The sequence below is a fragment of the Trichococcus sp. K1Tr genome, assembly GCF_028309625.1.
Lineage (GTDB): Bacteria > Bacillota > Bacilli > Lactobacillales > Aerococcaceae > Trichococcus.
Window position 1 is genome coordinate 1 of record NZ_JAQMHR010000002.1, and the last position, 115343, is coordinate 115343.

105 protein-coding genes, 16 tRNA genes, 1 pseudogene, 1 riboswitch and 2 other annotated features (1 of these 125 running past the window's edge) are annotated in these 115343 nt (G+C 46.1%); of the genes and pseudogenes, 86 read left to right on the top strand and 36 right to left on the bottom strand.

The window, feature by feature from the left end:
* The first annotated feature begins 50 nt into the window (after nucleotides 1-50).
* The 17 genes from PH235_RS03390 (at nucleotide 51) to PH235_RS03470 (ending at nucleotide 3832) form a co-directional block, all read left to right on the top strand.
* A tRNA-Ile gene (locus PH235_RS03390) sits at nucleotides 51-124 on the top strand.
* A 36-nt stretch (nucleotides 125-160) separates the two neighbouring features.
* Nucleotides 161-248: transfer RNA gene (locus tag PH235_RS03395), tRNA-Ser, on the top strand.
* 26 nt (nucleotides 249-274) lie between these two features.
* Nucleotides 275-346: transfer RNA gene (locus tag PH235_RS03400), tRNA-Glu, on the top strand.
* Between the two features lie 16 nt (nucleotides 347-362).
* Nucleotides 363-435 (top strand) — tRNA-Val (locus PH235_RS03405).
* Between the two features lie 25 nt (nucleotides 436-460).
* Nucleotides 461-532: transfer RNA gene (locus tag PH235_RS03410), tRNA-Glu, on the top strand.
* Between the two features lie 100 nt (nucleotides 533-632).
* Nucleotides 633-704 (top strand) — tRNA-Glu (locus PH235_RS03415).
* A 101-nt stretch (nucleotides 705-805) separates the two neighbouring features.
* Nucleotides 806-877, top strand: a tRNA-Glu gene (locus tag PH235_RS03420).
* Nucleotides 878-954: 77 nt separating this feature from the next.
* Nucleotides 955-1027: transfer RNA gene (locus tag PH235_RS03425), tRNA-Val, on the top strand.
* Nucleotides 1028-1029: 2 nt separating this feature from the next.
* A tRNA-Asp gene (locus PH235_RS03430) sits at nucleotides 1030-1102 on the top strand.
* 19 nt (nucleotides 1103-1121) lie between these two features.
* A tRNA-Phe gene (locus PH235_RS03435) sits at nucleotides 1122-1194 on the top strand.
* A gap of 13 nt (nucleotides 1195-1207) precedes the next feature.
* Nucleotides 1208-1288, top strand: a tRNA-Tyr gene (locus tag PH235_RS03440).
* Nucleotides 1289-1311: 23 nt separating this feature from the next.
* A tRNA-Trp gene (locus PH235_RS03445) sits at nucleotides 1312-1382 on the top strand.
* Nucleotides 1383-1400: 18 nt separating this feature from the next.
* Nucleotides 1401-1473, top strand: a tRNA-His gene (locus PH235_RS03450).
* Nucleotides 1474-1480: 7 nt separating this feature from the next.
* A tRNA-Gln gene (locus tag PH235_RS03455) sits at nucleotides 1481-1552 on the top strand.
* 23 nt (nucleotides 1553-1575) lie between these two features.
* Nucleotides 1576-1646, top strand: a tRNA-Cys gene (locus PH235_RS03460).
* 39 nt (nucleotides 1647-1685) lie between these two features.
* Nucleotides 1686-1769 (top strand) — tRNA-Leu (locus PH235_RS03465).
* 647 nt (nucleotides 1770-2416) lie between these two features.
* On the top strand, nucleotides 2417-3832 hold the full coding sequence (locus tag PH235_RS03470; protein ID WP_272161036.1) for a family 43 glycosylhydrolase: 1416 nt from the start codon (nucleotides 2417-2419) through the stop codon (nucleotides 3830-3832).
* Nucleotides 3833-4209: 377 nt separating this feature from the next.
* On the opposite strand, the gene PH235_RS03475 is transcribed toward PH235_RS03470, so the two are convergent.
* The gene (locus PH235_RS03475; protein ID WP_272161037.1) at nucleotides 4210-5187 is read right to left on the bottom strand and encodes an aldo/keto reductase; all 978 of its coding nucleotides are present in this window, start codon (nucleotides 5185-5187) and stop codon (nucleotides 4210-4212) included.
* Between the two features lie 185 nt (nucleotides 5188-5372).
* Between PH235_RS03475 and PH235_RS03480 the strand changes: the two genes are divergently transcribed.
* From PH235_RS03480 to PH235_RS03495, 4 genes are all read left to right on the top strand, one after another.
* Nucleotides 5373-6131: a carboxymuconolactone decarboxylase family protein gene (locus tag PH235_RS03480; RefSeq protein WP_272161038.1), complete on the top strand. Its 759-nt coding sequence runs from the start codon at nucleotides 5373-5375 to the stop codon at nucleotides 6129-6131.
* Nucleotides 6132-6148: 17 nt separating this feature from the next.
* Nucleotides 6149-6505: a MerR family transcriptional regulator gene (locus tag PH235_RS03485; protein ID WP_272161039.1), complete on the top strand. Its 357-nt coding sequence runs from the start codon at nucleotides 6149-6151 to the stop codon at nucleotides 6503-6505.
* 107 nt (nucleotides 6506-6612) lie between these two features.
* Nucleotides 6613-7065, top strand: coding sequence for a MarR family winged helix-turn-helix transcriptional regulator (locus PH235_RS03490; protein ID WP_272161040.1), 453 nt, complete (start codon nucleotides 6613-6615; stop codon nucleotides 7063-7065).
* A 22-nt stretch (nucleotides 7066-7087) separates the two neighbouring features.
* Nucleotides 7088-7606 (top strand): GNAT family N-acetyltransferase, encoded by a 519-nt coding sequence (locus PH235_RS03495; RefSeq protein WP_272161041.1) that lies wholly within the window; start codon nucleotides 7088-7090, stop codon nucleotides 7604-7606.
* A 199-nt stretch (nucleotides 7607-7805) separates the two neighbouring features.
* On the opposite strand, the gene PH235_RS03500 is transcribed toward PH235_RS03495, so the two are convergent.
* The gene (locus tag PH235_RS03500; protein ID WP_272161042.1) at nucleotides 7806-8699 is read right to left on the bottom strand and encodes a MurR/RpiR family transcriptional regulator; all 894 of its coding nucleotides are present in this window, start codon (nucleotides 8697-8699) and stop codon (nucleotides 7806-7808) included.
* 219 nt (nucleotides 8700-8918) lie between these two features.
* Between PH235_RS03500 and PH235_RS03505 the strand changes: the two genes are divergently transcribed.
* From PH235_RS03505 to mgsA, 3 genes are all read left to right on the top strand, one after another.
* On the top strand, nucleotides 8919-9158 hold the full coding sequence (locus PH235_RS03505; RefSeq protein WP_272161043.1) for a SemiSWEET transporter: 240 nt from the start codon (nucleotides 8919-8921) through the stop codon (nucleotides 9156-9158).
* A 14-nt stretch (nucleotides 9159-9172) separates the two neighbouring features.
* Nucleotides 9173-10609, top strand: a complete 1437-nt coding sequence (locus tag PH235_RS03510; protein WP_272161044.1) for a 6-phospho-beta-glucosidase — start codon at nucleotides 9173-9175, stop codon at nucleotides 10607-10609.
* A 437-nt stretch (nucleotides 10610-11046) separates the two neighbouring features.
* The gene (gene mgsA / locus PH235_RS03515) at nucleotides 11047-11466 is read left to right on the top strand and encodes a methylglyoxal synthase (RefSeq protein ID WP_272161045.1); all 420 of its coding nucleotides are present in this window, start codon (nucleotides 11047-11049) and stop codon (nucleotides 11464-11466) included.
* A gap of 95 nt (nucleotides 11467-11561) precedes the next feature.
* Here the strand turns inward: mgsA and PH235_RS03520 are convergent, their stop codons facing one another.
* The 6 genes from PH235_RS03520 to PH235_RS03545 all read right to left on the bottom strand — a co-directional run bounded on the left by PH235_RS03520 (nucleotide 11562) and on the right by PH235_RS03545 (nucleotide 17644).
* Nucleotides 11562-12749: an amidohydrolase gene (locus PH235_RS03520; RefSeq protein WP_272161046.1), complete on the bottom strand. Its 1188-nt coding sequence runs from the start codon at nucleotides 12747-12749 to the stop codon at nucleotides 11562-11564.
* A gap of 334 nt (nucleotides 12750-13083) precedes the next feature.
* The gene (locus PH235_RS03525; RefSeq protein WP_272161047.1) at nucleotides 13084-13941 is read right to left on the bottom strand and encodes a MetQ/NlpA family ABC transporter substrate-binding protein; all 858 of its coding nucleotides are present in this window, start codon (nucleotides 13939-13941) and stop codon (nucleotides 13084-13086) included.
* Nucleotides 13942-14060: 119 nt separating this feature from the next.
* Nucleotides 14061-14924, bottom strand: a complete 864-nt coding sequence (locus PH235_RS03530; protein ID WP_272161048.1) for a MetQ/NlpA family ABC transporter substrate-binding protein — start codon at nucleotides 14922-14924, stop codon at nucleotides 14061-14063.
* A 78-nt stretch (nucleotides 14925-15002) separates the two neighbouring features.
* Complete coding sequence (locus PH235_RS03535) at nucleotides 15003-15857, bottom strand: MetQ/NlpA family ABC transporter substrate-binding protein (RefSeq protein WP_272161049.1); 855 nt, start codon at nucleotides 15855-15857, stop codon at nucleotides 15003-15005.
* 33 nt (nucleotides 15858-15890) lie between these two features.
* Entirely contained in the window at nucleotides 15891-16571 is a 681-nt protein-coding gene (locus PH235_RS03540) for a methionine ABC transporter permease (protein WP_272161050.1), read from the bottom strand.
* The gene (locus PH235_RS03545; protein WP_272161051.1) at nucleotides 16568-17644 is read right to left on the bottom strand and encodes a methionine ABC transporter ATP-binding protein; all 1077 of its coding nucleotides are present in this window, start codon (nucleotides 17642-17644) and stop codon (nucleotides 16568-16570) included. The genes PH235_RS03540 and PH235_RS03545 overlap by 4 nt, the downstream gene beginning before the upstream one ends.
* Nucleotides 17645-17699: 55 nt before the next feature.
* Nucleotides 17700-17950, bottom strand: a binding site (T-box leader).
* A gap of 56 nt (nucleotides 17951-18006) precedes the next feature.
* Nucleotides 18007-18274 (bottom strand) — a binding site (T-box leader).
* 263 nt (nucleotides 18275-18537) lie between these two features.
* Here PH235_RS03545 and PH235_RS03550 point away from each other — a divergent pair.
* Nucleotides 18538-19695: an aminotransferase class I/II-fold pyridoxal phosphate-dependent enzyme gene (locus PH235_RS03550; RefSeq protein WP_272161052.1), complete on the top strand. Its 1158-nt coding sequence runs from the start codon at nucleotides 18538-18540 to the stop codon at nucleotides 19693-19695.
* Between the two features lie 72 nt (nucleotides 19696-19767).
* Nucleotides 19768-19956: a 2-hydroxymuconate tautomerase gene (locus PH235_RS03555; RefSeq protein WP_272161053.1), complete on the top strand. Its 189-nt coding sequence runs from the start codon at nucleotides 19768-19770 to the stop codon at nucleotides 19954-19956.
* Between the two features lie 179 nt (nucleotides 19957-20135).
* Here PH235_RS03555 and PH235_RS03560 read toward each other — a convergent pair whose 3' ends face one another.
* The 5 genes from PH235_RS03560 to PH235_RS03580 all read right to left on the bottom strand — a co-directional run bounded on the left by PH235_RS03560 (nucleotide 20136) and on the right by PH235_RS03580 (nucleotide 24665).
* On the bottom strand, nucleotides 20136-20450 hold the full coding sequence (locus PH235_RS03560; RefSeq protein WP_272161054.1) for a hypothetical protein: 315 nt from the start codon (nucleotides 20448-20450) through the stop codon (nucleotides 20136-20138).
* Between the two features lie 177 nt (nucleotides 20451-20627).
* A complete protein-coding gene (locus PH235_RS03565; protein ID WP_272161055.1) occupies nucleotides 20628-21506 on the bottom strand; it encodes a helix-turn-helix domain-containing protein in 879 nt (292 codons plus the stop codon).
* Nucleotides 21507-21599: 93 nt separating this feature from the next.
* Nucleotides 21600-22412 carry a sugar-phosphatase gene (gene yidA / locus PH235_RS03570; protein ID WP_272161056.1) on the bottom strand — a complete coding sequence of 271 codons (813 nt, stop codon included), beginning with the start codon at nucleotides 22410-22412 and terminating at the stop codon, nucleotides 21600-21602.
* Nucleotides 22409-23794 carry an HD domain-containing protein gene (locus PH235_RS03575; protein ID WP_272161057.1) on the bottom strand — a complete coding sequence of 462 codons (1386 nt, stop codon included), beginning with the start codon at nucleotides 23792-23794 and terminating at the stop codon, nucleotides 22409-22411. The genes yidA and PH235_RS03575 overlap by 4 nt, the downstream gene beginning before the upstream one ends.
* A 28-nt stretch (nucleotides 23795-23822) precedes the next feature.
* On the bottom strand, nucleotides 23823-24665 hold the full coding sequence (locus PH235_RS03580; protein WP_272161058.1) for a lipoate--protein ligase family protein: 843 nt from the start codon (nucleotides 24663-24665) through the stop codon (nucleotides 23823-23825).
* A gap of 204 nt (nucleotides 24666-24869) precedes the next feature.
* On the opposite strand from PH235_RS03580, the gene PH235_RS03585 reads away from it, so the two are divergent.
* The 9 genes from PH235_RS03585 to PH235_RS03625 all read left to right on the top strand — a co-directional run bounded on the left by PH235_RS03585 (nucleotide 24870) and on the right by PH235_RS03625 (nucleotide 34280).
* Nucleotides 24870-25295: a DUF1934 domain-containing protein gene (locus tag PH235_RS03585; protein WP_170100273.1), complete on the top strand. Its 426-nt coding sequence runs from the start codon at nucleotides 24870-24872 to the stop codon at nucleotides 25293-25295.
* A gap of 44 nt (nucleotides 25296-25339) precedes the next feature.
* Complete coding sequence (gene rpoE, locus PH235_RS03590) at nucleotides 25340-25948, top strand: DNA-directed RNA polymerase subunit delta (RefSeq protein ID WP_272161059.1); 609 nt, start codon at nucleotides 25340-25342, stop codon at nucleotides 25946-25948.
* Between the two features lie 214 nt (nucleotides 25949-26162).
* Nucleotides 26163-27773, top strand: coding sequence for a CTP synthase (locus PH235_RS03595; RefSeq protein WP_272161060.1), 1611 nt, complete (start codon nucleotides 26163-26165; stop codon nucleotides 27771-27773).
* A gap of 143 nt (nucleotides 27774-27916) precedes the next feature.
* The gene (gene fba / locus PH235_RS03600) at nucleotides 27917-28774 is read left to right on the top strand and encodes a class II fructose-1,6-bisphosphate aldolase (protein ID WP_106449947.1); all 858 of its coding nucleotides are present in this window, start codon (nucleotides 27917-27919) and stop codon (nucleotides 28772-28774) included.
* A 441-nt stretch (nucleotides 28775-29215) separates the two neighbouring features.
* Entirely contained in the window at nucleotides 29216-30487 is a 1272-nt protein-coding gene (locus PH235_RS03605) for a UDP-N-acetylglucosamine 1-carboxyvinyltransferase (RefSeq protein WP_272161061.1), read from the top strand.
* A 135-nt stretch (nucleotides 30488-30622) separates the two neighbouring features.
* On the top strand, nucleotides 30623-31882 hold the full coding sequence (gene rho / locus PH235_RS03610; protein WP_106449945.1) for a transcription termination factor Rho: 1260 nt from the start codon (nucleotides 30623-30625) through the stop codon (nucleotides 31880-31882).
* A 94-nt stretch (nucleotides 31883-31976) separates the two neighbouring features.
* Nucleotides 31977-32342: a conjugal transfer protein TraF gene (gene traF / locus PH235_RS03615; RefSeq protein WP_272161062.1), complete on the top strand. Its 366-nt coding sequence runs from the start codon at nucleotides 31977-31979 to the stop codon at nucleotides 32340-32342.
* Nucleotides 32343-32529: 187 nt separating this feature from the next.
* On the top strand, nucleotides 32530-32793 hold the full coding sequence (locus tag PH235_RS03620) for a type B 50S ribosomal protein L31 (RefSeq protein ID WP_086987004.1): 264 nt from the start codon (nucleotides 32530-32532) through the stop codon (nucleotides 32791-32793).
* Nucleotides 32794-33149: 356 nt separating this feature from the next.
* Nucleotides 33150-34280: a YdeI/OmpD-associated family protein gene (locus PH235_RS03625; protein WP_272161063.1), complete on the top strand. Its 1131-nt coding sequence runs from the start codon at nucleotides 33150-33152 to the stop codon at nucleotides 34278-34280.
* Nucleotides 34281-34554: 274 nt separating this feature from the next.
* Here PH235_RS03625 and PH235_RS03630 read toward each other — a convergent pair whose 3' ends face one another.
* Complete coding sequence (locus PH235_RS03630) at nucleotides 34555-35334, bottom strand: SMI1/KNR4 family protein (RefSeq protein ID WP_272161064.1); 780 nt, start codon at nucleotides 35332-35334, stop codon at nucleotides 34555-34557.
* A 182-nt stretch (nucleotides 35335-35516) separates the two neighbouring features.
* Here PH235_RS03630 and PH235_RS03635 point away from each other — a divergent pair, with 182 nt between their 5' ends.
* The 10 genes from PH235_RS03635 (at nucleotide 35517) to PH235_RS03680 (ending at nucleotide 46008) form a co-directional block, all read left to right on the top strand.
* On the top strand, nucleotides 35517-36074 hold the full coding sequence (locus PH235_RS03635; RefSeq protein ID WP_177208645.1) for a LemA family protein: 558 nt from the start codon (nucleotides 35517-35519) through the stop codon (nucleotides 36072-36074).
* Between the two features lie 36 nt (nucleotides 36075-36110).
* Nucleotides 36111-37019, top strand: a complete 909-nt coding sequence (gene htpX / locus PH235_RS03640; protein ID WP_272161065.1) for a zinc metalloprotease HtpX — start codon at nucleotides 36111-36113, stop codon at nucleotides 37017-37019.
* A gap of 228 nt (nucleotides 37020-37247) precedes the next feature.
* On the top strand, nucleotides 37248-37997 hold the full coding sequence (locus PH235_RS03645; protein WP_272161066.1) for a hypothetical protein: 750 nt from the start codon (nucleotides 37248-37250) through the stop codon (nucleotides 37995-37997).
* Between the two features lie 175 nt (nucleotides 37998-38172).
* Nucleotides 38173-39258: a D-alanine--D-alanine ligase gene (locus PH235_RS03650; RefSeq protein ID WP_272161067.1), complete on the top strand. Its 1086-nt coding sequence runs from the start codon at nucleotides 38173-38175 to the stop codon at nucleotides 39256-39258.
* A 140-nt stretch (nucleotides 39259-39398) separates the two neighbouring features.
* The gene (locus tag PH235_RS03655; protein WP_272161068.1) at nucleotides 39399-40775 is read left to right on the top strand and encodes a UDP-N-acetylmuramoyl-tripeptide--D-alanyl-D-alanine ligase; all 1377 of its coding nucleotides are present in this window, start codon (nucleotides 39399-39401) and stop codon (nucleotides 40773-40775) included.
* A gap of 405 nt (nucleotides 40776-41180) precedes the next feature.
* Nucleotides 41181-42755, top strand: a complete 1575-nt coding sequence (locus PH235_RS03660) for a DEAD/DEAH box helicase (protein WP_272161069.1) — start codon at nucleotides 41181-41183, stop codon at nucleotides 42753-42755.
* Nucleotides 42756-42878: 123 nt separating this feature from the next.
* Nucleotides 42879-43229 carry a holo-ACP synthase gene (acpS, locus tag PH235_RS03665; protein ID WP_106449935.1) on the top strand — a complete coding sequence of 117 codons (351 nt, stop codon included), beginning with the start codon at nucleotides 42879-42881 and terminating at the stop codon, nucleotides 43227-43229.
* 13 nt (nucleotides 43230-43242) lie between these two features.
* Nucleotides 43243-44364: an alanine racemase gene (gene alr, locus PH235_RS03670; protein ID WP_272161070.1), complete on the top strand. Its 1122-nt coding sequence runs from the start codon at nucleotides 43243-43245 to the stop codon at nucleotides 44362-44364.
* A gap of 314 nt (nucleotides 44365-44678) precedes the next feature.
* A riboswitch (PreQ1 riboswitch) is annotated at nucleotides 44679-44724 on the top strand.
* Between the two features lie 6 nt (nucleotides 44725-44730).
* On the top strand, nucleotides 44731-45219 hold the full coding sequence (locus tag PH235_RS03675) for a QueT transporter family protein (RefSeq protein WP_234402536.1): 489 nt from the start codon (nucleotides 44731-44733) through the stop codon (nucleotides 45217-45219).
* A 141-nt stretch (nucleotides 45220-45360) separates the two neighbouring features.
* The gene (locus PH235_RS03680; protein ID WP_272161071.1) at nucleotides 45361-46008 is read left to right on the top strand and encodes an MBL fold metallo-hydrolase; all 648 of its coding nucleotides are present in this window, start codon (nucleotides 45361-45363) and stop codon (nucleotides 46006-46008) included.
* 75 nt (nucleotides 46009-46083) lie between these two features.
* Here PH235_RS03680 and cbpA read toward each other — a convergent pair whose 3' ends face one another.
* On the bottom strand, nucleotides 46084-46725 hold the full coding sequence (gene cbpA, locus PH235_RS03685; RefSeq protein ID WP_086628963.1) for a cyclic di-AMP binding protein CbpA: 642 nt from the start codon (nucleotides 46723-46725) through the stop codon (nucleotides 46084-46086).
* 384 nt (nucleotides 46726-47109) lie between these two features.
* Between cbpA and PH235_RS03690 the strand changes: the two genes are divergently transcribed.
* From PH235_RS03690 to PH235_RS03740, 11 genes are all read left to right on the top strand, one after another.
* Nucleotides 47110-48444, top strand: a complete 1335-nt coding sequence (locus PH235_RS03690; RefSeq protein ID WP_272161072.1) for a hemolysin family protein — start codon at nucleotides 47110-47112, stop codon at nucleotides 48442-48444.
* 70 nt (nucleotides 48445-48514) lie between these two features.
* Entirely contained in the window at nucleotides 48515-49243 is a 729-nt protein-coding gene (locus PH235_RS03695) for an O-methyltransferase (RefSeq protein WP_272161073.1), read from the top strand.
* Between the two features lie 470 nt (nucleotides 49244-49713).
* Nucleotides 49714-51090 carry a L,D-transpeptidase family protein gene (locus tag PH235_RS03700; protein ID WP_272161074.1) on the top strand — a complete coding sequence of 459 codons (1377 nt, stop codon included), beginning with the start codon at nucleotides 49714-49716 and terminating at the stop codon, nucleotides 51088-51090.
* A gap of 210 nt (nucleotides 51091-51300) precedes the next feature.
* Nucleotides 51301-52008 (top strand): response regulator YycF, encoded by a 708-nt coding sequence (gene yycF / locus PH235_RS03705; RefSeq protein WP_272161075.1) that lies wholly within the window; start codon nucleotides 51301-51303, stop codon nucleotides 52006-52008.
* A 6-nt stretch (nucleotides 52009-52014) separates the two neighbouring features.
* A complete protein-coding gene (gene walK / locus PH235_RS03710; protein WP_272161076.1) occupies nucleotides 52015-53862 on the top strand; it encodes a cell wall metabolism sensor histidine kinase WalK in 1848 nt (615 codons plus the stop codon).
* On the top strand, nucleotides 53859-55175 hold the full coding sequence (locus PH235_RS03715; RefSeq protein WP_272161077.1) for a YycH family regulatory protein: 1317 nt from the start codon (nucleotides 53859-53861) through the stop codon (nucleotides 55173-55175). Before walK ends, PH235_RS03715 begins: the two co-directional genes overlap by 4 nt.
* Nucleotides 55165-56076 (top strand): two-component system regulatory protein YycI, encoded by a 912-nt coding sequence (locus PH235_RS03720; RefSeq protein WP_272161078.1) that lies wholly within the window; start codon nucleotides 55165-55167, stop codon nucleotides 56074-56076. Before PH235_RS03715 ends, PH235_RS03720 begins: the two co-directional genes overlap by 11 nt.
* Before the next feature lie 145 nt (nucleotides 56077-56221).
* Complete coding sequence (locus tag PH235_RS03725) at nucleotides 56222-58087, top strand: DUF2207 domain-containing protein (RefSeq protein WP_272161079.1); 1866 nt, start codon at nucleotides 56222-56224, stop codon at nucleotides 58085-58087.
* 130 nt (nucleotides 58088-58217) lie between these two features.
* The gene (locus PH235_RS03730) at nucleotides 58218-59738 is read left to right on the top strand and encodes a pyruvate kinase (protein ID WP_272161080.1); all 1521 of its coding nucleotides are present in this window, start codon (nucleotides 58218-58220) and stop codon (nucleotides 59736-59738) included.
* 148 nt (nucleotides 59739-59886) lie between these two features.
* A complete protein-coding gene (locus tag PH235_RS03735; protein ID WP_192875250.1) occupies nucleotides 59887-60675 on the top strand; it encodes an MBL fold metallo-hydrolase in 789 nt (262 codons plus the stop codon).
* Between the two features lie 400 nt (nucleotides 60676-61075).
* Entirely contained in the window at nucleotides 61076-62353 is a 1278-nt protein-coding gene (locus PH235_RS03740; protein WP_443080843.1) for a S1C family serine protease, read from the top strand.
* 697 nt (nucleotides 62354-63050) lie between these two features.
* On the opposite strand, the gene PH235_RS03745 is transcribed toward PH235_RS03740, so the two are convergent.
* On the bottom strand, nucleotides 63051-63719 hold the full coding sequence (locus tag PH235_RS03745) for a potassium channel family protein (RefSeq protein ID WP_272161082.1): 669 nt from the start codon (nucleotides 63717-63719) through the stop codon (nucleotides 63051-63053).
* A 24-nt stretch (nucleotides 63720-63743) separates the two neighbouring features.
* Entirely contained in the window at nucleotides 63744-65123 is a 1380-nt protein-coding gene (locus tag PH235_RS03750; protein WP_272161083.1) for a TrkH family potassium uptake protein, read from the bottom strand.
* A gap of 343 nt (nucleotides 65124-65466) precedes the next feature.
* Between PH235_RS03750 and rlmH the strand changes: the two genes are divergently transcribed.
* Both rlmH and PH235_RS03760 read left to right on the top strand, forming a co-directional pair.
* Entirely contained in the window at nucleotides 65467-65946 is a 480-nt protein-coding gene (rlmH, locus tag PH235_RS03755) for a 23S rRNA (pseudouridine(1915)-N(3))-methyltransferase RlmH (RefSeq protein WP_272161084.1), read from the top strand.
* Between the two features lie 153 nt (nucleotides 65947-66099).
* Nucleotides 66100-67269: a hypothetical protein gene (locus PH235_RS03760; protein WP_272161085.1), complete on the top strand. Its 1170-nt coding sequence runs from the start codon at nucleotides 66100-66102 to the stop codon at nucleotides 67267-67269.
* A gap of 348 nt (nucleotides 67270-67617) precedes the next feature.
* On the opposite strand, the gene PH235_RS03765 is transcribed toward PH235_RS03760, so the two are convergent.
* Nucleotides 67618-68685: a PQQ-dependent sugar dehydrogenase gene (locus PH235_RS03765; RefSeq protein ID WP_272161086.1), complete on the bottom strand. Its 1068-nt coding sequence runs from the start codon at nucleotides 68683-68685 to the stop codon at nucleotides 67618-67620.
* A 209-nt stretch (nucleotides 68686-68894) separates the two neighbouring features.
* Between PH235_RS03765 and PH235_RS03770 the strand changes: the two genes are divergently transcribed.
* The 5 genes from PH235_RS03770 (at nucleotide 68895) to PH235_RS03790 (ending at nucleotide 73538) form a co-directional block, all read left to right on the top strand.
* Nucleotides 68895-69410, top strand: coding sequence for an SRPBCC family protein (locus PH235_RS03770; RefSeq protein WP_272161087.1), 516 nt, complete (start codon nucleotides 68895-68897; stop codon nucleotides 69408-69410).
* A 283-nt stretch (nucleotides 69411-69693) separates the two neighbouring features.
* A complete protein-coding gene (locus PH235_RS03775) occupies nucleotides 69694-70413 on the top strand; it encodes a DNA alkylation repair protein (RefSeq protein WP_272161088.1) in 720 nt (239 codons plus the stop codon).
* Between the two features lie 405 nt (nucleotides 70414-70818).
* Nucleotides 70819-71295: an NAD(+)--rifampin ADP-ribosyltransferase gene (gene arr, locus PH235_RS03780; protein ID WP_272161539.1), complete on the top strand. Its 477-nt coding sequence runs from the start codon at nucleotides 70819-70821 to the stop codon at nucleotides 71293-71295.
* A gap of 169 nt (nucleotides 71296-71464) precedes the next feature.
* Nucleotides 71465-73177 carry a dihydroxy-acid dehydratase gene (gene ilvD / locus PH235_RS03785; protein WP_272161089.1) on the top strand — a complete coding sequence of 571 codons (1713 nt, stop codon included), beginning with the start codon at nucleotides 71465-71467 and terminating at the stop codon, nucleotides 73175-73177.
* 16 nt (nucleotides 73178-73193) lie between these two features.
* Nucleotides 73194-73538, top strand: a complete 345-nt coding sequence (locus tag PH235_RS03790) for a metal-sulfur cluster assembly factor (protein WP_272161090.1) — start codon at nucleotides 73194-73196, stop codon at nucleotides 73536-73538.
* 95 nt (nucleotides 73539-73633) lie between these two features.
* Here PH235_RS03790 and PH235_RS03795 read toward each other — a convergent pair whose 3' ends face one another.
* Nucleotides 73634-74395: an AIM24 family protein gene (locus tag PH235_RS03795; RefSeq protein WP_272161091.1), complete on the bottom strand. Its 762-nt coding sequence runs from the start codon at nucleotides 74393-74395 to the stop codon at nucleotides 73634-73636.
* 255 nt (nucleotides 74396-74650) lie between these two features.
* Nucleotides 74651-75847 carry an enoyl-ACP reductase FabV gene (gene fabV, locus PH235_RS03800; protein ID WP_272161092.1) on the bottom strand — a complete coding sequence of 399 codons (1197 nt, stop codon included), beginning with the start codon at nucleotides 75845-75847 and terminating at the stop codon, nucleotides 74651-74653.
* A gap of 237 nt (nucleotides 75848-76084) precedes the next feature.
* Between fabV and PH235_RS03805 the strand changes: the two genes are divergently transcribed.
* Nucleotides 76085-76447 carry a cupredoxin domain-containing protein gene (locus PH235_RS03805; protein ID WP_272161093.1) on the top strand — a complete coding sequence of 121 codons (363 nt, stop codon included), beginning with the start codon at nucleotides 76085-76087 and terminating at the stop codon, nucleotides 76445-76447.
* Between the two features lie 240 nt (nucleotides 76448-76687).
* Here PH235_RS03805 and rluF read toward each other — a convergent pair whose 3' ends face one another.
* The 5 genes from rluF to PH235_RS03830 form a co-directional block, all read right to left on the bottom strand.
* The gene (gene rluF, locus PH235_RS03810) at nucleotides 76688-77395 is read right to left on the bottom strand and encodes a 23S rRNA pseudouridine(2604) synthase RluF (RefSeq protein WP_272161094.1); all 708 of its coding nucleotides are present in this window, start codon (nucleotides 77393-77395) and stop codon (nucleotides 76688-76690) included.
* Between the two features lie 146 nt (nucleotides 77396-77541).
* Nucleotides 77542-78282 carry a tRNA pseudouridine(38-40) synthase TruA gene (truA, locus tag PH235_RS03815; RefSeq protein ID WP_272161095.1) on the bottom strand — a complete coding sequence of 247 codons (741 nt, stop codon included), beginning with the start codon at nucleotides 78280-78282 and terminating at the stop codon, nucleotides 77542-77544.
* A 230-nt stretch (nucleotides 78283-78512) separates the two neighbouring features.
* Complete coding sequence (locus tag PH235_RS03820; protein WP_272161096.1) at nucleotides 78513-79649, bottom strand: hypothetical protein; 1137 nt, start codon at nucleotides 79647-79649, stop codon at nucleotides 78513-78515.
* On the bottom strand, nucleotides 79646-80338 hold the full coding sequence (locus tag PH235_RS03825) for an ABC transporter ATP-binding protein (protein WP_272161097.1): 693 nt from the start codon (nucleotides 80336-80338) through the stop codon (nucleotides 79646-79648). The genes PH235_RS03820 and PH235_RS03825 overlap by 4 nt, the downstream gene beginning before the upstream one ends.
* Nucleotides 80339-80439: 101 nt before the next feature.
* Nucleotides 80440-80787: a hypothetical protein gene (locus tag PH235_RS03830; protein ID WP_272161098.1), complete on the bottom strand. Its 348-nt coding sequence runs from the start codon at nucleotides 80785-80787 to the stop codon at nucleotides 80440-80442.
* 283 nt (nucleotides 80788-81070) lie between these two features.
* Between PH235_RS03830 and PH235_RS03835 the strand changes: the two genes are divergently transcribed.
* Nucleotides 81071-81928: a helix-turn-helix domain-containing protein gene (locus tag PH235_RS03835; protein ID WP_272161099.1), complete on the top strand. Its 858-nt coding sequence runs from the start codon at nucleotides 81071-81073 to the stop codon at nucleotides 81926-81928.
* Between the two features lie 239 nt (nucleotides 81929-82167).
* A complete protein-coding gene (gene allD, locus PH235_RS03840; protein WP_272161100.1) occupies nucleotides 82168-83235 on the top strand; it encodes an ureidoglycolate dehydrogenase in 1068 nt (355 codons plus the stop codon).
* A 141-nt stretch (nucleotides 83236-83376) separates the two neighbouring features.
* Here the strand turns inward: allD and PH235_RS03845 are convergent, their stop codons facing one another.
* Complete coding sequence (locus PH235_RS03845) at nucleotides 83377-83985, bottom strand: DUF4230 domain-containing protein (protein ID WP_272161101.1); 609 nt, start codon at nucleotides 83983-83985, stop codon at nucleotides 83377-83379.
* A gap of 236 nt (nucleotides 83986-84221) precedes the next feature.
* Entirely contained in the window at nucleotides 84222-84524 is a 303-nt protein-coding gene (locus tag PH235_RS03850) for an iron-sulfur cluster repair di-iron protein, ric (protein WP_086628931.1), read from the bottom strand.
* A 378-nt stretch (nucleotides 84525-84902) separates the two neighbouring features.
* Between PH235_RS03850 and PH235_RS03855 the strand changes: the two genes are divergently transcribed.
* From PH235_RS03855 to PH235_RS03895, 9 genes are all read left to right on the top strand, one after another.
* Nucleotides 84903-85913, top strand: coding sequence for a Wadjet anti-phage system protein JetD domain-containing protein (locus PH235_RS03855; RefSeq protein WP_272161102.1), 1011 nt, complete (start codon nucleotides 84903-84905; stop codon nucleotides 85911-85913).
* Between the two features lie 4 nt (nucleotides 85914-85917).
* Entirely contained in the window at nucleotides 85918-87549 is a 1632-nt protein-coding gene (locus tag PH235_RS03860) for a hypothetical protein (RefSeq protein ID WP_272161103.1), read from the top strand.
* The gene (locus PH235_RS03865; protein ID WP_272161104.1) at nucleotides 87539-88252 is read left to right on the top strand and encodes a DUF6063 family protein; all 714 of its coding nucleotides are present in this window, start codon (nucleotides 87539-87541) and stop codon (nucleotides 88250-88252) included. The genes PH235_RS03860 and PH235_RS03865 overlap by 11 nt, the downstream gene beginning before the upstream one ends.
* Nucleotides 88245-92639: a hypothetical protein gene (locus PH235_RS03870; protein WP_272161105.1), complete on the top strand. Its 4395-nt coding sequence runs from the start codon at nucleotides 88245-88247 to the stop codon at nucleotides 92637-92639. The genes PH235_RS03865 and PH235_RS03870 overlap by 8 nt, the downstream gene beginning before the upstream one ends.
* A 313-nt stretch (nucleotides 92640-92952) precedes the next feature.
* The gene (locus PH235_RS03875) at nucleotides 92953-93354 is read left to right on the top strand and encodes a hypothetical protein (RefSeq protein WP_272161106.1); all 402 of its coding nucleotides are present in this window, start codon (nucleotides 92953-92955) and stop codon (nucleotides 93352-93354) included.
* Between the two features lie 89 nt (nucleotides 93355-93443).
* Nucleotides 93444-93587 carry a lmo0937 family membrane protein gene (locus tag PH235_RS03880; RefSeq protein WP_140185548.1) on the top strand — a complete coding sequence of 48 codons (144 nt, stop codon included), beginning with the start codon at nucleotides 93444-93446 and terminating at the stop codon, nucleotides 93585-93587.
* Nucleotides 93588-94308: 721 nt separating this feature from the next.
* Nucleotides 94309-96075, top strand: a complete 1767-nt coding sequence (locus PH235_RS03885) for an ammonium transporter (RefSeq protein ID WP_272161107.1) — start codon at nucleotides 94309-94311, stop codon at nucleotides 96073-96075.
* A gap of 283 nt (nucleotides 96076-96358) precedes the next feature.
* Nucleotides 96359-96982 (top strand): hypothetical protein, encoded by a 624-nt coding sequence (locus PH235_RS03890; protein ID WP_272161108.1) that lies wholly within the window; start codon nucleotides 96359-96361, stop codon nucleotides 96980-96982.
* A 100-nt stretch (nucleotides 96983-97082) separates the two neighbouring features.
* Nucleotides 97083-98330, top strand: a complete 1248-nt coding sequence (locus PH235_RS03895) for an RtcB family protein (protein ID WP_272161109.1) — start codon at nucleotides 97083-97085, stop codon at nucleotides 98328-98330.
* A 108-nt stretch (nucleotides 98331-98438) separates the two neighbouring features.
* Here the strand turns inward: PH235_RS03895 and PH235_RS03900 are convergent, their stop codons facing one another.
* Entirely contained in the window at nucleotides 98439-99185 is a 747-nt protein-coding gene (locus tag PH235_RS03900) for a DUF2087 domain-containing protein (protein WP_272161110.1), read from the bottom strand.
* 306 nt (nucleotides 99186-99491) lie between these two features.
* On the opposite strand from PH235_RS03900, the gene ftsH reads away from it, so the two are divergent.
* Complete coding sequence (gene ftsH, locus PH235_RS03905) at nucleotides 99492-101324, top strand: ATP-dependent zinc metalloprotease FtsH (RefSeq protein WP_272161111.1); 1833 nt, start codon at nucleotides 99492-99494, stop codon at nucleotides 101322-101324.
* A gap of 63 nt (nucleotides 101325-101387) precedes the next feature.
* Nucleotides 101388-102263 carry a DUF5050 domain-containing protein gene (locus PH235_RS03910; protein ID WP_272161112.1) on the top strand — a complete coding sequence of 292 codons (876 nt, stop codon included), beginning with the start codon at nucleotides 101388-101390 and terminating at the stop codon, nucleotides 102261-102263.
* Between the two features lie 213 nt (nucleotides 102264-102476).
* Here PH235_RS03910 and PH235_RS03915 read toward each other — a convergent pair whose 3' ends face one another.
* The gene (locus PH235_RS03915; protein ID WP_272161113.1) at nucleotides 102477-102704 is read right to left on the bottom strand and encodes a hypothetical protein; all 228 of its coding nucleotides are present in this window, start codon (nucleotides 102702-102704) and stop codon (nucleotides 102477-102479) included.
* 251 nt (nucleotides 102705-102955) lie between these two features.
* Between PH235_RS03915 and PH235_RS03920 the strand changes: the two genes are divergently transcribed.
* Together PH235_RS03920 and PH235_RS03925 are read left to right on the top strand one after the other, a co-directional pair.
* Nucleotides 102956-104230: a LysM peptidoglycan-binding domain-containing protein gene (locus PH235_RS03920; protein ID WP_272161114.1), complete on the top strand. Its 1275-nt coding sequence runs from the start codon at nucleotides 102956-102958 to the stop codon at nucleotides 104228-104230.
* Nucleotides 104231-104254: 24 nt separating this feature from the next.
* A complete protein-coding gene (locus PH235_RS03925) occupies nucleotides 104255-104587 on the top strand; it encodes a hypothetical protein (protein WP_272161115.1) in 333 nt (110 codons plus the stop codon).
* A gap of 170 nt (nucleotides 104588-104757) precedes the next feature.
* Here PH235_RS03925 and PH235_RS03930 read toward each other — a convergent pair whose 3' ends face one another.
* Nucleotides 104758-106167, bottom strand: a complete 1410-nt coding sequence (locus tag PH235_RS03930; protein WP_272161116.1) for a hypothetical protein — start codon at nucleotides 106165-106167, stop codon at nucleotides 104758-104760.
* Nucleotides 106168-106895: 728 nt separating this feature from the next.
* Between PH235_RS03930 and PH235_RS03935 the strand changes: the two genes are divergently transcribed.
* Complete coding sequence (locus tag PH235_RS03935) at nucleotides 106896-107246, top strand: DUF2200 domain-containing protein (protein WP_272161117.1); 351 nt, start codon at nucleotides 106896-106898, stop codon at nucleotides 107244-107246.
* A gap of 51 nt (nucleotides 107247-107297) precedes the next feature.
* A complete protein-coding gene (gene ppnP / locus PH235_RS03940; protein ID WP_272161118.1) occupies nucleotides 107298-107612 on the top strand; it encodes a pyrimidine/purine nucleoside phosphorylase in 315 nt (104 codons plus the stop codon).
* Nucleotides 107613-107779: 167 nt separating this feature from the next.
* Here ppnP and PH235_RS03945 read toward each other — a convergent pair whose 3' ends face one another.
* A complete protein-coding gene (locus PH235_RS03945) occupies nucleotides 107780-107956 on the bottom strand; it encodes a hypothetical protein (RefSeq protein WP_272161119.1) in 177 nt (58 codons plus the stop codon).
* A 190-nt stretch (nucleotides 107957-108146) separates the two neighbouring features.
* Here PH235_RS03945 and PH235_RS03950 point away from each other — a divergent pair, with 190 nt between their 5' ends.
* A complete protein-coding gene (locus tag PH235_RS03950) occupies nucleotides 108147-108269 on the top strand; it encodes a DUF6803 family protein (RefSeq protein ID WP_272161120.1) in 123 nt (40 codons plus the stop codon).
* An 81-nt stretch (nucleotides 108270-108350) separates the two neighbouring features.
* Here the strand turns inward: PH235_RS03950 and PH235_RS03955 are convergent.
* A pseudogene (locus PH235_RS03955) lies at nucleotides 108351-108641 on the bottom strand (type II toxin-antitoxin system PemK/MazF family toxin); the annotation flags it as partial.
* Nucleotides 108642-108737: 96 nt separating this feature from the next.
* Between PH235_RS03955 and tnpA the strand changes: the two are divergent.
* The gene (tnpA, locus tag PH235_RS03960) at nucleotides 108738-109148 is read left to right on the top strand and encodes an IS200/IS605 family transposase (RefSeq protein ID WP_272161121.1); all 411 of its coding nucleotides are present in this window, start codon (nucleotides 108738-108740) and stop codon (nucleotides 109146-109148) included.
* A gap of 34 nt (nucleotides 109149-109182) precedes the next feature.
* Nucleotides 109183-110691, top strand: coding sequence for a transposase (locus PH235_RS03965; protein WP_272161122.1), 1509 nt, complete (start codon nucleotides 109183-109185; stop codon nucleotides 110689-110691).
* A 243-nt stretch (nucleotides 110692-110934) separates the two neighbouring features.
* Here the strand turns inward: PH235_RS03965 and mazE are convergent, their stop codons facing one another.
* Entirely contained in the window at nucleotides 110935-111165 is a 231-nt protein-coding gene (gene mazE, locus PH235_RS03970; protein WP_272161123.1) for a type II toxin-antitoxin system PemI/MazE family antitoxin, read from the bottom strand.
* A gap of 141 nt (nucleotides 111166-111306) precedes the next feature.
* Here mazE and PH235_RS03975 point away from each other — a divergent pair, with 141 nt between their 5' ends.
* The gene (locus PH235_RS03975) at nucleotides 111307-111609 is read left to right on the top strand and encodes a DUF1599 domain-containing protein (protein ID WP_272161124.1); all 303 of its coding nucleotides are present in this window, start codon (nucleotides 111307-111309) and stop codon (nucleotides 111607-111609) included.
* A 532-nt stretch (nucleotides 111610-112141) separates the two neighbouring features.
* Nucleotides 112142-112810, top strand: a complete 669-nt coding sequence (locus PH235_RS03980) for a ferritin-like domain-containing protein (protein WP_272161125.1) — start codon at nucleotides 112142-112144, stop codon at nucleotides 112808-112810.
* A 128-nt stretch (nucleotides 112811-112938) separates the two neighbouring features.
* Here the strand turns inward: PH235_RS03980 and PH235_RS03985 are convergent, their stop codons facing one another.
* From PH235_RS03985 to PH235_RS03995, 3 genes are all read right to left on the bottom strand, one after another.
* The gene (locus PH235_RS03985; RefSeq protein ID WP_272161126.1) at nucleotides 112939-113676 is read right to left on the bottom strand and encodes an amino acid ABC transporter ATP-binding protein; all 738 of its coding nucleotides are present in this window, start codon (nucleotides 113674-113676) and stop codon (nucleotides 112939-112941) included.
* 4 nt (nucleotides 113677-113680) lie between these two features.
* Nucleotides 113681-114349: an amino acid ABC transporter permease gene (locus PH235_RS03990; RefSeq protein WP_108033240.1), complete on the bottom strand. Its 669-nt coding sequence runs from the start codon at nucleotides 114347-114349 to the stop codon at nucleotides 113681-113683.
* Between the two features lie 231 nt (nucleotides 114350-114580).
* A protein-coding gene (locus PH235_RS03995) for a transporter substrate-binding domain-containing protein (protein WP_272161127.1) crosses the window boundary here: on the bottom strand, nucleotides 114581-115343 show its 3' portion. 83 nt of this gene lie beyond the right edge of the window; 763 of the gene's 846 nt are visible here — the last part of the coding sequence; its start codon lies beyond the right edge, outside the window; its stop codon occupies nucleotides 114581-114583.

Below are 115343 nucleotides of genomic sequence, written 5' to 3' on the forward strand. Positions count from 1 at the left end.
TCCAAGCTGATGTCGGGAGTTCGATTCTCCTCACCCGCTTTTTTTAAGAAGGGCCTATAGCTCAGCTGGTTAGAGCGCACGCCTGATAAGCGTGAGGTCGATGGTTCGAGTCCATTTAGGCCCATTGTTAAAGCATACAGATAGTGGAGTTCTCTTTTAAGGGGAAGTACTCAAGTGGCTGAAGAGGCGCCCCTGCTAAGGGTGTAGGTCGTTAACGCGGCGCGAGGGTTCAAATCCCTCCTTCTCCGTAGCTTTATCAAAAAAATAAAAGTATGGTCCGTTGGTCAAGCGGTTAAGACACCGCCCTTTCACGGCGGTAACACGGGTTCGATTCCCGTACGGATCATTGTTTCCAGCATTATGGAGGTTTAGCTCAGCTGGGAGAGCGTCTGCCTTACAAGCAGAATGTCGGCGGTTCGATCCCGTCAACCTCCATTGCATTATTTATTTTCAACCTTATGGTCCGTTGGTCAAGCGGTTAAGACACCGCCCTTTCACGGCGGTAACACGGGTTCGATTCCCGTACGGATCATCATCCTAGCTGTTGCAGCTCTAACTGCTTAACGGACGGATACCAATGGACGTCAGTTCCAACCAATCAATCTCCATCTTAATAGTATTTTCAACCTTACGGTCCGTTGGTCAAGCGGTTAAGACACCGCCCTTTCACGGCGGTAACACGGGTTCGATTCCCGTACGGATCATCATCCTAGCTGTTGCAGCTCTAACTGCTAAACGGACAGGATAGGAATGGAGCTCAGCTCCATCCAATCAATTTCCATCTTAATAATATTTTCAACCTTATGGTCCGTTGGTCAAGCGGTTAAGACACCGCCCTTTCACGGCGGTAACACGGGTTCGATTCCCGTACGGATCATTAGCATGGCTGTTACAGCTTCAGCTGTTTTGCAGACATGATACACTTGAGCGTCAGCTCACAGTGTTTCTACACCTGGAGGTTTAGCTCAGCTGGGAGAGCGTCTGCCTTACAAGCAGAATGTCGGCGGTTCGATCCCGTCAACCTCCATTGGTTCCGTGGTGTAGGGGTCAACATGCCTGCCTGTCACGCAGGAGATCGCGGGTTCAAATCCCGTCGGAGCCGTTTTTTAAATTTTTATTTTGGTCTGATAGCTCAGTTGGTAGAGCACTTGATTGAAGCTCAAGGTGTCGGCGGTTCGAATCCGTCTCGGACCATTTTTTATATGATGGAGGGATAGCGAAGTGGCTAAACGCGGCGGACTGTAAATCCGCTCTTTCGGGTTCGGCAGTTCGAATCTGCCTCCCTCCATTTTTTAAAAGCTTACTCTGAATAGGGGTATAGTTTAAAGGTAGAACAACGGTCTCCAAAACCGTCGGTGTGGGTTCAAGTCCTACTACCCCTGTATCAACATTATATTATGGCGATTGTGGCGAAGTGGTTAACGCACCGGTTTGTGGATCCGGCATTCGTGGGTTCAATTCCCATCAGTCGCCCTCTTATTGGGCTATCGCCAAGCGGTAAGGCAACAGACTTTGACTCTGTCATTCGTTGGTTCGAATCCAGCTAGCCCAGTTTTTTTCGAATAGTAACACCTCGGCGGTATAGCCAAGTGGTAAGGCACAGGTCTGCAAAACCTCTATCACCGGTTCAAATCCGGTTACCGCCTTTCCATGAGTAAGATGGAAAATTGCATTCTTCATATCATGCCGGCGTGGCGGAATTGGCAGACGCGCTGGACTCAAAATCCAGTGCCCGCAAGGGCGTGCCGGTTCGACCCCGGCCGCCGGTATCACACAAACAAGCCCAGAGAGATGGTTTCCATCTTTCTGGGCTTGTTTTTTGGTGTGCCCGGCGTTGGGTGATAACTTTGTGGTGAAAGCCCAATATAGACTTTGCAACAGGAACTGTTAGTGAATGACAAGGGTGTCCACGGTGAGTTGGAATCTGAAGGAAGTCGGACGCAAACACTCGTACTGATGTACAGAAATTGGATAGTTTACACTAAACTGGACGGTTTCGTTAAGGCCAGTTAAACTTGTGGGACTAATCACTCAAGGGAGGGACTAACCATGGAAAAAAGAACAATGTAAAAGAAAATAATGAGGTAGGTACTGCCTTTCGAGCCTACTCAATATCCATTCCCTCTGCGTGCAAAGACATACGCAGGCAAGGAAGGAGTTCGTAGGAAGCTCCCACTTCAAGCGTGAATCCACAAGGATTAGCTAAGTGGGAGTAGTTCATATTACCATCATTCGTTTTGTTGAGAATAATATAATTTGCGCTTTCTGTGGCTATGTAGGTATTAGTATTCAGTTTATATAATAAAAAAATAAAAAATATTATAGTAAAAACAAACGGATTAATCTTGTCAATTTAACCTTAAAATGTTATATTTAAAAACGGAAACGTTTCCAAAAAAGAAAAGGAGGGGCTAAATTGAAAAAATGGCTAAGTATTGGTCTAAGCATTGCCGTCATTGGAGGTTTTTTCTTGGTAAATAAACCATATCTTTTTTCCAATAAAACAACGATCCAACAAATTTATCCACGCTCGAATGAGAGCTTTGTTGGAGATCCGATGCCTTATTTTAATGGTGAGGAATTTATGATTTATTATTTAGAAGACTTACGAGATGATCAGACTGGTTTTCATCCGATCAGTTTAATGACGACGACTGACTTTATTAATTACACAGATCATAGTGAAGTGATTCCATTTGTAAATGATCAGAATGATCAGGAGTTAGCCTTAGGGACTGGCTCTGTCATAATTGATTCAGATGGGTTGTATCATGCATTTTATACCGGCCATAATGGATCATTGTCACCCAAGGAAGCAATTATGCATGCCACCAGTAAAGATGGAGTCAAGTGGAATAAGCAGCCCGAGCACGCGTTTTTCGCTAGTACACAGTATGAAGCGGATGACTTCAGAGATCCCTTTGTGTTTTACGAAGAAGATTCTCAGGAGTATTGGATGCTCATTACAGCACGTCAAAATGGAACAGGCGTTATTGCTAGATATACTTCAACGGATTTAATAACCTGGGAAGATCAGGGGACTTTTTTTGTAAATGATTTTGGAAACGATTCCAACTTAGAGTGTCCCTCACTTGTTTATTTTGAAGGGAAATGGTATTTGGCTTTTTCGGATCAATGGGATAAACGTGTTGTTCATTACCGTATCGCGGATAGTGTCAATGGACCTTTCGTCAAACCAGCCAACTTAGATCATTGGGATAGTTCTGGTTTTTATGCGGGAAGATTAGAAACAGATGGAGAGAAACTTTATGTAATGGGTTGGATTCCAACAAAAGAACAACACCGTGACAATCAAAACTATAATTGGGCAGGTAATCTTGCTGTCCATGAATTGATAGCTAAGGATGATAAACTATTGCCGACGTTGCCTGAAAGCGTTAAAGAACAGGTGAATACGGTAGCTTTCACAAATCAGACAATTCCTGAAGGCCAATCCATCACTTTTGATGCTAACGAGGAAACCGTTCTGTATTCTGGAAAAGTCGTCTTAGATGAACAAACAAAAAAATGGGCCTTTCAATTTAACAGCAAAGAAAACCAATCGGATCTAAATGTTATTTTTGATACAGAACTAAATACAGTCGCATACTATAATCGTTCTTTAGATAGGCTGGAAAATTATGCTCCACAAACTGAAATGCCTTTTGACTTTGCTGGTCGATCAAGTGTAACTATTAAACTGGTCTTAGAAGATGATATTGTTGTTCTCTATCTGGATGATGAAATTGTCCTCTCAAATCGGATGTATCAAGCTAAAGATAGTGATTGGGCAATCATGGCTATTGAAGGTCAACTAAAGATAGAATCATAAGAGATTGATAAAAGTCGAGTTAGTATCAGTCAGAGTAGTATTTGTCATTTTTAGTTTGATAACTTCGAGAAACTATTATGCTGAAGAATATCGCCACAATTCCATTTTTCACCCGAAGAAATTGGGCTAAATGACCCAAAGAGAATGGCAATGTGCGGCAAGCTTACTTCTCACCATAGAACATCTGAACTCCGGCGAAGCAAGTATTCGCCGGAGTTCAGATGTTCTTACTATATTCAGTTCCGGGGAGCCCCCCTTAACCGGAACTGAATGTCTGGATTGTTTCCTTACCTCCGGCGAAACACTCCTCATCGGTGGTGAGGGGGCTCCCCCGCCTAAGCTACCTCGAGTCATCCATATGCAGACCTTCATCGTTCCTATCTGTACCCCGTGATATTTCTCGGAACATATGCTTCTTCCAAATACTTGATTTCCTCCGCGCTCAATGCGACTTCGAATGCGCCAAGGGCATCATCCAGATATTTCACTTTCGTTGCACCGATCAGCGGGGAGGTGACGTAGTCTTTGCTCAACATCCAGGCAGTCGCGACTTGTCCGCGTGTGATGCCGCGTTCGTCGGCCAATTTATGGACCCTCGAGATGACTTCATTGTCGGAAGCCACAATGTATGCAGGCAGATTTGCCTCCACTGCTTGGCTGGAACGGGCTGTGAAGGCGCCGATATCCCTCGTCAATCTTCCTCCCGCCAACGGACTCCAAGGCGTCATCGCAACTTTTTGATCCTGCAGCAAAGGAATCATTTCGCGTTCTTCTTCCCGGTAGAGCAGATTGTACAGGTTCTGCATGGAAACAAATTTCGTCCAGCCGTTCTTCTGGGCGATGAATTGGGCTTTCGCAAATTGCCAAGCATGCATGGAAGAGGCTCCGATATAACGCACTTTCCCCATTTTCACCAAGTCATGCAGTGCTTCCATTGTCTCTTCGATAGGCGTGCCGTAATCCCAGCGGTGGATGATGTACAGGTCCAGATAATCCGTCTGCAATCTCTTCAAAGAGCGGTCGATTTCGGCGAATATGTTTTTGCGGGACAAGCCTTTCGCATTCGGCCCCTCGAACATCGGGAAATATAACTTGGAAGCCAGGACGATTTCATCGCGGTTGGCGAAATCCTTCAAAGCCTTGCCGACGATTTCTTCACTGGATCCAGCTGAATAGAGGTTCGCAGTATCGAAGAAATTGATTCCGGAGTCCAAAGCTTTTTTGATGATTTCGCGGCTTTCCGCTTCACCTATCGACCATTTTTCGCGACCGCGTTCCGGTTCCCCGAAGCCCATGCAGCCCAGACACAGTTTTGAGACTTCCATACCGGTATTGCCTAATTTCACATGCTCCATGTTAGCGCCTCCAAATGTTTTTGTTTTTATTATAAACCCATTGTAACTGTTGGAGTAAACTCCAAGACAAGTGTTTTATGCCGAATAAAAAAATATTATTCAATAGCTGCTGTAACGGTTGACTTGGAGTCCGCTTCAGGATTTAAACTGGGGGTAACAAAAATATGAAATAGGAGGAATGGAAGATGAAAATGATCGAAATTGCAAAAAAGAACCATGATGAACTGTTTCCCGGGCACGTGTCGATATTAGCTGAAAAGGATCCGGAATTTATTGAAGTGTTTGATAATTTCGCGTTTGATGAAGTGCTGCAATACACCAGTTTGGATGTGATGCAAAGGCAGAAAGTGCTGTTGGCTGCTTTGATCTCCATGCAGTGCGTGAACGAGTTCAAAGCGATGGCGAAGGGTGCTTTGAATGTAGGCGTCACGCCGGTTGAGCTGAAGGAGATCGTCTATCAGGCCGTCCCTTATGCCGGCTTGGGGAAAGTGTTCGATTTCCTGCATGCGGCAAATGAGGTGTTGGAGGCAAGAGGGATTGTGCTGCCTTTGGAGGGCCAATCCACCACAACTGTCGAAAATCGGTTTGAGAAGGGCTTGGAAATCGTCCGTGAAGCTGCGGGAAACACTGTGGATAACATGCTGGACACGATGCCGCAGAACCAGAAGCATTTTGCCACTTTTTTGGCGGATAACTGTTTCGGCGATTTCTTTACCCGCAGCGGCTTGTCGATCCAGGAACGGGAACTGCTGATCTTTACTATGCTGGCTTCGATGGGCGGATCGGAGGCGCAAATGAAGGGGCATATCCGCAACAATCTCCGCGTCGGTAATGACAAGCAAAAGCTGTTGGACACGCTCACTGTCCTGTTGCCGTTCATCGGATACCCGCGGACCTTGACGGCGCTGAACTGCCTGAATGAAGTCGCTCCGGAAGAAAGCTGAAAGCGCAGGGGATAAAGATGAAAATCGCTCAAGTCAGCAAAGAGAAGCATGTGTCGATCGATAGCTTGCGGTATTATGAACGGATCGGGCTGATTCCGCCTGTAAAGCGTATTGTGGGCGGAATCAGGGACTATTCGGATGAGGATCTGAAGTGGCTGGATTTCGTGATGGAGGTGCGGTCGGCGGGGGTGTCGATCGAACCGTTAATCGATTATGTGCGTCTGTGTGGAGAAGGCCTCCATACCGTTCCGGCCAGGCGGGATCTGTGGGAAGACGAGTGCGACCTGCTTGAGAAGAGGATCCGCGGGCTGCAGGAGACCTTGGCGCAAATGAAAGGAAAAGTAGACCATTACGACGGGATGCTGAAAGGCTAGGGTTGGGACATTTGTTCCAGCTCTTTTTTATTTCATATTTTATGTTGCAAATGCAATAAAAATCCGTTATGCTTTATCTAAATTTACAGAAATGGCAGGTGAGTGGTATGGCGGAAATTCTCCGCGAAATCGGCATGATCGCCAGGGCTTTGGATTCGATCGCGAACATCGAGTTCAAGGAGTTCGACCTGACGAGGGGGCAGTACTTGTACCTCATCCGCATCTGCGAAAATCCGGGCATCATCCAGGAAAAATTGGCGGATATGATCAAAGTGGATCGCACGACGGCTTCGCGCGCCATCAAAAAGTTGGAAGCGAACGGCTTCATCGAAAAGAAAGCCGACGCCGCAAACAGAAAGATCAAGCACATCTTCCCGACGGAAAAAGGAAAAGCGATCTCCCCGAACATCAGCAGGGAAAATGAACACTCGGAACGGGTGGCGCTGCAGGGATTGTCGGAAGGGGAAGCAGCGGTTCTCCGCGGACTGCTCCAAAAGGTCCGGAAAAACATCGAAGGCGATTGGGAATACGTGAAAAAAGGCAACAAAAGAAACTACTGAAGCAAGGATAGGAGAGAGCAACATGGCAATCACACTGAAAAAATGCGGCATCGAGGACTTGGCGGATCTTCAAGCAATCGGCATCGAAACGTTCACGGACACGTTCGCGGCCCACAACACGCCGGAAGACTTGCAGGCTTATTTGGAAAAAGCCTACGATCCGGAAAAGCTGAAGGCGGAGCTTTCAACTGAAGGTTCGATTTTCTATTTTCTGTACGACGGGGAGGAACTTGCAGGCTACATGAAGTTCAATGTCGAGGCAGCCCTGACGGAAGAGATGGATGCTGATTCATTGGAAGTGGAGCGGATCTACATCCGGCCGGGTTTCAAGCGCAGAGGGCTCGGGAAATATCTGATCGACAAAGCGATTGAAACCGCGCGCACTCAAGGCAAGCAACTGATCTGGCTGGGCGTCTGGGAACACAATGCGAATGCCATCGCTTTTTATGAAAAAATGGGCTTCGTCCACACCGGCGCGCATTCGTTCTTTATGGGCGACGATGAACAAACCGACTTCATCATGACGAAAAAACTGGGCTGACCAGCATACAAAAAAACCATCGCCGGGTTGGGGGCGATGTTTTTTTGCGGTTGCTCTTTACATTGGAGGAGTAAAGAAGTGAAAAAGAGTAAAAAGATTGTTTAATTGGCTTGTCTTTATAATAGGCTCCACGTGTGAAAAAGACATGAAGAAAATCTAACTTATTTTTGCTGTTTTAACGGATAAAACTGATATTTTATCATCTAGAAACATGATCCTCTTCCTTGATAATATCCACTGTTGAGGATCGGCCGGCTTCGATCATCTTGGAAGTGCTGATCCGCAGCTGCAGGTTGGCATCGTAATCGAGCGCGAAGATGCAGGAATAGAGCACGTCCAGAAGGTACACAATGGCACTGTCGGTGGAGAAGGTGGCGATTTTTGAATAGAGCTTCTCCCGTGTGCAGATTCTGAGCACGCAATCCGCAAGCCGGGCGGTCGTATTGTCCCCGATATTGGTGATGGCAATGATGGGGATCTTGTTCGCTTTTAAATATTGGATCGTCTCGTTCAATATCGTGGTTTCTCCGGAATAGGAGACGATGATCGCGCAGGAGGAAGAATCCGCCAGGTGCGCCTTGAAGATCGTTTCGCCCTGCAGCAAGCAGATGTCCACCCGTTTTTTGATCCGCGACATGTTGTGCTGGAATTCCTGCGTGATCAACAGGTTGTTGCTGACTGCAAAAAGACTGGTATAGGAAGACTTCCGGATGATCTGGATGGCCTTCTGCAGGTCGTCATGGGTGATCAGCGACAAGGTGTCATCGATGGATTCCTTTTCCAAGGCAGCAATTTTACTTGCAATCGACATGATGGTATCATTACGTTGAAAAGGCAGGTTGGCGTTTATTTCACTGAAATGTTTCTGCAAATATTCTTCTTCTTTCAAGAAGGCTTCCTTCAAATCGCTCCAACCGCTGAAGTTCATCTTATGGGCAATCCTTACCAATGTGGAAGGGGAAGTATATGTCGCTTCGGCAATCTCTTTGGTGGTCATTTCCTGGATTGCCGCTTTTTTCTCCAATATATAAGTTACTATCTTTTGTTCGCTGTTCGAGAAATCAAAATTCTCCAGCCGTTCTCTGATAAGCATCTGAATCCTCCACTCGTGTTTCTTCTGGACCTCTAGACCATCCTATCATATTTGAGAATGTTATTTGATAATCCAGAGCAAAAAAATGGGGAATTTGTAAACGTTGTTACGGAGTGCCTGGAAGTTATTGTTTATGTTTATCTATCCATTATAATCGAGTTGTAAAAGATTGTAGCCGTTTTCTGAGTCGCACAGCTATATCAATTAGGAGGAGAAATAATGATAGGCATCATAGCAGCATTTTTAACAACGCTATCGTTCATCCCGCAAGCATGGCAGGTTATCAAAACAAAGGATACATCCGGTATTTCACTGGGCATGTACGCCATGTTTGTGGCTGGGGTTTTTCTATGGATGATCCACGGAATCAATATCCGGGATGTCGCCATCATTGCAGCGAACGGCATTACATTTGTATTGGCATCAATCATCTTGGCTTATAAAATCAAATATAAATAAGAGGAGAGATCATTATGGCATTGGATAAAGATTTTTTGTGGGGCGGCGCCTTGGCTGCGCATCAGTTTGAAGGAGGGGTCCTGAACACTTCCAAAGGCTTAAGCGTGGCGGACGTCATGACAGCCGGAGCGCACGGCGTTCCCCGCGTCATCACGGACGGTGTGGTCGAAGGCAATTATTACCCGAACCATGTCGGAATCGACTTCTATGGCCGCTACAAAGAGGACATCGCTTTGTTCGCAGAAATGGGTTTCAAGTGCTTCCGCACGTCGATTGCCTGGTCGCGTATCTTCCCGAACGGCGATGAAGCCGAACCGAACGAAGAAGGCCTGCAGTTCTACGATGATGTTTTTGATGAATTGTTGAAATACGGAATCGAACCGGTCATCACGCTTTCCCACTTCGAGATGCCATACCATTTGGCCAAAGAATACGGTGGCTTCATGAACCGCAAGACTGTGGATTTTTTCGTCAACTTCGCGGAAGTCTGCTTCAAGCGGTACAAGGACAAAGTAAAATATTGGATGACCTTCAATGAAATCAACAACCAAATGAACTACAAGAACGATATCTTCGGCTGGACCAACTCCGGTGCGCATTTCGGCGACTATCCGAATCCGGAAGAAGCGATGTACCAATGTGGGCACTATGAATTGGTCGCCAGCGCTTTGGCTGTCAAAATCGGCAAAGAGATCAACCCGGATTTCCAGATCGGGAACATGATCGCGATGGTGCCGATCTATCCGTATTCTTCTCGACCTGCTGATATGGTATTGTCAAACCAGATGATGCATGACCGTTGGTTCTTCTGCGATGTGCAATGCCGCGGACATTATCCGGCTTACGCCTTGAAGATGTTCGAACGCAAAGGCTTCAACCTAGACATCACCGAAGCAGACAAAAAAGCTTTGGCTGAAGGCACTGTTGACTATATCGGCTTCTCTTACTATATGAGTAACTGCGTCGATTCGACCGTAAATAAAGATGTATCGAAATCTTTGGACGGTTCCAGCGCACATTCCGTGAAGAACCCGTTCATCGAAGAGTCCGACTGGGGCTGGGCGATCGATCCGGAAGGTTTGCGTTACACATTGAATCTGTTCTACGAACGCTATGAAAAGCCATTATTCATCGTCGAAAACGGCTTCGGCGCCATCGACATCAAAGAAGAGGACGGCAGCTGCCACGACCCTTACCGCATCGACTATCTCAAGACGCATATTGAAGAAATGAAGAAGGCCGTCGAAGAGGACGGCGTCGATCTGATGGGCTACACACCATGGGGTTGCATCGACTGCGTCTCCTTCACGACCGGCGAAATGAAGAAACGTTACGGCTTCATCTACGTCGACCGGGACAATGAAGGCAACGGAACATTGGAAAGAAGCAAAAAGGATTCCTTCGATTGGTACAAGAAGGTTATTGCTTCCAACGGGGAAGAACTGGCTTAAATTGCATACATGAAAAAGCTCAGCGGGATCGCGATATCCCGCTGAGCTTTTTTGTATTCGGTAATGTTGGCCGTATAAGCCGGTGGGCTCTCCAACTCCGGCCAACCAACCGTTCACCGGAGCTGGCACCCTAGACAGCCTATTAGGATCCGCAAAGGAATCCAGCCAACTACGCAAAAAGAACAAAAAAACCACCGCTCAAAAGAGCGGTGGCATAAAGGAGTTGTTCTTTACTTTGGAGGAGTAAAGAAGAAGAGTAAAAAGATTGTTGTGATTGGCCTATCTGTATAATAGTCCTCAATTGTGAAGATAATATGAAGAAATCCTACTTTATTTTGGTTATTTTAGCACTAAAAAGAAAAATATTGCGACCGGTTCGACCATAAAACCCGCGAAATGATATACTGTTCTTATAAAAATTGCAGGGAGGAAATCTAATGAAAGTAGCATTAATTGCGCATGACCGTAAAAAGGATTTAATGATTCAATTATGTACCGCCTACAAAGCAATCCTGGAAGAGCATGTATTGTTTGCGACCGGTACGACCGGCACCCGTATCATGGAAGCGACCGGATTGAATGTTCACCGTTTCAAGTCAGGTCCGCTTGGAGGGGATCAACAGATCGGCGCTATGATTTCGGAAAATCAAATGGATCTGGTCATCTTCCTGCGGGACCCGTTGGCCGCTATGCCGCATGAACCGGATGTAACCGCTTTGATCCGTTTGAGCGATGTTTATGAAATTCCGTTGGCCACCAATATCGGCACAGCCGAAGTGCTGCTCCGCGGACTGGATGCCGGCTTCGTCGATTGGCGCGAATTCTACAATTCGGAAGGCAGCATCGATTTCGGGTAAGCAAGCAACAGACTAAACGTATGTACACGAAAAACTAAAAAACGCACCGGATTTTTGGATTATCGTTCCAAAAATTTGGTGCGTTTTTTTGTGCATTAAAATGGCACTTTCAAGTAGGACAGCGCATAAGAAATATGCAGTTCGGTAGCGATGGCCAAGCCTTTTTCGTCGATGTCAAATTTCTCGTGATGATGTCCGTAGGCTGTCTCTTCGCTGCTCTGCGTGCCGATGAAGCAGTAGACTCCGGGCGCTACCGCCAAGTAATCCGCAAAGTCATCGGCGCCCATGCTTTTCGGGCTGTCGGTGATGACGTTTTCGAGGCCGACGATGTCCGTGGCGACCCGGATTGCATGGTTGGCTGCTTGGATGTCATTGATCAGCGGGGCCGCGGCATCGTAGTTGGAGAATTCGATGGTTGTTCGGTGCGCATCCGAAACATTCCGGGCGATCCTTTCCACAGCCTCCAACACTTGTACACGGACTTCGTGGCTGAAGGTGCGGACAGTGCCTTCGATCTCGGCTTCGTTGGCGATGATGTTGTAGTTCGTTCCCGCACGCAATACCCCGATGCCGACGACGACTTCATCTGTCGGCTTCACTTCCCGAGCGACAATCGTCTGCAGTTCCGTGACGATGGCGGCTGCGCTGACCAAAGCGTCGCGCCCCAGATCCGGACGCGAGACATGTCCGCTCTTGCCGAAAACTTTGATCTTGAAGATGTCGCAGGACGCGTTGGAAGGGCCCGGTGTAGCGACGATTTTACCCACTTGCGTGCCGGATTGCAGATGGATGCCGAAGACATGGTCGATGTTGTCGATAAAGCCGCCGCGCACGAATTGGCGCGCACCGGCGCCGATTTCCTCGGCTGGCTGGAAGGCGAATTGGATCGTTCCGGCAAATTCACTCTGATGTTCCTTCAGGATTTTCAGCGCGCCCAACAGGGAAGCCGTATGCCCATCGTGTCCGCAGGCATGGTTGAACCCGGGATTGACGGAAGCGTAGGGTTTGTCTGTCTCATCAGGCAAAGGCAGTGCATCGATATCGGCGCGGAGCAAGATGGTTTTTCCTGCTCCTTTTCCGCCAATCAAGGTGGCTAAGATGCCTGTCTCTCCGACATTGATGTAGGGCACGCCGATTTCTTCGACTTCTTCCTTGATGCGTTGAATCGTTTCGAATTCCTTCAGGCTCGGTTCCGGATGACGATGGAAATGGCGGCGCAGGGCGATAATGTAGTCGTAGATATCGGTAACTTCTTCATGGATCTGTTTTTGGTTTATTGTCATAAGGTTTCCTCCTTGGATCTGTATAGTAAAGGGGCTGTGGGCAAATGGCCCAAGCCCCTCGAAATGGTTTGCTTTTCTGATAAAGTTGGCTAGCTTCACGGGTTAGCCCTTCGGAAAGGATAAAGGAACCCCTTGTCTCTGCGAGCCAAGGATACTATTCGACTAACCTGCTGACGCAGGAAGTCTCTCAGCATATTGCGCTCTACGATGCTCAGTTGCATGGGACTCTAAGGGATTCATCCCTTAGAGTCCCAGTGCAAGGTGACCGTAGGGAACGTTGCGTGGCTCGATTTCCTAAATTTCTTTCAGGGCTGAACGAACCCGTTCAGCTTTTCTATTTTGCTTCGTTCCAAACCGGGAATTGTGAGCCTTTCGATGATTCTTCGATGACTTTGGCCGTTCCTTCGGATTGATAGTAGGCTACGATTGTTTGGAAGACTTCGTTGTCGACATTTTCGGAGAGTGCCGCAATGACGTTGTAATAAGGTTTTGAGTCTTCCGTAACCGGTTCAAGGAAGACGGCATCTTCACTCGGGATGAAGCCGGCATCCACGGCCATGCCGCTGTTGATGACAGAAGCGGTCACGTCCTGCAAAGCGCGGGCAGTCTGATTGGATTCAAGTGTCTGGAACTGCAGGTTCAATCTGTTTTCGACGACATCTTCGGTTGTCGGAACCAAACCGGCCGCAGTGTCAAGCTTGATCAGTCCAGCTGTCTGAAGCAGGATCAAAGCCCGTCCTTCGTTGGAGACGTCGTTCGGGATGGCGATTGTGTCGCCGTCCTTCAGTTCGTTGATGGTTGTGATTTTTTCGGAATAAAGTCCTAAGGGAGCCATTACTGTATAGCCGATGGTCGTCAATTCCGTTCCATGATCTCTGTTGTAGTTGTCCATGAAGATCTCTGTCTGGAAAGAACTCAGATCGATTTCACCTTCGGCCAAGGCATTGTTAGGGGTTGTGTAGTCGGTGAATTTGACCAGTTCGACTTCGATGTTCTCTTTTTCTTTCAGCTCTTCGATGACGTAATCCCAAGGCTCGTTGACTTCGCCGACGACGCCCAATGTGACTGTGACGGGTTCATTCGCTTCGGCAGAGCTTGCGTCGCTGGAGGAATCGGAGGCGGCGTTGCCGCAAGCGGCAAGGAAAAGGCTGGCTGAAAGGGTAAAGGTTGCTAGAAATGGCTTATTTTTCATCAGTAAAGGGCTCCTTTGTATATAAAGATAGCATCAAGAGCGGCGCGAAAAGAAACGCACCGGCTTGATGCTACTCGTAAATTTAGTATGTTTTCAGGCTGGGGAAGAAAGGCTTTCGCTTAGTCCCAAACAGGGATATCAGTGTTAGCAGTAGTTTCTGCGATCAAAGCTTTTGTTGCTTCCGTTTGGTATTCCGCTACAACTTTTTTGTAGACTTCATTGTCAACGTCTTCTGCACGGGCCGCTACAACGTTTTTGTAGATGTCCAAGACTTCTTGGATGTTGTCTGTATCCAAGTAAAGGGCGTCTTCAGTCGGTACAAGTCCAGCGTCGACGGCGAAGTTGGTGTTGATGACTGCAGCGCCTGCATCTTCAAGCGAACGTGGCAGTTGTGCAGCATCCAATTCTTCGATGTTCAGGTTCTTAGGATTTTCGATGATGTCGTTTACTGTTGGTGTTGTGCCTGTTGCGTTGTCCAAAGTGATCAAATCAATGGCTTGCAACAGCAACAAAGCGCGTCCGCCGTTGGTTACGTCATTCGGGATTGCGATCGTGTCGCCGTCTTGAATTTCGTTGTAATCTGTATAATTGTTAGAATAGATTCCCAATGGAGAAACAAAAGTGAATCCGATCGGTGTCAAGTCTGCGTCGTTGTTTGCGTTGTAGTTTTCCAGGAAGGCTACGTGCTGGAATGCGTTTAAGTCGAGTTCACCGTTATCCAAGGCGATGTTTGGTTGGTTGTAATCAGTGAATTTGACGATTTCAAGATCGATGTTTTGGTCTTCCAGACGCTCTGCGACGGCTTCCCAAATTTCGACAGCGGATTCGCTGACCAGACCGATTTTGACTGTAGTTGGCTCTGTTGCAACTGTGCTGCTTGACTCTACAGCGGATGAATCAGCGGTTGTTCCGCCGTTTCCGCATGCTGCCAGGAATAATGAAGCTGAAAGGACTAGGCCACCAAATAATTTACTCTTTTTCATATGAATTTCCTCCGATTTGTTTTTTATATTTTTACATCACGTCTGCAAACGTGATTTTTGTAAACAAGTGAATGGGTCTTACTGTTCCCAAGCAGGTACGTCGTTGCCGGCTGTGACATCATCCAAGAGCGCTGCTGTTTCAGATGTTTGGTATTCCGCAACGACTTGTTTGTAGGTTTCATTGTCAACATCTTCAGAACGTGCCGCTACGATGTTTTTGTAGACGTCCGCAACACTTGCGATGTTGTCGGTATCCAAGAAGAGTGCATCTTCTTTCGGATTCAGACCGGAATCGGTAGCGTAGTTTGTATTGATGACTGCTGCATCAACATCCTGAAGGGAGCGTGCGATTTGCGCTGCATCCAATTCTTCAAAGCTGATATTCTTCGGGTTTTCGATGATATCATTGACTGTCGGTGTCGTTCCTTTTGCTTCATCGACTTTGATCAAGCCGATTGCTTGTAATAATAGAAGTGCGCGTCCGCCGTTGGTAACGTCGTTAGGGATGGCGATTCTGGCATCCTCGGCAATGTCGGCATAGTCGGTCACTTTTTCGGAGTACAGACCAAGTGGAGAAACATAAGTGAAGCCGATTGGAGTCAGATCCGACTCGTTGTTGGCGTTGAAATCTTCAAGATAAGCCACGTGCTGGAATGCGTTCAGGTCGATGTCGCCATTTTCCAATGCAACGTTAGGCTGCACGTAGTCGCCGAATTGGACGATTTCCAATTCGATTCCTTTGGCTTCCAAACGGCTGGCTACATCTTCCCAGACTTCGACTTCGACTTCGCTGACTACGCCGATCTTCACTGTTTCAGCTTCTGAAGCGGCCGTGTCCGCTGCTGAGTCCGTGTTCGAGTCGCTGCTTCCGCAAGCTGCCAAAAATAAGGTAAGTGCTGCAACACCTGAGAATAATACGTTTTTCTTTTTCATGATTTGTTTCCTCCGATTTTGTTTTTTTATTTGTTAATGACTTACTTTCTTTACCAAGGCATTTCCGATGGCTTGGCTGATGAATACGATGATCAGGATGATGATGGTTGCGACCAAGGTCACGTCGTTCTGGAATCGATTGTAGCCGCGGGTGATGGCCAGGTTACCCAAGCCGCCTCCGCCGATGGCTCCAGCCATTGCTGTCAAACCGATCAGGTTGATGATCGTTACGGATGATACGCGGATGATGCCTGGCAACCCTTCCTTCAGGTAGACGCGGAAGATGATTTCCCAAGGGCTGGCACCCATTGATTGGGCCGCCTCGATGACGCCGGGATCGACTTCTACCAGTGCGTTTTGAATCTGACGGGCGTAGAAGGGAACCGTCGCTACCACTAGTGGCACGATCGATGCGGTCGTGCCGATCGAAGTGCCGACCACGAACCGTGTGAACGGTACGATCAGGGCCATCAGGATGATGAAGGGCAGCGAACGGAAGATGTTGACCAGCTTATCCAAAATGCTGTACAGGTGTTTGTTCGCCAGGATGCCACCATCTTGTGTGACCAGTAAGATGACGCCCAGGATGACGCCAAGCCCACCGGCGATCAGTCCGGCGATGAGTGTCATGTATAAGGTTTCCCATGTGCTCAGGAGCACTTCATCCCAAATCTCAGAGACGTTTGGGAGAAATGTTGTCATGAATGTGTTCATTCTTCGTCGCCTCCTTTATTTTTCTTTTCGGCGATGATTTCTTCGGTGATGATTTCCACCGTTACGCCGTTATCCTGCAGGTAGCGGACGGCTTTCGCGATCGCTTCCGGTGTCCCGCTCAGGACGAGGAGCAGGGTGCCGACTGGCGTGTCCTGCAGTATCTCAACGTTGCCGAAGAGGATGTTGCCTTGGACATTGAATGTATTGGCCAGTTTGGCGATGAGCGGTTCGCCTGTGGAACCGCCGACGAATGAAAGCTTTGTCAGCACATCATGTTCGTTCAAGTTCAGGATTGTCGGGTGGGTGATGACCGTTTCGATTCCGTGTTCGACATGCGTTGCCGTATCGATGAAGTCCTTCGTCAATTGGTTCTGCGGCTTCGTGAAGATGTCTAAAATTGATCCATATTCGATCACGCCGCCGTCTTCCATCACAGCCACCTTGTTGCAGATTTCCTTCACGACCTGCATCTCATGGGTGATGATGACGATCGTCAGGTTCAATCTTTTGTTCAGCTCTTTCAATAGAGCCAGAATCGAAGAAGTCGTCTTCGGATCCAACGCGCTGGTCGCTTCGTCGCAAAGCAGCACTTCCGGATCATTCGCCAAGGCGCGGGCGATGGCCACACGCTGCTTTTGCCCGCCGGATAATTGGGAAGGGTAAGCATTGGCTTTTTCGGACAACCCTACTAATGAAAGAAGGTCTGTTACCTTGTCGTGGATTGCCTGTTTACTTAAGGAAGAATTCTTCAAAGGAAATGCGACGTTGTCGTGAATGGTGCGGGAGCGCATCAGATTGAAATGCTGGAAGATCATCCCGATTTTTTTGCGCGACTCACGCAAGTCCTTGTCGTTCAATGCCATCATGTCTTTTCCGCTCACGATGACTTTTCCTTCGGTCGGACGCTGCAGAAGATTGATGGTTCTTACTAATGTACTTTTGCCGGCGCCGCTGTATCCGACGATGCCGTAGACGTCGCCTTTATCGACTTCCAGCGAAACATGCTTTACGGCATGGATGGCTTTGTTTTTGTCAGTTTTAAAAGTCACTGAGATATCCTGTAGACTGATCATGTATCTTTCCTCCTCTAATAAAAAAAGCATCCATCCTACATCAAAAAATTATGACGTTAAGGACGAATGCGGACGCTTCGTGTTACCACCTTTGTTCGAATCCCCCTCACGGCAGGATTCCTCCATGAGTGAAGGCTTGCTTCACTCGTGCACGATAAAGGGTGCTCCCTTGAAGGATTTACCGCTTGTGCAGTTCATCCCTCCCGCTCCGAGGCCATCTTCAAAACCGTTCCGTATACCTGTTCTCATCCAACCAGGCTCGCTGTGATACGTTGCGGTTTTTACTTTCCTCTTCCTTGCGTTTACATTTTATCATAAAATCAAAAAACTCTCGCCTTATCTGCTGCATATTTTATGCGCAAGATAAGGACGAGAGGTCAAAGTTCGATCTCGTGTTACCACCTTAGTTCACGAAAGCATCGCTGCATCCGCCTTAGCCAGTGCGCCTGCAAATTGCTGCAAGTCATACTGAGACACTGTAACGGGCGTTCCCGTCCTGTCTTAAGAAGTTACTCTTCGGACAAGCCACTCTGAGACCATCTTCAACCAACACTTCCTTGCTTGCTTTCACCTGACCAAGCTCTCTAATGAAGGAGTGGAATGATTTACTCTTCTCTTCGCTGTGTTTTTGATGTGATTAATATACCCAATCCCGCTTTCTTTGTCAACAGATAAGATTAGAAAAAAACAGAAAATTTTCAGATATTCTCATTTTGCTAGAGAGAAAACGCTCTCTTTAAATGGGGAATACCATGGTACGCTTGACTTATGGACAGAATAGTCGTATTCTGATTAATATTAAAATTATGTGAGAAAAAGGATATGATCCTATAAAAAAGCATGCGCCGAGGGGGTTCTGGCGGTGATGCACACTTGGATGGAGGATGTACTACATGGCTTTGACAACGAATGAACTATTTTCCCGCATCAAACCTTCGCAGATCCGCGAATTTGATGAATTATTCCGCAGCGTGGAAGACTGCATCCCGATGACAATCGGGGAACCGGATTTTGATATGCCCGAAAACGTCAAGCAAGCCGCCATTAAGGCGATCGAAGACAATGCGTCCCATTATGCGCACACTTCCGGCGAAATCGGCGTCCGGAAAGCAGTCAGCGAATTCCTGGAAAAGCAATATGATCTGCACTACGATCCTGAAACGGAGATCGTGATGACGGTGGGTGCCACTGAAGGGCTCTTTGCCGCGGCTTTCGGCTTGTTGAACCCGGGCGATCAGGTCATCATTCCGTCGCCGTTCTTTCCATTATACAGCTATGCGGTGGAACTGAACCGCGGCGAATGCATCCTCGTCGATACTTCCGACACCGGCTTTTTGATGACGCCGGAGCTGCTGCACAAGACGATGGCTGAAAACAAAAATGTCAAAGCGATCTTTTTGAACTACCCGAGCAATCCGACAGGCGCTACCTATACAAAAGAAGAACTGACGGCTTTGGCTGGTGCAATCAAGCAGTACGATATTTTTGTGCTGAGCGATGAAATCTACAGCGAAATCACCTACGGGGAAAAGCATACGTCGATCGCGACCATGCTGCGCGATCGCACGATTTTGTTCCAAGGGGCTTCGAAAGCCTTTGCGATGACAGGCTGGCGCGTCGGAGTGCTTGCAGCGGATGCGAAATGGATGAAGACCTTGTTCTTGGCCCATCAGCAATTGGTGACGACAGGCGTGACGGTTTCCAACCGGGCTGCCGAGGAGGCGTTCCGCAACAGCGCGCCGGATGTCGAAAAGATGCGTTCCGAATATGAGAAAAGAAAAAACATCCTCGTTCCCGCTTTGCAGGAAGCCGGCTTTGAGGTTCCCGCACTGAAAGGGGCCTTCTATGCCTTTGCGAAGATTCCCGCGAAATTCGGTACGGACGATAAGGCGTTCTGCCGCGAAATCGGCATGAACGCCAAAGTGGGCATGCTGCCTGGATCGATCTTCGGACCCGGCGGAGAAGGCTATGTCCGCATGAGCTATGCGTTGAGCACGGACATGGTCGCTGAGGCGGCTGAACGCCTGAAGACCTATATCGCCTCCAAATAGAGGTGCAATCCACAGGGATACTTGCTAAAATATAACTGAGTCGAAACCATAAAGCGAAAAGAGGTAATTGAAATGCCATATGTTCACATCGAATTGCTGGAAGGCAGAACCGACGAGCAGAAACAAGGGCTGATGCGCGATGTCGTGGATGCCGTCGTAAAAAACGCCAATGTATCGAAGGAAAGCGTGCACGTGATCCTGAATGAGATTTCCAAACAACATTTGACCAAAAGCGGCGAATTCGCAGGCGAAAAAGCTTAAGGATACCGTAAAATAAGCCAAGGCGGGGATGAAAAGTCCAGCCTTGGCTTATTTTTTTCGTAATCGATTTGCTACAGAAACCATATATCGCCGATGATTAGACGGATCCAATTCATGGGTGAGCCCCCCTTTCACAGAACAGGCAAGCTTGCGACCGGAGACAATGAATGCAAAAGCAATTATTTTTCATAAAAAGTACTTTTGATGTAGAGAAGCAGGAAGATAGCCAAGAGGACAACGATATTCAGTGCCATCCCCAAACTTGGCGGAAGGACCTGGATAAGCAAGGCCAGCACGATCAGATTCAAGGCATCGATGCCAAGGAAGGTCCATTGCTGCGTGGATTCCATGCAATTGCTGGAAATAAGCAAGAGACCGCTGCATATGCCGATTGTGACCCACCAGGATTTTGACACTTCCGGATACCTTACCATTCCGATCAGGCAGGCACAGCTCAGTATATAAGCGCATAGGTTGCATCTTTTTGGATTCATGGACTTTCCCCCTTCCTTGGAAAAATGGTCATTTTGGGAATTATCAGGACAGTTTTCCCATGGTTGCTTTCATTTTAATACAGATGGTTCGTCCTTCAGCGAAATATTCCTATAAGCATAAAAAGGCATCGCATAAATGGAGGTATTATGCCCGCAATCTGATGCGAAAAGGCGACCTCAACTAGAGGCCGCCTCTTCCAAAAGATTGTATTCATTTTCGAGATTGGCTTTGAAGGCCGGGTCGTCCGCCGATTCGATCAAGCGGAAGGCCTGGTCGATCAGCAGCTGGCCTTCGGGATTGCCCGTCTTCGCTAAGGCGAAGCCTTTCCTGAGGTAACAGACGGACAAGTGTCGGTAGGAGCCTGCTTCCTTTGCAGCCGGGATCAGTTCATCGATGCGGGTGATCGTCTCCGCGTAACGCCCATTCTTCAATAGCAACAAGCACAGGTTGTAGCGTAAGGAGACGGCGATTTTGCTTGCGGAGGGATGCCCGGCGTATTTTTGTATCTGCGCCAATGCGGTCCCGGAAATCAGGATGGCTTCGTCGATAGGGAACAGAAACAGCATGGCATTGATCATCCTTAATTCCACCAGATACCAGCCATCAAGCTTCTCGAGCCTTTCCCATACAGGCCTCACTTCTTTACGGGCACCCAGAATGTCTCCGGTTTTTGCCAGAATGATCAGGGCATCCGTCAGATGGATGATGTCAGCGATGATGTAATCGGCATGTACCTTCAGATAGTTCCGGGCTTTTTCGCGAAGTTCCTCCAACAATGCGACATCGTTGAAAGAGAGGTTTATGAAAGCCGTCAGCAGTTGTTCCTTTTCGGAATGATTGTAATCGTTCATGATGTACTGGAGTTCTTCGTCGGACATGTCCAGCCTGCTCAAAAGATGCCGATAGTTGCCTAATGTCGGCTCGATCAGATCCCTTTCCATTTTGGAATAGGTCGATTGGTGGATCTTGTTTTCCGCCATGTATTGTTGGGAATAGTGTTTGTTTTTCCTTATCCTTAGGAGGGTTTTGCCGAACCCCGCAGAATGATTGTCCATATCAGGCACCTGCTTCACACTTAATTAAAATAATGCCACATTTTGTCGAAGGACCCCCTTCAACAAAATGTAGCATCTCAGAAAAAATTCGATTTATTTGTTCAGGTAAGTCCGGATTGCGTGCGCTACGCCGCTTTCAGCGTTGGATTTGGTGACGAAATCCGCAGCTTCCTTCACTTTGTCGACGGCATTGCCCATCGCGACGCCTACGCCTGCATATTCGATCATGCTCAGGTCGTTCTCGTTGTCGCCGATGGCCATGATGTTTTCCGCGTCGATATTCAACAAGGCGGCCAATTCGACCAAAGCACTGGCTTTGCCGGCATCTTTGTTCAGCACTTCCAGGAAATGCGGTTCGCTGCGGACAATCACATAGTCTTCATGGAACTGCGCTGGAATCGCCGGAATCATTTTTTCCAACAGCTCAGGCTGGTCGATGAACATGATTTTCGTGAACAGTTTATCTTCCGGCAATTCCGCCAATGAGCGATAGCGGATCGGCATCGTCGTAATGAAAGACTCGCGTGTCGTGAAGATGCTGATGTCTTTGTTTGCGGTATAGATGGCTTCGTTGTCGATCCCGTGCGTATGCACGTTGAACTTATCGGCCAATTCGTTGATTCTGACGAAGTCGCTGTAATCCAATGTATGCGAAACGAGCACTTCATTTGTTGCGGTGGACAGCACCAAAGAGCCGTTGTAGGTGATGACGTAATCTTCGTCCTGATCCAATTCCAATTCTTTGATGTAGCGTTTCACGCCCGGGAACGGTCTGCCGGTGCAGAGTACGATTTTGACGCCTTTTTCACGCGCTTCCGTAATGGCTGCTTTTACATCCGGGGTGATTTTGAACTCCGGGTCTACCAATGTGCCGTCGATGTCGATGGCGATTAATTTGATGTTCATAGTGTGCCTCCTGTTTGTTGGGTTGGTAAAATTTCATCGTTCTCGAAAAAGGTTGAAAATTCCTGCGAAAGGGACTCGAACAGATTGATGCCCGCCTCCTCGTCGCTGTGGGTAATTTCGCGCGGGAAGTAGAAACGTTCATCCCCGCGGACCTTGCCCGTCAAAGCCGATACGATTGAGCTTGCTTGCGATAGCTCCAGGAAACTGCCGTTTTTCTGGACAAGCTCAATCTGGGTCCGGGTGGTGGCTTGGTACGGCCGGTATAGATCATAAGGCAGGTCATAACTGTTGTTTACAGCGGTGTAGTAGTCCCTGTTGAAGCCCATGCGCTCAATGAGTGCACTCATGCGTTCCAGTGTAGCATCATCTCGTCCTTTTGTGTAGCGGACCGATTTGAAAGGATGACGGTTTACGAAACGATGGGCCAGATCGTTCAGAATCGGATCTTTTTCGTCTAGCCAATGATTGAAGTAGGTCGTCAGGACCCCGTCATCCAAACGCAGGTAATCTTTCAGCGTCCAAGTCTGCTTGAAGAACGGCGTCAGGAATGTGGCGGTATGCCGGAATTCGGTTTTTTCATCCAAATAGACATCCTTCGCGCGTTTCAACAGATGGCTGAGAACGACCTCCATGCCGCGGGAAACCGGATGGAAATAGATCTGCATATACATCTGATAGCGGCTGACGATATAATCCTCGACCGCGTGCATGCCGGAAATGTCAAAGGCGATGCCGTTCTCGTAAGGCCTGATCACACGCAAAATCCTGGTCAGGTCGAAATTGCCGTAAGTGACGCCGGAATAATAGGCGTCGCGCAGCAGGTAATCCATCCTGTCCGCATCGATCTGGCTGGAGATCAGTTGCACCACCTGCGGATTATCGTAGGTTTTGGCGATGACGGCGGCCACTTGATTCGGAAAATCAGGTCCGATCTGCTGCAGGATCCGATTGATTTCGGTATCCGGTGAGGTGATGATCTCGATCGTGATGGCTTCATGGTCTGTATCGAATATTTTTTCGAAGGTATGCGAGAAGGGGCCATGGCCGATATCGTGCAATAAAGCGGCGCAAAGCGTCACGAGCCGCTCCCTATCATCCCAAAGGCCATCCCCAGGCTCTTTGCTGGGGTAATTCCGGACGAATTTGTCGCAGATGCGGCGGGCGATTTCGTAGACTCCCAAAGAATGATTGAAGCGGGAGTGTTCGGCGCCGTGGAAAGTATAGGAAGAAGTCCCTAATTGCTTGATTCGGCGTAAACGCTGGAATTCAGGTGTATTGATCAGATCCATGATGATCCGGTATTGGATATGGATGTAGTCATGGACAGGGTCACGAAATACTTTTTCTTTCGGCAATAATTCCGCGGTATAGTGTGTACTCAAATCGCATCGCCTCTTTCTGTCATTCCGTTTAGGACTGCTGTTCCTGATTGACTTGTTCATTGCGTTTCTTCATTTTCGCATAGGCTGTTTCATACTCCGACATCAGACGCTCCGTGTATTCCCCGGGCAGTAGCGTATTGCCGTTGCTGGCGAAGACGGACAGGATCCGTTCCTTCACAGCGGCTACCGTCAGCGGTTTGCCCAGCAATTCCGCCAAGTTTGCCATGGAAGCGGGGTCGACGGCCGGGAAATGCCAACGGGTCTCTTCGCCTTGCAGACTCTCATCGTAGAAGCGGCGGATCATTTCCCCGCGCTGCTGCTGATCGCCGGTCACGCTCATGTAGATCATGATGGCCACGCCGTTTTTGAAACGGCGCTGCGCGATGCCTGCGAATTTTTTGCCGTTGATGCTTAGATCGAAGTCGCCCGGACAATAGGAGTCGCTGATTTCGAAAGCTTCGATCGTTTGTTCGGAATCGGAAAAAGTCTGCTCAACCAGTTCCTTCATGAGAACATAACCGTCATTGATCGTGAGTTTGGCATTCTCGGTTTCGGGAAGCACCAAGGAGAAATTCAGGATCCCCTCATCGGCAACGACGGCCAATCCGCCGGCGTTGCGGACGACGATATCGGTCGGAACGCTCCGCAAGTAACGCAGGCCGTCCTCCAGATGGGGCAGGCGCGTGTCCATCATGCCGAGAATGACCAGCTTTTCCATCGGCCAAAAATGCAGAGCTGCCGGAGCTTCAGCGTTCCCGACCAACCTGATCAAAGCGTCGCCCATCGCGAAGTGCGAGAGAGGATCGGTTCCGAATGCTCCATGTGAAGTATCGTAGATATGATAAATGTTGTTTTTTAAATGGCTTGTCATATGCGTTTCCTTATCTTTGTTGCTGTTTCTGCTCCCATTATAGCAAAGTTCAAGAAAGATTTGACGGTGAATTGCAGCGAAAGACAGGATTTCTTCGCATTTTGGAAAATCAGCCCGTAAATGATTGACCAGCGCTTATTTGTACCGCTATACTGTATTTGAAAAACCCGTGCGACTGCACGATGGTCAATGAGGTGGAAAAGCTTGTCTTTAAAAGAAGGAATGCCCATCGAGTTCCAATTGGAAACGCTGGTTAAGCAAGAAGGGGAGCAGGAAAGCTTCCTATATGAAGGAATGGGTCAAATCGTGGAAATGGGCAACTGGCTCTATCTGCGCTATATCGAAGCCGAAACAGCTGTATCGGTCACTTTCAAACTGTCCCGTGAAGGCAAGATGACGATTATCCGCAGAATGGAACAGACGAGCCGCATGACCTTCGATGCAGAAGGAAAAGGCATGGCCATGCTCCCGACGCCGGCCGGACTGATGGAAATCGAAACGATCACCCATGAAATGTTGCTGGAGTTCAAGGAAAAGCCGTTTGCCGGAAAAGTCACCTTGCATTACGAACTCCAAATGAACGAACAAAAATTGGGAGATTATCGAATTGAATTGCAATTTACCACCTGAGTATTGTATGATTAAGAGTAAACTTTTGAAAGGACGTGACACCATTGAAATTGAAGCAATTAGATGGTACTAGCAAAAACGAATTGTCAATGATAGAAGTTGCACACGCAATTTTCGAAGAAAACGGTGACGTACTGGACTTTAACCAATTATTGGTTCAGATACAGGACTATCTTGAAATGTCGGAAGAAGAATTGGAAGGCAAGATGACACGTTTCTACACGGACTTGAACATTGATGGCAGCTTTATTTCTTTAGGAGAAAATCGTTGGGGATTGCGTTCATGGTATCCAATTGATTCAATCGATGAAGAGATTCTTTCCAGTATCGATGAGGATGAAGTGAAAGTCCGCCGCAAGAAACGCAAAAAGCTGAATGCATTCGCTACATCAGAAGATGATGATGATGTAATCGATTATAATGATGACGATCCGGAAGATATCGACGTTGCTGACGAAGACGAAGAAATCGATGTGGATGAGGATGAAGTCGATGATGTTGATGCTGTGGATATCACGGATGACGATGATGACATCACGAGTGGCATCGAAGAAGACTTGACCTTGATCATCGAAGAGGAAGATCTTGAAGAGGAAGAAGAGTTCGAAGAGGAAGAAGAGTTCATTGCGAAAGAAAAGGACGAAGAGGAGTAATCAGTCCCCCGGTCCCCAATTCTTTCTTGACACCTCATGTAATTGGAGGTATCATCTTCATTGGGCTCCCAAAAAGTATTTCTTTTTGGAAAGTATACGTTGAATTTTTACGGCTCCCTGTTCTTAAGAACAGGGAGCTTTATTTTGTTTATTGCAGCGTTGGAGAATCCTTCGGACATAATTTTGCACATTCAAAAACAGGGGGAAGAAAAAAATGACTAAGTATATTTTTGTAACAGGCGGGGTAGTATCTTCAATCGGTAAAGGTATCGTTGCGGCGTCTTTGGGACGTTTGCTGAAAAACCGTGGATTGAAGATCACAATCCAAAAATTCGACCCTTACATCAATGTGGATCCAGGCACGATGAGTCCTTACCAACACGGGGAAGTGTTCGTCACTGATGACGGCACCGAAACCGATTTGGACTTAGGCCACTATGAACGTTTCATAGACATCAACCTGAATCAATATTCAAATGTGACGACCGGAAAAGTTTATTCCGAAGTCATCCGTAAAGAACGCAAAGGGGACTATCTAGGGGCTACTGTCCAAGTCATCCCGCACATAACGAATGAAATCAAGGAAAAAATCATGCGCGCCGGAGAAACGACAGATTCGGACATCGTCATCACTGAAGTAGGCGGAACCGTCGGGGATATCGAATCCTTGCCATTCCTGGAAGCTTTGCGTCAAATGCGTATGGAAGTAGGCGCTGAAAATGTGCTGTATATCCACACGACATTGATCCCTTACTTGCGTGCAGCCGGCGAATTGAAGACAAAACCGACGCAGCACAGCGTCAAAGAATTGCGCAGCCTTGGTATCCAACCGAACATCTTGGTTGTGCGTACAGAAATGCCATTGCCGCAACACATCAAAAACAAACTGGCATCTTTCTGTGATGTGAAACCTGAAGCGGTCATCGAATCCCGTGACGTAGAGACGTTGTACGAAATTCCTTTGATGCTGCAGGAACAGAACATGGATCAGATCGTCTGCGATTATCTTGGCCTGTCCGATCTGCCGCCAGCCGACATGACGGATTGGAAAGCCTTGGTCGAAAAAGTCCAAAGCCTTGAAAAAACGACTAAAATCGCTCTAGTCGGAAAATATGTGGAACTGCAGGATGCTTACTTGTCTGTGGCTGAAGCATTGAAACATGCCGGTTATGCGCACAATACCGAAATTGATATCCAATGGATCAACGCGGAAGAAGTGACTACTGCGAACGCGCAGGAGCACTTGGCTACTGCAGACGGAATCCTTGTCCCGGGCGGATTCGGAGACCGCGGCATCGAAGGCAAGATCGCTGCCATCCAATACGCACGCGAAAACAATGTGCCGTTCTTCGGTATCTGTCTGGGCATGCAATTGGCTTGTGTGGAGTTTGCCCGTAACGTTGTCGGTTTGGAAGACGCGGATTCAGCGGAAACCAATCCGGAATGCAAAAATAACATCATCGATCTGATGCCAGACCAAGAGAACATCGATGAAATGGGCGGCACGCTGCGTTTAGGCCTGTATCCTTGCGAATTGAAGGAAGGCACGTTGGCTAAGAAACTTTACCACAATGCCGATATGGTCCAAGAGCGTCATCGCCATCGTTATGAATTCAACAATGCTTACCGTGATATCTTGGCTGAAAAAGGCATGGTCTTCTCAGGTGTATCCCCTGATCAACGCTTGGTGGAAATTGTGGAATTGAAAAACCATCCGTTCTATATTGCTGCCCAGTTCCATCCTGAGTTCATCTCACGTCCGAACAGACCGCAGCCGATCTTTGACGGCTTCATCGCGGCATCTTTGGAAAACGCAGGCAAATAAGCGGGACATTCCTCTCCTGATTTGACTGATATTGTATTTTAATGAGCAGGTTTGACTGAAAAGGTAGTAAATATTTTCATTTTCTGCTAAAATAGGTGTGTTGTAAGAAATATAGACCAATGGATTCCAAGGAGGCAACAAGAATGAGTCGTTTAGTAAGTATGACAGATATGTTAAACAAAGCGTTAGAAGGAAAGTATGCCGTAGGACAATTCAACATCAACAACCTTGAGTGGACGCAAGCTGTATTGCAAGCTGCACAAGAAGAAAAATCTCCAGTTATTTTGGGTGTTTCTGAAGGCGCAGCAAAATACATGGGCGGACATTTAGTTGTTGCAGCTATGACTAATGCTTTACTAGAAACTATGGACATCACTGTTCCTGTAGCATTGCATCTTGACCACGGTACAAGCTTTGAAAGCTGCAAATCCGCTATCGATGCTGGTTACTCGTCTGTAATGATCGACAAATCACATTACCCTATCGATGAAAACATTGCTCAAACTAAATTAGTAGTTGAGTACGCACATTCTAAAGGCGCTTCTGTAGAAGCTGAAATCGGAACTGTCGGCGGAACTGAAGATGGAATCACTGGCGGAATCCAATACGCTGATCCAGCTGAATGCTTACGTTTGACTACTGAAACAGATATCGATGCATTGGCTGCTGCGTTAGGTTCTGTACACGGACCTTACTCCGGCGAACCTGTACTTGGTTTCGACGAAATGAAAGAAATTTCTGAATTGACTCACAAACCTTTAGTATTGCACGGTGGTTCAGGAATTCCAGAACACCAAGTCAAAAAAGCTATCGAGTTCGGACATTCAAAAATCAACGTGAACACTGAATGCCAACAAGTCTTTACAGCTGCTGTAAGAGAAAAATTAGCTACAGACGCTAACGTTTACGATCCTCGTAAAGTTATCGGACCTGGTAAAGAAGCAATCGTTGCTGTCGTTAAAGAAAGAATGCAAGTTTTCGGTTCAAGCAACAAAGCTTAATTTAATCAAACGATCTTCGAGGAGGTCTGGGGCCTATGTTCCGGACCTCCTTTTTTGTTCATATTTTTTCCCGAATGTTCTTGCATCGGCGCCTCATTTTCCATATATTTCTGAGTTTGTGTTAACATTACATCATAAGGTAGGGCAGTTGTCTTCATTTGAAGCGTGATTGAGGCATGATAGTCATCTTTTTTTCGCTGTTCGGCCGTATCAAATTGAGAAATATAGCGGAAAGCAGACGATTGCATAAAAAAACTAGTAATGGACCCTGTATTTTTGTTAGAATTGTAAATGACCAACCAACAATCGAATAAAACTAAAAATAATGGTATTTCGTTATCGTTGCGCCGTTTTCCCTGTGATAGGCAATCCGTGCGAGCGATTCCATTTATTTCCGGACGATTTTTCGTTCGGCAACTACACATGAAGTGAGGCTTTTTTATGAAAAAATTAGTTATAGAGGGGAATAAACCGTTGAACGGTGAAATCACCATCAGCGGAGCGAAAAACAGTACGGTTGCGCTGATTCCGGCTGCCATTTTGGCGGACTCCCCGGTCATCTTGGAAGGCATCCCCAACATTCAGGATGTGCACTCTCTGATAGATATCCTTGAGGATTTCAATGTTGAAGTGTCTTTTGATGAGGATGAGGGCATCATCACGATCGATCCGACCAACATGATTTCCATTCCGATGCCTACCGGAAAAATCAAAAGCTTGCGTGCTTCGTATTATTTCATGGGAGCTATCCTCTCAAAATTTGGTGAAGGCGTCATCGGGCTGCCTGGAGGCTGTTTCTTGGGCCCGAGACCGATCGATCAGCACATCAAAGGTTTCGAGGCTTTGGGCGCGACGGTGCGCAATGAAATGGGCGCCATCTATCTGACTACACCGGAAGAAGGTCTGAAAGGCGATCGCATCTATCTTGATGTGGTTTCGATCGGAGCGACGATCAACATCATCTTGGCTGCGGTCAAAGCTAAAGGCAAAACAATCATCGAGAATGTGGCCAAAGAGCCGGAAATCATCGATGTCTGTATCTTATTGAACAACATGGGCGCGAAAATCCGCGGAGCCGGGACGGACATTATCCGGATCGAAGGCGTGGAAAGCTTACATGGCTGCAGACACACCGTGATACCTGACCGCATCGAAGCAGGGACCTATCTGGCCGCTGCCGCAGCGATGGGTGAGCGTGTGTTGGTGAAAAACGTGATCGTCGAGCATATCGAAAGCCTGATCGCAAAAATGGAAGAAATGGGCGTAGAGATGGAAATCGGCGAGGACAGCATCCTGGTCAAAAAATCCGATAACCTGAAGATGGTCCACATCAAGACGTTGCCTTACCCTGGTTTTGCGACAGACTTGCAGCAACCTCTGACTCCGCTCTTGCTGAAAGCGAGCGGTGACGGCACCATCATCGACACCATCTATCCGAAGCGCGTCAACCATATCCCGGAGCTCCGCAGGATGGGTGCGAAGGCCAAGGTGGAAAGTGACATGATCTTCATGCAAGGCCCAAACAAATTGACCGGTGCGGAAGTTACAGCCAGCGATCTGCGTGCTGGAGCGTGTCTGGTCATCGCCGGATTGATGGCGGAAGGCACAACCACAATTTCCGGTATCGAGAATATCTTGCGAGGGTATGATCATATCGTCGAAAAACTGACCGCTTTGGGCGCAGACATCAAAATGATTGAAGACGAAGAATAAACTTCTTCGCGCAACATGATAATAAGGAGCACCTTCAAAGCAGTAAAAGACTTTGGAGGTGTTTTGAATATTTTGTATATTGCCTTTGCCAGAAACAAGCATCATCAGAATGATAAGAGAGGAAGGTGGAGCTGTTTGGAAGATATGCTTACCTTGCATGAGTTGGAAAGTAAGACGCTGAAAGAAATATACACCTATGCCAGAGAACTGAAGATCCCCTACTACAGCCAAATGAACAAAAAAGAATTGTCCTTGGCGGTCATCCGTGCCCAAGAGGAGAAACAGGGATTCTTCATGACCGAGGGCATTTTAGATATCGTTGCTCAGGAAGGATTCGGTTTTTTAAGGCCGATCAACTATTCGCCGAGCCAAGAAGACATTTACATATCGACGTCGCAAATCAGACGCTTCGATCTGCGCAATGGGGACAAAGTAGCCGGAAAGGCCAGACCTCCGAAAGCATCCGAACGTTATTACGGCCTGATGCAAGTCAGTACGGTGAACGGAAAACGGCCTGATCAAGCCAAAGAGCGCTCGCACTTCCCAGGATTGACGCCCATTTACCCGAACCATCAGATGAAGTTGGAGAACACACGGACAAACGTAACCGCTCGGATGGTCGATTTGTTCTCGCCCATCGGCTTCGGTCAACGTGGGATGATTGTTGCACCTCCTAAAGCAGGGAAAACCACTTTGCTGAAAGAAATCGCGAACGGCATCACCACCAATCATCCCGATGTCGAATTGATCATGCTGCTCATCGATGAGCGTCCGGAAGAAGTGACGGATATCGAGCGCAGTGTGAAGGGAGATGTCGTCTCCTCGACTTTCGACCAGCAACCGGCAAATCATGTCCGGGTGGCGGAACTCGTCCTGGAAAGAGCCATGCGCCTTGTCGAAGACAAACGTGATGTGGTCATCTTGATGGATAGCCTGACGCGTTTGGCCCGTGCCTATAACTTGGTTATTCCGCCAAGCGGCCGTACGTTAAGCGGAGGGATCGATCCGGCAGCCTTTTATCGCCCGAAACGTTTCTTTGGTGCAGCCCGGAATATCGAGGATGGCGGCAGTCTGACGATCATCGCAACCGCGCTTGTCGACACCGGCAGCCGGATGGATGAAGTCATCTATGAAGAATTCAAGGGAACAGGGAACATGGAACTTGTGCTTTCCCGTGAATTGGCGGAACGACGCATCTTCCCAGCCATCGATATCAAGAAATCGGGCACCCGCAGAGAAGACCTCCTGCTGGATGCGAAAACGATGGAGAGTATCTACAAAGTCCGCCGCGGCATGCGCGGGGATGCATTGGAATACACCGAGAGCTTCCTGAAACAGATGAATACGACCGAAAACAATGAAGCTCTGCTGACCCGGATTGCGTTGATGAAATAGAAGCGTTCCGGACAGCGTGTGAGCAAATCATGAGCATTTTTTACAGCTTCCCGGTATAGTGGAACTATCAAAACGCAAAACTGGAGGTTTTCAAATGCTTTTCAATAAAGGAAATTACGAAGAAGACACAAAAGAATTCATAGAGATCACGGCTGAAGAGTTTGAAGAAAAACTGGCTGCCGGCGAAAAAGCGGTCGTTTATCTCGGGAAAGCAGTTTGCCCGTATTGCCGGAAATTTGTCCCTAAATTAGACAAAGTCCGCAAAGAAAAGAACCTGACGATCCATTATCTGGACAGTCTGAACACATCGACAGACCCTGCAATCCAAAATCTGCGCGACAGAATGGGCGTCCGCACGGTGCCTGCTCTTGTGAGGATCGATGGTCCGGGCCAATTCACGAACCTGAATGCCGACAGCAGCCTTTCAGAAGAAGCGATTGCAGCCATTCTCTACAAATAACGCAAACACGTTTTTCTCACTGCTGCTTGGATGGGGAAAACGTGTTTTTTAAATTTGTCGTTGCATTCTTGCTGTTTGCGTGGTATCCTTTTAACGTTAAAAAGGATTACCCTGCGGTAGGCCTTTTATTACAAAAAGACAACTCTGGCTTAGTAAATAATCCAGGGCAAAAAGGAGCGAAAGAGACATGAAACAAGAAATCCATCCAAATTACCAAACAGTTGTGTTCATGGATACAACTACAGGATTCAAATTTTTATCAGGTTCAACAAAAGGTTCAAGCGAAAAAGTTGAATGGGAAGATGGCAACACTTACCCAATGATCCGTGTAGAAATTTCTTCAGATTCACACCCATTCTATACAGGACGTCAAAAATTCACGCAAGCCGATGGCCGTGTGGACCGCTTCAACAAAAAATATGGTTTCAAAAACAACGAAGAAGAAGCATAATCTTCTTGAGGGCTTTCCCGGTTTCGGGAAGGCTTTTTTTTGGTTTCGTAGGGGTGTGGGGGTTTATTTGAGAGGCAGCGCCGTTCGCCGGAGATGGGATGTCGGATGGAATCGGTGGCCAGCTCCGGTGAGGACCCACTCCCCGGAGGACGCCGGTAATTTGATGGCCCACCTCCGATGAGCACCGCCCCGTCGGAGGTAAAGCCAGGAAATGTAGGGCGAACTCCGACGAAGCCTATTTTCACCGGAGAAACGGTATATTTCCGATGAACCGGCTGACGTCGAGGCTTGGATTTTGCGGGTGGTCGATGGGTTTGCTATGATAGCTTTAACAAGGAACGAGAGGGGAAGCGAAGATGGCATACGAACCTAAAACCAAGCCGACGGAAGTGTCTGTGCAGGAGTTTATCGAGGAGATTCAGCAACCGCAAAAGAAAGAGGATGCTTACGCGCTGTTGTCGTTGTTTTCAGAAGTGACCGGAGAGGAAGCCAAAATGTGGGGGCCGAGCATCATCGGTTTCGGAAAATATCATTACCGGTACGCGAGCGGCCATGAAGGCGATGCCCCGCTGGCAGCTTTTTCGCCGCGCAAGACGGCATTGACGTTTTATTTTATGTTGCCGGATGGAAAACGGGAAGAATTGCTTGCGAAGCTCGGCAAACACAAAATCGGAAAGGGCTGCGTGTACGTCAATAAACTTTCCGATATCGATACAGTTGTGCTGAAGGAGATGATCCGGGAAGACATCGCTCATGCGCACCAACTTTATGGGGAACAAGTCGCCGGCAAACCACTTCCGGCGACAACGCCGATCACGAAGCGGCTGGGATTCGAGAAATTCCAAAAGCGTGCCGTTCTGGGGAAAGAACGCGCCATGTCTGACGATTTTGCGGACTTGGATTCCTATGATACAGATTTGGATTCCGGGAAATACGATCTAATTTTTTCCTATGTCCTGACGCTTGAGGAACTGAATGAACGCGTATGGGATACGATCAAAGCGGAGCGCCTGAATCCGGAAGGCTACCTTTATATCGCTTATCCGAAAATCGGGAACAAGACCTATGACACATCGGTGCATCGCGATGCCATCTTTCCGAGTCTGGGCGTGGACGACGGCAACGGTTATGTCGGCGACAGCACCTTGAAATTTGCGCGGATGGTCAAGCTGGATGATACGTTCACGCTCGTCGGGATGAAAAATGATGTCAAAGGAAAAGGCAAGCCAACCAAAGCAAGCAGCGGCAATGTGGCCGACTATGAGCAATTCATCCCGGATGTGAAGAAATATCTGAAGGCTGAGCATCCGGAGGCTGCGAAGCTTTATGCGGAACTGACGCCGGGCTATCAGCGGGATTGGGCCCGCTACATCTACAGCGCCAAGCAAGCCGCTACGCAAGCAAAACGCAGAACGGAGATGCTCGATATCCTCGGCAAAGGCCACAAGACGAAGAACCTTTATCAACAGTGGCTGAAGGAACAATAGTAACAACAAAAGCAGGGAAGTGCCGCGTTGCGGCAATCCCCTGCTTTTAGCTTTTGTTATAAGTTTCCTGTCTTCTCCGGTGAACAGAGGCTTCGCCGGAGTTCCGACTGATTTTTCGGGTCCTCCTCCGGCGAGCCTTTCCTAGTCGGAAGTGACGGCATTTTCGCAGCACCAGCTCCGAGAAGCCCTTCCTCATCGGAGTTGGTGCTGATTCTGCGATCCCTTCTCCGGCGGGCGGAACGAGTGCGCACTGTCCGCGCGCATTCGCATGTATTCACTCATCCGCAAGCTCTTTTTCCAGCGTTCTGGCCAGTGCTTGGATCGCAGAATCCTGATCAGCCAGAAAGTTCGCCAGCACAGCGTGGACCGTATCCGGCAGCTCGTTCCTGAAGTAAAGAATCTGCGTTTCCAGCGCTTCGCAGGCGATTGTTCGGCAGGCCTCATCGGGATGATGGGAAAAATGCTCTATCCATTGGAGATACCATTGTTTGTCCGGGTCATCCTCGAAGTGCAAAAACAGCTCTGGCAGTTCCGCGGCGTCGGCCAATAAAAAAGCGTGCTCTCCTTCGGTATGCGTGAGCCGGATCTCTTCAGGAACAGTCAGCGGTCCCGGTGTCAGGCAGCGCAAGAATTGGCCAAAATCGGCAGCGACAGTCTGCCAATTGTCCGTTTCGATGTCGATGTGCCGGATACTCGGCTCTCCGGATGGGGACAGTTTTGAATAATCGAAGGCAAAGAGTTGGTTGCCGTTGCTGCTGAAAATCACAAAATAATCCGGCAGCCCCACCGTACGTGCAATGTCTTGTTGGGCATACAGGCTGTTCTTGGGATCGTCGTGAAGCCCGAGGATGGTATGGACGGCTGCGTAATCGATGCCGTCGGAGGTCGGCTCTGTGGTCGGGATGCGGGAGCACAACAGATAGCCGCCGTTCTGTTCCTCCAGCAGGTCAATATAAGCCCGAGGCAGTTCGGCTGCGGTGATGTCTTTGTACAGCGGCTCGGTTTTGAATAGGATGGGCAGATTTTTTTTGGTTTGTTGCGGGATGAAATACATACGGACACCTCATCTGATTTTCTTTCCTTCATGATATCACATAAGCCAACACTTTTCGGCGAAGAGATGGTTAGTCTATTTTTTTACAAAACGAATAGACTCTTCTATAATGAGAGGTGTAGACGGAAATTTGTCTAGGTCAGCCGTTAGGTCGGCAAGAGAGAAAAGGAGCTGTGAGCAAAATGGATTGGTTAATAGGAATCATTGTAGTGGCAGCGATCATCGGGGCAGTATGGATCTCGTTGTATAACAGTCTTGTGAAAAATAAATTGTGGGTAACGGAAGCTTGGAGCCAGATCGATGTCCAGTTGAAACGCAGGAACGATCTGATCCCGAACATCGTTGAGACAGTCAAAGGCTATGCAAAACATGAGCAGGAAACGTTGACAAAAGTCATCAATTTGCGGAACATGATTTCGGATATGGGAACCGAAGATCCGGCCAAAAAGATGGAGCTGTCCAATCAACTGTCGAGCCAATTGCGGACCGTTTTTGCTTTGGCGGAAGCGTATCCCGATCTGAAGGCGAACCAAAATTTCTTGGCATTACAGGAAGAATTGTCCGCAACGGAAAATAAGATCGCTTATGCGCGCCAATTGTACAATTCGAGTGTTACGCAATACAACATCAAATTAGGGACATTCCCGAGCAATGTTGTGGCAGGTGTCCATGGGTTCCGCCCGGAAGTCGTTTTGGCTACCCCGGAAGAAGAAAAAAATGTACCGAAAGTATCGTTCTGAGAAAATATGATTTTGATGGAAAGTTGGTGAGTACCTTTGCTCCATCAACAAATTGAGCAGAATAAACGGCGCACCGTGCTGATCGTATTCTTATTCTTTCTCCTGTTTGCGGCATTGGGGGCGGCCATAGGCTATCTGAATTGGGATAACGCCTTGTCCGGTGTTGCGCTTGCTTTGATCATCGGATTGGCCTACGTTGTCATCATGGTGGCACAATCCACACAAGTGGTCATGAGCCTGAACAATGCCAAGGAAATAACGGATAAAGCGCAGTACCCGATGCTCTGGAATATTGTCGAGGAAATGACGATCGTGACGCGGTTGCCTTTTCCGAGAATCTTCATCATCGAGGACGAAAGCCCGAATGCGTTTGCGGCCGGAAATTCGCCGGAAAAGGCATCCGTCGCCGTGACGACGGGCTTGCTGAAAAAACTGAACCGGGAAGAATTGACTGGGGTGTTGGCGCATGAGTTTGCGCATATCCGCAACTATGACATCCGCTTATCCACTGTCGCTTTGGCGATAGCGGGATTGATCGCGTTTTTGGCCCAGTTCAGCACCCGGATGATGTTTTGGGGTGGCGGCGGCCGCCGACGCAGAAGCGATAACAGTGGAGGGGCGGGCATCATATTGCTGATCCTTTCCTTGCTGATCCTGGTTCTTTCGCCCTTTGTGGCCACCATCATCCGCTTGGCACTCTCCCGCAACCGTGAGTATCTGGCTGATGCGAGTGCAGTTGAGTTCACGCGCAACCCGGAAGGATTGAAATCCGCTTTAAGCAAAATAGCGACAAGCGACCCGATGGAGGCAGCGAATGCGGCCAGCGCCTCGCTCTATATTGTGAATCCTTTCAAACGGATGAAGGAGGGCGAAACAGAAAGCGATGGCTTGTTTTCGACCCACCCCTCAACGGCAAACCGAATCAAACGATTAGAAGCTATGTAAATAGCTTCTTTTTTTCGGACGTTTTATGCAAATTGTACAAATAAAGTTCGGTTTTTGATGTGAAAACCCTTTCAGTTTGTTGCTGTGAAAAAAAATAGGAGAAAAAGGCAAATTATCTTTGTAAAAGATACGGATTTGTAATAATATTAACATGGTACTGATACCTTAATCGGTTTTGCACGTAGTAGAATGATAATAAGGGATATTTCGGAAAGGGGGGGATCATTCATGAGCGAAGATATGTTATATGTTCACTATGAAACAGTCAGCAATTATGTTTTGAGCAAAGGGATAGCGGTTAAGGATTACACAAAGTTAGCCCGGAAGCTTCCGGAAAACTTGTTGTTGGTGGACGGAAGAAAAAGCATCGGAACATATGATAATCATACCGGTTTTCAGGTTATCAAAGGCCAAGAAAACGTAAAAACATTCTTCCAAAAAGGGACGGACAATCAAACCGCTATGGGAAAATGGATTGATTTTGTGAATGTGGATATGTTGCATCTCCTCACCCCAATCGAAATATCCGAGATCCTGTATATCGCCCATGCGCATACACACCTGCACTCACCATTCTATTATAAATTGCAAAACAACTACATCTATCTTACGTTGCCGAATGGCTTCATAAAAATGTACTATCGCTACCTGGAGCAATTCCATGAGCTGTTCGCCGAAGCCATCACCGTCAAGTTGAAGGAAAAAGTGAATGAGAAGAAGCGCTTTTATCAGAAAGACAAAGAGATTGCGCCATTCCCGATCGAACGCGTGAAGGAATTCATTCCAATCTTCAAAGAAGGAGCCGTAATCTCCTTCAGGCAGATGAGCATCGAAGAAAATACATACTGTATCCCATTATTCATTGCGGAAGACCGTTACGCCAGCATCGGTGGCCGTTTCAACGAAAAGGATTCGGTGGGCACCATCTGTTATGACATGGAGCGCAACGAGTGGAAAATAGACATAGACTTTGATTGAAAGCCTAAGCCGGAACTTAGGCTTTTTCTGTATCCATTGAGCCGGAATCAGCTATTTTGGCCCCAGCAAGACGGATGCCCACCCACTTTTCACAAAAATCGTTTTAGGCAAAAAATAAATATGGTACAATGTTTCATGATTAAGGTAGTTATCAAAAAATTCGGAGGATTTCTCGATGAAAATTTATTTGATTTACGGCGGAAAGAGCGCTGAGCACGATATCTCGATTCTGACAGCACATTCAATCATAAAGGCGATCTATTTCAACTATTATGAAGTTGTGCCCGTCTATATCACCAAGGCAGGCGCATGGATTCAAGGGCAATCCCTGTCTGAACCCGTGGCATTCTCTGAGAACCTTTATTTAGAGCCAGGTTCCGAGAAGCGCTTTGCCGATTCGCAGGATGGGAAATCCTACGGCGAACTTATTTCACCGGCAGACATCCAGTCTGAGGACGCTGTCATTTTCCCGGTATTGCATGGCCCCAACGGAGAAGATGGAACGGTGCAAGGGCTGTTTGAAGTCCTGAATATGCCGTATGTCGGCTGCGGTGTCCTTGCCAGCGCCAGCGGAATGGACAAAATCGTCAGCAAGCATCTTTTCCAACAAGCAGGGTTGCCGCAAGTGCCTTACGTGGCCGTTACCCGTAGCGACTGGAAAAATGACCGCGAGAAGATCTTCATCCAATGCGAAGGCAGCCTGATTTATCCGATGTACATAAAGCCAGCCAATATGGGCTCAAGCGTCGGCATCTCCAAAGCTACGAATCTTGAAGAGCTGACCGCAGCGATCGAGACGGCTTTCCGCTATGACCGTCGCGTGGTCGTTGAACAAGGCATCGAAGCCCGTGAAATCGAAATCGCGGTATTGGGAAATGACGATGTTCATACCTCCGTACCCGGTGAAATCGTTAAAACCAAAGATTTCTATGACTACGAAGAGAAGTACGGCAATGAAGAAGTACTGCTGCAGATTCCGGCTGAATTACCGGAAGAGATCACCGCCAAATTGCAGAATTATGCGACAATCGCTTTCCAAGCGCTTGACGGCAGTGGTTTGAGCCGTTGCGATTTCTTTGTGACAAAAAACAATGAAATCTACATCAATGAAGTCAATACTTTGCCTGGCTTCACTTCCCGCAGCATGTATCCGTTGCTTTGGGAACACACAGGATTGAAGTACAGTGATCTGGTGGAAGAGTTGATCCAGTTGGCCTTGAAACGCCATGAAGAAAAACTATCCTATCAATTTGTAGAATGATGAATGAAAGGCCGTGATTTTCCTGATCGCCAGCAGCACCGAAAGCATGGAATGCTTGCTGCGAACCCAGGGGAAGGACGGCCTTTTTTTAGATCAGAGGGAAGGGCTTCTGAGAAATAATTGGAAATGAGGAACCAAATATGAAACCATTACGCATCATCGATGTTGTGAAAGCTGTTGGAGCGATCGACTATACGTCGGCCAATCGCTTCGCTGAAGTAAATGCTGTCGTCTTCGACTCCCGTAAAGCAACGCCCGACAGTTTGTTTGTGCCTTTGCAGGGGGAAACGGATGGGCATGATTATGTCCAATCGGCAATCAAGAACGGAGCGGCAGCAACTTTATGGAGCCGCGCAGCGGGAGAAGCGCCTGAAGACATTGCCGTCATTCTGGTGGACGACACGCTGGAAGCTTTGCAAAAACTGGCGGAAGCCTACCTGAATATGATCCAACCTAAAGTGGTCGCAATCACCGGCAGCAACGGGAAAACGACCACCAAGGACATGACGGCTGCCGTCCTGTCCGCGCGGTTCCGTGTCCACAAAACGGAAGGCAATTACAATAATGAAATCGGCATGCCGATGACCATTCTGGAGATGCCGGAAGACACGGAAGTGCTGGTGCTTGAAATGGGCATGAGCAACTTCGGCGAAATCAGCTTGTTGAGCCGATTGGCCAAACCGGATGTCGCCATCATCACGTTGATCGGGGACAGCCATCTGGAATTCCTCGGGAGCCGCCGCGGCATCGCCAAAGCCAAATTAGAAATTTTGGAGGGGCTGAAGCCGGAAGGGACGTTCATTTATCCTGGTGATGAGCCCTTGATTATGGAAGAGCTGCCTCAAGGAAGCAACTTCCGTCAGCTGACTTTCGGTACGGACGAAAAGGATGCGGTCAATGCGTATGACATCGTTCCCGGCAAAACCAGAACAACTTTCCATGTGAACCTGGATCCGAATATCAATCTGGACATCCCGGTATTGGGCGTGTACAATGTCCGGAATGCTTTGGCCGCATTAGCCGCTGCCCAAGTGTTGGGCATGACGATCGCCGAAGTGAAGGAAGCGTTGGCGACTTTTCAGCTGACCGCCAACCGCACACAGTGGCTGGATGGCGTAAATGGCTCGCAACTGTTGAATGATGCCTACAATGCCAGTCCAACTTCGATGACGGCCGTACTGCGGTCATTCGCGCATCTGCCGCGTGAGGGCAAGAAAATTGCGGTGCTCGGGGATATCCGGGAATTGGGCGAACGTTCTGCTGAAATGCACGCTGCCTTGGCGGCTGAAATTTCCCCTGCGGAGTTCGATCAGGTCTATCTGTACGGCACCGAAATGGCCGCTCTTTATGAAAACTTAAAGACTGCCTTTCCGGAAGGGAAACTTTATCATTATGTTGGGGAGAAGGCGCCGTTGATCGATAAGCTGAAGGCAGAGCTTCAACAAGCCGATCAAGTGCTGATCAAATCCAGTTTCGGCACTGATTTATTGGCGGTTGTGGCAGCTTTGCGTGTATAATAGGAAATGTAAGGGAAATTGGATGGGTCGTGTCGTCGCAGAAGCAAGGGGATCCCTTTTTCAGCCAATTTGGAGCGTAGGTGTCAATTGTCGGTAAATTGTAGATTCACTTGTCATTTTCATTAGAAATATCCTTACAACAGGGTTTTTTTGTAAGAAATTTCATTATTTTAAGAGAAAATGATTTGTAAAACTATGCGGAACGTGTTATTATTGCTGATGGTAAGAATAGAGAAATAAGAGGGTTTTTTCTGCGAAGTGCAGAATGTTTGATTTATCAAGCTTTCTATTCAAGGGATTAAGTAAAAAAGGTTTATCTTTTATTTATAAGATTATGAACCGTATTTAGATACGGGTAAAAGAAAAGACTCTCTAAATTTTAGTTTCTCAAAATTAGGAGGAAACATGAAATTTTCAGAATTAGGTTTAGATGCAGTATTATTACAGTCGATTGAGACAATGGGCTTCGAGGAAGCAACACCCATCCAAACGGAAACTATTCCTTTGGCGCTCAAAGGATTAGACGTTATCGGCCAAGCACAAACAGGTACTGGTAAAACAGCTGCTTTTGGATTGCCGATGTTGCAAAAAATCAACACAGAAAACAAAGCTATCCAAGGGATTGTTATCGCGCCAACGCGTGAATTAGCGATTCAAACACAAGAAGAACTTTATCGCTTAGGCAAAGACAAACATGTATCAGTACAAGTTGTTTATGGTGGAGCAGATATCAGCCGTCAAATTCGCGCTTTAAAAAACAAACCGCAAATTATTGTTGGGACACCGGGCCGTCTTTTGGACCACATCAAACGCAAAACAATTCGTTTGGATCATATTGAAACGCTAGTTTTGGATGAAGCAGATGAAATGTTGAACATGGGCTTCTTGGAAGACATCGAAAGCATCCTTAGTGAAACACCATCTGAGCGTCAAACATTGTTGTTCTCAGCAACGATGCCTGACCAGATCAAAAAAATTGGTGTTAAATTCATGCATGCTCCAGAACACGTGAAAATTAAAGCATCTCACGCTTCCGCTAACTTAATTGATCAATATTTCGTCAAATGTAAAGATTTCGAAAAATTCGATACAATGACTCGTTTGTTCGACGTTCAAAATCCGGAATTGGCTATTGTATTCGGCCGTACAAAACGTCGTGTTGATGAATTGTCTAAAGGATTGGAACTACGCGGTTACCGTGCAGAAGGAATCCATGGCGATTTGACACAACAAAAACGTATGAGTGTTTTGAATGCATTCAAAACAGGCGATTTGGATTTCTTGGTAGCGACTGACGTTGCTGCGCGTGGATTGGATGTTACAGGTGTTACACACGTGTACAACTACGATATCCCTCAAGATCCAGAAAGCTATGTTCACCGTATCGGCCGTACTGGTCGTGCCGGTAAAGAAGGTATGTCAGTGACTTTCGTTACACCAAACGAAATGGATTACTTGCGTACAATCGAAAACTTAACTAAAAAACCGATCACTCCACTACAACCACCAAGTGATGAAGAAGCTTTCCGTGGCCAAGTAAAATCAGCTATGGATGAAGTGGAATCATTGGTTAAAGAAACAGAAACAGACAAATATCAACGTGCAGCTGTTCGTTTGCTTGAAGAGCACACTGCTGAAGATTTGGTGGCAGCATTCTTGAAGAGTCTTTCTAAAGATGCTACTGATGTTCCTGTTAAAATCACACCAGAACGCCCATTGCCTTCAAGAAAAGGTAAAGGCGGCGGCGGTTACAAAGGTAAGAGCACAGGCGGCGGCTACAAAGGTAACCGTGGTTCATCAGAAAGACGCGGAAGCGGCAGTGGCGAACGCAGCGGAGAACGCAGTGGCAACAAAAATCGCTCAAGCGACAGCAAACCACGCTCCGGCGGCAAACGCTATGATGACAAACGTGGCGGCGGCAGCGCCGGCGCACCTAAAAAAAGCAGCCATAGCTTCACTATCCGCAGCAACAACGACTAATTCGTGATCAAAAACCTCTTCCCCTGGCGTAGGCCAATTGGGGAAGAGGTTTTTCTTATGGTGAAAATTTGGTTCGTTTTTGGTAAAATGAGAACAATGCATGCAGAATAGGCGGTGATTGGAATGATTTATGGAATAGGATTGGATGTAACCGAGCTGGACCGCATCACGAAAGCCTATGATCGGCGTTCGGGTTTTGCGGAACGGGTTCTGACCGAAGCGGAACTGAAGTTGTTCCTGGCTCTGAGCGGATCACGCCAAATGGAATTTCTGGCCGGGCGCTATGCCGCAAAAGAAGCTTTTTCGAAGGCTTATGGCACAGGCATCGGCAAGCTGTCTTTCCAAGATATCGAAATTTTGCCCGGAGAGAACCGGAAGCCTGAAATAACCAAATCTCCGTTCGATGGGACAGGATTCGTTTCCATCACCCATTCGGGGAACATCATTGCCGCGCAAGTGGTATTAGAAAAGTAAAGGAGTTTTAACCATGGTAGTAGGAAAGCACCGTCCCACAATAGAAACTGTCGATTTGGAAGCTATTTCGTGGAATATCCAACAAATCAGGAAGGGTCTGTCACCTGGAAAGAAATTTTTCGCGGTCGTAAAAGCGGATGCCTATGGACTTGGGGCCGTCCCGGTCGCGAAAAAGGCAAAGGAAGCTGGCGTGGACGGGTTCTGTGTCGCTCTGTTGGATGAGGCGATGGAGCTGCGGGAAAATGGGCTGTCTGATGACTTCATCATGGTTGTGGGCCCAACGGAGGCAGAAGACGCTGCGCTCATAGCGGACAACGGAATCAGCGTAGCTGTCACTGCAGCGGAATGGTTGGATGCTGCCTTGCCGTATCTTCAGGGACGGAAAACTGAGCTGCCGGTCCGCGTGCATTTGGCGATCGACACCGGGATGGGCCGCATCGGTCTGCGCACGGTCGAGGAGGTCAAAGCTTTCGAAGCGCGCCTTGCCGAGCTGGATGGCTTTGTTTTCGAAGGCATCTTTACCCACTTCGCAACGGCCGATGGTGAAGATCCGACATTGGTGGATCGCCAGCTGGCTTTGTTTGAAGAGATTTTGCAGGGGATGGCGCAACGCCCACCGATTGTGCATCTGGCGAATTCGGCGATTTCACTTTGGCATGAAGCGTTCCGGACGGATGCGGTCCGCGTCGGAATCGCAATGTACGGCTACAACCCTTCCGACACCGTGTTGGAGCTTCCTTATGAATTGAAACCATCCGTACAGTTGGATACCCAGATCAGTTATGTCAAACAGATGCATGAAGGCGACACGATCGCATACGGCGCCCGCTACCGTGCTTTTGAGGGAGAATGGATCGCTACACTTCCGATCGGCTATGCCGACGGGTGGAGACGGGATCTTCGCCATCAGACGGTCATCGTCGATGGCCAACGCTGCCCGATCCGCGGAGTCATCTGCATGGATCAATGCATGATCAGCCTTCCGAAAGAATATCCGGTCGGGACGAAAGTGACGCTCTTGGGGGAAAACGGCGGACTCGTCAACAATCCCTCCGAAATGGCGGTAACGATCGATACAATCGGCTATGAAATCTTGACGGGTATCAACGCCCGCGTTCCGCGCGTCTACAAATAGAAAAACAGAAAAACCAGTAAAGCTGTCGGGTGCCTGTCAGGGGTAGGCAGCTTTTTTGCTGTTGTGTATGAAGGGAACGAATGCGGAGTAGCGGAGGAGCTCGAGAGCTCCAACTCCGGCCAGTAGCGGCCCACCGGAGGATAGCTGCCGAACGGAATCCCACCTCCGGCCAGAAGCGCTTCACCGGATAAGAACAGTCATACGGGGCCGAATCGTCGGCGCGCTTTTTTTTGGGTAATGAAAATCAGATGAAAATGCGCCGTTAGTCGTTTTCAAAAGCGAGCATGTGTGGTAAACTGTTTTAGCTCTCGGATGAGTGCGTGGTTCGTCTACCATCCCACGAAAAAAAACTAGGAGGTTTTTAGATTGAGTACAAGAAAAATGGTTATCAATACAATTATCGCGGCGCTTTATGTTGCGTTGACAGGGATTTTTGCTTTTATGTCGTTCGGTGCCGTCCAATTCCGCGTTTCAGAAATGCTGAATCATTTGGTGGGTTACCACAAAGATTATAAATACGGTGTTTTGGCTGGTGTATTTATCGCCAACCTGATTTTTTCAACATTAGGGGCTTGGGACTTGGTGTTCGGATTTGGTCAGACGTTGATCTCTTTCCTTATTCTGGAAAAATTGTTCAAACCCAACGATTCTGAAATGAAGCGCATGATGATGACCGCGGTCGTCTTCACGGTGACGATGGTTCTTGTCGCAATCGAGCTCTATATCGTTCTTGATTTGCCTTTCTGGTTCAGCTTTGTGACAGCGGCATTCGGGGAAGCTGTCGTGCTGGTTGTTTCAGCACCGCTCATGAAATACATGAACAAAATCATCGGTTTTGCTGAAAAAATGGCTTGATCCATTAAAAAATCATATGAGAAAACTGGAGAACGGGGGCTTTTGCTGGATGAACAGCAGAAATCCCTGTTTTTTGCTAGGATATTTCTCATCGTTCTCTTATAATAGAGAGGTAATCGAAAAAGAGGGAGGCAACAATATATGGAAATGTACGCAATTACAGTCGGTCCTATCCAGGAAAACTGTTATTTTTTAATCGGAGACCATGAGAATGATACGATCATCTTTGATCCAGGTGAGCAAGCGGAGGACATCATCGCAGCCATCGAAGAGAATGAGTTGCATCCGATAGCGATCGTGTTGACACATGCGCACTATGATCACATCGGAGCCCTCGAAACAATCCGGGAAAAATACGATGTTCCCGTCTATCAAAATCCTATCGAACGGGAATGGCTGTTGGATCCGCAACTGAATGGATCAGCACGCAATCCGAACGTTCCCGATGTCCGACTGGCGAAGGAAGCGGATGTCTTCTTCGAGGAGATGGGGCCTTACGAAATCGGAGAATTCCGTTTTGAGATGCAACATATTCCCGGGCATTCGCCAGGAAGCACCGTCTTCATTTTCCGCGAGAACGGGTTCGCGATCGTTGGGGATGTCATCTTCAAAGGAAGCGTCGGCCGCAGCGATTTGCCGGGCGGCAGCCATGAAACTTTGATCGAAGGAATCCAGAAATATATCGTACCTCTTCCAGGGGAAACGGTCCTGTTCCCGGGACACGGTGATCCTACGACAGTAAGGGAAGAAATCTATTCAAACCCCTATCTGAATGGCGCTACCCGCTAATCCGGATGCGCGCGAAAAAAGTCGGACAAGCACAAGGCTTCGTCCGACTTTTTTTGATGCGTAAATGGAGCTTTTTCAGAAATCGACTTGCAGGTTTTCGATTTCCGTCACACGGAAATCCTTGCGCTCCAGCGCCTTTACGATGGAGTCCAGCACCTGTTTGGGTGTGCCGGCGGGTAACGTGACCAATACCCTGCGCAACGCGTCTTCCCGGTTGATGTCCAGGGAAATGCAACTGGCGATGGAGGAATAGCGGTTGATGATTTTGGTTATGTGGTACAGATCGCCTTTTTGACCGGGTGCGATGACCGTCAGTACGTAGCTGCCGACATCGATGCTCCATGATTGGGCCAACATGTTCAACAAGGCGTTATGGGTCAGGATGCCGTAAAAGGTCATATCCTTATTCAAAACGGAAATGTAGGGCAATTCTTTGATGGTAAAAAATACCTTAAAGAATGAACTGTCTATCGAAATGAATTTTGTGGCATTCTTCAGCAGATGCGTAACAGGCAGGTTCATGTCCCCGCCGTTCGCTTTGTGCCGATAGATATGCATTTTGTAGATATTTCCACGAAAAATGGTTTCTGTTTCGTCCAAAATCGGAACGCAACGGTAGCCGGAATCTTCAAGGATATCCAGTGCATCCCGAAGTGTGGCTGACTCTTTGACGATGGTCAGCTCTCGTTTGGGAATGGCAAGTGAGCGGATAAGCATATATTTAAAATCCTCCTAAAAACACGGTGTCTAATGTGATAATAACATTAAAATAAAAAAAAGCAACGGTTATAAACGCATAGTTGGAAATTCTTAAACATTTGATAAATCAAGCAGTAAAGCCCTTCCAAGGCGATGGCAACCTTTAGTAAACATTAGATTGGAATGAGAACACTTGTCGGTACCGGTAGGTTGAAGGAGGAAGAGCCGGAAAGCTCCAGCAGGTGCCATGTGAAAAATCTCTTGATTTTTCGAGCGGAGTTCACTATATTAAGTAGTATATAATTGAACAGAATCTATATTTTTTTATGCAACTGCACAGCACCTTGTTTCAGGGCATGCCCCAGTTGCGTGAGTCATCATGAAAAAGGAGAACAAAAACATATGAACCCAGACCCCGAAGGCCAGTCGTTACTATCAAAAATAGCATTGATCCTAACCCTGACTTTACTGAATGCTTATTTCGCCTCAGCCGAATTGGCATTTGTTTCCATCAACCGTTCCAAAATCGAGAAGCTGGCCAAAGACGGCGACAAGAAATCACAAAAGGTTTTGCGTCTCTTGGAGAATCCGGATGATTTCTTGGCCACTATCCAAGTTGCCATCACATTTGCCGGATTCTTCAGCAGTGCGTCCGCTTCATCCAATTTCGTCGGCTATATCGAACCGTTGTTGGGAAGCGTCGCCGGCGGCAAAACGATAGCGATGATCATCATCACCGTTGTCCTTTCCTACATCACGCTCGTGTTTGGTGAACTGTACCCTAAACAGATCGCCTTGCAGATGCCCGAAACCATTGCGCGCCATACTGCTGGCCCGATCGTTGTCGTCAAGACTCTCTTCAAGCCGTTCGTTTGGCTTTTGTCATTTTCGACCGGTATCCTGAAGAAGCTGACGCCGATCGAATTCACGAATGAGGAAGAGAAGCTCACCCGTGATGAAATGAAGGCCATCCTGGCACAGAGCCGAGGCGAAGGGGTCATCGACCCATCAGAGTTCACGATGATGCAGGGGGTGCTTTCGTTGGACACAAAACTTGCCCGCGAATTGATGGTGCCGCGTACCGATACCTTGATGATGGATTTGGATGATGATCTGGAATACAATATCGCGCTGGTTCTGAACAGCCAATATTCCCGGATTCCGGTCTATGAGGAAGACAAGGACAATATCATCGGCGTTCTGCATATGAAAAATGTTTTGAAGGCGTCAAAGGAAGTCGGTTTCGAGCGGATCGCTTTCCGTGAGTTGGTCAATACGCCTTTGTTCGTCCCTTCCACTATTTATATCGATGATCTCTTGGTCGAGTTCCGCAAGACTCACACGCATATGGCCATCATCAAGGATGAATACGGTGGCGTGGAGGGGATCATCACCCTCGAGGACCTTTTGGAGGAAATCGTTGGGGACATTGAAGATGAATATGATGAAATTTACCGCCTGTCGAAAAAAATCGATGACAATCATTATGTCGTGAATGGACGCATGCCGCTGGACAAGTTCAATCAATTGTTCAAGACGGCGATCGCTTCCGAAGAAGTGGATACGATTGCCGGATACATGATCGAGGAACTCGGTTATTTTCCGAAAGATGATGAGCATGCGACGATTCAGACCGGAGAGTACCTGCTGACGACTACTCAGGTCGAAAGCGGCCGGATCCGTGGCATCCGTGTCACGAGAGAGCCCGTCCAAACAGTGATTGTAGACGATGAATAAGCACAAGGCTGGGATCCATTCCCAGCCTTGTTGCCATTGATAAAAGAGTATGCGATAAGGAGAAAAAAGTATGGCATTGAACGAAATGATGGACAGACCCGTCGTAAAGAAAGAACTGGTCGCTTTTATGCGCGACAGACTGAAACGTTTCCCTGGAGAATTGGGGGAACTGGAAAAAACAGCGAATGAAAGAGGCGTGCCGATCATCCCGCATGAAACAGCTGTTTTCCTGAATATGCTGCTGGGGCAGATCAAACCTGAACAAATATTGGAAATCGGCGCGGCAATCGGTTTCTCAGGCAGCTTGATGGCGCAACATGTCGGAGCGCAAGGCCACGTCACGACCATCGATCGTTTTGAGGTCATGATCAACCACGCAAAAGCAAACTTTGAGAAATTGGGCATCACGGACAAGGTGACGCTTTTGGAAGGCGATGCGGCGGAAGTCCTGCCTACCTTGGAAGGTCCGTATGATTTCATCTTCATGGACAGCGCGAAATCAAAATATTATGAATTTTTGCCCCACTGCATCCGGCTGCTGAAGAAAGACGGCATGCTGGTCATCGATGATGTTTTCCAAGGCGGCACCATCCTGGATGATGAAGCTGACGTTCCGAAAAGGGTCCGCAAGATTCACCGCCGCCTGAACAAACTGATGGATACCGTGCTGGACCACCCGGCATTGGAAACGTCCCTTGTGCCTCTTGGGGATGGACTGTTGCTGATCGTCAAAAAAGAAGACTTTGATTTCGGCTATATCCTCGATGAAATCAAAGCAGAGAACCAGAATCGCGCATAGGAATGCAGGCCTGCCTCATAATGAGACAGGCCGTTTTTGATTTGCGTGGCGCCAGGTTGCCGGAGGAGAGCCAGTAAAACGAGTCCCAACTCCGGCAAGCGGCCGCCCGCCGGAGCAGACAGGTAACAATCGGCTGCAACTCCGAGGAAGCGGTCTTTATCGGAGAACGCAAGCAAAAATGTAGTCAAACTCCGGCGAAGCCTGCTTTCACCGGAGGAGAACATTGCGGTGGACACCCAAATCAGCCCGCCCGGAGCATTGCGGGGCTGGTGAAAACGGGGGCGTGTTTGTTGCATTTCTTCCGCTTGGGTATTATGATTAGTGTCTTAGAAGCCGTCCTATTATAAAAAAATTAAGATAAAATAGGTTGCTTTTTAAAGAAAACATGGTAAAGTAATAAAAAGTAAGTCGTGATGATTTGTAACACAAATGTAATCGAATCGTAACAAAACGAGAAGGTGGTCTGGACAGTGAAAAAGAAACCCATCATCATTGGCGCTACAGCGGTCTTATTGGTCGCAGCCGGATACTTTGGTATAGGTAGCTATTATGAGGATAAATTCTTACCGAATACGATGCTGGATGGCATTGACATATCGAATGATACCGTAGCCCAAGCAAAAGAAGAGACAACCGCAGCAATCGCACAAGCGCAGATTCAAATCGTCGAAAGTGGAGAAACTATCTTTGCATTCACACCCGCTGATCTGGGCGTTTCCATCGACAACACCGAGAAATTGGAAACGATGAAGGCGGAACAAAACGCTTGGAATTGGCCGATTTTGTTATTCCAAGATAAACAGGAAGAAACCGATCTGAGCGGCGTATCTGTTGACGAAACGGCTTTCGGGAACATCTTGGCAGGAATGCCGTTGGAGAACGAGAGCCGCACGGCACCCGTGAACGCTACAGTCGTCAAAGGGACGGAAGGCTACTCGATTTCGCCTGAAACGGCAGGGAATATGGTCGATCTGGAACTGTTGAAGGCAACGATGCTGGAAGCGATCATTGCCGGAGAAACCGAAATCGATCTCGCGCAGGCGTATCAACAACCGACATTAACCGCGGATGATCCGATTCTGGCTGAAACGTTGCAAAAGCTGGCTGATTTGACGGATACGGTTATCCAATACACGATTTCCGGACAGACAGAGACTGTGCCGCAAACAGCCATCATTGAGTGGTTGGGCATAGACGAGAACGGCGAAGTGTTCGTGAATCGCGAAGGTGTTGCAGCCTATCTGCAGGGACTGAGCGACAAATACAGCACCTATTCCCGTACGCGGGATTTCTTGGCGACGGACGGTGAAACGGTCCAGGTCCCATCCGGCACATATGGATGGACACTGGCTGTCGCAGCTGAAACGGATAACCTGATCAGCTATGTTTTGGCAGGGGAAGACGTGACGGTAACGCCGAACTACAACGGCACCGGCTATCATGCGGACGGCGCGGACATCGGCACCACCTATGTCGAAGTGGATCTTTCAAGCCAGCACATGTGGTATTACCAAGATGGCGTCGTTGTGCTTGAGACGGATATCGTTTCCGGTCATCCGATGTCACCGACTCCGACAGGGGTCTTCTATATCTGGAACAAAGAAGAGGATGCCGTTTTGAAAGGCTACAATCCGAGAACCGAAAAGGATTACGAATCGCCTGTCGAATACTGGATGCCTGTCGAGTGGACAGGTATCGGTATCCATGATTCATCATGGCAGCCTGCTTACGGCGGTGAATATTGGCTTACCGCCGGCTCGAATGGTTGTGTCAATACGCCACCGGGGGTAATGGCTGAACTGTTCGGGATGATCGATATCGGGGTTCCGGTCATCATCCACAGCTGATGAATCAATGAACAAATGCCATAACGTCAAATAGGGGGATGAGCCATCAGTCAGGAAAACGATTGATGGCTCGTCCTTTTTTGTACAGTCGTGCGGGTTCTGCGTGTGGATAATTCAGGAACGCTTTGCACATAATCGGCTGCAATTGTATAATAAAGAGTAGACGTTCCGAAAGGGACCGAGAGTTGCAAGAAATAAGGAGGTTTGAAGATGAAAAAGGTATTAGTGGTAGACGATGAAAAACCAATCTCAGATATAATCAAGTTTAATCTGACCAAAGAAGGTTATGAGGTCTTCACTGCATTTGATGGTGAAGAGGCCTTGGCGCAGTTTGCGGAAGTGGGCCCGGATATCATCCTGCTGGATCTGATGCTGCCGAAGATGGACGGATTGGAAGTCTGCCGGGAAATCCGCAAGACGAGCGATGTGCCGATCATCATGCTGACGGCAAAAGACTCTGAAATCGACAAAGTGCTTGGGCTTGAATTGGGTGCAGATGACTATGTCACGAAACCATTTTCTAACCGGGAATTAGTCGCGCGCGTAAAAGCGAACTTGAGGAGACAAGCCTCTCCGGTTGCGGCACCGCCTGAAGAAGACGATACGAACGAAATCAAAATCGGAGCACTGATCATCCATGAAGATGCCTACATCGTGTCGAAGCGCGGGGTAGAAATCGAGTTGACCCACCGCGAATTCGAATTATTGCATTATTTGGCGAAACACATCGGCCAAGTGATGACGCGGGAGCATCTGTTGCAGACTGTATGGGGATATGATTATTTCGGCGATGTCCGCACTGTCGATGTGACGGTCCGCAGACTGCGCGAAAAAATCGAAGATACACCGAGCCATCCGACTTGGTTGATCACGCGAAGAGGAGTAGGCTACTTCTTGAAGAATCCGGATCAGGAGTAACCATATATGAACAAAAAGATACGTTTGGTTCACTCCATTCATTTCAAGATACCGATGCTGTTCATTCTCCTCCTTTTGGTATCCCTGCAACTGATCGGGGCTTATTTTATCCGTGAACTGGAAACGAAAATGATCAGCAACTTCGACAGCCAGATGACCCTGAATGCGGGCTTTCTGGAGAAAACGCTGCAGCCGATCCTGATGGCCGATGATACGGAAAGACTGGAGGAGTCGGTGCAGACCATCCTCAGCGATTTTACGGGCGCGAACATCCTGGAAACGCAGGTCATGGATGAGCAGGGGTATATTCTCGGAATCAATGACCAAACGCTGCAATCTTTGATCGGAACGAAGTCGACCGATCGGGATGTCCAACAAGTCATTCTTCTGGATGCACCCTCCTCATACCAATATGTGAAGGAAGACACGAACAGCCGCGTGCTGAAGAACATCAGTCCAATCTATTCGACTGACAATACGGGTACCCTTATCGGGGTATTGGTGATGGAATCGAATATCGAATCGGTCTATTCACAGATGAGCCAGACGGTGAGCATCTTTCTGAATGCTTCAGTAGTGGCGATCATCATTACGATTGTGCTGGCTGTGATCATCTCCCGCGGTATCACGCGTCCCATCTCCGAGATGCGCAGGCAGACGGCCAATATTGCCGATGGGGATTATTCCGGCAAGGTGACCGTCTATGGAGCGGATGAGTTGGGCGAATTGGCCGATACCATCAACGATCTGTCCTACAAAGTCAAGGATGCCCAGGAAACGACGGAATCGGAGCGCCAAAGGTTGGATAGCGTCCTGCGGCACATGACGGATGGCGTATTGGCCACCGACCGCCGCGGCAAGATCATCATCATCAACAGCCGGGCGATGGATCTGCTCTCGATTTCCCAGGACAAAGCGATCGGGCAATCGATCATGAAGGTGCTGAAACTGGGCGAGAAATTCACTTTCCGTCAGTTGTTGGAGACGCAGGATGAATTGATCCTGAACATCCCGACAGAGGATCAGGATACGATCCTGCGCGGGGAATTTTCCGTCATCCAGCGGGAATCCGGCTTCATCAGCGGATTGGTCTGCGTGCTTTCCGACATTACAGAGCAGGAAAAAGTCGAACAGGAACGCCGCAGCTTCGTTTCGAACGTGTCCCATGAATTGCGCACACCGTTGACGAGCGTGAAAAGTTACACAGAATCGCTGATCGACGGTGCTTGGGAAGATAAGGATATCGCCCCGGAATTTCTGAAGGTCATTTCCACCGAGACCGATCGGATGATCCGGATGATCACCGATTTGCTGAATCTCTCCCGTATGGACCAAGGCAAACAGGAACTGAACTTGGAGTTCGTCAGCATCAACGAGCTGGTCGCGCATATCATCGATCGCTTCGAAGTGGTGTTGAAATCGGAACAGTACCGCAACAAAAAATATAAGATCGAACGAGACTTCACGCAACGTACGCTGTGGGTCGAAATCGATCAGGATAAATTTATCCAAGTGATCGACAATATCATGAACAATGCCATCAAATATTCTCCGGACGGCGGGAAAATCACCTGCAGACTGATGGAGACGCACAACAGTGTCGTCATCAGCATCACCGATGAGGGTTTGGGCATTCCGCGCAAGGACATCGGCCATGTCTTTGACCGATTCTATCGGGTGGACAAGGCGCGCGCCCGGTCGATGGGCGGCACCGGACTGGGATTGGCCATTTCCAAAGAGGTCGTCCAGTTGCACGGCGGGAAAATCTGGGTAACCAGTGTGGAAAATAAAGGGTCCACTTTCTTTATTTCCTTGCCTTACATTCCGATGGACGAGGAGGATGAGTGGGAATGAGACAAAAAGAATCACCGATGCTGAGTGCTCTACTGTACACATTGGTCGCAATCAGCCTGTTCCTGACTGTCAGGATCCTTTCCACTCCGAGCACAGTCGGGTTAAGTCAGAATTCGACGACATCCGTCTCTGCCAATTTGACCAACACGAAGAAGATAGAGGATGTCTTTGCGCCGATAAGGATGATCGTCCATACGGATAAGCGCATCTACTTGACGCAAAATCCGGAAATCATGAAGAGCGTGAATGAACTGTTGGGCGAGAGTTTGCTTGACGGGATCGAAGGTGTCTCCACCTACACGCAGGAGGAGTTTGATGCGCTTATTCTGGCGCCTACCCAACTGGAGATCCGCTTTGCCGAGGAAGTCCCACTGGAGTTGCTTTCGCGTTATTTCACGAATCTCCAGGAGGACTATTATGATGACACGATCGATCGGATCATCCTCAACTCAAAGGAAGAGGATCCCGTCTATCTGTTGAATGATGAAACGAAGCAAGTGTTCACCGCAGCGCGGCCGGATAATGTGCTGCAGCCGTTGGTGGACCTTTACGAAGGACAAAAGGATGCGTACATGGAAGTGGAATCGTATGAATCAGAATCAGCCATCTCCTACCTTCCGAAAGAGGCAATCACGATCCAAAAGTTGGTCTATCTGGTTGAAAAGCCTTCGAACAGCTATTTCATCGATCTGCTTTTCAATGATACTACCGACCTGAAGGATAACGGAAACGATGAATTCGTAAGTTACAGTGATAACATCTCCGAATTGAGCATCCATAAGGAAACCGGGCAGTTGAGCTATTACCGCAACATCCTCGATGCCGAGGAGTTGCCTGATTATCGGTTGATCCGCGACAGTTTCCATGAAATCAAAATGTTGGACAACTGGACGAATCCTTTTTATTTCTATGGGTTCGATGAGGGTACGGATAACGTTTATTACCGAAGATACGTGAACGGCTATCCGATTTTCGGGGAAGTCGATTACGGTTTGACGCGGATCCATATGTCCGGATCATCCATGACGGAACTGCAATTCCTGACGCAAGTCATCCAGACGCCGCTGACGGATCGTAGAGAGGATGTCACGCTATTGAGCGGGACAGACCTTTTGGCCGCGCTGGATGCCGGTGGCTACAGCAGCCAAGAGATTCAGATGATCGCATTGGGGTATGATTGGACATTCAGTGAAGAATCCAACCGTCTCGTCAATTTGACGCCAAAATGGTTCATTCAGATCGACGGCTCATGGAAGTCGTTGGACCAATGGATCGGCGGAACGGAAACGGAGGCGGATGATAGTGGACTTTAGACGCATCAAAATCATTTTTATCCTCACCTTCGCAGCTTTGAACCTCTATCTGCTCAGCGTGTTGTTGGAAAAAAATGCGACGACTTTGAGCTTCGGCAGCGAAAGCACAACGCTGAACATCGAAGAGGCAATGAAGGCAGATGACATCAGCTTTCCGGCTTTGTCGACCGATCAGGAGAAGATCCCTTTGCTGAAGACGGACAAAGGCGCCACGCTGGAAACCGATCAATCAAAACTGGTGAATCAGACGACTGTCTTTGAAGATGGGGTGTTGTTCAGCACCTTGTCCGAGCCGATCCCGATTGAGATCGATGCGGAAGATTTGACGATTGTCGACCGAACGCCGATTACAGATTTCATCTTGCAAGGCAACGTCCTCTACGGAGCTGAATATACCTTCCTTACCTATTTGCCGCTCAAAAGACAACTTGTGTACGCGCAAGTCGCAAACAGTATTCCCATCGGCGACAGTACGGGCAGCATCACGTTCAACTTGGATCCCGATTATGAGGTCATTTCCTATGAACAGACATTTGCGGGTGTGGCGGAAGTACAGGGCAGCAGCCGGATCGTGATTTCGCAGAAGCGGGCGGTCGAAGCGCTGTACCTCAACAACCAGATTCCCTCGAATTCCACCGTGCGGATGGTGCAGTTGACCTATTACCGCACGTTGAGCCTGTCGGATATGGATATCTACAGCCCGATGTGGTACATCGAGATCAAAATCGAAAACGCGCCTGTGGAAATCAGACGGGTGGACGCCTTGACGGGCAGCATCATCACGACGTCCAGTGTTTCGCTTCCGTCAGCCGAAGCGCAAATCAAGGCGAAGACAGCCAACAGCAGTGCCTTGCTGCTGGAGGAAGAGGACTCTTCGCAAACAGACAACGCACTGGATTGAAACGGCTGTTGCTTTTTTAACGAACACAAACAAAAGGAAGGATCTCGAAATGAGGTTCTTCCTTTTTTAACTTGGTTAAGTTTGTTAAAATGGGGGTATCAGAAGCGACAAGCTTGATGGAGGGTATCGGAAGGGGAAGGTAACAATGAAACGGATAGGCTCGATTGTGCTGTTCATGTTCTTTTTTTTGATTGGATTTGGACAGAAGGAAGTACAGGCCCGTTCCTATGAGATTACGAATTATGATGTGTTGGTCGAAATACAGCGGGATGGTAGCGCTTTTTTTACCGAGAGCATCACTTACGATTTTGAAGGGGAATTCAATGGGGTGTTGTATGATTTGGATATTTCAGAGGTAGCGGATCCGACAGATGTCAAAGTGTCGATGCAAGGCTATCTGTCGGAAAATCCTTTCCCTTTTGCTTTGAGCGATACAGAGGAATCGGGGACGTTCAAACTGGACAACACCGGTGATTTTCTGAATTTCACCGTATACAACAAAATGACCGATGAGATCCAGACGGTCATCTATCAATACCGCATTCCAGAAATCATCACGAACTACAACGACATCGCTGAGTTCAACCGCAAGGTCATCGGTTCCGCCTGGGAGGATCCGTTGAACGATGTGGACGTCACCATTCTTTTGCCGGAAGCGACCGGTGAAGAGGAATTGCGCGCTTGGGGCCACGGCGGCGATGAGAACAGTTCAGTGACGTTGCAAGACAACCAAAAAGTCCTGCTGTACGTCCCACAGAATCCGGCCAATCAATTCGTGGAGGCTCATGTGATTTTTCCGACCAGCATCACCGCAGACAATCCGAATGTGGTGAACGAGGACAAATTCGATGAAATATTGGCGCAGGAAGCCGCATTGGCTGAAGTAGATCAGCGCAATGCGATGCTCTACGGAATCATCAGTGCAGTGCTGGCGGTAGTTGCGCCGGTTCTGCCAATCCTGGTGTTCCTGTGGGTAAGGAAAGCCAGGAAAAAAGAAATCCCGCAGGAAATCCATCTGCCGGATCATATCTATGAACTGCCTGAGGACATGACGCCGGCCGTCATGAACGGTGCCGTCTTCAGCGGAAATGTGCAGGCTGCCGACATTTCGGCGACCATCCTGGATCTGGTGCGGAAAGGCTATCTGACGATTTCGCCGGTGCAGATTCCCCAAAAAGGGATTTTTGGGCGGGAAAAAGCGCCGGAAGACTCCTTCCGTCTGATGCAGATCAAGGACACGAAAAACGCCCCGATCCTGAGCCATGAAAAGCTGCTTTTGGATTGGTTCATCAGTGATGTCGGGGACGGGGAAAGCGTCACGCTCGATGATATCGAGAACATCGCCGACAATTCGGCAGAGGCCAAACGCTTCAATGAGAATCGGGTCAAATGGCAAGAGCGCGTGATGGATGTCGCCACGCCGAAACGCCGGAATTATCGTTCGAAGGACAACAAGAAAGCTGTCGCCTTCGCGGTCCTGGCTTTGGTCGCAAACATCGTGTTATTGTTTGTGATTTCGGCGCTCGCTCTCGCCACAGGGAGTTTTACTGCTTGGGTGATCATTCTTGTGGTATTGAGTGCGGTAATCAGTTTCATCCAGGTCGTTACAGTAGCAGCCAAGCCGATCATGACGGCCGACGGGGAACGCACGAAACAGGAATGGGCAGGCTTCCGCAATATGCTGAAGGACGTGGGTGATTTCCCGATGCGGGAAGTGGGATCGATTGCTTTATGGGATCATTTCCTGGTCTATGCCGTCTCTTTGGGGGTTGCTGACAAGGTCATGAAGCAGATGCAGGTCGAGTTCCCGGTGAATGAGATCCAGGCTTCCGCATTCGGCAGCTATTACTACATGAACAACGCCATCTTCCTGTCCACGCTGAACAACAGCATCAACACAGGCGTAACCAAATCAATGCCGACTTCCTCGAACAGTAGTGGATTCGGCGGCGGATTCGGTGGCGGCTCATCCGGCGGGTCGGGTGGCGGTTCCGGCGGAGGGGCTTTCTGACGAACCCCGGCCATACTTTCGAAAACATCCTATTCTGAAGCAGAGCAGGGTGTTTTTGTTTCAGATACGAATCTATTTTTTAGTAGTCAATCTTTGTTCAGCGGTTAAAAAGAGATCGGAGTGAACCAAAGTGAAAGAAAAAGAATGGAATGAATTGCGGGCGCTGTACCAGGAGATGCAGGCGCTCCGTCAGGCGGTTTATGAGGAGGGTAATGCCCTTTATGCGGAATGGGAACCGCGTATTTCCCGGAATTCTTTCCGCCTGAGTGGTAAAAATCTTGCCTACTATCTGGCGTTGCGCCGTAGGGATATCCGGCCATTGCAGAGCCGACTGTCCAAATGGGGGTTATCCTCACTGGGAAGAACGGAATCGAAAGTCCTCCAACAGTTGGATGCGCTCGTCCGCAACTTGGCGCTGATGTCAGGGGAAATCAAGCAGCTGGATGACTATCCGCAGACGACCGAAAAGTTCCCGGGCCGGAAAAAACTGGCGACCGAAACGAAAGCCTTATTGGGCGACCCGCCGAAGCACCGGACGACCCGGATCATGGTCACCCTTCCGGAACAGGCCGCAACGGATAAGGACTTCCTTGTCCGCCTGCTGGAGCGCGGCATGGATATCGCCCGCATCAACTGCGCCCATGACGACAGCGCCGTTTGGCTGAAGATGGTCGAAAACCTGAAGGAAGCCCAAAAAACTGCCGGCAAGAGTTGCCGCATTTATTTTGACATCGCCGGGCCGAAGATCCGGGTGGATGCCGTCAGCAGCGAAAAGGATAAACCGCGCCTCAAGGTGGGCGACTTGTTCTTCCTGACGGCGGATGCTTCCTATAAAGATTTGGAACACTATCCGGTCATCGTGTTCAGCGAAAGCCTGAACCTCTTTGACGAGCTGAAGGTCGACAGTCCGGTCATTTTGGATGATGGCGTCCTGGAAGGGCGTGTCGTGGAGCAAAAACCGCAAGGCGTCGTCGTGCAGGTAGGGAAAGTGGCCAAGGCTAAAGGGATCAGAGTGAAGCCGCAGAAAGGGCTAAATTTTCCGGAATCGACCTTTAGGATGCCAATCTTGACGGATAAGGACCGAGAAGACTTGTTGGTTGCCGAAATCGAGGCCGATATCCTGGGTTTCTCTTTTGTCCGCGGAAGCAAGGACATCGTGGACATCCAAAATACCTTGGCAGAGCAAGTAGGAAGCGAAGCGGCTGTTGCCATCCCGCTGGTGATCAAGATCGAAACGGTGGAAGCCGTGAATCACCTGCCGGAACTGATTGTTGCCGCAGCCAGCCAAAATCCACTGGCGATCATGATTGCCCGCGGAGATTTGGCTGCCGAGGCCGGGTTCTTGCGGCTGTCGGAACTGCAGGAGGAAATACTCTGGATCTGCGAGGCTGCCCACATTCCCGTCATCTGGAGCACGCAGGTACTCGAGAATATGGTGAAGAACGGTGTGCCGACGCGTGCGGAGATGTCGGATGCGACGATGGCCGGGCAGGCTGAGTGCGTCATGCTGAACAAGGGCGATTTCGTGGAAGAGGGGATCACCTTGCTGGATGCGATCCTCGTGCAGAGCCAACAGAACCGATCGAAGAAGACAGCCCAGCTGCGCGCACTCAAAATCGCCAAGAAAGCTTGGCGCAAACCAAAAAAATAAGCGGCAATTGGGGTGGCCTCCCCGTGCAGTTCCGAAGATTAACTTTTCCTAACAGTAAGAAAAATTACTGGCATTTTCCAAGAAATAAGTTACACTTATGGATGTATTGGAGGGGCTAAGTGTGATTGAAACAATAGAAAAAGAGGGCATGCGCGTCAGCTATCTGGCGAGCGGCAGTTCCGGCAACTGCACCTATATCGAGACACCCAAACGGAAAATATTGGTGGACTGCGGATTGAGTGGCAAGAAAATCGCCGGTCTGATGGCGAAAATCGATCGCAACCTTGCGGATGTGGACACGATCCTCGTCACGCATGAACACCGCGATCACGTGCATGGCTTGGGCGTTTTGGCGCGCAAGTACCATATGGATCTGTATGCGAACGAAGCGACTTGGAAGGCGATGGACCACATCATCGGCAACGTCAAGACCGAACAGAAGCACATCTTCGAGATGGGGCAGGTGCTGACCTTGGGCGATGTCGACATCCAAAGCTACGGCGTTTCCCATGATGCCGCGGAACCGCAGTTCTACTCCTTCCATCATGAAGGCAAGCAGATGGTCATGTTGACCGATACCGGTTATGTCAGCGATCGCTTGCGCGGTCTCTTGCGGGATGCGGATGCATACCTGATCGAAAGCAACCATGATCTGGAATTGCTACGCATGGGCGGGTACCCTTGGTCACTGAAACAGCGCATTTTGGGGGATGAAGGCCATCTGTCCAATGAGGATGGGGCTGCCGCCGTCGCCGAAATGCTGGGCGACCGGACGAAGCGCATCTACCTTGGGCATTTGAGCCGGGACAACAACATCAAGACATTGGCGCACCATACGGCCGAAAGCATTTTGATGCAAAAAGGCATGGGCGTCAATGAAGATTTTTTTGTATATGATACCGATCCGGATGAGCCGACCGAACTTTTCAGAGTTTAGGCGACAGGCGGGATGGCAAGTGCAGGAGGGGCGGATCGAGTGATTCCGCTCCTTTTTGCATATGCGGATATGATACAATAAGCTCACTGAGGATCAATTTTCCGAAATATTCTCTTACTATCTTCATAATTTATTCAAAATAAGGAACTATACTGAGTCTGTAGAACGATAAGGAGGAATCAAAATGGACAGGGACGAAGAAAATAAAAATAATCCGCTCGATCAAGAAGCACCCAACGAAACGGAGACTGAATCGACTGCCACCGACGCTCCATCTGCTGATCACAATCAAGAAGACTTATCTGAAGAAACAGAAATAGAAGCCGAATACACTGAGGTCGAAGAAACGGCCAATGAAGAAGAGCCGATTGTGGAACCAGCCGCAAGCACAAGGCCGACGATGAACAAAGAGGAACGCGCGCGCGTATACAACAGCGTAAGCGAAACCGAAGAAATCTCGAGACGCCCGAAAGACCGCAAAAATTCACCGATCAGAAACGGCATCGTCGGCGGATTGATTGGAGGCGGGATGGTCGCCCTGATCGGAGCCGGCTTGCTTTTCGGGACGGGCATCCTCGGCAACGGATCCGGAACCGGTGATACCGGGACAACCACCATAAACGAAACCGTGACAGATGTCGCCGTCAACGTGACTACCGATACGACTGCCGCTGTGGAGAAGGTGCAGGATGCTGTCGTCTCGATCATCAATATGCAGGCAGGCAACACGAACATGTTCGGATTTGACCTGCCGCAGAACTCTTCCGATGCCACAAATGGAGCTCTGGAGACATCGAGTGAGGGCAGCGGCGTCATCTATAAGATCGAAGATAACCTTGCCTATATCGTTACGAACAATCACGTCATCGACGGGGCGGATGAGCTGGAAATTCTGATGAAGGACGGCACGAAAGAAGTGGCGTCCGTCGTCGGCAGCGATGTCTGGACCGATTTGGCCGTCTTGACGATCCCGGCAACAAGTGTCACCGCGGTGGCTTCCTTCGGGGATTCGGACGCCGTGAATGTCGGTGAACCTGCCATCGCAATCGGCTCTCCGCTTGGAACCGAGTTTGCGACTTCGGTCACGCAAGGCATCATTTCAGCCAAAAACCGTTCCGTATCCACAGATGTGGATGGGGACAGCATCGTCGACTGGGATGTGACGGCGCTGCAGACGGACGCGGCAATCAACCCGGGTAATTCCGGTGGCGCCCTGATCAACATCGCCGGCCAGGTCATCGGCATCAACTCGATGAAGATATCCGATTCGAACGTCGAAGGGATGGGCTTCGCGATCCCGAGCAATGACGTCCTGACCATCATCAACGAGCTGGAACAGAACGGCGAAATCATCCGTCCGATCCTGGGTGTATCCATGCTGGATCTCTCCCAGATTTCCGCGTCCCAACAAAGTTCGGTACTGACTCTGCCTGATGATGTGACGGCAGGCGTCGTCATCGCCGAAGTCCAGGCTTTGTCCGCAGCCGAATTGGGCGGATTGGAACAATATGACGTCATCACGGAAATGAATGGTGAAGCCGTAACGAGCATCGTCGACCTGCGCAAAATCCTGTATGCACTGGAAGTGGGAACCGATGTGGAAATCTCCTACTATCGCGGCGGCACGCTGCAGTCAACGACCGTGACCCTGACTGAAGGACAGACCTCGGCCGAATAAGCTGAAAAGATAAATGAACTGTTGAACACCCCGCAGGGCTTCTCTGGAGAGAGACCATGCGGGGTATTTTGCATTTGTGGTCTGTAGTTATTGGTGACAGGGGGCTAGGAAGGTGATTGGATCCGGAAAGATGAATAAGTCAGAGTAATCCATGCTCTTGGACCGAAATTCGGTCGTAAAGATGGATAAGTCCAAGTTATCCATCTTCCAACCAGAAAATAAATCCAAAAAGAATAGAAATCCACATGAGTGTGGATAATTTCTGTGGAAAAAAAGTTTTTGTGTGCAAAACGCGTAAATGATGATGGGAGCGGTGCTTTCTGAAAATGGAAGTTATGCACAGAAATCGGAGAAGTCTGTGCATAAGAGTATGACTCCATGTGAAAAAAACTGAATAAACGTTGGTAAATAAGGGTTATAATGCGATTTGATTGCTCAATACACCATGTGCATAACTGTGTGGGTAGGAGGATAATTCATTTTCAGGATAATCAATATGATGTGGCCAAAAATAATGCTACCACTAGATAACGGGGGAACGTGTGTACATGTGCATAACTTTTGTGGATAAGGTGTGAGTTGGGTGTGTGAAGTGGGTATAACCGAAGCCGAAATCCAAAACCTATGTACCAAAAAGCTGATTCCGATCATCAAAACCAAAAAAAATAGCACCCCGAAACCGGGATGCTGCGGTAAATCAAGAAAGTTGGTTTAAGTAGTCGTAACGTTCAAAAACATCGGATTCGGTGATGCCCACAAGCACGATATCTTTATCCACAATGTAATCGCCAGTGAAGGATACATTCAGGTGCTCACCGCGGTGTTTGCGGAGGCCGATGATGTTGATGTCGTATTTGTTGCGCAGGTCCAAGTCCCCGAGTGTTTTGCCTACCCATTTGGCAGGAGGATAGAATTCGATGATGGAAGTCTGTGCATCCAAGTTTACGACATCTTCAATGTTTGTGCGCAGGATGTTTTTGGCGACGCGCATTCCGGTTTCCTTTTCAGGCAGGATGACAGTATCGGCGCCGATTGCCTCCAAAACCTCACGGTAATTTTTGTTTTTGGCTTTTGCGATGATATGCTGTATGCCAAGTTTTTTGCAGTTCATGACAGCCAGCACGCTTGCTTCCAATACTGTACCGGTAGCGATAACGACTACATCGCAGTCCGCGAGTCCGATCGATTCCAACAAGGCTAAATCCGTTACGTCTCCGATGATTCCTTTTGTGATGAATGGCTCCAAACGGTTTACGTTCTCAGGATCCTTGTCGACGGCGATAACATCCGCATCGAATTCGCTCAACGTTTTTGCGATTGTCGATCCGAAAATACCAAGCCCCAAAATTCCAACCAATTTACTCATATTTAGATACGCTCCTCTTTGCTATTATCCGATCAGGATAGTTCCTTTAGAAAATTCAACATCATGGACTTTCTGCGTGCGTCTGACTAAGCTGTCCAACATGGTGATCGGTCCGATACGCCCTGCGAACATCAATACCATAATCACGGCCTGACTCAATTCCCCCAGTGTAGGGGTTAGGTTGGCGCTGACACCCACCGTGGCAATCGCAGAAACTGATTCAAACAGAATGTAAATGAAATCCACTTCAGGATTCAGGATACTCAACACGCTGGTACCGAAAATCAAGGTTCCCAGAAGCGCCATAAAGATGACGAAAGCTTGACGGACTTGCTGGCGGCTGATTGTGTGGTTCGCGATATTCACATTGCTCTGCCCACGCAACTCGTTGTAGAGTGTCAGGAAAATGATCGCGAATGTGGTAGTCTTCAGACCGCCTGCGGTACCCCCTGGAGAACCACCGATGAACATGGTCAGCACAAACCAGAAGAGTGTAAAAGGATAAACGGTCGTATAGTCGATGGTCGCGAAACCGGCTGTTCGCATGGTGACGGTCTGGAAATAACCGGCCATAAGTTTTTGCGGGAAGGTGAATGTTCCGATTGAGTTCGGATTGTTGTATTCAACTGCGACGAAAAAGACAAGGCCCACAAGGATGATGATAAGCGAAACGCTGACAGCAAGGCGGCTGTGCAAGGACAGGCCGCGGAAAAAGACTTTTAGGCTAGGCCTGCATTTTTTCCCCAAGTAGCATTTTACGCTTTTCGATACATCGAACCAGACCGAAAAACCGATACCGCCTAAAATGATAAGCGAAGTGATGACGTAGTTCACCAACGGGTCATGGACATAATCGACGAGACCGACATTTCCCAACGGATCGAATCCGGCATTACAGAATGCGGAAATCGCCAAGAACAAGGAAGTGAACAAGCCAAGTGACCAACCCATTTCCGGCACAAAGCGGATTGAAAGCAGAAGGAAACCGGTAAGCTCAATAACGGCGGTATATTTCAGGATATCCGAAAGGTATTCCTTGAATCCACGTGCATCCCCACGGTTGATCCCTTCCTGAACGGCCAAGCGGTTCCGCAGGCCCATCCTTCCTCTCAGTCGCGTGATGATGGAAGCAATCAGAGTCATCAACCCCAAGCCCCCGATCTGCATCAAAGCTATCCCGACGACCTGGCCGAAGATGGTGTAAGAGTCATGGACAGATTCGGTGAACAGTCCGGTTACACACACCATCGATATAGCGGTGAATAAGTTGTCGAAATAGGTTGCATTCGAAGTAGGCAGCTGACTGATCGGCAGCGTCAACAAAATCGATCCGGTAAAGATGACAAAAGCAAAACTCGTCGCAATTTTTTGCGAAGCAGTCCAACTCGAAAATTTCTTTAACACAGAAAAGTTCTTTAACACAATGGTTCAAATTCTCCTCTCAAATAGCATGCGAATAGGATTTGTTACTTCATTATAATGCTATCGCATGATTAAGCAACTCAAAAGCATAAGAGTATCTTAAATCATTTGCAGAAAAAAGCAACTGGTTTTCACGCCTTTTTCAGACGAAAATTGCACTTTTCTTCATATTATAATAAGACTGTACAACCAGTTTGGTTAATAATAAGATAAACAGGAAATCCTAGATATATTTTCGTCAATAAGCCGTCAAACAAAAAGACGGTTGCGAAATCGCATTTGTTCCCATAGGATAGTAGATGAGAACAAAAAGGAGCGAAAAGGAATGAACATTAAAATAATCACGGTTGGAAAATTGAAGGAGAAATATCTGAAGGAGGGCATCGCCGAATACACGAAGCGGCTCGGCAGCTACTGCAAGCTGCAGATCATCGAAGTCGCAGATGAAAAGGCGCCCGAAAACCTGAGCGACAAAGAGATGGAAATGATCAAGGACAAGGAGGGCGAAAAGATCCTCGCAAAAATCCCGGAACAGAGCTACGTCTTCGCGATGGCGATCCAAGGAAAACAGTACGATTCGGTGGAATTCGCCAACGAAATCGACAAACTCGGAACCTCCGGCAAAAGCGACATCGTCTTCATCATCGGCGGCTCGCTCGGACTCAGCCAAGCCGTCCTGTCCCGCGCCAACCAACACATCTCCTTCGGCAAACTGACCTACCCGCACCAACTCATGCGCCTGGTGCTTGTCGAGCAGATCTACCGCGCTTTCCGGATTATCCATGGGCATGCTTATCATAAGTAAATGCGATTTGTAGTTCTGATTTATTTACTTTGAGGAAATAGCGTTGTTAGTTCTGGAAAATTATTCTTAAGTAACAAAATTGAAGAAGATTAAGTACATTAGGTGTATTATGACTAGAAAAATTAACTATGTAAACAAGAGCGAGGTGAAGTAATGAATACAATATTTTTTTCGTGGCAGAGTGATTTGCCAAATTCAGATAATCGCAACTTTATTGAGGATGTAATAAAAAAATGTATTAAAGAATTAAATCAAAATGATTTTTCGTTAGTATTAAGTATTGATAAAGATACTAATCAGTTGGCAGGGTCCCCTGATATAGCAAATTCTATTTTAACTAAAATTTCCAAATCTTCAGCTTTTGTTGCGGATATATCTATTATTAATGATAATAGTTCTGATCGTAAAACGCCTAATCCAAATGTATTATTTGAGCTAGGTTATGCTGTTAAACAATTAGGTTGGGAAAATGTAATCTGTTTATTTAATACAGACTCTGGTTCTCTTGAAGAACTGCCATTTGATTTAAGAAATAGAAGAGTATTGACTTATTCAATTAAAAATAAAGTAAAGTCGGAAGAAAAAAAGAAATTAATTCAAATTTTTAAAGGAATTTTAAGAGATAATGAACGACGAATGGAATTATCTAGAGAAATTATTGATTATTACAATGTGGATATCTATAATCAAATGATTTTATTACTAAAAAATATAAGCAAATTTTTAAGACCTGAAGAAAATCATGGAGGGATTTCTTTTAAACAGATTAATTTAACATTATCTATCGTAGAATCTGAAGTTAAAGATGCTATTGCTGATAATTCACATTTAGGATTCACTTTGTTTAAAGACTATTCTGAAATAGAAAACAACTTTAATTCGTTATTAAATAAAATTATCCAAGTTAAATATTTCAATGATACTCATTATTTGCCATTGATAAATTTGATTAAAACTTTAAGAAAATGGAATAGAATTCAAAATAGACATATTTATCTAAAAGATTTTTTGAGAAGTAGTGTAATATCAGATATATATAAGGTTGTGGGTTCTCAATCTGAAAGAAAGCTTTTATTAAAGCGACTTGATGATAATAATCATGATATTGGTAAAGTGATCGATTTTGGGGATTTTAAAAGTGTTTATTCAGAAGATGACTTAATAAGTACATTTAGATTTAATAATCAAAGATATCTAGAGATATACAGTGAGTTTATTTTAGAAATAGTAAATAACATTAATACTTGGATTGAATTAAATGACGGAGAGTTTTTGATTGATAATGTTTCAATGGAGTTTTCAATCAAAAATAAAGAGAATTAATTTTTTATTAACAATTTCATAAGACTTAGTTGAAATTGCCAATAGAGAGACGTTATCCGTAACTGAAGTATAGCGATTAATAAACCGCAGTTACGAATGATATGCACATGCATATCATAAATGAAGTCATTTTTCTGAGGGGAATGGCGGTATGACGGCATTCCTACGCCGGATACAGAAATGGCTTAAAAAAGAGAATGCCAAATAAAGCGGAAAGCCCATAGTGACGGGCTTCCCGCTTTGTTTTTGCTTTCCGGATCATCGTGCAAAGAAATTACTTAAGAACTGTGCCACTTGTTGAGAGCACCTACAATAAATACGCTCATATGGAATTCCTCCTATTCGTATTTAGTTTAATTCTATTCGATATAATTTATCATCATCGGAAGATCCATCACCTCTACCGTCAAGGTTATTTGTTATAAAAAATAGGTCATCGCCAACAATTAAAACGTCTCTTATCCTTCCATAGTCTTCAATAAAAGAATGAACAGTTTGATTTTCTAAATCAAACTCAAGAATAGCACTCCCTCTCAATGCAGCTACGTATAAGTGATTATTCCACTCATCCATGCCAGAAGGGGCCCAAGTTTCATCAGAACCAGAGGTAAATAACGGACCTTCCATGCCCTCCTGTTCTTCTGTACCTTCAATCAGTGGCCAGCCATAATTTTTGCCTGCTTCGATTATATTAATTTCATCGTTGGCATGATTTCCATGTTCACTTGCGTACATTGTCCCATCAGGAGTCCAAACCAGCCCTTGTGGATTTCGGTGTCCATAGCTAAAAATATAGCTATTTTCATAGGGATTGTCTTCAGGTATTGTCCCATCGAGATTTAATCTTAAAATTTTCCCATTCAATGAATCCAATTCTTGAACTTCATTGAGGTTATAGGCATCTCCTACGGTTACATACAACTTATTATCTGGTCCGATGGCTAATCGGCCACCGTCATGATAGTTCCCTGCTGGAAGTTGGTCGAGCAATATTTCAACTTCTGCCCATTCATTATTTTCCAAACGCAATTTGACGATTCTATTAAAGGCTCCTTTTGCCTTCAAATAAGTATAATAGGCAAAAGCTTCATTATTTTCTTCAAAGTTTGGGTCTAAGATAAAACCAAGTAATCCCGCCTCTGATCCACCAGATAAGTCTTCGCTTAAATGAACTGTTTGCCGCTCTAATTCATTTCCTTTAATTCTTACAATATTTCCCGGTCTTTCACTGATATAAAAAACATCTTCATGCTTCTGAATTGACCATGGCACGTCTAAATTTCCAGCTAACTCCACAGCTCCATCACTATGCTGATTGCTTGCTTCAGTGCTATCCGATGATGGCGATTGTTTTAGCGATGAGCAACTTGCTAATAGAAGTGACACAGATAATCCCAGAATAAAGATTTTCTTCATTTTTTTCCGCTCCTTCGCGAATAAGCCTCTTTAAGGTCATTATACTGCGAGGGTAGGACGAGATGAAATAATTCGGTGGAACGTATGTTACCTGCCACAATAACCCCAAATATTTGACACTCTTTTTTTGTTTCTTTTACAATAGGCGTGTAGTAATGATAGTACCCTTTGCATTGTGATTGCTTCATTTTGATAGAGGAGGAAAGACAATGTCACAGAATCAGCTTATTTGGCACATAGAAAATGAACGGATCCTGATAATGGAACGGCTTTTTGATGCGCCAAGGGAAAAAGTATTCAAAATGTTTACAGACACGGAGTATCTAAAAAAATTTTGGGGCCCGCACGGCTTTGAATTGCCGCATTCAAAGATGGACTTTCGCGAAGATGGCGAATGGCATTATGGCATGCAGTCAGTCGACACCAGCCAGGAGACATTCGGAATGGTATTTTGGGGTAAAGCCAACTACACAGAAATTGTCGAACCGGAACGCATTGCATATATGGATTACTTCTCTGATCAGACGGGCAGGGTAGATCCTGATATGCCAGCCAGTAAAGTCACGATGGACTTCATGGATTTAGGCAATCAAACGAAACTTATCAGTAAAACGGAGCTCGAAGATGCTGATGCGCTGAAAAGTTTGCTCGATACGGGCATGATAGGTGGTATCACTGAGACATGGGAGCGTTTAGATAAATTATTGGAAAAGCAATCAACCTAGTCGCGATTGAGGGAATTTGATGTTCTATAGGCATTGTGTTTTATGATTGGCCGTATGGCATTGATGGTTAAAAGTTCTGAACCACCATCAATGCGGGAAAAAACAGAACGGGAATAACGAAAAGCTTAAGTAAATGCTTTTCGTTATTTTTTTTGAAAGCTTGAAAAAGGACAATTCCAACAAGTTGATTAAAATCACCGGTGTTGAGATAATGAAGCGAAATGAACTTACTTCAACGTACTGATAAAAAAGATTGGGTAAAAGTTTGAGAGGGTGGTGGGCTATGTCTAACATAATCGAGCAGGTAAGGCAGGAACTAATCAACAATTCAGACGAAACGACAAAGGAAAGCGGCAAACGATTTTTTAAGGAAGAAGTGAGACTGTATGGCGTAAAAACTATGACAGTTTCGAAGATTTCCAAAGAGGCATTTAAAAGCGTCGCAAAGCTTTCCAAAAAAGAAATATTTGATTTATGTGAACAACTGTGGCTTTCGGGAATGATGGAGGAATCTTTTATTGCCTGCAATTGGACATATGCGATCAAGAAACAATACACTGAAGATGATTTTCTTCTGTTTGAAAGATGGGCAGATGAATATGTGACCAACTGGGCATCTTGTGATACTTTCTGTAACCACACTGTTGGGACATTCTTGGAAATGTATCCAGGGTATATAGAAAAATTAAAAGATTGGACGAAATCCCAAAACAGATGGGTTAGGCGGGCGTCAGCTGTATCGCTTATCATACCAGCCAAAAAGGGTCTATTTAAAGATGATATTTTTGAAATTGCCGACAGTTTATTGTTGGATAAGGATGATTTAGTGCAAAAAGGGTATGGCTGGATGCTGAAATCGTTATGCACCAAGTATGAAGATGAAGTATACCAGTATGTGTTGAGCAAGAGGGACACAATGCCCAGAACTGCATTAAGGTATGCTATAGAAAAAATGCCAAAGCCAATGAAGCAGGAGGCCATGAAAAGAGAGAAGAAAAAGTGAGTAAGAGTCAGCATTCTCACTTCCGTAGCTTATGTAATCTACATTTATACGCTGCAAAATGCAGTGGCTTTTTGAACAGCAGGGTATCACTATATTTCAGTTGGCGTTTCAATAATTAAGAGGTGAAATAAGATGGATAATCAATTCGATCCCAATAACAAGATCATTCAACTACTCCTTAGGGGTATGGGCATGGAAGACAACGGCAAACCTGAAGAGGCGAGCTTGCTGTTTATTAAAGCCTGGAGTGAAGCAACAGACGACTTTGAAAAATTTATTGCAGCTTATTATGTGGCCCGAGATCAAAAAAATAGTTCAGACAAATTAAAATGGTTCGAAACATCTTTGCAGTTTGCGTTAAAACTGAATGATGCTGCAGTTAAGAGCGCTTTTCCATCGTTATATTTGAACATTGCTAAATGCTATGAGGAGTTATCCGATCCTGACAAAGCAAAAAAGAATCTTGACTTATCAAATTCGTATAAGCTTGCGCCTTCTGATCCAGGCCCTTTTTTTCATGGGACAAAAGTAGATTTGCAGGTTGGGGATCTGTTGACAGCAAAAGAGGAATCGAATTACAAATCCGGACTTAAAATGAACCACATTTATTTCACGGCCTTGATTAGCGGTGCGGGACTTGCAGCCGCATTAGCAAAAGGCGATGGAAGTGGACGTGTTTATATTGTAGAGCCGACAGGGAAATTTGAAAACGACCCGAATGTTACAGACAAGAAATTCCCGGGAAATCTGACACGGTCCTATCGCTCCCAAGCGCCATTAAAAATTGTTGGCGAAGCAACAGATTGGTTGAGACAAACGCCAGAGGAACTTCGTCTGTGGCGTGAAAAGTTGGCTAATAATAAAGGGGAGATTATTAATTGAGGAGTCAACATGGTGGCGCCTGAATTTATGAATTCGGCTTTTTAAAACAACAATCTTTTTCATGTCCTAAATTGCGGAGGGACCCTGATAGTTTTTTGGGGGCAGAAATGTTAAAATTCGATTAATAGTAAGTATCGTTTGTGCATGAAATTACGGGAGGGGTTTGGGAATGGATAACGCAAAAAATAAAAAAGATTTACGCATCAACAGCTTCGTTTATGATGGGGTTGTGAAATCGCCGAACCGTGCGATGTTGCGCGCGACAGGTATGCATGACGAAGACTTTAAAAAGCCTATGGTCGGAGTGATCAGTACTTGGGCTGAGAATACACCTTGCAATATTCACTTGAACGACCTAGCTGCAATCGCAAAAGACGGCATCAAGAAGCAGCGCGGGTGGCCGATCCAGTTTACGACAGTGACCGTTTCGGATGGCATCGCGATGGGGACGCCGGGGATGAGCTATTCGTTGCCTTCGCGCGATCTGATTGCGGACTCGATCGAAATTGCGGTTGGCGGCCAGAATCTGGATGCATTCATCAGCATCGGCGGCTGCGACAAGAACATGCCGGGCTCTGTCATTGCAATGGCCAATGCGAACATTCCATCCATTTTTGTTTATGGGGGCACGATTGCTCCGGGGCAAGATGAGGATGGCAACGACATCGACCTCGTATCCGTTTTTGAAGCCATCGGAAAGTGGAACAATGGCGAAATGACGGAAGAAGAAGTACGGGCGATCGAATGCAATGCCTGTCCTGGACCAGGGGCTTGCGGCGGTATGTATACGGCCAACACAATGGCATCGGCGATCGAAACAATGGGACTGAGCTTGCCGGGATCATCGTCAAACCCTGCTGCAACCGGTGATAAATTGAAAGATGTCTTCGAGGCAGGCGAAGCGATCATCGGTTTGATCGAAAAAAATATCCGTCCGCGTGACATCATCACGCGTAAATCTCTGGAGAATGCCGTGGTGATCACGATGGCATTGGGCGGATCGACCAACGCCATCTTGCATATATTGGCGATTGCCCATGCCGCTGAGGTGGACTTTGCGATTGAGGACTTCAATGATATCCAAAAACGGGTACCGCATTTGGCAAATCTGAAACCTTCGGGAAAATATGTCTTCCAAGATCTATACAATGTCGGAGGGGTCCCCGCTGTTCAAAAATATTTGCTTGATAACGGCTTGCTGCACGGCGACTGTTTGACCGTAACCGGAAAGACGCTGGCGGAAAACTTGGAAAACGTGGCGCCTTTAGCAGAAGGCCAGGACGTGGTTATGACACTTGAGAATCCGAAACGTAAGGATGGTCCATTGATTGTCTTGAAAGGCAATCTTGCTCCTGATGGCGCTGTCGTAAAAGTTTCCGGACTGAAGGAACGACGCCACGAAGGGCCAGCGAAGGTTTTCAACACCGAAGAAGCGGCAATCGATGCGACTCTGAACGGGGAGATTGTTGAAGGCGATGTGGTGGTTGTCCGCTTTGTCGGGCCAAAAGGTGGGCCAGGTATGCCGGAAATGTTGTCCTTATCGAGCATTATTTCCGGAAAAGGCATCAAAGTCTGCCTGATTACAGATGGCCGTTTTTCAGGCGGTTCACACGGATTCGTGGTTGGGCATGTCGCACCGGAGGCACAAGACGGCGGCCCGATTGCCTTGCTGGAAACGAATGATACGGTCATCATTGACCAGGATACGCGTGAGTTGACGATGAAAGTATCCGATGAAGAGTTGGCTAAGCGACGCGAAAAACTGGTATTGCCGCCTTTGAGATCACGCGGAGTCCTCGGAAAATACGCACATATCGTATCATCCGCATCGAAAGGCGCCGTCACCGACTTCTTCAACCGCAATCCATTTGAGGAAAAATAAAGGAGGGTGCCGCATAGTGGAAAAGGGCATCACATATACTGGTCAAGCGGGCCAGCACAAGGAAGAACTGGAAGAAAAACTGATGAACATCATGGATACGGAAATCGGCCTCGATATCGTCAATCTCGGATTGATTTATGGCATCGACCTGGATGACGACGAGGCTTGCACTGTCCGATTAACCTTCACAGGCGCTGGCTGCTCTTGTTCGGAGCATATTTTAAAGGGCGTCCATGAACAGCTTGAGTCGCTAGGTTTCATCAATGAGGTCATAATCAAGATCGTGTGGAGTCCCGCCTGGGTGTTGGATCGCATCACCCGCTACGGCCGCATTTCTCTCGGAATCAATCCAGGCAGATAAGAAAAAGGATCGGAACAAAGTGTTTTTGATACACTTTGTTCCAATCCTTTTTTTGAATGAACGCAAGTATTGCTGGATTCGTAAACGACTTTCTTTTATCGAAGAACGGGTGCCATCAGAACTTTGCCTGTTCCGCGATAGACGTTAACCAAACCTTCGCCGGATGCGGCTGAACCTAGGAGTGTCTGGCCCGATCTTGATACTGTAAATTCCAGGCTGCCGGACCAAGCAATCGCCATATTTCCATCAATCTTCAATTCATCATTTTCCAGCTCTATTTCTATCAGTTCTTCTCTCGGTACATACGATTCAAGTGCGACAATTCCTCCACCAGAAAGACCTAGGTTGAAAAGACCTTCTCCGCCCATTGCAACAGAAGAAAGGTTAGACCTCATAACGGCTTTATGGTTCAATTCTGAATCACAAGCCAAAAACAATCCATCTTCAATCACTATTGAGCCATTCCAGTCATCGACATCAATAAGCAAAATATGCTTGTAGGTCGGTTCTAATACCAGTTTGCCGGTTCCGGTGTACTCAGGCTTAATTGCGGATTCATTAGTGACTTTCCCTCGAAGAGCTTTTCCAAAAAAATCGCCCACGCCTTTAATTCCTGTTGTAGCACTGACATTCCCCACCATCCACTGCATAGCTCCTGACTGGACGGTAATGTCGGAACGACTGACATCGCACACCAGCTGTCTTCTTCTGACGTTCATTTCAGAAGCGTAGTAGGCGGCTTGAGCTGTCAGATGATCGACACTCAAATCTTTTAAATATTCCACTACTTTAAAAGCTCCCATCTCTTCGACAATCTTCACATCATTGTTATCTTCGAAATTTCTTACTTTAAACATATTCGTTTTCCTTCTTTCTTTTACAGAATCAATAGTTGTTTCTGATCAATAAAGGCTTATTCAATTTTGCTGTATCATTGTCCATTATTATAACACTATTTTGATTTGCTCCCAATATCTAGACGGGTGTTGATAAATGAATGGAAGAGGAACGCTTATGTTGCTATCCGTAGAAGCAGAAAAGTCTTGACTCTCAGAGCCAAGACTTTTCATTCATTATTGCGGATAAAGGTTGAGAGGTGTCACCAAAATAGCTTAATATTCCAATGCCTTCAAATCTTCAATCGTAACCTCTTGCTCAACATAGCCATCAACCATGAACCCACTTAAAATTGAAAACTCTTTATAAAGGATGTCATATGCTGCTATTTCGGTATTGAAATTCTCTTTGTTCAATTGTTGGATCAGTGCCTTCGTTTTAGCTTGCGTATCGCTGTCAAGTTCCCAGCTATCCGGTCTCAGGCGGCCAGCTTCGTCATACTCAGCGTTAGTACCATAAACCATGTCGCGATAGATGCGGTCGATGTGCATGATCGGTGTTTCGTGGGTGCCTTTTTCCGTCATGACTTTGTAAAGACCGATGCAATAAACAGGGAAGAAAGGAATCACTGAGCTTGCTTTAGTGGTCACGGCAGTAGCCACCACAATCTGGGCTTTTCCGTTGATGTCAGCCAACAACGCATTGATAGTCTTCGCCTTTTCATCACAGTCTGCTTTAGCAAGACCAAGGGTGCCGCCACCGTAGTAAGGACGGTTCAGCTCTGTTCCCAAATAAGAGTAATTGGTCGTCAGAACCCCGTCAGCCAATACATCTGCTTCCTTCAACGCTTCCATCCATAGCTGCCAGTCTTCGCCACCCATAACTTTAAGCGTACCGGCGATTTCTTCCTCTGTTGCAGGTTCCAACGTTTCCGTATAGAAATCCTGATTTTGCATATTGATATTAGGGCCAACCACTGGCTCCCCAAGGGCTTTGATTGCGGAAGTGTACGTTTCTCCGGTATCGGGATCTGTCCTTCTGCCGCTTGCCAAGCTATAAACGACCAGGTCCACTTTGCCCCCGAACTCGTTCTTGATATACTCGATGACTTCTTGCTTGCTTTCGTGGCTGAAGGCGTCCTGCACAAAGTTTTTGGCGATCAGGCCTTCTTTTTCGGCAGCCTCACGGAAAGCGATATTGTTGTACCAGCCGGCTGTGCCGAGATTCCGCTCATTTTTCGGTCCTTTTTCGAAAGAAACGCCGATTGTATCTGCTCCCGCACCGAAGGCCAGGCTGATCCGAGTGGCTAAACCGTAGCTTGATGAAGCACCAATGATCAATACCTTTTTCGGACCTGCAAAAGTTCCTTTGTTTTTTACATAGTCGATTTCATTCAATACTTCCTGCTTGCATCCAAGCGGGTTTACACCAAGGGCCACATTTCCCCGTATATTTTGTTTAAATTCCAACATGTTTGATTTTCCTCCATTAAAATGTCATAAGAATATAATACCAGAAAAATGTTCTCAAGAATAAATTATATGCCAAAATTTCGAGCATAAGTTAGCTGTTTGTGTTACCAGTTGATAGGGCAGTTTTTTTACATAGGAAAATATGCGCTGTATAATGAACATGCGGAGTGTTCAAAGCCCATTAAAGTATATGTTGTTCTGGTAGGCTTTTTTAAAGGAAAGGGGGAAGGAACTATCATGATGAAAAAAGTATTTAGCGCATTCCTGATGCTATTTTTTGCGGTTGTGTTTACTTCTTGCTCATCAAACACGGAAAATTCAACTGATGCCACAAACAGTCAAACACCTGCAGTAAGCATCGAAAATTCTTCTTTTAAACCCTCGAATATCACTGTACGAAAAGGCGCTGTAGTGGAATGGACGAATAACGACACTACTGTTCACAACATCAAAGCAACTGCATTCAACTCTCCAGATTTGGAAAAAGGAGAAACATTTGAATTTACATTTGTAACAGCGGGAACTTATGATTATTCTTGCGGGATACATCCAACAATGAAAGGGAAAATCATAGTAGTTGAAAATAAATCGACTTATTGATTCTTTTCAAAGGGAGAAGGAAGATGTTCTAACGGGTATTGCTGAGGAGTTTTTGTATCGAAACCTAAAAAAGAATAGAATCGACAAAGCGGAAAGCGCATAGTGACGGGCTTTCCGTTTTTCTTTTGCATTTCGGAAAAAAAAGAAGCCAGGATCCCTAAACGGACCTTGGCCTTTCTTTTTGCGGAATATGGAAATAACTGAGGAAGTTGTGGCAGAGGCTACTCTAATCCTCTAGTTTTACCATTCTTTAGGTTCGTAGTTTAACTCTTGGAATAACTGCGACTTTTCCTTCTTGGACAGGTAGCGCCATTGTCCCACAGGAAGATTGTCCAACTGGATATTCATGATGCGGATTCTTTGCAATCGGTAAACGTTGTATCCCAATTCTTCGCACATGCGGCGGATTTGACGGTTGAGTCCTTGGGTTAAGATGATTTTAAAATCATATTTTGATAGTTGCTCCACTTTGCAAGGCAAGGTGACCGTATCCAATATTTTGACACCTTCTGACATCTGCTTCAAGAATTCAGGAGTGATGGGGCGGTCCACGGAAACAATGTATTCCTTCTCATGCTGGTTCTCGGAACGCAATATTTCATTGACGATATCGCCGTCATTCGTGAGCAGGATCAAGCCCTCGGAATCTTTATCGAGGCGCCCAATATGGAAAACCCGGAAGGGATGGTTGACCAAATCGACAATATTTCCCTTGACGCCTTTTTCGGTCGTGCTCGTGATGCCGACCGGTTTGTTCAAGGCAATGTAGACATTGTTACGGGCTACGAAAAGCTGGTTGCCGTTTACGCGAACATCATCACCCGGCTCGACTTGGCTGCCGATCGTTGCCCGCTTTCCATTAATCGTTACACGCCCCTCAGTAATCAGCTTGTCGGCGCCTCGTCTGGAGGCTTGGCCTGCTTCACTTATAAATTTATTAATACGCATGTGGACACTTCCTTAATCCAAATATATTTTGTTCCTTACTTGGTTGAAAAACATCTAGGCGGACAGGTGACAATCAACAAAAAATAGCCGGATACTTGCGGAAAACCGCAGCGTATTCGTCTACTTTTTATGATTCGCGCTTTTTGTCAATCGTAGTAAACTGCATCCAGGAACAGTCCGTGAGAAGGCACCGTCATCCCGGCATCGCTTCTGATCCCGCTCTTGATGATGGCGTCAATATATTCCGGCTCCATCGTCCCGGCTCCGATTTCGAGGATCGTCCCCATCATGATCCGGACCATGTTGTAGAGGAAGCCTTCCCCTGTGAACGCGAAGTGCAGCAGATTGCCGTCTTGCTGGATCGTGATTTCATTGATGGTCCGGACCGTTGATTTTTTCGACTTCTTGAGTGAAGAGAAACCGAGGAAGTCATGGGCTCCGACAAGCTTGCTGCAAGCCTCATTCATTCTGTCGATATCAAGGTGTCCAGGGTAATGGTAGCTGTAGTGGCGCTCAAATGCGGAAGGCACGACATTATTCCAGACATGATAGCTGTATGTCTTTCCGACAGCATGATAGCGGGCATGGAACCTTTCCGGAACCTCCTCCAGCTCTTTGACGACAATGTCGCGCGGAAGATAACGGATCAGATGATCCTGCATCGCTGTCAAATCCATTTTGGATGTCGTCTTGAAATTGGCAACTTGCCCTCGTGCGTGGGTGCCAGCATCCGTCCGGCCCGAGCCGATGATTTCGATCTCTTCTCCCGTCATTGCCGACAGGATATTCTCTATTTTGCCTTGAATGGTTTTGTCCGAATCCCCAAGCCTTTGCCAGCCCAGGTATCTGCCGCCATCATACTCGATCGTCATTTTTATATTTCTCATTTTATCTCCCTTAAACATCGAATTCTGAGCATTGTTACATGCTGTGTACTCCTGTATTATACCGAATATGGTTCCGATTTGGGGTGTTTTCGTGGAATCTTTAGATTTTTCAATCAGATCCAATAGGCAAGTTTTTTATCAGTCCAATATTTTTGTTCCGTATTGTTAACGTTTTTACTATTAACGAACTGATTAGTTTAAACTAAAATGACTTTTCCGCTCTTTTTCGATCAAAATTTTTTGCGCCTTATTACAATACCAAACGATAAGCTGAAGAATATGGTTGCGTAAATGAGGAGGCATAGTACACCGTTCTGAAAGTTTAAGAAAGGATTGATTATCGGACTATTGTAATCGCTGAAGATCAGCACTTTATAGGGATCTGCATACGAGAATGGGAGCAGGTGAACGACATTTTTTAAAGAATCACTCTGCAGCAAAGGAGACTCAACCAGCAGAATGGATGACAATAGGATACCTGCATTAATGAGCAAACTCCCCGTGAATAGGGAGATAAAGAAGCTAAGGGACGACAGGAAAAGTATAAACAATAAGAATAACAGCAAGGATCTGCTGTTGAATGCGGTTACTGTCATTAAAGAGACGTCGACGCCATTTTGGGAATAAGCAATGGGGTAGCGGAAATCTCCTATCCCGTTCTGAAAAGCACTGATCGAAAAGGCAATGATCAGTGGGATTATCAACGATAATGTGACGAATGCAGTGGCTGTTGAAACTTTTGCGAGGAAACTACTCCCTAATCTGTTGGGGACAAGATTAAAGAAATTGATGTGATTTTTTCTTTTCTCAAATGAATAGATATTTGCGAACAAAAGCGCGCAAAATGAGAAAATCAAAGAACTGGAAACAGTGCCGCTAAAAATCCGTGCGACGTAATTTAATGCGGGAGCAGAAGCTTGAAAGCTGTCATCTACTTTGTTTATATCGTTTTTCACTAGATTTTCAAGAATGAGGACTGCCTTCTGTTGCTCAATGATAGAGAGTCCGCTTAGGATTCCCGAGTCCATGTTTTGGAGCAACTTTTTTTCGTACTCGTATTCGGCCTTCATTCTTTCTTTATCCGTTCCTGAAATGAGAGCGTCAATGTAAGCTTTCAACAGTTCATTCCGCTCAATGGTATCAGGCAAGATATGCGCTGCAGCAGGCTCTGATTCCATTTGTTTTTGTGCTTGTTCACCGTATTCCAAATTAGCTCGCAAGTATTGTAACTCATTCTCATATCGGTTTTCTTGAGCTGTGGTAAACAAAAAAAGCGGGATGGTGAAAATGAAGGTCAATAAGATGAAGCCGAAATAATTTGCTTTCTCAGAAAAGATTTTTTTGCATTCGAAAAGTATTGTTTTCATGGCAGAATCACGTCCTCCGAAAGATACAGCTCATCATAGCTTTGTTGTATGTCCAGGGTGTTCCCAACTATAATAACCTTTTGCGCATGCAGGAACATGACTTCATCACAAAGTGTATGAACATTTGTCAGATCATGTGAGGAAAAAATAATGGTTTTGCCGTTTTCTTTTAGGGAGCGCAGCAAATTGTTTACTATTCTTAGACTAGTCGGGTCAAGTCCGTTCATTGGTTCATCCAGCAAAAGAATCGGTGCATCACTAATCGCATACATGCCTATAAGAACATGCTGTTTCATACCCAGTGAAAGCTTCCGTATCGGGATATTTTTATAGCTATCCATTTTTAACGTACGAATGATAGCATTGGGATCTACAGCAGAATGCCAAGCGTATTTTGTGAAGTCAAAATGATCTTGAGCGGTCAGATTTGCATATAACTGATCACTGGTTTCCAAAAAGAAAATTTGTTTGAGATATTCTTCGCGTTCGCTGTAAAAATCCAGTCCATTAATTTTTACGTATCCATCAGCAGGCTTTTTTATTCCTGCCAACGTTCGTAGCAATGTTGTTTTCCCCGTTCCATTGGGTGCAACGAGACCGATTATTTTATTTTCAGAGAATTGAGTATTCATTTCTTCCACAATTATTTTTTTCCCGAAGGTAATTTTTAAATTCATGAAATCTATCATTATGAGCCACCTTTATGATGAAAAACCCCACTTAGCTTTGCTGCAGATGAGTTCTTTAAGTGGGGTTAAATTATTTTGAAAGAGGTCTTACTGAACGGTTTTCAATAAGTAATGTACATATCTTCAAAATGATAGGTACTTCTAAACCAACCTTCATCTATACTTAAAATTTTGTATCCATCATAGTAATAGCCGGTTCTGTAGGTAAGTATTTTGTAAGTAACATTATAAAGACCACCCCAAATATCATCGGACAAGTTATGATCCTGAAAGTATCTGTATCTTACTTCGGTGGCATTCGCCAATGGTGAGATTACTGTATCTTTATCAGCTTTTATTATAGAGGAAGGGGTTGAAATTGGAACTTGGGTAGAAGCAGAGACTATTTCTGGAGAGATAAATAAGTAAAGTACCATAAGTGTACAAAATATTCGTAAAGTTATTTTCATTCGAGTGCATCTCCTTATATGTGATTAGGTTATTGTTGTGCTATATGGATAAATTTTTAGCAGCATAGAGTTTCTCAACTCAACTTTCAAGAATGTGCTTGCTGCCTGACAGCGCAAAAAATACGTGTTCACAGTCAGCCTATCACCTCCCAAATAAGAGTTCCGATGCTTTCCAACATTTCACACTCCTCCTACTTCTTATTTATTTACATATTTAGTGTAAACTAGTTATACTGTTAATAGTAAAAATGTTAATAATACGGAACAAAAAGGTGGGGTGTTGATGCAAATCGGAGAAGTACTAGGTGACATTCGGAAGAACAAGAATCTGAAATCGAAAGAAGTTTACAAAGGTATACTGAGCAGGCCTGCCATATCGCGATTTGAAAAAGGTCACAGCGATACGACTGCCGAGAAATTTCTTCAGATCCTTGAGAATTTAAATCTGTCTTTGGAGGAATTCCATTTCCTATATGATGGAAATAAAGCGAATACGGATGCTATGATGATCAGCGCTTATTCAGAAGCCTACTACGCAAAGGATATACCAAGGTTGGCGGCTTTAGAGGAAGCGTCCCGAAATCATTTTGATGAAACTTCCCAAATCAAATATTTGCACCATGCGTGCATCATCCACTTGCTGCAGTGTAACCTAAGCGGTTTACCTTTTCCACATAAAGAGTTTGCGGTCATAAAAGACTACCTTTTCGATTGCGAGACATGGCATTATTATGAGTTGGTTTTGTTCACCAACACCTTGGACTTTTTTCCGGAGGATGCAGTGGATGCTGTGTACGCTAGAGCCAAGGAGAAGATGACTGAGTTCAATCAGATGAAACGGTATAAAAACGAACTGTTCTCCCTCATTTCAAATATCCTGGTTTTGCAGCTGGAGAAAAACAACCCGGAGAAGAGCTTGTTTTATTATGCTGATTTGGAAAAGACTATTTCAACATCGGACAATAGGATGTATGAACATGCCATGTTGCTGTTCTTCAAGGAACTGATCGGCATCATGCAGCACCAGGAGGATGCCCAAAAGCTGACGGACATCACCCGGACATTCAAGCTTCTGGATATGGAGCGCGTGGCAAACCAGTGCGCGGGCTTGCTGGAGATTGTTAGAAATAATAATGCGTGATCTGCATGTGCCTCTCAATCGGAGCATATACAGATCACGCATTTTTTTTATTCGTTCACAACGTTCAATCGCCTGTAGCCAGTTTGTGCACTTCAGCTAAATCTATCCGAATTTTCTTATGATAATGTAATCTTATAAAATGGTAGCGCTTTATGACTAGGAGAGGTCAGTCTGTTTGGTGACTTCCAACATGCATTCAGTCTAGTTATCATTATTGAAAGGCGAAGGAGGAATCATTTATGTCGGAAGAAAACTTGATCAAAGTGACTCCGGATGAGTTGCATGCATTGATCAAAAACAAACTTCAAGGAGCGGGTTTGCCGGAAGTCCAAGCTGCCGAAACCGCGAACCATTTGGTGTATGCGGACTTATGCGGTGTGCATTCGCACGGCGCCGTCCGGGTGGAGTATTATTCGGAACGCATCCATAAAGGCGGTATCACTTTGGAGCCTGAAATCAGATTCGAAAAAACCGGGGAAAGCTCCGGCGTTTTCCATGGGGACAATGCGCAAGGACAGTACGTGGCGAACTTGGCCCTGGAACCAGCCATCAAAATGGCGAAAGAATCCGGCGTGGCGGTAGTCGGCGTGTCGAGATGCGGCCATACAGGCACCTTGTCCTATTATTTGCGCAAAATCGCCGAAGCAGGCTTGGCCGGCATGGCGATGACGCAGTCCGACCCGATGGCAGTGCCTTTTGGCGGCGCAGAAGTCTACTACGGGACCAACCCGATTGGTTTCGGTGCGCCAAGTGCAACCGATACGCCGCTGATTTTTGATATGGCGACCACTGTACAGGCCTGGGGAAAAATCCTGGATGCCCGCTCAAAAGGCCGTGAAATTCCGGCCGACTGGGCTGTTGACGAAAACGGGCAAGCAACAACCGATCCGCATGCGGTGAGGGGATTGATGCCCATCGCCGGGCCTAAAGGTTATGGCCTGATGATGATGGTCGACATCTTTTCGGGTGTCCTGATGAACTTGCCTTTCGGGAAACACGTCAGTTCCATGTACAATGACCTGCATGCCGGCCGCAACTTGGGTCAACTCTACATTATCCTGGATCCAGCCCGCTTCGGGGATGCCGATACTTTCAGACAGCACATCAGCCAAACTATGGAGGAATTGAACGCCATCAAACCAGCAGAGGGCTTTTCAAGTGTCCGTTACCCCGGTCAAGGATCCAACGAGCGCTATGGGAGAAACAAGTCTCAAGGCGTGGAAATTCCGGAATCGATCATCGATTACTTGAAATCCGATGTGATCCACAACGACAGCTACGAAGGCTTGAGCGCCTTTGCCAACTGATTTTTGAATTAATGGGGAGAAAAACAGGATTTATCATGAAGTTGGGCAAAACATCAGTGACATTTTGGTGCAAAAAGAAATCAGATGAAAGCAACGTTTGACTGTTGCTTTCATCTGATTTTTGCAATATCGAATCTTGAATCATTTAAATTTTATGTCAGCTTTATAGCCATGGGAGTCCAAAACTGAGGTAAAAAATGATTTTGCTTTCTCGTTTGCTTCCTCCAAGAAGCCTTGGCTGATTTTTTCTTCCTCAAGTTGTTTTTTATGTGTGTTGATTTCATCAATAATGATTTGAGTAGGGTAGTCAGAAAAAATAGTTCCTTTAACATCTTCGACAGTCATTTGCTCGGTCTCCACTACATTATCAAGTATTTGGGCTTCTGGAATCGTGACCAATGCGTTCTTGGATGCTTCATCAATGCTTAATTCCATTTTGGACAGATCGGTCCCAGCTTTCAGATACCCAGAATATTCAATTAGCCGGATGGCTTCTGCATATTTGAAATCGGGTAGGTCAAAGAAAGAAAAACTTTTGTCTGTCCGGCTGACGATCACATTACTGTACTCATACTTCAATGTTGTCAGCTCCGACATTTCCACCATTTGCTCCCGCAGTAGAGCCGTTTCGGAGGATTTGTCGATTGAGGTTTCAAATAATGGATTGATGTCAATAAAGAGAGGAATGACTATTGCAGCTATTATGACAGAAATAATCCACAAAACTGGTTGTATTAATTTTTTCTTCATGCAATTCTCCTCGTTTCCAGTATTTTGATAGATAACACACTTGTAATTAAATGTACTTGATAAGTAAAGCATCATTTTCGGATTGATTAACTAACAATATTTTAACATAAACAAGACAGCTTAGGATATGCTCCTAAGCTGTCTTGTTAAATAAATATACGGATATTTAAAACTTTTACTGATTGTATGGGGAAGCAACAAACTATGGTAATGATTCTAGCATTGTTTAGATCGCTTTAGTTTTGGTAAGCTGCATCCACTTCGGCTAACATATTATAAACTGCTTCGTAACTTTCGCAGACATCGTCCGGGACCGTGTAGTCATTTGAAATCGCGCGCAATTGGATGAATTCTGCATTCAAGTCCGGTCTTTCTGTGCCGGCTGCGTTTGCCTTCTCCATGATTGCATCCACAAGCTTATGCACCTCATGGAATTCCGGGTGATTCTTCCCATGGACGCGTGCGACAATCGGCACATATTGCGCCAAGGTTGGAAAGAGGGCTTCCTTCACTTCGTTGAATGTGGAATGATTGGACATCTGAAAACCTTCTTTCTGAGTTTTGATGCTTTTATTATAATGCTGATCCGCCAAAAGATACTTGATCTGTGTCAAGAAAAAGAGTGGGACGGCTTCTTTTGATTAAGTCATTCTGAAGCAGTACAAACCAGTTGTAGAGCTAGAGGCGTGTTTTTGCTGCCACCAGACGATACGGGCCAACAGGCAAAAATGTTGATTTATCAAATTTTAATGCTGCTACTTGTTATTTGTTGATTATGCTAAGGGTATTTCAAGTTTTTCGAGAAAAATTACAGCAAGGTAGGGTATGATAGAATAAGAAACTGACAATATATTGTAATTTAAAAGAGCTATCCATTTTATGAAGGTTTTTCACAACCAATTCCGGGGGATTTCATTATGAAAAAGGACATCAGAATTTTAGGGAAGAAGAAAATAACTTTATCTGAAATAGAAAAGTTTTACGCAATAGAAGATTACAAAAAGTTATACGACACAATCAACGAACTTATTAATGATGGGATAATTGCAGTCGTGAAGAGCAGCAATTCTAACGGCAAAAGACCGGCGTTACGGACTACCTATCGGGTGTTGCCGATTGTTGAAGACAATACTGAGTTGACTAATGAGTTATTGTATACGATGGATCTGAAACTGGACACTAGCTACTATTTAAAAAATATCGCAACATACGAGGCCGATCGAGCTGATGTGCTGAAGCTGAACGCCTATTTTTTGTACCATAGCGACAAATTGAAGTACAGAATATCCATAAACGAGCGCAGTTTTGAAATATGGGGAAGGGAAAAATTTCTCAGCGAAGAAGGCGGTATCAGGATTTTGAGAAATCTCGGGATATCGGAAAATTTCCTGAATTATTATGCCACGGCAATTCCACTTGCTTACTATTCCCGCAGCAAGCAGACGCCTCAGAAGGTACTGGTACTGGAGAATAAGGATACCTTTTACAGTATGCGGAAACATCTTTTAGAGGGGCGCAAAGCTATATTAAAAACAGATATCTCAACATTGGTCTATGGCGGCGGCAAAAACATTTACAAGAGCTTCGGGGACTTTGACATTTGCGTTGAACCGTATGTAGCGGATGCCAACAATACCATCCTGTATTTCGGCGACCTAGATTATGAAGGAATCATCATTTATGAATTGCTGACGAGGGAATTCGCTGGCGAACACACCCTCAAGCCGTTTATTGAGGGCTATACTGCAATGATTGATAAATATTTGAAGATGGACATCCCCTTGCCCAAAACAAAAACCGGGCAGAACCGAAATATTTCGGAACTATTTTTACGGGAATTCAATGAGGAGTACCGGAAAGCGATAATGGACATCTTGGAGAGGGATGAGTATATCCCGCAAGAAATTTTGAATATAGGAGACTTCTGAGCCGATGGAGTATGAATTTCTGAATAATTTTAACGAAAGAATGAAGCGGGTAGGAGCTTACGCCCTGCTGTACAAAAACAGCATGCAGAAGACCACTTGGAAAAAATTTGGGTTCGAGAACTTTGATCAGCAGACTAATATCATCTTTGCGGTTCTTTTATACATCATGGAGCAGTCTCTGAAGGATGAGCCATGTACATTGGACGACATAAGCAGCTTTGTGGATGACCTCAATATGAGCTATCTTAAAAAACCGTTAACCTATGAAAATTGTAAGGAACTGGCTGACTTCATCGTCAACACCGTTCTCTGCGATGATGGGAACGCCATGTATTTCAACGGATATGATTTTTCCGAAAAGGAGTATCAGGCAATCAACATCAGCTTTCTGAATAATGAAATCATTTATCTTGAAGATACCGTACGACGGACAAGCTTCAAGCTATCCAACGATGGATACTCTCTTTTGCTTTCTACTTTGGAGATGGAAGCGAATATGCGGTTGACCATCCATGAATTCATCTTCAAAATGCATCTGGATAAGCAAAGCTACGATAAGGCGGTCGAAGACGTGAAGAACATCTTCAATCTGATCAGGATTCAGCTTCAGAAGATGCAAGAAGCTGTCCTAAAGATTAAGCAGAACGCACTCTCTTATTCAGTGCAGGAATATAAAAATCTGATGAATGAAAACTTGACTTCATTGGAGACGACCAAAAACAAGTTTGACAGCTACAAGAATCACGTCCGCGAAAGGATTGTCGAATTCGAGGAACAGGATATCAACATCAAAAAGCTTGAGAAAGAGGAGCTCGATAATCTGAACTATCTGAAAATAATCGAAATGTACCTTTCGCGTGCTATCGAAGAGCAACAGAAATTGCTGAAGGCCCACTTCGATCTCAAAGATGTTTACGCTAAAGAACTGGAGGACCTTTCACAAATGTCTCTGATAAAAAGGTTCAATATCAGGAAGGATCTTTATGATCTGGTCTTCGAAGATGTTGGGAAACTTGAGGACATCCATTATTTCCTGGCACCACTGTTCAGAAAAAAGATCAGAAAGAAATACAACATCAACAAAGCGATCCAGTACCAAAAGACTATCCGAAAGAAAGAAGCTGAAGATGATGTGGAGATGCTTTCCTTTGATGAGGATGAGTGGGAAGCGGAGCAGATGCGCCTGCGGAAAGAAAAACTCGACAAATACAAGCATTCCTTACAAGTTATGCTGAATTTGGCAAACAAAAGAGGAGAGATTTCCCTGCATGAAATCAGCACCATCGTTTCGGAAGACAGGGAACTGTTGGAAAAGTTGATTCCGACGGTCGAAATATTCCGGGAAATCGTCATCGAATTGCTGAAGAATAAGTCAGTGAACGTTCAGGAGCTCCGGGAGGAAAAGGCGCAATATACGGATGATTTAGCGCCTCAATTCCAATTGAACGAGGCCGTACTCAATATTGTGGAGGAATCGCCGGATCTAGGTGACGTTGCCCATGTTAGGGTAAGCAAGCTATCCGGCAAGGAGAAGGTAAAGTTCCGCGAGTTGTCCAGCAAGGATGGCATGGTCAAAGTCGTGACCTGCTCAGATATTCTGTTTGAGGTGAAAAGGGGGAAGAAACATGGCATATGAGGTGGAAGACATCAAATTCAGCCAAACTATTTTTTATCATCTCCTAAAAAATGGGGAATTGAACGAAAAAGATGATAAGGAGCTGTACAGGGCTTATTCAGAGAACGAGCGCGTGATGAACTTGGTGAAGCAACAAGGGGAAACCGGTGACTGCATCGTCGAAAAATACGGCGGGACGATTTACCTCATTCCCAAAGAAGACAATGATTTTATTGGGTATTCGAAGGGCGAACTGAAAGCAGAAATTTGCAGGAGCAACGCGAACGACAAAGACTATTACCTATCCCAATTCGTTATTTTGACGCTTCTGGTCGAGATGTACGGTTCACAGGGGAGCTCGGCCAAGTCGCGGAACTATCTCAGGGGCGGGGACTTGCTGAACATCCTGTCCATTAGGCTTAAGGAAGGGGCCGAGAAAGACGAAACCGAACAGGACAATGGCGGAATCGCTTTTTCGAACATGCAGGAACGCTTTGAAGCCCTGAAGAGTGGTGACAGGACAAGCCGTTCGAAAACCACAAAGGAAGGTTTTATTTACACCATCCTGAAATTTCTGGAGAACCAGAGTCTGATTGTTTATGTTGAAGCGGATGATATGATTACGACTTCGAAGAAACTGGACCATTTCATGGACTGGAACATACTGAACAAAAACAACTACAACAGAGTCCTCATTGCTTTGGGGGAGGAAGAACATGAGTAAGATAAATGCTGTCAGAATCATCAACTTGAACTACAACAATAACACAATGCGAATCGATGACGAGACTTTTCATTTGAATGGGGAGAGCACGCTTCTTTCGTTGCGCAACGGGGGAGGCAAGACGGTCTTAGTGCAGATGATGCTCGCTCCCTTTGTGACCAAAAGATACCGGAATTTGAAGGACCGTCCGTTCTCGAGTTACTTCACATCCACTATCCCAACCTACATTTTGGTGGAATGGGAATTGGATGGTGCGGCTAATAAGGTCCTTACCGGGATGATGGTCCGAAAAAGGAGTTACGCGTCTGACGATGACTCCAAAGATGACCTGGAAATCGTCAATTTCATCAACGAATACAGCGGGCAAAATACGAATGATATTCACAACATTTCGCTTGTTGAAATGGTTGAAGGAAGAAAAAAGGTCAAGAGCTTCGGAAATACGAAGTCCTTGTTCGAGTCCCTGAAGAAAAACCAGGAATGCAACTTCAATTACTATGATATGACGCAGTACAATCAGTCGAAAAACTACTTCGCCAAACTGAAGGAATACCAGATCAACAATAAAGAATGGGAGTCCATCATACACAAAATCAACCTTAAGGAATCAGGGCTGTCAGAACTTTTCGTTGAATCAAAAAGTGCGGAGGGACTGATTGAAAAATGGTTCCTTAAAACGGTAGAGGACAAGCTAAATGTTGACGAGGACAAAATCAAGAACTTCCAGGAAATAGTGTTCCGTTATGCCAAGCAATACCGGGAAAACAAGGTGAAAATAGATAAAAAGGCATCTATCGAGGAATTTTTTGTGGACGGAGAAAACGTCCGGAGTCACGCCGTCGAACTTCAAACATGCCAAAGGGAGCGTTCGGCGTTCGAAAACAAAATTGCCAACCTAGTGGTAACAATCGAGAAGAAAAAGGCCGAGTTAGATTCACTTAAGGAAAAGCTACAGGAGCAGATTACGAACATCGTAGGCGAAATTGATGACATCCAGTATGAGAAACTTTCCTTGGAGATCTATCGATGCCTAGAAACAAAAGATAAGACAGAAGAGATGATTGCTACGGCCCAGGGTGAGCTTGATGCAAATGGATGGCACCTTCAGGACCGGATACAAATGCACAATATTTTTGAGTGCGCTAAATTATTAGAGGAGTACCGAGATTTTTCCAAAGAAGTTCAGGGACTGGAAAATAAACTGGAAATACTGAAAAGTGAAACAAAAGACATGAGCTCCGAAAGGGACAATTTGGGTTATACCCTCAGCGTGCACTACTGTAATGAGCAAGAGATAGCCTGGAAAAATTCCGCTGAAATTGAGCTGGAATTAGAGAAGTTGAAAAATGTGATTGAGAATTCCGAAGAGAAGACCGATTCGCTGAATGACGAATTGAACCGTGCTGCATCGACATTAGGCGGAATCGATGAAAGCATCAGAGGGTTTGATGCATCCGAAGTCCGGTTCAATAACAGACATCACGTGGGATTCATGAGAAACCTTACCGGCCATTACGACGAGGGGATGCTGACCGAGACTGGGATAGAATACAGCAATAAGCGAGACGCTATTTCTAAGAGTATTACCATATTAAACGACCTTCTGCATAACAAGGACAAAGAAAAGAAGTCCCTGGAACGGGCCGTAACCGAAGCAAGAACGAAGATGGCAACTGATAACGAAAAACTGAAAAATACCATCCATACGCTTCAACAGTTTGAGCAAGAACTATCTGAAAGGAAAGATACCCTGAAATATATCGGTTTTGATGAAGGTAGGATATTCGAAAAAGACAGCATAGTCGACGCATTCGACAAACAGATTGCTGCAATGAGATCAGATCAATCCAAGCTGAATTCAGAGTTGGAGAAGGAAAGGGCGGAACTGAATAAATTGCAGACCGGCAAAATAACGGAATTGCCGGGCGATATTTCAGCAGAATTCGGGAAACGCGATATTCCAGTGATATACGGAATGGAATGGCTGCGGAAGTCCGAAAACGCGAAGGCTGCAGGGGAAAGATTGGTGCGCAACAACCCGTTCATTCCTTATTCCCTCATCATGAACAGACGGGATATCGAAAAGCTGGAGAAGGAACCCATAGAAAGCTTCACCTCGTACCCGATTGTGATCCTGTGCCGGGAGGAACTGGATCATGCCTTCGTATCCGGCGACACGAAATTACTGACAGTGGGCAAAGTCAATTTCCTGATTTCATTCAACAATAAGTTGATTGACAAAGAGGAATTGGAAATTATTATCCGGAAAAAGGAAAAGGAGATTTTTGTCCTAGAGAACAGAATCCGGGATAAGCAAAACGAAATCGACATCCTTGAAGGAAAAAGAAACCAAGTAATCTCTACCAAAGTCGATAAGGAAAGCTATTTTAATGCGGAAGCGGAGAGAAAAACATACGCAGACGGAATTTCCGTTACCGATCAAAAGCTTAGCCATTTGAGCTCTGCTGTTTCGACCATCACTAAAGAATACGATTCAGCGACGGTCGAATTGAGGATAAAGAAGGATACAGTAGACGATTTGCAGAGACGGATTGCAGATTTGGAGGAATTCAAATCAGAATACACCACGTATTGCGACAATCTGCAAAGGCAAAATCAGTTGAAAGATGAAGCGGCCGCCATCCGTGCTCAGCTTGAGGAGCACAGAAATCTGAAAAAAACACTTGAAACAGATAAGGGCAAACAAGAAGCAAGATTAAGGTATTCTCGCGATAAGGAATCGGAAATCGGCAAAAAATTGGAGAACTATCATGCATTCAAAGAAGGTACATTGGTGGAGAAGGACATCGAAGACATCGAATCCCGGTTCGAGAGCCTCTCGACGAAAATTACAGAAGATGTGAAAAGCCTCGAAGAAATGCTTAAAACAGCGAGAAAAAGATTCAGAAAAAAAGAGGCGGACCTTTCGATGAAATTAAGCGAATATCATTTGATTGATAGACAATTCACGGAAGTATTATATGACCCGTATAAAGAGAAGCAGATAGGGAAGGAAATCGAAAGGCTGAGAAGCAAACTGACTGAGATTACTGCTGAAATGAATGAGCATAAAACTAAAAAAGCCGTGATTGAGAATACGATCCAAGGGTACTTCGCCGATTTGAAGAAAAGTCTCGGCAAGGAAGAGCCAAAAGCGCGCAACGAAATCAAGGACTATGATTTTGCCGAAAAAATCTTCATCCTAGAGGACCGGAAGAAGGAAATCGAGCGTGAAACAGGCAATATTGAAGCACAGTTGAAGCGGATAAGCGAAAACCGCACTGCGTTGGTTGAATATGAGGACTTCCCGGTCGTCTCGGAAGTCAAACTAGAAGTGGATTATGAGGAACTGGATCGATACAGGGGAGAAATGCTGCGCGATTACAAGCAGTCCCAGTCCGATGAAAACGAAAAGAGCATACAATTGGGTAGGGAAGTTGAGAGGGTTCTCCGCAAAAAAATATTCAACAGCGATGACTTCTTTAGGATACCTCTGGAGACTCTGAATGATCTTTCAAATGAGCCGAATGCTCTTTTGGAGAATTTGGATATCATTTTGGATTCTTACCGTACCTTGATGGAAAAATTGGCAGCGGACATAGAACTGATTCAGAAAGAAAAGGAAAACGTACTTCAAAACATATTTGCTTACATCCGCGAGGTCCATGAAAACCTCGGTAAGATAGACAAAAATTCATCCATCAACATCAGAGGACGCTCAATCAAAATGCTCCGGATCAATTTACCTGATTGGGAAGAAAATCAGGCATTGTATAAGCAACGACTCAATGATTTGCTCGATACGGTGACGGCAAGAACGTTGGACAGACTGGATCAGAATGAGAATGCCGAAGAGACCATCTCCGCTGCCATCACAACGAAAAACCTATACAACGAGGTGGTGACTATCAGCAGCATTGAAGTCAAACTGTTCAAAATCGAAGAAGATAGGGAACGTCAAATCAGCTGGAATGATGTAGCTAAAAACTCTGGAGGAGAAGGCTTCCTTTCTGCCTTTGTCATCCTGTCCAGTCTTTTGTCCTACATGGGAAAGGATGAAAGGGATATCTTTGCAGAAAGAGTGAACAGTAAGGTGTTGGTGATGGACAATCCGTTTGCACAGACGAATGCGGATCATTTGCTGAAGCCGCTGATGGAGATTGCCAAGAAGAGCAACACACAATTAGTATGCCTATCCGGATTGGGCGGAGACAGTATCTATAACCGATTCGATAACATCTATGTTCTGAACCTGATTTCTTCAAAACTGAAGGGCGGTGTGCAGTTCCTGCATGGCGAGCATCTGAAAGGGGAAGAGGCAGAGGAAGTAATGGAAGCCTCTCACTTCAAAATAACCGAAGAAATCGATCAGATGGATTTGTTCTGAGAAAGAGATAGTACAGAAAAAGAAGGCCACGGATTCATAATCTGGTCTTCTTTTTGATTTCTCAGTCAATAGGGGACATATTGGAGGCATATATCGAGGTATTGCAGCAAGGTGTTATTCATACGCAGAAGTTTAACTTTTGTAGTAAAATGAGGCTATGAATGATAACGCTTCCTTTTTCGGGTGTGAACATGATGTAAAAGACACTGTTGGGCGATGAAAAAATATCCAAGTACAAAGTGGTTCTATCGGGTGTGCCAGTTTCATTGTCACTTTTATTTCTTTGGATGACACAGATAAGGGAGCGTTAAAAATGAGAAGGAACAAAGTATTGATGTACATGCTTGTGCTATTCGGCCTCATTTTGCTGGGAGGCTGTACTGTAACCGTTGAGAGAGAACAAGAAACAGTTGAGGAAGCGTTGGTAGGACATTGGGTAAATACCATGGGATCCCCGGATTATTACTTTACCGAAACTGAACTGATCGAAATGGATGATGAGGGTACGAAAACCGAAATGACCTATGTGGTCGTGGAGTCTAATGAAGAAGAAAGCACGATAACCATCCGGACGACGGATTCTAAGGGCGGAGAAGAGGATAAAAAAATAGAATTCTCTGATGACAGAGAAACAATGGAAGAGACCAGCTACATCTTGGGTGTCGAATCCGGCACAGAAGATTTTACCTATGTCGACAGCAAAACAAAACCGTAGATTGGTTGATAGCAGGCTTTAACAATGTAGAGGTGTAATATATCTCCAAGGAGTAATCTCAAAAAAATAAAAGAAATAGGGTGATTCATATGTTATGGACAATTGCAGCGATCATCTTTGTTTTATGGGCACTTGGATTTTTTACTGCTACTGGTGGAGCATTGATACACGTTCTTTTGGTCATCGCGCTCATTCTGATTATAGTTCAGTTGATCACCGGGAAGAAAGTGTGAGTTCTGCCAAATTTATTTGAGGGAATTGTGGTTATGACGGCATTCTTTCGATGAATAAAGAAATGACTAAAAAAAGAGAATAGAGTCGATAAAACGGAAATCCCATAACGGGCTTTCCGTTTTTGTGTGTTCAGATCATTTGTGATTTAAAAGTGAATAACTCCGAAACCTGACGTCCCTCAGCAGGAATGCTGCCACGCCGAAGTCATTTTTTAGAGAAAAAGCAGAAAAAATGGACAAATCGATAAAGCAGAGGGTTCCTCCAAAGTGTCATCCAATCACGAAATCCTCACTTTTCTGAAATTCCCCATTTTATTGATAGAAGCCATTGGAAAAGCTTATGTTATAGGCTTTTTACCTTTGTTGCTTTGTCGGGCAATGACAAGCAATGTGAGTTTATTCACACAGTTCTCGTATCTTGGCGGAGGGTATGCAATGAAGAGAGAGCACTCATTATGTGCACGATTTGTAGTCGGAATCCCTATTTTTCGGGGCATATAAGCAACGAACCAGCCTATATTTCAGGATGTATCCCTATAGGTGCAAGTTGTATGTTTTTATTTTGGTGGCGTTATCATGCGTTTGCCTATAATGCCAACCACGTGTTACATATAGTCCCATCAGCTGTGAGAATCGAAATGACTATCTTCTTTTTTGACTATATAATTTGCTCCATAGTTAAGAACAAATTAGAAATTTCAAATCAAAGGAGATCAATTAAATGGAAATCAATATGGCGGACACGACTTTCATGTTCCTCGCAACGGTAATGGTCCTGCTGATGACCCCAGCTTTATCTTTATTTTACGGAGGGATGGTCAGGGCAAAAAATGTTCTGAGCACAACCATGCATAGTTATGCAGCTATTGTAGTAGTGGTGATACAATGGATAATTTTAGGTTATTCCTTGTCATTCGGAGGAGACAACGCAATCATCGGCGACTTCTCATTTGCTTTTCTGAATAATGTTGGGTTCTCCCCAGTCGATTATGCTCCGACAATCCCGCATCAGTTATTCATGATGTTTCAATTGGCTTTTGCGATTATTACACCTGCAATCATTTCCGGAAGCGTTGCGGAAAGAATGAAGTTCCCTGCGTACCTTGCCTTCGTATTGCTGTGGACAACCTTGGTCTATGACCCGATTGCGCATTGGGTATGGGGCAACGGTGGTTGGATCCGTGAAATGGGCGCTCTCGATTTCGCAGGCGGAACGGTTATTCACGTCAGCGCCGGCATTTCAGCGCTTGTGGCCGCAATATTTGTCGGTAAAAGAACCAACAAAGACTCTGTCCGACCGCATAACATCCCGATGACGATGATCGGCGCAGGCTTGTTGCTGTTCGGCTGGTTCGGCTTCAATGCAGGCAGCGCGCTCAGCATCAACGGCATTGCAATGAATGCGTTCATCACAACGACTGTATCGGGAGCTGCTGCTGGATTCAGCTGGCTCATGTGCGAATGGGTCCTTCACAAGAGACCGACTGCTTTAGGCTTGGTCAGCGGTATCATCGCCGGACTTGGCTCAATCACGCAAAGCGCTGGTTACGTCAGCCCATTCTCGGCTCTGCTTATCGGTTTCGTCGGCGGGATCCTATGTTTCTTCGCTGTCACTGAACTGAAAAAGAGAATCGGTTATGATGATGCACTAGATGCTTTTGGTTGTCATGGTGTCGGCGGAATTTGGGGCGGAATCTCAGCCGGGATTTTCGCGACATCCACAATCAATCCTGATATCACAGGTGGGTTGGTGGACGGAAACGCGACACTGCTGATCGTAGAACTCATCAGTATCTTGGCGGTTACTGCTTATTCAGCCATCATTTCCTTTGTCATCCTGAAGCTGATCAGCCTCGTTATGCCGGTAAGGGCATCCGAGGAGGAAGAGGAAGATGGATTGGACTATTCCTTGCATGGAGAAACGGCTTACGGTTCGGTCAGCGCTGCAGGCCTTGCTGTTGGTGCGCATGAACCTGTTGCCATTCCGGCCACTCCAGCTATTTCCCCGAAAAAGCAGTTCGGTGCAGAAGTTGTAGCTATGGATGAAGCCGTTGTCGTGGAAAACCACGCGACAGCGATTCCGGGCAACAAGACACATAAGACGAAAAAAATGACCAAAGTGGAAATCTTGATCAATGAAAGCAAATTCGATCATCTGAAAAAAGCCTTGAACGGCATCGGCATCACCGGCATGACGGTCGTGAATGTGTTCGGGTACGGCGTGCAAAAAGGGCACACGACTTATTACCGTGGGGTAGAAACCGATGCGGATCTGCTGCCTAAAGTCCGGGTGGAAGTCGTGATCAGCAACGTGCCTCTCCAACAAGTGATCGAAACTGCCAGAAAAGCTTTGTATACAGGGAATATCGGCGACGGGAAAATCTTCGTGTATGATGTTGAAAATGTCATCCGCGTAAGCACCGGCGAAGAAGGCGCGCAAGCATTGGCGTACAACGGCGATGCAGAGTTACTGCGTGCGACTTCCTGATTGAAGCAAATTCCTAAGGGCTGCGAGATTGAAAGATTTGTCTCAGGCCCATCCAATATAAATGAAGCACTTGTCAGGGGTTGATTTGACAAGTGCTTCTTTTTTATTTCGGTAAATAATTGAACCATGCGGGATAGCGAATGATACCGTTTGCGTGTTCTTTGGGGGTATAATGTAGGTATAGTTTAAGAAGAATTTCCGACTTGCTGCCCCAGGAATAGATGCGGGGAAGGGCGTAGGAACGAGCAGATTTGTAGGGAACAGAATCCGGGAGGTGGAGTTTTTGGCTAAGAAGACAGGTTCTGATGCAAACGGATTACTATTATTGAAAAAATGGTGGTTTTGGTTGATTTTTGTTGTGGCGGTCGGGATGATGGGTGTATTCGGTGGGGGAACAGAAACGGCGGAAACAAACGCATCCAATTCAGCAGCGCAAACCGCAATAGCTAACTTTGAAGAGATGGCGACTGCAGCAAGCATAGAACAAGCTGAGGCAGATAAGCGGGTAGAAGCGGCCGTCCAAGCGGCTGAAGAAAAGGCTAACGCTGAAGCTCAGGCTGAAGCAGAGGCAAAACTCAAGGATCCCGCAAATTACCGGACGGATATCACCTATGATCAATTAGCACAGGCACCCGATGATTATAATTCTGAGATGATTGCGATGTCGGGTCGGGTCATTCAAATGATGCAGGGTGAGGGATCTTCGCAAATGCTGGTGGCGGTTGATGATAAGGAGGGGGCCGTCATTTTTCTGGGATACGAATCGAATATCGCCGAATCCGGGGTTTCAGAAAATGATCTCATCAAATTTTACGGAACAGCAGCTGGAACGATTAGCTATGATTCCACCATTGGAGAAACCATAACGGTACCCGCTGCCTTCGTGAATATGATTGAGCTGCAATGATTTTCGTGCGAAAAAATGAAGGTATCTAAGATTTGGCAGTATCCGCCGATTCAGCGAGTACGCTACTGGTTATGCAATTTCGACGCATGGGAGATGAAATATGTTCACGTTGTACGAACCATCTGAACAGAAAGTGCCGATCAAGATTTGGCTTGAGAATACGAGCCAACTGGATAAAATTTGTCTGGAGCAAGCAAAAAATCTGGCCAATCTGCCTTTTGCCTACCAACACATTGCCTTTATGCCGGATGCCCACGCCGGTTACGGCATGCCCATCGGAGGCATATTGGCTGCTGAAGGGATGATTGTTCCGAATGCAATCGGAGCCGATATCGGCTGTGGAATGGCTTTTGTGCAAACCAATATTCCCGCGGAAATCCTTATTACGGCAGATGCACCCGACGGGATATTAGCGCAGTCCATCGTCAACACTATTCTGCGTAGCATTCCGAACGGCTATGAGAAGCACAAACGCAAACAAGCAAGCGATGCTGTCCGGCAGTTTTCCTGGTATCTGGAAGAACAGGAGAAGTTGGGAGCAACCAAAGAGCTGGCCCATGTTTTGGATGAGGCTTATTTTCAAGCAGGGACGCTCGGCGGCGGGAATCACTTTATCGAGCTGCAAACGGATGAAGAAGGGTTCTTGGGCGTGATGGTCCATACCGGTTCGCGGAATGTCGGGGATGCTGTCTGTCATTATTTTGATGATGAGGCAAAGCAACTGAACATACAGCAACATTCACCCGTTCCTCCGGCGTGGAACTTGGCTTATCTGCCCGCGGAAAGCGACACCGGAAAAGAATATATCCGATGGATGGGATTTGCCATGGCATTCGCCAAAGAGAACCGGGCGAAAATTACGGGGAGTGTCATCGAAATCATTCGTCGTCTTGTTGCCGAATATGCAGATTTTACCGAGATTGAAGTGTCCGAACCGATCGACTGCCATCATAATTATGCCGCTTATGAAGAATATGACGGGAAGGTGGTCTGGGTGCATCGGAAAGGGGCCATCCGGGTCAGGGAAGGCGAATGGGGGATCATCCCGGGTGCAATGGGGACGAGTTCCTATTTGGTCAAGGGGAAAGGGAATCCGGAGAGTTTTCACTCGTGCTCGCACGGAGCCGGACGCCAGATGAGCAGGAAAGAGGCGATGGAAAAGTTCAGTGTGGAGGACACAATCCTCGACCTTGAATCGAAGGGGATTTTTCTGGGGAAAACAAGGAAACGCGATATAGGAGAAGAAGCCCGATTTGCCTATAAAGACATCGATTTTGTCATCGCTAATGAACTGGACTTGATTGAGCCTATCTGCAAGCTGGAAACGCTGGGGGTCGTGAAAGGATAGCTGGGGGTCGCAAAACAGTAAAAAATATGTCAAAGAAATGGCCGTCCCATTTTGAGACGGCCATTTCCTTTGTATACAATTATGCGAAAATAACTGTAAAACTCAACGTTAGTCAGCGATAACCCAGTACTGTGAACCATCGCTGTTACGATCCATAAATCCATATTCGATAAAATAGCGACGCACCGTCACATAATCATCGTGAGCCGTTTTAATGATGTCGTTGACTTCCTTCTCAGAATATTTCTTGTCTTGATCAAAACGCTTCAAAATATGCTGCAGCACAATAATTTTTCGTTTTTCCTTACTGGGGAAAATATCCACTGCCCCATCTAATCCATTTTTAAAATATGTTTGCAGTACTTTTTCCCGTTCATTTTCTGTAATACCATAGCGTGAATCCACTGTTGTTTCCTCCTTGTGAATAGGGCTATCTTTCATGGGTACTCTGCTGCTTTCCAGGTTGGCCATCAGCGCAAGAAAAATTTTTGCCTGCCGTTCCTTTTCCTTCAGCTTGAATCGATGTTGACGAATGGTCGAGATGCTTCCCGAAGAAGACCGCTCCAATATTTCCTTATCGGACAGGCCTTGATGAAATAGCTGTAGCATTTCCCTTTGAACGTCAGATAATCCTGTATATTTTTTATCTAATTGAATCAGTGTTTCGAAAACAGAGCCATGTGATTGCTGTATGTGTAAGAGCATAGCCTTTTCCGCTTCATAAAGCACCTCTCCAATTGGATAGATGATGCCATGTTGGTAGGTTTGACGACAAAATAAGCATGCGTAGCTTTCGGCATGATCATCAAATCGATAGCCGTTCTGTAATTCTAGTAATGTGCTGTTGTCAATCATAAAATCCTATCCTCCTTTCTGTTATTTATGTAAACGATTATACAATTCGTTATTCTATTTGTAAACATAAATAGAAAACGTTTGTTAAAGTGGGTTTTCGCTTTCCGAGCAAAATAGATGAGCGCCAAAGCGAAACACCGACTGAATATTCCAGTAAGGTGTAAGCGAACGTTGCTATCTTTGGGTGCATCAGATGCAGCTGATCAGCATTTATTTCAAAGACTGCGTAATTTTTGTAATATCCTATTTTTCTGGGATAATAGGGATGACGGAATGTTCTTTTTTAAGAAGGGGAGGGATAAGCTGATGGAATCTAAAATGCCCCCTAAGGTTAATAGACAATGGCTGAATTTTGCTGTGACAACTGCAATTTTTCTGATTGTGCTGAATTTTTTCATTTCCCCCGGTATACAGGAAAATCCGGTAACGGAAGTGGATTATAAAACGTTTGTTTCAATGCTTGAAGAAGGCAGTGTCGAGTCGGTTCTGGTGGAGGAAAACCGGATAGAATTCACAGCGCTGGACGATGAAGGTGGAGAGAGCACCTTCATCACCGGCAGAATGGATGATCCTCAGCTTACTGAACGACTGCTGCTGACTGAAGCAAAGTTCGAAAAAGAGATTATCGAAGAAAGTTCTCCTCTTGTTGATTTTTTCCTGATCTGGATGCTGCCATTGGCGTTATTATATGTCTTCTGGGGATTCATGATGCGCAGACTGCAGGGAAGAGTCGGGGGAGTCGGCAGTGAAATGAAATTCGGCAAAAGCAATGTCAAGATATACGCTGAATCGGAAACCGGAAAAACATTTACGGACGTAGCGGGTCAGGATGAAGCGAAAGAAGCGCTCTGGGAAGTAATCGATTTTCTGCATAATCCCCAAAAATACAGGGAAATCGGGGCCAAGATGCCGAAAGGGATTCTGCTTGTTGGGCCTCCAGGGACCGGTAAAACACTGCTTGCCAAAGCGGTCGCGGGAGAGGCCAGAGTACCATTTTTCTCGATTTCAGGATCTGAATTCATGGAAATGTTCGTCGGCGTGGGAGCTGCCAGGGTGCGGGATCTGTTCGATCAAGCCCAGGCAAAAGCCCCATGCATCGTATTCATTGATGAAATCGATACGATCGGCAAGAGCCGTAATCTGTCGGGCATTACTGGAAACGATGAGCGGGACCAAACGCTTAATCAGTTATTGAATGAAATGGATGGTTTTTCCTCGGAAAAAGGTGTGGTAATCCTGGCGGCAACGAACAAACCTGAAGTCCTGGACAAAGCGCTGCTGAGGCCCGGACGGTTTGACCGGCGCATTCCGCTTGAACTGCCGGATATTGCCGGAAGGGAAGCGATTCTGGATGTTCATGCAAAAACCGTCAAAATGGCCGAAGATATCGACCTGAAGGAGATCGCTAGGGATACACCCGGCAGCTCCGGAGCTGATCTTGCCAATTTGATAAATGAAGGCGCTCTCCATGCCATAAAGGAAGGACGCAGCATGATTAATCAATCCGATCTGGAGTATGCTTTGGAAATCATTCTGGCCGGATACCAACGGAAAAATGCGATCCTCTCGAAAGAAGACAAATTGGCGATAGCGTACCATGAAATCGGCCATGCGATCGTTGCCGCAAAACAGACAGATTCCGCACCGGTCAATAAAATCAGCATCATCCCAAGGACATCCGGAGTACTCGGCTATACGATGCAGTCGGAGGAGAAGGACCAGCTGCTGATGAGCCGGGAAAAGTTCCTGAACAAGATCGTCACCTACATGGGCGGACGCTCTGCAGAGGAAGTCATTTTAAATACAATCACCTCCGGGGCGGAAAATGACATAGAGGCTGCAACCGCTATTGCAAGAGCGATGGTCACGCGCTACGGGATGAGTGAAAAATTCGACATGATGGCCTTGGAAACAATCAATAACCCTTATCTGGGAACGGATGTGACTTCACTCGTATCGAATGAAACCTCTGCAAAAATAGATGATGAGGTTTTGCGCATCATCAAATTCGCCCATGAAAAAGCCAAGGAAATCATCAAGGAAAACTTACCGAAAATGCATGAACTTGCAAATAAGCTTCTCGAAAAAGAAACCATGACCGGCGAGGAATTCATGGAAATGCTGACGAAAGAAGAATAAGGAATCCAGGTTTTGAGCTAGTGCACACAGGGCTGTGGGTTGGTGTAGATAAGGGGAACTCTCATGAAAAAGAATACAGGTTTACTTATGATGATCATTTTGGGCGTGGCACTGCTGACTGGTTGTCGCTCATCAGAAACCGCGTCTATAGGTATGGTCAAACAGAGCGGGGACTGGATATACTATACAGACAATAATGATGAAGCCCTTTATAAAATGAAAACTGACTGGACCGGGAAGACCAAGGTCGCTGACAATTTTGCTAGCGGCTATATGGTGATTCAGGGGGACACCATCTATTACTCAGACATGGGTGGTGTCAGCAAGATTCAAACAGATGGTACAGAAGAGGCTAATGTTGTTGATGTTGGCAAAGAAAGCTCGTTCGGCTTCGAAGTGTCGGGGGACTGGATCTACTACAGCACCAAACCGGGAAGCATATATAAGATAAAAACGGATGGCACCGAAAAGGCCAAGATAGCTGACATCAGCTCTTTTGAGGGCGATATGAAGGTGTCTGGTGACAGCATCTATTATGCGGATGGGATAAGTTTATTCAAAATGAATACTGATGGCACTGGGGTTATGAAACTATCAGAAAACGTAGTCATACATGCAGTCGAAGGGGGCTGGATCTATTACGGCGAGAAAAATGAAAAAGGGGAATATGAGAATGTAAACAGGATGAAAACAGATGGTACTGAGCAAACAAAACTTGCGGAGGGTACTTTTACGGCTATAGATGGGGATTCGCTCTATTACAGTAAAGATGGTTGGCTCTACAGGGAAAATCTGGACGGGACTGCAGCAGCAAAAATGAATAAAGTAAAAATGTGGAATATCTTAGACATTTACGGTGATTACATTTACTACGGCGAATATTCAGGGGCTGCTTACAGGATCAATTTGGATGGCAGCAACAAAAAGCAGCTCGAATAGAGATTTAGCTGCTATAGTATAGCAGTTCTGGTAATTTCACAGGAATGACTCAAAAGAATAAAGCGGATTGGCTGAGCGGAAAACCTATAATAACGGGTTTTCCGCTTTTCTAGTTTTGTTGGCTTCAATTGCATTAAAAAAGACCTCCGAAGAAGTCTTTCCGTTGGTTCGCCATAAAAGAAAAATGGTCATTAATAGGAATTGGGTTAGCCATTATTTTTTTGATTTCATATACGCATCAACTGCCGATAGGATGATCCCGACTGCAAGCAGACTGTAGCCGATTAATCTATTTTCGCCAAAAACAATTCCCGCCACTATCAACCCGAAAGCAATAGAAGCCAGCACACTGAGTCGTTTAGGTTTTGAATTTTTAATACTGATAAATACAAGAGCTAAAAACAAAATAACTACTACCACGTATATTTGTGACGGTGTCATGTATATCACTCCCATTCTTATGACTCGTTATTTCCAGACATCATCCTGATTACATCATACACGAAAATTCGAAATAGCTAAATCCATAAGATATAACTATACGTTAACTCATCGAATTTTGATTAACAATTTTAGAAGCAGTAAAATGGAGTTGAAGAACAAGGTATGAATTTTTGAGGTCCTTAAAAAATAGATTAAGGTCCGTTTTGACCAATATCATTGCTTGTAGTTCGGAAATGAGGGAGAGGAAAATGCGGGTTTGTTTGCAATGGATGCGTAGATTGGCTGTCTCCGTGTTTTTTTCGGTGATGTTCCTTTTCGGCATGCTATCTCCAAATATCTTTGCAGTGGAATCACAAAATTCAACCCAAACGAATATCGTATACACAGTAAAAGCAGGCGATACGCTGTACAGAATTGCCCTCGAATACGGTGTGACTGTGCGGCAACTTGTGGCGGCGAATAACATCGTGCAGCCCAGACTGATCCGGTTGGGGCAAAAAATCGTCATTCCGACAGCATCCGCTGCTATTGCCGATTCCTCGCAAGCATTCGGGATGAAGTATACGGTTGTGCCAGGCGATACGCTCTCCGAAATCGCGCTCAGGTATGGCGTGACAGTTGCCCAACTTGTAAAAACCAATCAAATCCATGATCCCAATCTGATTTACGTCGGACAGATGCTGACACTTCCGCTTTCCTCAAGTTTTACGCAGCAGGAAATCCTTTCCGCGGGCGGGGGATATGCGGTAGGGCTGAAAAAGGATGGCACGGTCGTTGCTGTAGGGTGGAATGAAGCCGGGCAAGGGGATGTCGGAAGTTGGTCGGGGATTGTTTCTGTATCAGCGGGAGCCTATCACACTGTCGGCTTGAAAACGGATGGCACGGTGGTGGCAACCGGGAGTAATCTCAGCGGAGAAAGCGCCGTTTCGGATTGGAAAGATATTGTGGCTGTATCAGCGGGAATCGGCCATACGGTTGGTCTGAAGGCAGACGGCACGGTCATCGCGACCGGAAACAACGAAAATGGAGAATGCAATGTTCAGGATTGGACAGACATCGTTGCCGTATCCGCGGGTAATGGGTATACCCTGGGGCTGAAAGCGGATGGGAAAGTCGTCGCCACGGGAAAAAACGATCGCAATCAAATCGCTGTCACTGGATGGACGGATATCGTTGCTCTTTCTGCGGGTGATTCGCATGCTGTCGGATTGAAGTTGGATGGGACCGTCGTGGTTGCAGGAGCCAACAGCTACGGACAAGGGAATGTATCCGTCTGGACAGATGTCATCGCTGTGGCAGCAGGAGCCCATCACACACTGGGCTTGAAATCGGATGGCACGGTCGTTGCGACAGGATACAATCAAGAGGGGCAATGCGAGGTGTCCGACTGGAAAGATATGATAGCCATTACCGCAGGCGGGAATACTTTCGGACTGAGAAAAGATGGCACAGTTGCAGTGGTAGGCGAAAATGTTTGGGATCAGTATGAAGTTTTGGAATGGACGAACATTGGGCATCGTTAAATAAGGTCTAAGGAGGCGGATGGAATGAGTTTTACATTTTTGCCGAAAACGAGATTGGGTAAAGTTTCTGTAGGAACTTTTGCAACTTTCGTAGCAACTTGGACTTTGGATATTGTTCTTATGCCAAAACTGGGAAGCGATTTGATGACCGGAACAGGTGAGCCTGCTTTCTCCGATATACTGCTGGGGCTTTTGGCGATAACAGGGATTATTGCTGTTGTTGTTGGATTTGTGACAGGAATGATTGCACTTTTCAGAAAAAAAGACTATTCCGTGTTACTCATTATCGTCACCTTATTATGTTTTTTGATTAGTGGTATCGTGGTACTGTTCCTTAGTGAGGGATTCATTTCCTAAAATGGCTCGTTCCATTTTATACCTCTAAGAAAGTTACTTTTCCTTTAAATCATAGTCGAACAAAAAACATGTATCCATCCCGATAAAAGTGGAATGGATGCATGCTTTTTTGCTGTTTTAGATTTTCGGGAGTGCTTAACTTTTTCGGAGTCTGCTTTATTCAGTCAAAATTAATCTGTAATACCGGTTTCAATTGCTTCAGCAGGTTCAACAACCTCTAAAGGTGTTTGTGCTTTTAAATCCTTTGCTTTTTTTGACTTAGCGACTTCAACAGGTTCAACGACTTCGACCGGTTCAACGACTTCGACCGGTTCAACGACTTCAACAGGTTCAACGACTTCGACCGGTTCAACGACTTCAACAGGTTCAACGACTTCGACCGGTTCAACGACTTCGATAGGTTCAGCGACTTCGACCGGTTCAACGACTTCGACCGGTTCAACGACTTCAACAGGTTCGACCACTTTAACTGCTTCAACTACTTCAGCTGGTTCAATGACTTCGGCAGGCTCGGTAACTGTAGCAGGTTCAACTATTTTAGCTAATGCAAAAGTTTCAGTTATTTCAGACACTGCAGCAGTTACTTGTGGCTTACCTTTTCCACCGCCACCACCACCACCACCACCACCACCACCACCTGATGACCCGCCTTTAGCTATTGCTAATATGTCAACGTAAGTTAAATTGTTAGTAATATCTATCTCTGGGTTTGCTCCTACGTCGACTTCACCTTCTTCAGATACGGTAACAGTGCCAGCGGGGGTAAGCACGCCATCTTCATATTCACCTATAGCTGCTAATGTAAGATCTATCCCACTTCCTTCAGGAATATAGAAGGTCACGCGATAGTATCCAGTGAATTTTGGTTTAAACCCACCCGTTGAAGCGCCAAAAATATACTTCCCACCCACGTTGAGTTCAGGGGCAAAACTCACAGGAATGGTCGTTAGTTTAGTTGTAGATGTCCATAGATTAGTTGTTGGATCCCAAATTAAATCACCAGGATTATCTATCCCTAGGTATTGGACAACAAGTTCCGGTTCGTTTGAAATGATGCTAGCAACGTAGCTATCATAGATTACATTGTTTGTTCCCTGAAGTTCATCCGCGCTGCTTGGATATTCCAACTCAGCCATTGTGAAGGCTTTCGCAGGCTCTTCCAGCTGTTTGAATAAAGTTATCTCAAGTCGGAAGGGTCTGTTGACTGCTGCATTGACGGATTCAATATTATCGCCCCAGTCGATAATGGTGACGGTTTCGCTATCTTTGATTTCATAATCAGCTTGCCACTTATTTTCCTCTACCTTTTGTGCGTACCAAGGGCCATTATTATTTAGGTACTCTATGTAGGTGGAATCAGTTATACCCGGATAAGGGTTGGTTGAATCTCCTGGTTCGTATTCCACTTGAAGAGAGTCAGCAATTTCAGCAATAGGGAATCCATCTACTGCTATAACCGGAAATGAGAGGTTGTTTGTAGCAGTTGTTTCTGCAGAAAGGGCGCTGTTGGTACTCAGCAAAGTGAAGGCCATGGACGAAGTGATGAAAATTCCCATAAAGCGCTTGCTTTTAAAATTCATCTTTTTCTCCTCCTAATATGAGCGGCCAAAAATCAAGTAAGCTATCGGTTACTTTAATCTTCAAAAATTCTACCCTGCCCACAGAAATCAACGGTATAAGAAAAAGTCAAAATACATTTCATTACCCTAATAAAACGGGTGCGAACCAGAATCAGGAAATGAGCGTATTCTTCTATATACTCCTCCTTTCATGGATTCAATCTTTAATTGTAAAATAACGCAGAAGATTAAAGATAACTACCCCCTTTTATCTGTGGATTTAATAATTATATAAGCCGAATGAACGAATCGAAATGACAAATGCTCCAAAAAAAATTCAGGATCCCTGTATTCTTTAAGCGTTCGCAGGTATACTTCTTTTTGAAGGATTAGCCAAAACATTCATTCAACCTATATAAAAGTTAGTCAAAAATGACTTTTTTAGGTAAATATATGTGGGATAATCTTTGATGTATTGATAGTAAAAGGAAAGAAAAGTTAATTTAGATGAATTATGAGGTGTGATACTTCTGTGTTTGATGGTTTAAATCCGACGCATTGCTGTTATATAACAAGTATAATTAAATATTGGCAAAATTGCAATCAAATGCACACGTTTCAACTAATATTTTAGCCTGACTGTAACTGACTATCTATGTGGGTGAAGAGTGATTTATGGTTTAATTTATGGCATAATAAAAATCATAAGCATCAAACATAGCTTCAGGAAGATTCAGAAGGAGGCCAACATGAAAAATACGAAAATATTCGGGATGTCGTTCGCCAGCGTGTATCCTTTGTATATAAAGAAAGTCGAGAAAAAGGGCCGCACGAAAGAAGAAGTCGATGAAATCATTTTCTGGCTGACCGGATATGATGAGGCAACTCTGCAACAACAACTGGATAATAAAGTTGATTTCGAAACCTTTTTTGCACAGGTACCACAGCTGAATCTCAACGTTTCGCTTATCACAGGGGTCATTTGCGGATACCGCGTCGAAGAAATCGAAGACAAACTTATGCAGAAAATCCGTTATCTGGATAAACTCATCGATGAGTTGGCTAAAGGGAAGGCCATGGAGAAGATACTGAGGAAATAGGTTATACGTGAAAGAAAAACATAAAATAATCAGGCTAATGGAGGAAATAGAATGGAATTCAAAAATGTGACAGTAATCAAGGAAGCAAATGTGTATTTTGATGGGAAAGTTACCAGCAGAACAGTGTTGTTCGAAAGTGGAGAGAAAAAGACACTCGGCTTCATGTTGGCAGGCGAGTACGAATTCAACACCGATGCCGAGGAAATCATGGAAGTCCTTGGCGGCGATATGTCGGTTATGCTTCCCGGCGAATCTGAATACACACTCTACACCAAAGGCCAAAGCTATGTCGTTCCGGCAAACTCATCCTTCAAGATGATCGTCGATAAATATGTGGACTATTGCTGTTCATACAAAAACGACTAAATCTGAAACACCACGTTTGCAGTAGCCGTGTGGCAGTGCAGGCAAACCAACTGATTTCAACAAAATAAACCACCCCGAAAACAGAGTTCATCTATCGAACTTCCGTTTTTGGGCTGGTTTTTTATAGTGTATAGACAGTGTTTGTTTCCGCTACCGATTATCAGCGATTAGACATATTCAACGATTCCGCGTTTGAGAAGCTCTTTTCTCAAAGCTTCATTTTCAGACCGTAGTCGTTTCAGATCTGCTCTTAAGACAGAATCGGATTTACGGATGCCATCCATGATCAGTATCGTAAAGATAAGAACCAATAGTATTGGAAAAATAAATTGGATTGTTTGCATTATATAACCTTCTTTCCGGATTGTTTTTCTGTACTACAAGCATAGATTATCAGGTCATTATGTAGCTCACGTGAAGACGCTGAATCTCCATCAAATCAACACAAAAGGTTGGCATAGATGGGTCGATGCTGTGGCAGTGGGATTTTATTTGAGCGGTGTCCTGTTCCGGAATAAAAGGGCTGAGTAAAAAATGAAGATCCACTTTATGTTGGTCGGCGGCTTCCTGGTCGTTGCGCATATTGTCATGATTTTCGGTATGATGAATCCTGAAATCATCGACAGTATGTCCATAATGCCGGGTATTACAAATTAGTCATGATCCTGTTAATCTGTATCCAAAAAAAAGTACATACGACAAAAAAACGCAATCATTTAAATAGATGATTGCGTTTTTTTAAAATATATATTCGATTATCTGATCGACTTTAGCGATATCCTGAACAGGTAATCTGTCAGCGAATTCAATTTTTCTGGCATGAAAATCCAAAGATTTGAGTTGGGAGATGACGATTTGACCTGTGACAACCAGTTCTTCCGGCAACGTATACCGAGTAGGAACGTTTTTTATTGTTGAAGTAATTGGACAAATAACTGCAAACAAAGTGGAACGATTGAATTCGTATCTTGAGACAACAAGACCTGGCCGACGTTTTTTGATTTCACTTCCTGAAGATGGGTCAAAATTTACCGAAAGAGCGTCGTAAAGCCCCTTGCCTTAGCCAAGGGGATATATGATGTGCTCTTGGTTGTGTTATATGGATGCACGATGCATAATGTGTGTATGGAAAATAAAAAATATAAATCAAATAATAACATCACTTATTCTTGTACCTACCATGTTGTCTGGTGTCCAAAATATCGGCGAAAGGTCCTTGTCGGACCAGTAGCGGCACGCTTAAAGGAGCTCATTGTAGAAACGTGCACCGCTCTATCCGTCGAAATTCAGGAAATGGAGATCATGCCAGACCACGTTCACCTCCTATTGGATATAGACCCACAATTCGGGGTTCACAAAGCAGTCAAACGCATCAAGGGAACTTCTTCCCGCGTGCTGAGACAGGAGTTTAAGGAACTGACGACGAAGCTACCCACTCTTTGGTCGAACAGCTATTTCGTTTCCACAGTGGGTGGGGCACCGCTTGAAATGATTCAGCAATACATCCAAACCCAACAGACCTCACAACGCCAGTAAATGCGAAGGAATCATCAAGAAAGGAGGAACACGTATGGCTAAAAGCAAAACAGCTTCATTTGTCGTAGAGCTGCGACTGGTCACGTATCAAAATGAACAAGCAATACTGGATAAGCGTTTCAAAATCGCTGAAAAACTGTATAACAAAGTCTTATACCATGCGCGGACGCAGCTGACAGAATTGTACAAGAACCGTCGGTATCAAGAGGTGCTAGAAGAACGCCGCTCGGCTATCAAAGCAAAGGACAAGAAACGTGAGACCGCGTGCAGTAAGGAGTTGCAGACTATCCAAAAGACCTTCGGTATGACGGAATACGCTTTGCATGCTTACATCGGACGGATGCGCGAGGCGTACAAGAAGCACATCGACAGCTTCACAGCACAGAAAATCGCTTCCACGGTCTGGATAAGTGTGTCCTCCCTTCTTTATGGTAAAGGTAAAAAGGTACGCTTCAAAAAGTTCGGACAGCTGGAATCGTTGGAAGGCAAGTCGAACGCTACGGGCATGCGCTTCAAAGGCAACCGGTTGGAGTGGAACGGGCTGGTTCTGCCCGTCACTATCCGTCCCAATGATTTATTTATTCAGGAATCCCTTTCCTTGCACCGGGTGAAATACTGCCGCATCGTACGCAAGGCGTTCAAGGGCGGCAATCAGTACTTCCTGCAACTGGTGTTGGAAGGCATTCCGCCATTGAAACGCAACAATAATACCGGTATGCCCCGCCGAAAACTCGCTCCGAATGCGGAAGTGGGCATCGACATCGGCACCTCTACGGTGGCGGTGGCAGGTGATGACGGCGTCATCTTGAAGGAATTGTTTCCGGAAGGAGCGTCCTATGACCGCGCGATTCGTCTGTTGCAACGAAAACTGGACCGGAGTCGCCGCGCAACAAACCCCGCCAACTTTAATGTCGACGGCACCGTTAAGCATGGTGTCAAGTTGACCTGGGTACGGAGCGAGAATTACATGGGAATAATGTTTCGCTTGAAGGACCTCTACCGCCGTCGGGCGGTGGCCTTAAAGGAAGCTCACAACAAAACCGCCAATGCCATTCTGGCACTGGGTAATCAGCTTTATGTGGAGGACATGGATTTCCGCGCATTGATGAAGCGGGCCAAAGAAACGACCGTCAACAAGAATGGGCGGTTTAACCGCAAGAAACGCTACGGCAAGTCCATCGGCTATCATGCGCCGGCTATGTTGGTCGGTATCGTGAAGCAAAAAGCACCCCAAGAAGGAGGTGCGCTGTATGAGGTGGATACCTTTAAATTCCGTGCTAGCCAGTATAACCACGTAAACGATACCTACATTAAGAAGACACGTGACGAACGTACGACCTTTGTTGGCGGGCAGCTTGTCCAACGGGATCTGTACAGTGCGTTCCTCCTGAAAAACAGCCAACTGACACGCAACGAAACGGACCGCACCAAATGGAGCACGACGTTCGCCACTTTCATGACACACCACGACAGCTGCATCCAGACACTCTGCCAATCAACCGAACGCCAGTCCCGCAATTTCGGACTGCGAGACTTTATATAGCAACCAAAAGGTTCAGCTGTGAGCCTTCAACGTTAATGGTGCCACTGGGCGCCTTGTTGAGAAAGTCTAAGGGCTTTTGGGAATAGAACGGAAATAGAAAAACGACATCTCCGCTTTTTGGAAATATCGCCAGTACGGTCCGTGACGTCCCAACCGCTCTTGGAACCCCCTCGATTTATCCATGGGGAGCAGTCAGCCAGACGATGTCGCCTTTCTTGGGGATGCACCTATTGGAAGCATTCATCAGAACAGTTCTCTCTCTTTAGGAGATAGATTAGCCCATTCATCTTTTTCATAAAAAGCCCCAGCTTCGGACAAAACAAAGGGATCTTCAATTTTGGGAACCAACGTGATTGTTCCATCCGGTGAATAGATTACGATATATTCTTTATTGGGTTCCAATTTCTCACCATTATGAAGCGGTAGGGTTACAACTACGGAACTTCCTTGTAGCCTGGATTTTGTAATTAGCATGTTTCTCACCTCTTATGAATAATCATACTTGATAACACTCAGTCACGCAAAGTGCACTATCGGTACATACTAAAATAATAAATTTGGTAGTATAATCAATTTATGGAGTCGACAACTATTGGTGGCTAAGTGGCCTGAATAATGGGAATCAGAAGGAAAGTGGTGGGGGATATGACGAAAGTTGAGCAGCACAGGGAAATATGCGAAAGGCTGAATCATCTTTATGCGGCAAAAAACAAAGACTACGGGGATAGTTTTGGCGACAGTTTCCAGGAGTACGGGCTGACGATGCCGGCTATCCGATTGGATGATAAACTGCACCGGTTCAAACAACTGATCAAGCAAGAGGCCGAAGTGAAAGACGAGAGTATTACGGACACGCTGATGGATTTAGCGAATTACGCAATCATGACCATCATTGAACTCGAGAACAAGGCACAATAATAGTAAATGAATTTTTTAGCGCTTTAGATGTTGGCGCTCACCATTGAGGTGCTTAGTGATGAAATTAACTTGTGATATGGGGCAGGGGTTTCGCGATCGAACCAATGTTGATTTTTACAGTTGCTGCTAAAGGCGGAAATGAAATTTGAGCTGATGCGCTTCATCATGATAATCCATTCAAAATCCGATGCACCGAAACTCATCGCGAATCTTAAGGCATCAGGGGAACGCCATGGCGTCGAAGATAGCGATTTTCCTATGGACGATAATGAGAAGATTAGGCCGTGGATTCTGAACATATCTTGATAAAAATCAAATAAGTGATAAAAGGTTAAAAATTCTAAAATGGAAGCGGAAGCAGTATAATGTTGGATGTAGAGAGCACACGTAAATCAACCCCATATAGGCACTCGTATTTTTTCTTTTTCGTTGGTTTCCAACTAATTGGGTATATGGCACTTGATGTTATCAAATGGAAAAGGCCAATCGATTGGAAGGTAAAGTTACTGCAAAACAAAGGGAGATGTACAATATGAAAAAATTTATGGGGACCATGGTAAAAACAACTTTGACGTTAGGCCTGCTAGTGATGACGGGCTGCTCGAATGTGTCAGACACCGACTCCGAAATTTCCGAAACCGCTTCGAAAGCAGTATCCGAAGTATCTGAAGCAGCCTCCGAGGCAGTCTCCGAAGTATCTGAAGCAGTATCTGAGGCAACTTCGGAAATGTCAAAAGACACATATGGAACGGCAGGGGCTTTGGCGGATGACAGCTACACGTTAGAGGAAATGCTGACCTATGCCATTCAGGATGAATACTTGGCGCAGGCCAAGTATACTGCGATTGCAGAAGCAAACAACAACGCTAATCCTTTCTCGAATATTGCGGAAGCTGAAGCCACACATATAAACGAATTACTCCCATTATTCGAAATGAATGGAATCGAGGTTCCCGCCAACGATGCATCTGAGAGGGTGACACTTCCGGATTCATTGGCGGCAAGTTATGAAATGGGTATAGAAGGCGAAACGCAAAATATCAGCATGTACAAACGTTTCCTTGAAGAAGAAGTACTTCCCACAGATGTGAAAGCCGTTTTTGAACGCTTGATGGCAGCCTCAGAAGAACATTTGCAGGCGTTTGAACAAGAAAATGCAAATTTTAGAAAAAATGAAGGCAGCGGCAATAACCCCAACTAAATACTGAAGGTTGGGTTAGCTGAGATTGATCTGTCGTATACTGAATAGGAAGATAACTTTTCGAAAACTAAAACAAAAAGAAAGACTGACCAAAGCATCCAGGATGCTCTCGGCTCAGTCTTTTTTCTTTATATTGTTATGCTATTGATGAAGCGGGCAATTCTCGGATCGGTGGTGCTTTCGAAGAAGTCCTTTGTTGGACCATCGAAACCAACTTTACCGTCCTCCAGGAAGAGCATGCGGTCGGCTGCTTCCCGGGCGAAGTCAAGGTTGTGCGTCACGATGATCATGGACAGCTTCTCGGAAGCCAGTTCCTTCAAAACACGGAGCACTTCCGCCTCCAACTCAGGATCAAGCGCGGAAGTGGGTTCGTCGAACAGGACGAACTCCGGCTCCATGGCCAAGGCGCGCGCGATTGCGACGCGTTGCTGTTGGCCGCCCGAAAGTTGGTCCGGGTAATGGTCCAGTTTGTCGGCCAAGCCGACTTTTGTCAGCAGGTTTTTGGCTTTGGCCGTCGCTTCTGTCTTCGAAAGTTTCAGTACCGTGATCGGGCCTTCGATGACATTTTCCAATACCGACAGATGCGGGAAGAGGTTGAAACTCTGGAACACCATCGCCGTTTCTTTTCTGATGGCCATCATCGTTTCTTTCGAAATTTTGGAGCTGAAATCGACCTCGAGATTGCCGTTCTTCAGGATGCCGCTTTCGGGAACTTCCAACAGGTTCAACGTGCGAAGCAGGGTGGACTTGCCCGAACCGGATGGGCCGACAATGACCGTCGTTTCACCGGTTCTGAACGTCAATGAGATGTCCTTAAGGGCATGAAAATCACCATAGGATTTTTGGATGTTTTTGATTTCGATCATGTCGTCACGCCTTTTTCAGATATTTAGAAGTTCTGATTTCCAATTTGCCTTGGATCCAAGTCAATACTGTACTGATAAGGAGGTAGATCACAGCCACTTCCATATACAGAATCAGCGGTTCATAGGTAACGGAAGCGAACTGCTGCCCGACCATCGTCATTTCGATGATTGTGATGCTGGATGCCAACGAAGTTGATTTCACCAAGGAGATGAAGTCATTCATGACGGCCGGCAAAGCGATCCGGATGGTCTGCGGGAAGATGATCCTTTTCAGGACCTGTCCGTGCGTCATGCCCAGGGAATCGGCCGCTTCCCATTGCCCTCTCGGGATGGATAAGATTGCGCCACGGATTGATTCGGCCGAATAGGCGCCGCTGTTCAGGGCAAAAGTCAGAATGGCGGCGGTCCACGCATCCAACGTGATGTTCAGCTTCGGCAAACCGAAGAAGACGATGAACAATTGAATCAAAAGAGGGGTGCCTCGGAATACCCAAACGTAGAACCAAGCCAGCCCTTTCAGCAACCTGCTTTTCGAAATCCGCATGACTGCAGTAAGGACCGCCAGGACCAGCGACAAGGCAAAGGAAATCAGCGCCAAGGGGATGGTGACGGTAAATCCTGCTTCCAGAATTGGCCATAGGGCGTTTTCGATTATGGATAATGTATGTTGCAAAATTTACTCACCAATCCTTTTTATATTAAAAATAAATAACTATTCAACGTCCAAAAGAGCATCACCGCAAGTGGTTCACGAGATACCAAATTGTACCATGCATCCAACAATGATGGCTAGCTTCAAGGGTTAACCATCGATAAATCAGATAAATCGTACCGATTGAGCTCTACGCTGCGCAATCGGTACGATTTTCTGAATGTGGAACCGAACGAGTCCGCTCAGCTTTTCTTAGTCGTTGGCTCCGACACTGATGTCTTCACCCAGGTATTTTTCAAAGATTGCTTTGAAAGTGCCGTCTTCAGTGCGTGCTGCGATGATTTCGTTCAGTTTATCCTGCAGGTCTGTGTTTTCTTTTTGTAGGATGATGCCGACTTCGTCATTTGTAGGCAATTTTTCATCAATCAGTTTCAAAGTTGAGTCTGGATATTCCTCAAAGTAAGTCAAGAAAGTGATGTAGTCATTGATTGTTCCGTCAGCTCTTCCCGAAGTGATTAATTCAACTGCTTGATTGAAGCCATCAACAGGAACGATTTCAGCACCTAGGTCGCGTGCGTTTTGTGCGTAATTGCTGGTAGTGGATTGGGCTGATTTTCTGCCGCTGTAGTCTTCCAAAGTTTGGATGTCAGAGTCTGCGCTGACTGCTAATTGGCCATAAGACTCGAAATAAGCATCGGTAAAGTCATAAACCGCTTGTCGTTCTTCTGTAACGCCGACGTTGTTGATGACGATATCGTATTTATTGACGTCCAATCCGGCGATCAGGGAATCCCATTTCGTTTCGACGAAGACAGCTTCCACTCCTAAATCTTCAGCGATGACTTCTGCAATTTCCACTTCGAAACCGACCAAGTCGCCTGTTTCTGTGTCATGGTAGCTGAATGGCGGGTAAGTGCCTTCCACCCCGATGCGCAATTGTTTGTTTTCTTCGATCGTTTTTAAGACGTTTCCTGCTGTGGTAGTGCTTGATGCTGTAGAGGCACTGTCCGAACTT

Bases quoted from the DNA above. Each gene is read 5' to 3' on its own strand.
- PH235_RS03475 (WP_272161037.1), bottom strand. From the start codon at position 5,187: ATGGAGCATGTGAAATTAGGCAATACCGGTATGGAAGTCTCAAAACTG.
- PH235_RS03480 (WP_272161038.1), top strand. From the start codon at position 5,373: ATGAAAATGATCGAAATTGCAAAAAAGAACCATGATGAACTGTTTCCC.
- PH235_RS03485 (WP_272161039.1), top strand. From the start codon at position 6,149: ATGAAAATCGCTCAAGTCAGCAAAGAGAAGCATGTGTCGATCGATAGC.
- PH235_RS03490 (WP_272161040.1), top strand. From the start codon at position 6,613: ATGGCGGAAATTCTCCGCGAAATCGGCATGATCGCCAGGGCTTTGGAT.
- PH235_RS03495 (WP_272161041.1), top strand. From the start codon at position 7,088: ATGGCAATCACACTGAAAAAATGCGGCATCGAGGACTTGGCGGATCTT.
- PH235_RS03500 (WP_272161042.1), bottom strand. From the start codon at position 8,699: ATGCTTATCAGAGAACGGCTGGAGAATTTTGATTTCTCGAACAGCGAA.
- PH235_RS03505 (WP_272161043.1), top strand. From the start codon at position 8,919: ATGATAGGCATCATAGCAGCATTTTTAACAACGCTATCGTTCATCCCG.
- PH235_RS03510 (WP_272161044.1), top strand. From the start codon at position 9,173: ATGGCATTGGATAAAGATTTTTTGTGGGGCGGCGCCTTGGCTGCGCAT.
- mgsA (WP_272161045.1), top strand. From the start codon at position 11,047: ATGAAAGTAGCATTAATTGCGCATGACCGTAAAAAGGATTTAATGATT.
- PH235_RS03520 (WP_272161046.1), bottom strand. From the start codon at position 12,749: ATGACAATAAACCAAAAACAGATCCATGAAGAAGTTACCGATATCTAC.
- PH235_RS03525 (WP_272161047.1), bottom strand. From the start codon at position 13,941: ATGAAAAATAAGCCATTTCTAGCAACCTTTACCCTTTCAGCCAGCCTT.
- PH235_RS03530 (WP_272161048.1), bottom strand. From the start codon at position 14,924: ATGAAAAAGAGTAAATTATTTGGTGGCCTAGTCCTTTCAGCTTCATTA.
- PH235_RS03535 (WP_272161049.1), bottom strand. From the start codon at position 15,857: ATGAAAAAGAAAAACGTATTATTCTCAGGTGTTGCAGCACTTACCTTA.
- PH235_RS03540 (WP_272161050.1), bottom strand. From the start codon at position 16,571: ATGAACACATTCATGACAACATTTCTCCCAAACGTCTCTGAGATTTGG.
- PH235_RS03545 (WP_272161051.1), bottom strand. From the start codon at position 17,644: ATGATCAGTCTACAGGATATCTCAGTGACTTTTAAAACTGACAAAAAC.
- PH235_RS03550 (WP_272161052.1), top strand. From the start codon at position 18,538: ATGGCTTTGACAACGAATGAACTATTTTCCCGCATCAAACCTTCGCAG.
- PH235_RS03555 (WP_272161053.1), top strand. From the start codon at position 19,768: ATGCCATATGTTCACATCGAATTGCTGGAAGGCAGAACCGACGAGCAG.
- PH235_RS03560 (WP_272161054.1), bottom strand. From the start codon at position 20,450: ATGAATCCAAAAAGATGCAACCTATGCGCTTATATACTGAGCTGTGCC.
- PH235_RS03565 (WP_272161055.1), bottom strand. From the start codon at position 21,506: ATGGACAATCATTCTGCGGGGTTCGGCAAAACCCTCCTAAGGATAAGG.
- yidA (WP_272161056.1), bottom strand. From the start codon at position 22,412: ATGAACATCAAATTAATCGCCATCGACATCGACGGCACATTGGTAGAC.
- PH235_RS03580 (WP_272161058.1), bottom strand. From the start codon at position 24,665: ATGACAAGCCATTTAAAAAACAACATTTATCATATCTACGATACTTCA.
- PH235_RS03595 (WP_272161060.1), top strand. From the start codon at position 26,163: ATGACTAAGTATATTTTTGTAACAGGCGGGGTAGTATCTTCAATCGGT.
- fba (WP_106449947.1), top strand. From the start codon at position 27,917: ATGAGTCGTTTAGTAAGTATGACAGATATGTTAAACAAAGCGTTAGAA.
- PH235_RS03605 (WP_272161061.1), top strand. From the start codon at position 29,216: ATGAAAAAATTAGTTATAGAGGGGAATAAACCGTTGAACGGTGAAATC.
- traF (WP_272161062.1), top strand. From the start codon at position 31,977: ATGCTTTTCAATAAAGGAAATTACGAAGAAGACACAAAAGAATTCATA.
- PH235_RS03620 (WP_086987004.1), top strand. From the start codon at position 32,530: ATGAAACAAGAAATCCATCCAAATTACCAAACAGTTGTGTTCATGGAT.
- PH235_RS03625 (WP_272161063.1), top strand. From the start codon at position 33,150: ATGGCATACGAACCTAAAACCAAGCCGACGGAAGTGTCTGTGCAGGAG.
- PH235_RS03630 (WP_272161064.1), bottom strand. From the start codon at position 35,334: ATGTATTTCATCCCGCAACAAACCAAAAAAAATCTGCCCATCCTATTC.
- PH235_RS03635 (WP_177208645.1), top strand. From the start codon at position 35,517: ATGGATTGGTTAATAGGAATCATTGTAGTGGCAGCGATCATCGGGGCA.
- PH235_RS03645 (WP_272161066.1), top strand. From the start codon at position 37,248: ATGAGCGAAGATATGTTATATGTTCACTATGAAACAGTCAGCAATTAT.
- PH235_RS03650 (WP_272161067.1), top strand. From the start codon at position 38,173: ATGAAAATTTATTTGATTTACGGCGGAAAGAGCGCTGAGCACGATATC.
- PH235_RS03655 (WP_272161068.1), top strand. From the start codon at position 39,399: ATGAAACCATTACGCATCATCGATGTTGTGAAAGCTGTTGGAGCGATC.
- PH235_RS03660 (WP_272161069.1), top strand. From the start codon at position 41,181: ATGAAATTTTCAGAATTAGGTTTAGATGCAGTATTATTACAGTCGATT.
- acpS (WP_106449935.1), top strand. From the start codon at position 42,879: ATGATTTATGGAATAGGATTGGATGTAACCGAGCTGGACCGCATCACG.
- alr (WP_272161070.1), top strand. From the start codon at position 43,243: ATGGTAGTAGGAAAGCACCGTCCCACAATAGAAACTGTCGATTTGGAA.
- PH235_RS03680 (WP_272161071.1), top strand. From the start codon at position 45,361: ATGGAAATGTACGCAATTACAGTCGGTCCTATCCAGGAAAACTGTTAT.
- cbpA (WP_086628963.1), bottom strand. From the start codon at position 46,725: ATGCTTATCCGCTCACTTGCCATTCCCAAACGAGAGCTGACCATCGTC.
- PH235_RS03690 (WP_272161072.1), top strand. From the start codon at position 47,110: ATGAACCCAGACCCCGAAGGCCAGTCGTTACTATCAAAAATAGCATTG.
- PH235_RS03695 (WP_272161073.1), top strand. From the start codon at position 48,515: ATGGCATTGAACGAAATGATGGACAGACCCGTCGTAAAGAAAGAACTG.
- yycF (WP_272161075.1), top strand. From the start codon at position 51,301: ATGAAAAAGGTATTAGTGGTAGACGATGAAAAACCAATCTCAGATATA.
- walK (WP_272161076.1), top strand. From the start codon at position 52,015: ATGAACAAAAAGATACGTTTGGTTCACTCCATTCATTTCAAGATACCG.
- PH235_RS03715 (WP_272161077.1), top strand. From the start codon at position 53,859: ATGAGACAAAAAGAATCACCGATGCTGAGTGCTCTACTGTACACATTG.
- PH235_RS03725 (WP_272161079.1), top strand. From the start codon at position 56,222: ATGAAACGGATAGGCTCGATTGTGCTGTTCATGTTCTTTTTTTTGATT.
- PH235_RS03735 (WP_192875250.1), top strand. From the start codon at position 59,887: ATGCGCGTCAGCTATCTGGCGAGCGGCAGTTCCGGCAACTGCACCTAT.
- PH235_RS03740 (WP_443080843.1), top strand. From the start codon at position 61,076: ATGAACAAAGAGGAACGCGCGCGCGTATACAACAGCGTAAGCGAAACC.
- PH235_RS03745 (WP_272161082.1), bottom strand. From the start codon at position 63,719: ATGAGTAAATTGGTTGGAATTTTGGGGCTTGGTATTTTCGGATCGACA.
- rlmH (WP_272161084.1), top strand. From the start codon at position 65,467: ATGAACATTAAAATAATCACGGTTGGAAAATTGAAGGAGAAATATCTG.
- PH235_RS03760 (WP_272161085.1), top strand. From the start codon at position 66,100: ATGAATACAATATTTTTTTCGTGGCAGAGTGATTTGCCAAATTCAGAT.
- PH235_RS03765 (WP_272161086.1), bottom strand. From the start codon at position 68,685: ATGAAGAAAATCTTTATTCTGGGATTATCTGTGTCACTTCTATTAGCA.
- PH235_RS03770 (WP_272161087.1), top strand. From the start codon at position 68,895: ATGTCACAGAATCAGCTTATTTGGCACATAGAAAATGAACGGATCCTG.
- PH235_RS03775 (WP_272161088.1), top strand. From the start codon at position 69,694: ATGTCTAACATAATCGAGCAGGTAAGGCAGGAACTAATCAACAATTCA.
- ilvD (WP_272161089.1), top strand. From the start codon at position 71,465: ATGGATAACGCAAAAAATAAAAAAGATTTACGCATCAACAGCTTCGTT.
- PH235_RS03795 (WP_272161091.1), bottom strand. From the start codon at position 74,395: ATGTTTAAAGTAAGAAATTTCGAAGATAACAATGATGTGAAGATTGTC.
- fabV (WP_272161092.1), bottom strand. From the start codon at position 75,847: ATGTTGGAATTTAAACAAAATATACGGGGAAATGTGGCCCTTGGTGTA.
- PH235_RS03805 (WP_272161093.1), top strand. From the start codon at position 76,085: ATGATGAAAAAAGTATTTAGCGCATTCCTGATGCTATTTTTTGCGGTT.
- rluF (WP_272161094.1), bottom strand. From the start codon at position 77,395: ATGCGTATTAATAAATTTATAAGTGAAGCAGGCCAAGCCTCCAGACGA.
- truA (WP_272161095.1), bottom strand. From the start codon at position 78,282: ATGAGAAATATAAAAATGACGATCGAGTATGATGGCGGCAGATACCTG.
- PH235_RS03820 (WP_272161096.1), bottom strand. From the start codon at position 79,649: ATGAAAACAATACTTTTCGAATGCAAAAAAATCTTTTCTGAGAAAGCA.
- PH235_RS03825 (WP_272161097.1), bottom strand. From the start codon at position 80,338: ATGATAGATTTCATGAATTTAAAAATTACCTTCGGGAAAAAAATAATT.
- PH235_RS03830 (WP_272161098.1), bottom strand. From the start codon at position 80,787: ATGAAAATAACTTTACGAATATTTTGTACACTTATGGTACTTTACTTA.
- PH235_RS03835 (WP_272161099.1), top strand. From the start codon at position 81,071: ATGCAAATCGGAGAAGTACTAGGTGACATTCGGAAGAACAAGAATCTG.
- allD (WP_272161100.1), top strand. From the start codon at position 82,168: ATGTCGGAAGAAAACTTGATCAAAGTGACTCCGGATGAGTTGCATGCA.
- PH235_RS03845 (WP_272161101.1), bottom strand. From the start codon at position 83,985: ATGAAGAAAAAATTAATACAACCAGTTTTGTGGATTATTTCTGTCATA.
- PH235_RS03850 (WP_086628931.1), bottom strand. From the start codon at position 84,524: ATGTCCAATCATTCCACATTCAACGAAGTGAAGGAAGCCCTCTTTCCA.
- PH235_RS03855 (WP_272161102.1), top strand. From the start codon at position 84,903: ATGAAAAAGGACATCAGAATTTTAGGGAAGAAGAAAATAACTTTATCT.
- PH235_RS03860 (WP_272161103.1), top strand. From the start codon at position 85,918: ATGGAGTATGAATTTCTGAATAATTTTAACGAAAGAATGAAGCGGGTA.
- PH235_RS03865 (WP_272161104.1), top strand. From the start codon at position 87,539: ATGGCATATGAGGTGGAAGACATCAAATTCAGCCAAACTATTTTTTAT.
- PH235_RS03870 (WP_272161105.1), top strand. From the start codon at position 88,245: ATGAGTAAGATAAATGCTGTCAGAATCATCAACTTGAACTACAACAAT.
- PH235_RS03875 (WP_272161106.1), top strand. From the start codon at position 92,953: ATGAGAAGGAACAAAGTATTGATGTACATGCTTGTGCTATTCGGCCTC.
- PH235_RS03880 (WP_140185548.1), top strand. From the start codon at position 93,444: ATGTTATGGACAATTGCAGCGATCATCTTTGTTTTATGGGCACTTGGA.
- PH235_RS03885 (WP_272161107.1), top strand. From the start codon at position 94,309: ATGGAAATCAATATGGCGGACACGACTTTCATGTTCCTCGCAACGGTA.
- PH235_RS03895 (WP_272161109.1), top strand. From the start codon at position 97,083: ATGTTCACGTTGTACGAACCATCTGAACAGAAAGTGCCGATCAAGATT.
- PH235_RS03900 (WP_272161110.1), bottom strand. From the start codon at position 99,185: ATGATTGACAACAGCACATTACTAGAATTACAGAACGGCTATCGATTT.
- ftsH (WP_272161111.1), top strand. From the start codon at position 99,492: ATGGAATCTAAAATGCCCCCTAAGGTTAATAGACAATGGCTGAATTTT.
- PH235_RS03910 (WP_272161112.1), top strand. From the start codon at position 101,388: ATGAAAAAGAATACAGGTTTACTTATGATGATCATTTTGGGCGTGGCA.
- PH235_RS03915 (WP_272161113.1), bottom strand. From the start codon at position 102,704: ATGACACCGTCACAAATATACGTGGTAGTAGTTATTTTGTTTTTAGCT.
- PH235_RS03920 (WP_272161114.1), top strand. From the start codon at position 102,956: ATGCGGGTTTGTTTGCAATGGATGCGTAGATTGGCTGTCTCCGTGTTT.
- PH235_RS03925 (WP_272161115.1), top strand. From the start codon at position 104,255: ATGAGTTTTACATTTTTGCCGAAAACGAGATTGGGTAAAGTTTCTGTA.
- PH235_RS03930 (WP_272161116.1), bottom strand. From the start codon at position 106,167: ATGAATTTTAAAAGCAAGCGCTTTATGGGAATTTTCATCACTTCGTCC.
- PH235_RS03935 (WP_272161117.1), top strand. From the start codon at position 106,896: ATGAAAAATACGAAAATATTCGGGATGTCGTTCGCCAGCGTGTATCCT.
- ppnP (WP_272161118.1), top strand. From the start codon at position 107,298: ATGGAATTCAAAAATGTGACAGTAATCAAGGAAGCAAATGTGTATTTT.
- PH235_RS03945 (WP_272161119.1), bottom strand. From the start codon at position 107,956: ATGCAAACAATCCAATTTATTTTTCCAATACTATTGGTTCTTATCTTT.
- PH235_RS03950 (WP_272161120.1), top strand. From the start codon at position 108,147: ATGAAGATCCACTTTATGTTGGTCGGCGGCTTCCTGGTCGTTGCGCAT.
- tnpA (WP_272161121.1), top strand. From the start codon at position 108,738: ATGGAAAATAAAAAATATAAATCAAATAATAACATCACTTATTCTTGT.
- PH235_RS03965 (WP_272161122.1), top strand. From the start codon at position 109,183: ATGGCTAAAAGCAAAACAGCTTCATTTGTCGTAGAGCTGCGACTGGTC.
- mazE (WP_272161123.1), bottom strand. From the start codon at position 111,165: ATGCTAATTACAAAATCCAGGCTACAAGGAAGTTCCGTAGTTGTAACC.
- PH235_RS03975 (WP_272161124.1), top strand. From the start codon at position 111,307: ATGGGAATCAGAAGGAAAGTGGTGGGGGATATGACGAAAGTTGAGCAG.
- PH235_RS03980 (WP_272161125.1), top strand. From the start codon at position 112,142: ATGAAAAAATTTATGGGGACCATGGTAAAAACAACTTTGACGTTAGGC.
- PH235_RS03985 (WP_272161126.1), bottom strand. From the start codon at position 113,676: ATGATCGAAATCAAAAACATCCAAAAATCCTATGGTGATTTTCATGCC.